116 protein-coding genes (2 of these 116 only partly in view) are annotated in these 113,728 nt (G+C 60.9%); 15 read left to right on the forward strand and 101 right to left on the reverse strand.

What is annotated here, in order from left to right; translation table 11 throughout:
• Positions 1–67 carry the 3' end of an SDR family oxidoreductase gene (locus tag EIY72_RS28190; protein WP_093224988.1) on the forward strand. The gene continues 653 nt to the left of window position 1, outside the view, so only the last 67 of its 720 coding nucleotides appear in the window; its start codon lies beyond the left edge, outside the window; the stop codon is at positions 65–67.
• A 118-nt stretch (positions 68–185) separates the two neighbouring features.
• On the opposite strand, the gene phnP is transcribed toward EIY72_RS28190, so the two are convergent.
• The 23 genes from phnP to ccmA all read right to left on the reverse strand — a co-directional run bounded on the left by phnP (position 186) and on the right by ccmA (position 19,210).
• Entirely contained in the window at positions 186–935 is a 750-nt protein-coding gene (gene phnP / locus EIY72_RS28195) for a phosphonate metabolism protein PhnP (RefSeq protein ID WP_093224991.1), read from the reverse strand.
• Positions 926–1,495, reverse strand: coding sequence for a phosphonate metabolism protein/1,5-bisphosphokinase (PRPP-forming) PhnN (phnN, locus tag EIY72_RS28200; RefSeq protein WP_093224994.1), 570 nt, complete (start codon positions 1,493–1,495; stop codon positions 926–928). Before phnN ends, phnP begins: the two co-directional genes overlap by 10 nt.
• Positions 1,495–2,640, reverse strand: coding sequence for an alpha-D-ribose 1-methylphosphonate 5-triphosphate diphosphatase (locus tag EIY72_RS28205; protein WP_093224997.1), 1,146 nt, complete (start codon positions 2,638–2,640; stop codon positions 1,495–1,497). Before EIY72_RS28205 ends, phnN begins: the two co-directional genes overlap by 1 nt.
• On the reverse strand, positions 2,630–3,349 hold the full coding sequence (gene phnL, locus EIY72_RS28210) for a phosphonate C-P lyase system protein PhnL (RefSeq protein ID WP_093230682.1): 720 nt from the start codon (positions 3,347–3,349) through the stop codon (positions 2,630–2,632). The genes EIY72_RS28205 and phnL overlap by 11 nt, the downstream gene beginning before the upstream one ends.
• Positions 3,349–4,158: a phosphonate C-P lyase system protein PhnK gene (gene phnK / locus EIY72_RS28215; RefSeq protein ID WP_093225000.1), complete on the reverse strand. Its 810-nt coding sequence runs from the start codon at positions 4,156–4,158 to the stop codon at positions 3,349–3,351. Before phnK ends, phnL begins: the two co-directional genes overlap by 1 nt.
• A complete protein-coding gene (locus EIY72_RS28220; RefSeq protein ID WP_093225003.1) occupies positions 4,155–5,027 on the reverse strand; it encodes an alpha-D-ribose 1-methylphosphonate 5-phosphate C-P-lyase PhnJ in 873 nt (290 codons plus the stop codon). Before EIY72_RS28220 ends, phnK begins: the two co-directional genes overlap by 4 nt.
• A complete protein-coding gene (locus EIY72_RS28225; RefSeq protein WP_093225006.1) occupies positions 5,020–6,096 on the reverse strand; it encodes a carbon-phosphorus lyase complex subunit in 1,077 nt (358 codons plus the stop codon). The genes EIY72_RS28220 and EIY72_RS28225 overlap by 8 nt, the downstream gene beginning before the upstream one ends.
• Positions 6,096–6,686 carry a phosphonate C-P lyase system protein PhnH gene (gene phnH, locus EIY72_RS28230; RefSeq protein ID WP_093225009.1) on the reverse strand — a complete coding sequence of 197 codons (591 nt, stop codon included), beginning with the start codon at positions 6,684–6,686 and terminating at the stop codon, positions 6,096–6,098. The genes EIY72_RS28225 and phnH overlap by 1 nt, the downstream gene beginning before the upstream one ends.
• The gene (phnG, locus tag EIY72_RS28235) at positions 6,686–7,135 is read right to left on the reverse strand and encodes a phosphonate C-P lyase system protein PhnG (RefSeq protein ID WP_093225012.1); all 450 of its coding nucleotides are present in this window, start codon (positions 7,133–7,135) and stop codon (positions 6,686–6,688) included. The genes phnH and phnG overlap by 1 nt, the downstream gene beginning before the upstream one ends.
• An 11-nt stretch (positions 7,136–7,146) precedes the next feature.
• Complete coding sequence (gene phnF / locus EIY72_RS28240) at positions 7,147–7,851, reverse strand: phosphonate metabolism transcriptional regulator PhnF (protein ID WP_162276449.1); 705 nt, start codon at positions 7,849–7,851, stop codon at positions 7,147–7,149.
• Positions 7,852–7,889: 38 nt separating this feature from the next.
• Positions 7,890–8,672 carry a phosphonate ABC transporter, permease protein PhnE gene (gene phnE, locus EIY72_RS28245; protein WP_093225018.1) on the reverse strand — a complete coding sequence of 261 codons (783 nt, stop codon included), beginning with the start codon at positions 8,670–8,672 and terminating at the stop codon, positions 7,890–7,892.
• A 64-nt stretch (positions 8,673–8,736) separates the two neighbouring features.
• Positions 8,737–9,750: a phosphonate ABC transporter substrate-binding protein gene (gene phnD / locus EIY72_RS28250; protein WP_093225020.1), complete on the reverse strand. Its 1,014-nt coding sequence runs from the start codon at positions 9,748–9,750 to the stop codon at positions 8,737–8,739.
• Positions 9,751–9,794: 44 nt separating this feature from the next.
• Positions 9,795–10,628: a phosphonate ABC transporter ATP-binding protein gene (gene phnC, locus EIY72_RS28255; RefSeq protein WP_093225023.1), complete on the reverse strand. Its 834-nt coding sequence runs from the start codon at positions 10,626–10,628 to the stop codon at positions 9,795–9,797.
• 1,214 nt (positions 10,629–11,842) lie between these two features.
• The gene (locus EIY72_RS28265; RefSeq protein WP_093225029.1) at positions 11,843–12,250 is read right to left on the reverse strand and encodes a hypothetical protein; all 408 of its coding nucleotides are present in this window, start codon (positions 12,248–12,250) and stop codon (positions 11,843–11,845) included.
• Positions 12,251–12,264: 14 nt separating this feature from the next.
• A complete protein-coding gene (gene ccmI / locus EIY72_RS28270) occupies positions 12,265–13,467 on the reverse strand; it encodes a c-type cytochrome biogenesis protein CcmI (protein WP_093225031.1) in 1,203 nt (400 codons plus the stop codon).
• A complete protein-coding gene (locus EIY72_RS28275; protein WP_093225034.1) occupies positions 13,464–13,934 on the reverse strand; it encodes a cytochrome c-type biogenesis protein in 471 nt (156 codons plus the stop codon). The genes ccmI and EIY72_RS28275 overlap by 4 nt, the downstream gene beginning before the upstream one ends.
• Positions 13,931–14,467, reverse strand: a complete 537-nt coding sequence (locus EIY72_RS28280; protein WP_093225037.1) for a DsbE family thiol:disulfide interchange protein — start codon at positions 14,465–14,467, stop codon at positions 13,931–13,933. The genes EIY72_RS28275 and EIY72_RS28280 overlap by 4 nt, the downstream gene beginning before the upstream one ends.
• A complete protein-coding gene (locus EIY72_RS28285) occupies positions 14,464–16,452 on the reverse strand; it encodes a heme lyase CcmF/NrfE family subunit (RefSeq protein ID WP_093225040.1) in 1,989 nt (662 codons plus the stop codon). The genes EIY72_RS28280 and EIY72_RS28285 overlap by 4 nt, the downstream gene beginning before the upstream one ends.
• A gap of 3 nt (positions 16,453–16,455) precedes the next feature.
• Positions 16,456–16,911 (reverse strand): cytochrome c maturation protein CcmE, encoded by a 456-nt coding sequence (gene ccmE, locus EIY72_RS28290; RefSeq protein ID WP_093225043.1) that lies wholly within the window; start codon positions 16,909–16,911, stop codon positions 16,456–16,458.
• Positions 16,908–17,084, reverse strand: a complete 177-nt coding sequence (ccmD, locus tag EIY72_RS28295; RefSeq protein ID WP_093225045.1) for a heme exporter protein CcmD — start codon at positions 17,082–17,084, stop codon at positions 16,908–16,910. Before ccmD ends, ccmE begins: the two co-directional genes overlap by 4 nt.
• A complete protein-coding gene (locus tag EIY72_RS28300) occupies positions 17,081–17,836 on the reverse strand; it encodes a heme ABC transporter permease (protein WP_093225048.1) in 756 nt (251 codons plus the stop codon). Before EIY72_RS28300 ends, ccmD begins: the two co-directional genes overlap by 4 nt.
• Positions 17,837–17,909: 73 nt before the next feature.
• A complete protein-coding gene (gene ccmB / locus EIY72_RS28305) occupies positions 17,910–18,578 on the reverse strand; it encodes a heme exporter protein CcmB (RefSeq protein WP_093225052.1) in 669 nt (222 codons plus the stop codon).
• Positions 18,575–19,210, reverse strand: a complete 636-nt coding sequence (gene ccmA, locus EIY72_RS28310) for a cytochrome c biogenesis heme-transporting ATPase CcmA (protein ID WP_093225056.1) — start codon at positions 19,208–19,210, stop codon at positions 18,575–18,577. The genes ccmB and ccmA overlap by 4 nt, the downstream gene beginning before the upstream one ends.
• Positions 19,211–19,409: 199 nt before the next feature.
• On the opposite strand from ccmA, the gene fliK reads away from it, so the two are divergent.
• Entirely contained in the window at positions 19,410–20,984 is a 1,575-nt protein-coding gene (fliK, locus tag EIY72_RS28315) for a flagellar hook-length control protein FliK (protein ID WP_093225059.1), read from the forward strand.
• Positions 20,981–21,310 (forward strand): EscU/YscU/HrcU family type III secretion system export apparatus switch protein, encoded by a 330-nt coding sequence (locus EIY72_RS28320; RefSeq protein WP_093225062.1) that lies wholly within the window; start codon positions 20,981–20,983, stop codon positions 21,308–21,310. Before fliK ends, EIY72_RS28320 begins: the two co-directional genes overlap by 4 nt.
• A 74-nt stretch (positions 21,311–21,384) precedes the next feature.
• Here EIY72_RS28320 and EIY72_RS28325 read toward each other — a convergent pair whose 3' ends face one another.
• From EIY72_RS28325 to flhA, 15 genes are all read right to left on the reverse strand, one after another.
• A complete protein-coding gene (locus EIY72_RS28325) occupies positions 21,385–21,642 on the reverse strand; it encodes a hypothetical protein (RefSeq protein ID WP_093225065.1) in 258 nt (85 codons plus the stop codon).
• Between the two features lie 323 nt (positions 21,643–21,965).
• Positions 21,966–22,358, reverse strand: a complete 393-nt coding sequence (locus tag EIY72_RS28330) for a DUF2802 domain-containing protein (protein WP_093225068.1) — start codon at positions 22,356–22,358, stop codon at positions 21,966–21,968.
• On the reverse strand, positions 22,359–22,844 hold the full coding sequence (locus EIY72_RS28335) for a chemotaxis protein CheW (protein WP_007980742.1): 486 nt from the start codon (positions 22,842–22,844) through the stop codon (positions 22,359–22,361).
• 75 nt (positions 22,845–22,919) lie between these two features.
• Positions 22,920–23,879: a CheW domain-containing protein gene (locus tag EIY72_RS28340; RefSeq protein ID WP_093225071.1), complete on the reverse strand. Its 960-nt coding sequence runs from the start codon at positions 23,877–23,879 to the stop codon at positions 22,920–22,922.
• Positions 23,880–24,005: 126 nt separating this feature from the next.
• On the reverse strand, positions 24,006–24,794 hold the full coding sequence (locus EIY72_RS28345) for a ParA family protein (RefSeq protein WP_093225074.1): 789 nt from the start codon (positions 24,792–24,794) through the stop codon (positions 24,006–24,008).
• Positions 24,795–24,837: 43 nt separating this feature from the next.
• Positions 24,838–25,728, reverse strand: a complete 891-nt coding sequence (gene motD / locus EIY72_RS28350; protein WP_093225077.1) for a flagellar motor protein MotD — start codon at positions 25,726–25,728, stop codon at positions 24,838–24,840.
• Positions 25,729–25,743: 15 nt separating this feature from the next.
• Positions 25,744–26,484 (reverse strand): flagellar motor protein, encoded by a 741-nt coding sequence (locus EIY72_RS28355; RefSeq protein ID WP_093225080.1) that lies wholly within the window; start codon positions 26,482–26,484, stop codon positions 25,744–25,746.
• Entirely contained in the window at positions 26,484–27,617 is a 1,134-nt protein-coding gene (locus EIY72_RS28360; RefSeq protein WP_093225082.1) for a protein-glutamate methylesterase/protein-glutamine glutaminase, read from the reverse strand. The genes EIY72_RS28355 and EIY72_RS28360 overlap by 1 nt, the downstream gene beginning before the upstream one ends.
• A gap of 48 nt (positions 27,618–27,665) precedes the next feature.
• On the reverse strand, positions 27,666–29,939 hold the full coding sequence (locus EIY72_RS28365; protein ID WP_093225085.1) for a chemotaxis protein CheA: 2,274 nt from the start codon (positions 29,937–29,939) through the stop codon (positions 27,666–27,668).
• A gap of 52 nt (positions 29,940–29,991) precedes the next feature.
• Entirely contained in the window at positions 29,992–30,780 is a 789-nt protein-coding gene (locus EIY72_RS28370) for a protein phosphatase CheZ (RefSeq protein ID WP_093225089.1), read from the reverse strand.
• A 21-nt stretch (positions 30,781–30,801) separates the two neighbouring features.
• Positions 30,802–31,173 carry a chemotaxis response regulator CheY gene (locus tag EIY72_RS28375; RefSeq protein WP_003183998.1) on the reverse strand — a complete coding sequence of 124 codons (372 nt, stop codon included), beginning with the start codon at positions 31,171–31,173 and terminating at the stop codon, positions 30,802–30,804.
• A gap of 166 nt (positions 31,174–31,339) precedes the next feature.
• Positions 31,340–32,080, reverse strand: coding sequence for an RNA polymerase sigma factor FliA (gene fliA, locus EIY72_RS28380; RefSeq protein WP_007894214.1), 741 nt, complete (start codon positions 32,078–32,080; stop codon positions 31,340–31,342).
• Entirely contained in the window at positions 32,077–32,907 is an 831-nt protein-coding gene (gene fleN / locus EIY72_RS28385) for a flagellar synthesis regulator FleN (RefSeq protein WP_008001746.1), read from the reverse strand. The genes fliA and fleN overlap by 4 nt, the downstream gene beginning before the upstream one ends.
• 116 nt (positions 32,908–33,023) lie before the next feature.
• Positions 33,024–34,349, reverse strand: a complete 1,326-nt coding sequence (flhF, locus tag EIY72_RS28390; RefSeq protein ID WP_093225092.1) for a flagellar biosynthesis GTPase FlhF — start codon at positions 34,347–34,349, stop codon at positions 33,024–33,026.
• 11 nt (positions 34,350–34,360) lie between these two features.
• Positions 34,361–36,451, reverse strand: coding sequence for a flagellar biosynthesis protein FlhA (flhA, locus tag EIY72_RS28395; RefSeq protein WP_371315374.1), 2,091 nt, complete (start codon positions 36,449–36,451; stop codon positions 34,361–34,363).
• 497 nt (positions 36,452–36,948) lie between these two features.
• On the opposite strand from flhA, the gene EIY72_RS28400 reads away from it, so the two are divergent.
• Positions 36,949–38,133 carry a delta-60 repeat domain-containing protein gene (locus EIY72_RS28400; RefSeq protein WP_093225098.1) on the forward strand — a complete coding sequence of 395 codons (1,185 nt, stop codon included), beginning with the start codon at positions 36,949–36,951 and terminating at the stop codon, positions 38,131–38,133.
• A 437-nt stretch (positions 38,134–38,570) separates the two neighbouring features.
• Positions 38,571–39,614, forward strand: coding sequence for an RHS repeat-associated core domain-containing protein (locus EIY72_RS28405; protein ID WP_093225100.1), 1,044 nt, complete (start codon positions 38,571–38,573; stop codon positions 39,612–39,614).
• Between the two features lie 47 nt (positions 39,615–39,661).
• Here EIY72_RS28405 and flhB read toward each other — a convergent pair whose 3' ends face one another.
• The 56 genes from flhB to EIY72_RS28685 all read right to left on the reverse strand — a co-directional run bounded on the left by flhB (position 39,662) and on the right by EIY72_RS28685 (position 99,058).
• Positions 39,662–40,801 carry a flagellar biosynthesis protein FlhB gene (gene flhB, locus EIY72_RS28410; RefSeq protein ID WP_093225103.1) on the reverse strand — a complete coding sequence of 380 codons (1,140 nt, stop codon included), beginning with the start codon at positions 40,799–40,801 and terminating at the stop codon, positions 39,662–39,664.
• A 3-nt stretch (positions 40,802–40,804) separates the two neighbouring features.
• A complete protein-coding gene (gene fliR / locus EIY72_RS28415) occupies positions 40,805–41,590 on the reverse strand; it encodes a flagellar biosynthetic protein FliR (protein WP_093225105.1) in 786 nt (261 codons plus the stop codon).
• Between the two features lie 3 nt (positions 41,591–41,593).
• Entirely contained in the window at positions 41,594–41,863 is a 270-nt protein-coding gene (fliQ, locus tag EIY72_RS28420; RefSeq protein WP_093225108.1) for a flagellar biosynthesis protein FliQ, read from the reverse strand.
• On the reverse strand, positions 41,860–42,618 hold the full coding sequence (gene fliP / locus EIY72_RS28425; RefSeq protein WP_093225111.1) for a flagellar type III secretion system pore protein FliP: 759 nt from the start codon (positions 42,616–42,618) through the stop codon (positions 41,860–41,862). Before fliP ends, fliQ begins: the two co-directional genes overlap by 4 nt.
• Positions 42,618–43,064: a flagellar biosynthetic protein FliO gene (gene fliO / locus EIY72_RS28430; RefSeq protein WP_371315375.1), complete on the reverse strand. Its 447-nt coding sequence runs from the start codon at positions 43,062–43,064 to the stop codon at positions 42,618–42,620. Before fliO ends, fliP begins: the two co-directional genes overlap by 1 nt.
• 30 nt (positions 43,065–43,094) lie before the next feature.
• Entirely contained in the window at positions 43,095–43,553 is a 459-nt protein-coding gene (gene fliN, locus EIY72_RS28435; RefSeq protein WP_093225117.1) for a flagellar motor switch protein FliN, read from the reverse strand.
• Between the two features lie 62 nt (positions 43,554–43,615).
• Positions 43,616–44,584 carry a flagellar motor switch protein FliM gene (gene fliM / locus EIY72_RS28440; protein WP_057398369.1) on the reverse strand — a complete coding sequence of 323 codons (969 nt, stop codon included), beginning with the start codon at positions 44,582–44,584 and terminating at the stop codon, positions 43,616–43,618.
• Between the two features lie 9 nt (positions 44,585–44,593).
• Positions 44,594–45,097 (reverse strand): flagellar basal body-associated protein FliL, encoded by a 504-nt coding sequence (gene fliL, locus EIY72_RS28445; RefSeq protein ID WP_093225119.1) that lies wholly within the window; start codon positions 45,095–45,097, stop codon positions 44,594–44,596.
• 157 nt (positions 45,098–45,254) lie between these two features.
• Positions 45,255–46,622, reverse strand: coding sequence for a flagellar hook-length control protein FliK (locus EIY72_RS28450; protein WP_093225122.1), 1,368 nt, complete (start codon positions 46,620–46,622; stop codon positions 45,255–45,257).
• 99 nt (positions 46,623–46,721) lie between these two features.
• Positions 46,722–47,072 carry an Hpt domain-containing protein gene (locus EIY72_RS28455; RefSeq protein ID WP_093225125.1) on the reverse strand — a complete coding sequence of 117 codons (351 nt, stop codon included), beginning with the start codon at positions 47,070–47,072 and terminating at the stop codon, positions 46,722–46,724.
• A gap of 30 nt (positions 47,073–47,102) precedes the next feature.
• Positions 47,103–48,809, reverse strand: coding sequence for a fused response regulator/phosphatase (locus tag EIY72_RS28460; protein WP_093230685.1), 1,707 nt, complete (start codon positions 48,807–48,809; stop codon positions 47,103–47,105).
• 5 nt (positions 48,810–48,814) lie between these two features.
• Complete coding sequence (locus tag EIY72_RS28465) at positions 48,815–49,111, reverse strand: STAS domain-containing protein (RefSeq protein ID WP_093225127.1); 297 nt, start codon at positions 49,109–49,111, stop codon at positions 48,815–48,817.
• Positions 49,112–49,184: 73 nt separating this feature from the next.
• The gene (gene fliJ, locus EIY72_RS28470; RefSeq protein WP_093225129.1) at positions 49,185–49,634 is read right to left on the reverse strand and encodes a flagellar export protein FliJ; all 450 of its coding nucleotides are present in this window, start codon (positions 49,632–49,634) and stop codon (positions 49,185–49,187) included.
• A gap of 6 nt (positions 49,635–49,640) precedes the next feature.
• On the reverse strand, positions 49,641–50,999 hold the full coding sequence (gene fliI / locus EIY72_RS28475) for a flagellar protein export ATPase FliI (RefSeq protein WP_093225132.1): 1,359 nt from the start codon (positions 50,997–50,999) through the stop codon (positions 49,641–49,643).
• Positions 50,989–51,786: a flagellar assembly protein FliH gene (fliH, locus tag EIY72_RS28480; protein ID WP_093225135.1), complete on the reverse strand. Its 798-nt coding sequence runs from the start codon at positions 51,784–51,786 to the stop codon at positions 50,989–50,991. Before fliH ends, fliI begins: the two co-directional genes overlap by 11 nt.
• A gap of 4 nt (positions 51,787–51,790) precedes the next feature.
• Positions 51,791–52,810 carry a flagellar motor switch protein FliG gene (gene fliG, locus EIY72_RS28485; protein ID WP_093225138.1) on the reverse strand — a complete coding sequence of 340 codons (1,020 nt, stop codon included), beginning with the start codon at positions 52,808–52,810 and terminating at the stop codon, positions 51,791–51,793.
• Positions 52,803–54,590, reverse strand: a complete 1,788-nt coding sequence (gene fliF / locus EIY72_RS28490; RefSeq protein ID WP_093225141.1) for a flagellar basal-body MS-ring/collar protein FliF — start codon at positions 54,588–54,590, stop codon at positions 52,803–52,805. Before fliF ends, fliG begins: the two co-directional genes overlap by 8 nt.
• Before the next feature lie 15 nt (positions 54,591–54,605).
• Positions 54,606–54,935, reverse strand: a complete 330-nt coding sequence (gene fliE, locus EIY72_RS28495) for a flagellar hook-basal body complex protein FliE (protein ID WP_093225144.1) — start codon at positions 54,933–54,935, stop codon at positions 54,606–54,608.
• 130 nt (positions 54,936–55,065) lie between these two features.
• Complete coding sequence (locus tag EIY72_RS28500) at positions 55,066–56,451, reverse strand: sigma-54-dependent transcriptional regulator (RefSeq protein WP_093225147.1); 1,386 nt, start codon at positions 56,449–56,451, stop codon at positions 55,066–55,068.
• 5 nt (positions 56,452–56,456) lie between these two features.
• Complete coding sequence (locus tag EIY72_RS28505; RefSeq protein WP_162276462.1) at positions 56,457–57,650, reverse strand: sensor histidine kinase; 1,194 nt, start codon at positions 57,648–57,650, stop codon at positions 56,457–56,459.
• A gap of 128 nt (positions 57,651–57,778) precedes the next feature.
• The gene (locus tag EIY72_RS28510; protein ID WP_093225152.1) at positions 57,779–59,254 is read right to left on the reverse strand and encodes a sigma-54 dependent transcriptional regulator; all 1,476 of its coding nucleotides are present in this window, start codon (positions 59,252–59,254) and stop codon (positions 57,779–57,781) included.
• 172 nt (positions 59,255–59,426) lie between these two features.
• Complete coding sequence (fliT, locus tag EIY72_RS28515) at positions 59,427–59,723, reverse strand: flagellar protein FliT (protein ID WP_093225155.1); 297 nt, start codon at positions 59,721–59,723, stop codon at positions 59,427–59,429.
• Positions 59,724–59,734: 11 nt separating this feature from the next.
• Complete coding sequence (gene fliS / locus EIY72_RS28520; protein WP_093225158.1) at positions 59,735–60,130, reverse strand: flagellar export chaperone FliS; 396 nt, start codon at positions 60,128–60,130, stop codon at positions 59,735–59,737.
• 130 nt (positions 60,131–60,260) lie between these two features.
• Positions 60,261–61,688 (reverse strand): flagellar filament capping protein FliD, encoded by a 1,428-nt coding sequence (fliD, locus tag EIY72_RS28525; protein WP_093225160.1) that lies wholly within the window; start codon positions 61,686–61,688, stop codon positions 60,261–60,263.
• 83 nt (positions 61,689–61,771) lie between these two features.
• Positions 61,772–62,128 (reverse strand): flagellar protein FlaG, encoded by a 357-nt coding sequence (locus tag EIY72_RS28530; RefSeq protein WP_093225163.1) that lies wholly within the window; start codon positions 62,126–62,128, stop codon positions 61,772–61,774.
• Between the two features lie 72 nt (positions 62,129–62,200).
• Positions 62,201–63,052 carry a flagellin domain-containing protein gene (locus tag EIY72_RS28535; protein ID WP_093225166.1) on the reverse strand — a complete coding sequence of 284 codons (852 nt, stop codon included), beginning with the start codon at positions 63,050–63,052 and terminating at the stop codon, positions 62,201–62,203.
• 242 nt (positions 63,053–63,294) lie between these two features.
• Positions 63,295–63,561 carry a hypothetical protein gene (locus EIY72_RS28540; RefSeq protein ID WP_093225169.1) on the reverse strand — a complete coding sequence of 89 codons (267 nt, stop codon included), beginning with the start codon at positions 63,559–63,561 and terminating at the stop codon, positions 63,295–63,297.
• Positions 63,558–64,847, reverse strand: a complete 1,290-nt coding sequence (locus tag EIY72_RS28545) for a motility associated factor glycosyltransferase family protein (protein ID WP_093225172.1) — start codon at positions 64,845–64,847, stop codon at positions 63,558–63,560. The genes EIY72_RS28540 and EIY72_RS28545 overlap by 4 nt, the downstream gene beginning before the upstream one ends.
• A gap of 93 nt (positions 64,848–64,940) precedes the next feature.
• Positions 64,941–65,867, reverse strand: coding sequence for a ketoacyl-ACP synthase III (locus EIY72_RS28550; protein WP_093225175.1), 927 nt, complete (start codon positions 65,865–65,867; stop codon positions 64,941–64,943).
• 228 nt (positions 65,868–66,095) lie between these two features.
• Positions 66,096–67,148, reverse strand: coding sequence for a pseudaminic acid synthase (gene pseI, locus EIY72_RS28555; RefSeq protein WP_093225178.1), 1,053 nt, complete (start codon positions 67,146–67,148; stop codon positions 66,096–66,098).
• Positions 67,126–68,646 (reverse strand): UDP-2,4-diacetamido-2,4,6-trideoxy-beta-L-altropyranose hydrolase, encoded by a 1,521-nt coding sequence (pseG, locus tag EIY72_RS28560; RefSeq protein ID WP_093225181.1) that lies wholly within the window; start codon positions 68,644–68,646, stop codon positions 67,126–67,128. The genes pseI and pseG overlap by 23 nt, the downstream gene beginning before the upstream one ends.
• Positions 68,643–69,350 carry a pseudaminic acid cytidylyltransferase gene (pseF, locus tag EIY72_RS28565; RefSeq protein WP_093225184.1) on the reverse strand — a complete coding sequence of 236 codons (708 nt, stop codon included), beginning with the start codon at positions 69,348–69,350 and terminating at the stop codon, positions 68,643–68,645. Before pseF ends, pseG begins: the two co-directional genes overlap by 4 nt.
• Before the next feature lie 23 nt (positions 69,351–69,373).
• Positions 69,374–70,531 (reverse strand): UDP-4-amino-4,6-dideoxy-N-acetyl-beta-L-altrosamine transaminase, encoded by a 1,158-nt coding sequence (gene pseC, locus EIY72_RS28570; RefSeq protein WP_093225187.1) that lies wholly within the window; start codon positions 70,529–70,531, stop codon positions 69,374–69,376.
• A complete protein-coding gene (pseB, locus tag EIY72_RS28575) occupies positions 70,528–71,529 on the reverse strand; it encodes a UDP-N-acetylglucosamine 4,6-dehydratase (inverting) (protein WP_093225190.1) in 1,002 nt (333 codons plus the stop codon). The genes pseC and pseB overlap by 4 nt, the downstream gene beginning before the upstream one ends.
• Before the next feature lie 30 nt (positions 71,530–71,559).
• Positions 71,560–74,481, reverse strand: a complete 2,922-nt coding sequence (locus tag EIY72_RS28580) for a glycosyltransferase family 2 protein (RefSeq protein ID WP_093225192.1) — start codon at positions 74,479–74,481, stop codon at positions 71,560–71,562.
• A gap of 52 nt (positions 74,482–74,533) precedes the next feature.
• Positions 74,534–75,262 carry a cephalosporin hydroxylase family protein gene (locus EIY72_RS28585; RefSeq protein ID WP_093225195.1) on the reverse strand — a complete coding sequence of 243 codons (729 nt, stop codon included), beginning with the start codon at positions 75,260–75,262 and terminating at the stop codon, positions 74,534–74,536.
• 30 nt (positions 75,263–75,292) lie between these two features.
• Positions 75,293–75,958: an acetyltransferase gene (locus tag EIY72_RS28590; protein WP_093225198.1), complete on the reverse strand. Its 666-nt coding sequence runs from the start codon at positions 75,956–75,958 to the stop codon at positions 75,293–75,295.
• Positions 75,955–77,076: a DegT/DnrJ/EryC1/StrS family aminotransferase gene (locus tag EIY72_RS28595; RefSeq protein WP_093225202.1), complete on the reverse strand. Its 1,122-nt coding sequence runs from the start codon at positions 77,074–77,076 to the stop codon at positions 75,955–75,957. The genes EIY72_RS28590 and EIY72_RS28595 overlap by 4 nt, the downstream gene beginning before the upstream one ends.
• Positions 77,073–78,299, reverse strand: a complete 1,227-nt coding sequence (locus tag EIY72_RS28600) for a class I SAM-dependent methyltransferase (protein WP_093225205.1) — start codon at positions 78,297–78,299, stop codon at positions 77,073–77,075. The genes EIY72_RS28595 and EIY72_RS28600 overlap by 4 nt, the downstream gene beginning before the upstream one ends.
• On the reverse strand, positions 78,296–78,856 hold the full coding sequence (locus tag EIY72_RS28605; RefSeq protein WP_093225207.1) for a dTDP-4-dehydrorhamnose 3,5-epimerase family protein: 561 nt from the start codon (positions 78,854–78,856) through the stop codon (positions 78,296–78,298). The genes EIY72_RS28600 and EIY72_RS28605 overlap by 4 nt, the downstream gene beginning before the upstream one ends.
• A complete protein-coding gene (gene rfbG / locus EIY72_RS28610) occupies positions 78,853–79,935 on the reverse strand; it encodes a CDP-glucose 4,6-dehydratase (RefSeq protein WP_093225210.1) in 1,083 nt (360 codons plus the stop codon). Before rfbG ends, EIY72_RS28605 begins: the two co-directional genes overlap by 4 nt.
• Positions 79,917–80,690 carry a glucose-1-phosphate cytidylyltransferase gene (gene rfbF / locus EIY72_RS28615; protein WP_093225213.1) on the reverse strand — a complete coding sequence of 258 codons (774 nt, stop codon included), beginning with the start codon at positions 80,688–80,690 and terminating at the stop codon, positions 79,917–79,919. Before rfbF ends, rfbG begins: the two co-directional genes overlap by 19 nt.
• 258 nt (positions 80,691–80,948) lie before the next feature.
• Positions 80,949–84,542 (reverse strand): glycosyltransferase, encoded by a 3,594-nt coding sequence (locus tag EIY72_RS28620; RefSeq protein ID WP_093225220.1) that lies wholly within the window; start codon positions 84,540–84,542, stop codon positions 80,949–80,951.
• 113 nt (positions 84,543–84,655) lie between these two features.
• Positions 84,656–86,227: a flagellar hook-associated protein 3 gene (locus EIY72_RS28625; protein WP_093225223.1), complete on the reverse strand. Its 1,572-nt coding sequence runs from the start codon at positions 86,225–86,227 to the stop codon at positions 84,656–84,658.
• Between the two features lie 13 nt (positions 86,228–86,240).
• Positions 86,241–88,286 carry a flagellar hook-associated protein FlgK gene (gene flgK / locus EIY72_RS28630; protein WP_093225226.1) on the reverse strand — a complete coding sequence of 682 codons (2,046 nt, stop codon included), beginning with the start codon at positions 88,284–88,286 and terminating at the stop codon, positions 86,241–86,243.
• 23 nt (positions 88,287–88,309) lie between these two features.
• Entirely contained in the window at positions 88,310–89,602 is a 1,293-nt protein-coding gene (gene flgJ, locus EIY72_RS28635; protein ID WP_093230687.1) for a flagellar assembly peptidoglycan hydrolase FlgJ, read from the reverse strand.
• An 11-nt stretch (positions 89,603–89,613) separates the two neighbouring features.
• Positions 89,614–90,702 (reverse strand): flagellar basal body P-ring protein FlgI, encoded by a 1,089-nt coding sequence (locus EIY72_RS28640; protein ID WP_093225229.1) that lies wholly within the window; start codon positions 90,700–90,702, stop codon positions 89,614–89,616.
• Positions 90,703–90,729: 27 nt separating this feature from the next.
• Complete coding sequence (flgH, locus tag EIY72_RS28645) at positions 90,730–91,425, reverse strand: flagellar basal body L-ring protein FlgH (RefSeq protein WP_093225232.1); 696 nt, start codon at positions 91,423–91,425, stop codon at positions 90,730–90,732.
• Positions 91,426–91,476: 51 nt separating this feature from the next.
• Entirely contained in the window at positions 91,477–92,262 is a 786-nt protein-coding gene (gene flgG / locus EIY72_RS28650) for a flagellar basal-body rod protein FlgG (RefSeq protein ID WP_093225235.1), read from the reverse strand.
• A gap of 45 nt (positions 92,263–92,307) precedes the next feature.
• Positions 92,308–93,048: a flagellar basal body rod protein FlgF gene (locus EIY72_RS28655; RefSeq protein ID WP_093225238.1), complete on the reverse strand. Its 741-nt coding sequence runs from the start codon at positions 93,046–93,048 to the stop codon at positions 92,308–92,310.
• Between the two features lie 211 nt (positions 93,049–93,259).
• Positions 93,260–93,856, reverse strand: coding sequence for a cytochrome c3 family protein (locus EIY72_RS28660; RefSeq protein WP_093225241.1), 597 nt, complete (start codon positions 93,854–93,856; stop codon positions 93,260–93,262).
• A 9-nt stretch (positions 93,857–93,865) separates the two neighbouring features.
• Entirely contained in the window at positions 93,866–94,357 is a 492-nt protein-coding gene (locus EIY72_RS28665; protein ID WP_093225244.1) for a nitrate reductase cytochrome c-type subunit, read from the reverse strand.
• Positions 94,358–94,368: 11 nt separating this feature from the next.
• Positions 94,369–96,873: a nitrate reductase catalytic subunit NapA gene (napA, locus tag EIY72_RS28670; RefSeq protein WP_093225246.1), complete on the reverse strand. Its 2,505-nt coding sequence runs from the start codon at positions 96,871–96,873 to the stop codon at positions 94,369–94,371.
• Positions 96,864–97,130 (reverse strand): chaperone NapD, encoded by a 267-nt coding sequence (locus tag EIY72_RS28675; RefSeq protein WP_093225248.1) that lies wholly within the window; start codon positions 97,128–97,130, stop codon positions 96,864–96,866. Before EIY72_RS28675 ends, napA begins: the two co-directional genes overlap by 10 nt.
• A gap of 35 nt (positions 97,131–97,165) precedes the next feature.
• Positions 97,166–97,333, reverse strand: a complete 168-nt coding sequence (locus EIY72_RS28680) for a periplasmic nitrate reductase, NapE protein (RefSeq protein WP_093225251.1) — start codon at positions 97,331–97,333, stop codon at positions 97,166–97,168.
• A 159-nt stretch (positions 97,334–97,492) separates the two neighbouring features.
• Complete coding sequence (locus EIY72_RS28685; RefSeq protein ID WP_093225253.1) at positions 97,493–99,058, reverse strand: sigma-54-dependent transcriptional regulator; 1,566 nt, start codon at positions 99,056–99,058, stop codon at positions 97,493–97,495.
• Between the two features lie 381 nt (positions 99,059–99,439).
• On the opposite strand from EIY72_RS28685, the gene phhA reads away from it, so the two are divergent.
• The 6 genes from phhA (at position 99,440) to EIY72_RS28710 (ending at position 103,857) form a co-directional block, all read left to right on the forward strand.
• Positions 99,440–100,231 (forward strand): phenylalanine 4-monooxygenase, encoded by a 792-nt coding sequence (phhA, locus tag EIY72_RS28690; protein ID WP_093225256.1) that lies wholly within the window; start codon positions 99,440–99,442, stop codon positions 100,229–100,231.
• Positions 100,232–100,335: 104 nt separating this feature from the next.
• Positions 100,336–100,692 carry a 4a-hydroxytetrahydrobiopterin dehydratase gene (locus EIY72_RS28695; RefSeq protein WP_093225259.1) on the forward strand — a complete coding sequence of 119 codons (357 nt, stop codon included), beginning with the start codon at positions 100,336–100,338 and terminating at the stop codon, positions 100,690–100,692.
• Positions 100,692–101,885 carry an amino acid aminotransferase gene (locus tag EIY72_RS28700; protein ID WP_093225262.1) on the forward strand — a complete coding sequence of 398 codons (1,194 nt, stop codon included), beginning with the start codon at positions 100,692–100,694 and terminating at the stop codon, positions 101,883–101,885. The genes EIY72_RS28695 and EIY72_RS28700 overlap by 1 nt, the downstream gene beginning before the upstream one ends.
• A 268-nt stretch (positions 101,886–102,153) precedes the next feature.
• Entirely contained in the window at positions 102,154–102,285 is a 132-nt protein-coding gene (locus EIY72_RS30230; RefSeq protein ID WP_269457260.1) for a hypothetical protein, read from the forward strand.
• A 73-nt stretch (positions 102,286–102,358) separates the two neighbouring features.
• A complete protein-coding gene (locus EIY72_RS28705) occupies positions 102,359–102,556 on the forward strand; it encodes a hypothetical protein (protein WP_093225265.1) in 198 nt (65 codons plus the stop codon).
• Positions 102,557–102,657: 101 nt separating this feature from the next.
• Entirely contained in the window at positions 102,658–103,857 is a 1,200-nt protein-coding gene (locus tag EIY72_RS28710; RefSeq protein WP_093225267.1) for an MFS transporter, read from the forward strand.
• Here the strand turns inward: EIY72_RS28710 and arfB are convergent.
• From arfB to EIY72_RS28750, 7 genes are all read right to left on the reverse strand, one after another.
• Entirely contained in the window at positions 103,854–104,267 is a 414-nt protein-coding gene (gene arfB / locus EIY72_RS28715) for an alternative ribosome rescue aminoacyl-tRNA hydrolase ArfB (RefSeq protein ID WP_093225270.1), read from the reverse strand. The two genes, EIY72_RS28710 and arfB, sit on opposite strands and share 4 nt — an antisense overlap.
• Before the next feature lie 132 nt (positions 104,268–104,399).
• Positions 104,400–105,821 (reverse strand): amino acid permease, encoded by a 1,422-nt coding sequence (locus tag EIY72_RS28720; protein WP_093225273.1) that lies wholly within the window; start codon positions 105,819–105,821, stop codon positions 104,400–104,402.
• A gap of 853 nt (positions 105,822–106,674) precedes the next feature.
• Positions 106,675–107,886 carry a 23S rRNA pseudouridine(2605) synthase RluB gene (rluB, locus tag EIY72_RS28730; protein ID WP_093225276.1) on the reverse strand — a complete coding sequence of 404 codons (1,212 nt, stop codon included), beginning with the start codon at positions 107,884–107,886 and terminating at the stop codon, positions 106,675–106,677.
• A 308-nt stretch (positions 107,887–108,194) separates the two neighbouring features.
• Complete coding sequence (gene scpB / locus EIY72_RS28735) at positions 108,195–109,202, reverse strand: SMC-Scp complex subunit ScpB (protein ID WP_093225279.1); 1,008 nt, start codon at positions 109,200–109,202, stop codon at positions 108,195–108,197.
• A gap of 11 nt (positions 109,203–109,213) precedes the next feature.
• Positions 109,214–109,912 (reverse strand): segregation and condensation protein A, encoded by a 699-nt coding sequence (locus EIY72_RS28740; RefSeq protein WP_197678869.1) that lies wholly within the window; start codon positions 109,910–109,912, stop codon positions 109,214–109,216.
• A 123-nt stretch (positions 109,913–110,035) separates the two neighbouring features.
• On the reverse strand, positions 110,036–110,665 hold the full coding sequence (locus EIY72_RS28745) for an L-threonylcarbamoyladenylate synthase (RefSeq protein WP_093230690.1): 630 nt from the start codon (positions 110,663–110,665) through the stop codon (positions 110,036–110,038).
• 13 nt (positions 110,666–110,678) lie between these two features.
• Complete coding sequence (locus tag EIY72_RS28750; protein ID WP_093225285.1) at positions 110,679–111,542, reverse strand: PHP domain-containing protein; 864 nt, start codon at positions 111,540–111,542, stop codon at positions 110,679–110,681.
• Between the two features lie 87 nt (positions 111,543–111,629).
• Between EIY72_RS28750 and EIY72_RS28755 the strand changes: the two genes are divergently transcribed.
• The 4 genes from EIY72_RS28755 to EIY72_RS28770 form a co-directional block, all read left to right on the forward strand.
• On the forward strand, positions 111,630–112,226 hold the full coding sequence (locus tag EIY72_RS28755; RefSeq protein ID WP_093225288.1) for a septation protein A: 597 nt from the start codon (positions 111,630–111,632) through the stop codon (positions 112,224–112,226).
• A gap of 1 nt (position 112,227) precedes the next feature.
• Positions 112,228–112,527: a YciI family protein gene (locus tag EIY72_RS28760; protein WP_007984134.1), complete on the forward strand. Its 300-nt coding sequence runs from the start codon at positions 112,228–112,230 to the stop codon at positions 112,525–112,527.
• A 111-nt stretch (positions 112,528–112,638) separates the two neighbouring features.
• Positions 112,639–113,052 carry an SH3 domain-containing protein gene (locus EIY72_RS28765; RefSeq protein WP_093225291.1) on the forward strand — a complete coding sequence of 138 codons (414 nt, stop codon included), beginning with the start codon at positions 112,639–112,641 and terminating at the stop codon, positions 113,050–113,052.
• A gap of 7 nt (positions 113,053–113,059) precedes the next feature.
• Positions 113,060–113,728 carry the 5' portion of a response regulator transcription factor gene (locus tag EIY72_RS28770; RefSeq protein WP_093225294.1) on the forward strand. It continues 9 nt past the right edge of the window, so the window shows 669 of its 678 coding nt (coding positions 1–669); it begins with the start codon at positions 113,060–113,062; its stop codon lies beyond the right edge, outside the window.

Genomic DNA, 113,728 nt, shown 5'->3' on the forward strand with positions numbered 1-113,728 from the left:
TGGGTTCATCACCGGGCAGACGTTGTTTGTCGATGGCGGTGCGTCGGTGGGTAAGGCTGCGTTCTGATCGTTCCTGCAAACCCAAGGACCTGGCCATACCGGAAGATTGCGTCACGGTATATTTGGCCAGGCCCGTAATGTCGCTGAATAACTACCGGGGCATCCTCTAAAAAACCAATCCGACGCTAAAGCACACACCCATCAAATCCTACGCCGACATTCCCCGGCAAAGCTCCCCGATGCTCCAGCAACCACGCATCCAGCGTATGGCCCACATGGGTCAGCACCGCCCTCTCCGCCTGCAACTGATCAATACACTGCAATGCCAACGTCAAGTCGTTGTGGTTACGCGGCGCCTGTGGTTGCGGTGGCATGGAGCAGTCCAGTACCAGCAGATCCAGCGGTTGTCGCTGCAACCATTGCAGTGTGTCCAACGGCAAGCCAACGGTGTCGGTCAGGTAGGCGATCCGCCGTCCTTGCCCTTCCAGCAGGTAACCGAGGGTCGGCTTTGAATGCTGCAAGGGCAACGCGGTGACGCTGAGCGTACCGAATTGTCGGGTTTCGAAAGCGTCGAACGGTTGGCTGAAGTCGAGGATGCCGGGGTGTTTGTACAGGTCCGCCAGGCCTTCCGGATCGACGGGACCGTGGACAGGTATCACCAGGCCCTGGCCCCAGCGCAGGTGCAACAGGCCCTGGGCGTGGTCGGCATGGTAATGGGTCTGGAGAATCCCGCTGAAACTGCGCGGCGGAAAGCGTTCGCACAGGTCAGGTAAACCGCTGTCGATCAACCAGCGCTGGTCTCCGCATTCGATCAACGCGCTGCAGGGTCGTCGCTGCAGGCGTCGATCGTTGCGGGCCCGGTCGCAGGCCACGCACGGGCAGCCATAAACCGGAACCTGGCGGGCGTCACCGGTGCCCAGCAAGGTCAGGCGCATGCAGCCTGACCATCGATGCAGGCAAGCATGCGTTCGACCGTGTGTTCCAGTGCGCCGGAGTTGTCCAGCACATGCAAAGTCGGATCGTTGTCGGCGAGCACCCGCTGATTGAAGCGGGCATTACGCGCCAGACGGGCATCGATCTCGGCCACTGACTCCCGCCCACGGGCCAGCAAACGCTCGCACAACACCGCCTGATTGACCGTCAACAACAGCACCAGCACGTTCGGATAACGTTCGCGGGTTTTCCCCAGATGCCCGCGCGAACCGTTGACCAGCACGTCGTGCCCGGCGGCCAGCCAATCGTCGATTTCCCGCGGGATGCCGTAGGACAAGCCGTTGGCGTGCCAGCTCAGGGCAAAGGCGTCTGCAGCTTCCATTTCGCTGAACTGCTGCGGACTGACACCCATCGCCGCCTCGCCCACCGCTTCCGCCGAGCGCGTAATGACCCGCCGCACGATGCGGCAACCGCGCTCGGCCAACCGCTCTCGCGCCGCATCCAACAGGCTGTCCTTGCCCGATCCCGAAGGTCCGATGAGATAGATCAACCTGCCCGCCATCAAAACACCCTCTTTGCTTGTCGCCATACTTGCTGGACCACCGGCAAGCCGTCCTGGCTGCGTGCCTGCACGAGGTCAGCACGCAAGCCCACGGCGATCTCGCCCCGATCACTGAGCCCGGCGGCCCGCGCCGGGTTGCAACTGATCATGCGCACCGCGCCGGCCAGACCGATTGACGGATTCTGCGCCGCCAGCGCGAATGCCGATTGCAGCAGACTGGCCGGGTAGTAGTCGCTGGACAGGATATCCAGCAAACCCTCGGCGGCCAGTGCAGCGGCGGCCACGTTACCCGAGTGCGAGCCGCCACGCACGATGTTCGGTGCGCCCATCAGTACCTGCATGCCGTGGTCCCGGCAGCCGCGCGCGGCTTCGACCGTGGTCGGGAACTCGGCGATGGTCATGCCGTAGCGTGCCGACTCTTCGACGTGGGCCCGGGTCGCGTCGTCATGGCTGGCCACCGACAGGCCCAGCGCCAGGCAATGTTCGACAATCGCCGCACGATAACGGTCGCTGTACTGCCGGGAATTGGCCATCTGCAGGGTGATGAATTCATCCATCAGTTCGCTGCTCAGGTTGTACTTGCCCATGTAGTACTCACGGTACTTGGATTCCAGGACGAACTGACGCTGACCCGGCGAATGGTCCATCACCGACACCAGTTGCACCAGCGGGTTTTCCACCAGGTCGCGAAACACGCTGAGGGTGTCCGGGTGGCACAACTCGCAACGCAGGTGCAGGCGGTGTTCGGCGCGGGTCAGCCCGGCTTCGGCAGCCTTGGTGATGGCGTCGAGCATCGCCGGCAGTTTCTGCATGCGATTGCCCTTGGGGTTCACATCGCCAATGGACACCGCATCGAACACCGTGGTGATGCCGGCCGCGATGATCTGCGCATCGTGGCTGAGCACCGCCGGCACCGACGGCCAATCGACGCCAGGGCGCGGGGTCATGTGCCGTTCCAGGTTGTCGGTGTGCAACTCCACCAGCCCCGGCAGCAGGTAATCGCCATTGAGGTCCAGGGCCTGGGGCAAACGGCTGGGGCCTTCGGCAACCTCGGCGATCAGGCCGTTGCGCAACACCAGGGTGCCGTAGAACACTCGGTCAGCGGTGACCAGTTGGGCATTGCTGAGGATCTGTTCAACGTGCATCGGCGTATTCCTTTTGGCTCACGGCGGCGGGTGTCATGTCGAGGTGGCGATCGGCAACGGCTTCGCGGGCAATGCGATCGTGGAAAATGCCGATCAGCGCGGCACCGTCACTTTTCGCTTCGTTGATCAGTTCGAGCACGACCTGACGATTGTTGTCGTCGAGGGAGGCCGTGGGTTCATCGAGCAGCATCACCGGCCACGCCACCATGAAGCCGCGGGCGATGTTGACCCGCTGCTGTTCGCCACCGGAGAACGTGCCTGGAGCCAACTGCCACAGGCGTTGCGGAATGTTCAGGCGACCGAGCAAGTGTTCGGCCCGCACCTGTGCCCGCTCTTTCGACCAGCCCCGGGCCAGCGCCGGCTCCATCACCACGTCCAGACAGGCCACGCGCGGAATCACCCGCAGAAACTGACTGACGTAACCCAGGGTGCGTTGACGCACCTGCAGAATGTCCCGGGGCTGCGCGCCGACCAATTCCAGCCATTGGCCGTCGTGCTGCACGCGGATACTGCCGCCCGCCGGCAGATAGTTACCGTACAGGGTGCGCAGCAAGGTGCTTTTACCGGCGCCGGATTGCCCATGCAGGACCAGGCATTCACCACCGGCCACAGTGAAATCGATCCCGCGCAGCACATTGAGGACCACGCCGTTCTGTTGGTGCAGGGTGAAGGTTTTCGAGAGGTCACGGACCTCGATCAGGCTATTCATCATGGCTGCAACACCGAAGACACCAACAGTTGAGAGTAAGGGTGCTGTGGATCGTCGAGGATCTGATCGGTCAGCCCGGTTTCCACCACCCGCGAGCGGCGCATCACCATCAGGCGGTCGGCCAGCAGACGCGCCACCGCCAGGTCGTGGGTGACGATCACCACCGCCAGATCCAGTTCGCGCACCAGCCCACGCAGCAGGTCGAGCAAACGCGCCTGCACCGACACATCGAGGCCACCGGTAGGCTCGTCCATGAACACCAGGCGCGGACTCGACACCAGGTTGCGGGCAATCTGCAGGCGTTGCTGCATGCCGCCAGAAAAGGTGCGCGGCAAGTCGTCGATACGCTGTGGATCGATTTCCACCTGACTTAACCAATCCAGCCCTGCCCCGCGCAGTTGCCGGTAATTGCGCACGCCCTGAGCCATCAGGCGTTCGCCGATGTTGGCCCCGGCGGACACGCCCATGCGCAAACCATCGCGCGGGTTCTGCTCGACGAAGCCCCATTCGGTGCGCAACAGGGTGCGGCGTTCGGCTTCACTGGCGCTGTACAGGTCAAGCCACTGGTCCTGCCTATCGCGGTAGCCGATCTGGCCGCGCTGGGGTGGCAGTCGACCGCTGAGCAAGGACAGCAAGGTCGACTTGCCCGAACCGGACTCGCCGACAATCCCCAGCACTTCGCCGGGGTACAGATCGAAGCTGACGTCCTGGCAGCCCTTCTCCGGGCCGTACAACAACGACAGGTCGCGCACCCGCAATAGCGGCTCGACGGTGGTCTTGGACAGCTCTTCTTTCAGCGCCTGGTTCATTGGCCCTGCTCCTGCTGGCTGACGCGCTGGGCGCAGTAATAGGTGTCGGAACAAACGAAGCTCTGGGTGCCGGCATCGTCGAGAATCAGTTCGTCGAGGAAGGCGTCGCGGCTGCCACAAATGGCGCAGCACGCTTCCCACTTCTGCACTTCGAACGGGTGATCCTCGAAGTCGAGACTGGTGACCCGGGTGTACGGCGGCACCGCGTACAGACGTTTCTCGCGACCGGCGCCGAACAGCATCAGCGCCGGGCTCATGTCGAGTTTCGGGTTGTCGAATTTGGGGATCGGCGAAGGGTCCATCACGTAGCGCTCATCGACCATCACCGGGTAGGCGTAGGCCGTGGCGATGTGGCCGAAGGTGGCGATGTCTTCGTACAGCTTCACGTGCATCACCCCGTAATCGTTGAGGGCGTGCATGGTCCGGGTCTCGGTTTCCGACGGTTCGATAAAGCGCAGGGGATCGGGAATCGGTACCTGATAGACCATGATCTGATCGGCGTGCAACGGCGTTTCCGGGATGCGGTGACGGGTCTGGATCACCGTCGCGTCCGGGGTGCTTTCAGTGGTGACAACCCCGGCGGTGCGGGCAAAAAAGCGGCGGATCGACACGGCGTTGGTGGTGTCGTCAGCGCCCTGGTCGATGACCTTGAGCACGTCGTCGGCGCCGAGAATTGCCGCCGTCAGTTGCATGCCGCCGGTGCCCCAGCCGTAAGGCAAGGGCATCTCGCGACCACCGAACGGCACCTGATAGCCGGGAATCGCCACGGCCTTGAGCAAGGCGCGGCGGATCATGCGTTTGGTCTGCTCATCGAGGTAGGCGAAGTTGTACGCCGCATCGCGCACTGAGACCTGAGTCATGTCATTCATGCTTGCTGCCCTCGGCCGGCTTGCGCAGTTTGCGGATCAGTTCCAGTTCGGCCTGGAAGTCCACGTAGTGAGGTAACTTGAGGTGCGAGACAAAACCCGCCGCCTCGACGTTGTCGCAGTGCATCAGCACGAACTCTTCCTGCTGCGCCGGCGAGACGATCTCTTCGTTGTATTCCTCGGCACGCAATGCGCGGTCGACCAGAGCCATGCCCATCGCCTTGCGCTCGGCGTGCCCGAAGGCCAGGCCGTAACCACGGGTGAATTGCGCCAGCTCGGTGGCCGAGCCGACAAACTGGTTGACCATCTCGCACTCGGTGACTTCGATGCTGCCCAGATTGATCGGGAAACCCAGCTCTGGTGGGTCGATCCACACCTCGACGTCACCGATACGGATTTCCCCGGCAAACGGGTGGTTGCGGCCATAGCCGCGTTGGGTCGAGTAGCCCAGCGCCAGCAGGAAACCTTCATCGCCACGGGCCAGCGCTTGCAGGCGTTCGACGCGGCTGGCCGGCAGTTCCAGCGGGTCGCGGGTGATGTCGGCAATACTCTCACCATGGTCGGCCTCGTTCTTGATCAGGCCTTCCTGAGCGAGCAAGCCGAGCACCCGTGGGCACGGCTCCAGAGCAGCATCCGGGGTGACTTGAGGCCCCGGGTATTCACCTTCGGCGAGCAGGGCAAAGTCCAGCAGGCGATGGGTGTAGTCAAAGGTCGGGCCAAGCAACTGACCACCTGGGACGTCCTTGAAGGTCGCCGACAAACGACGGCTGAGCAGCATGTTCGAGGTGTCGATCGGCAGGCTCGGGCTGAAGCGCGGCAACGTGGTGCGGTAGGCGCGCAGCAGGAAGATCGCTTCCACCAGATCCCCCGCCGCCTGTTTGATGGCTAGCGCGGCGAGTTCTTCGTCGTACAGCGAGCCTTCGCTCATCACCCGCGCCACGGCCAGTGGCAGTTGCTGGCGGATTTGCTCGACGCGGAGCTCGCTGACCGAAGTATCGCCCCGGCGTTTTTTCGCCAGCAGACGGTGGGCATTGTCGATGGCCTGTTCGCCACCCTTGACGGCTACGTACATCAGGCACGCTCCTCTGCGATACGGGTGCTGCGTGGCAGGCCGATCAGCTCGTGGCCGGCGCTGAAAAACAGGTCCAGGCCCCGTGGGAATTCATTGCGGCGTTCACGCTCGGCCCAGAATCCCTCGGCCAACGGCAGGCTGATGCTGTGCTGGCGTTCGATGCCTGGGCCGTGCCAGGTCAACACCTGTCCGCCGTTCAGCGACGGCAACTGAACCAGCAAGGTGCAGGACTGATCGGGGTAACGGTCATTGCCGGTATCGAAGCCACTGAGGTCGAGCAAGTCATCTGCGGCGAGCAAGGCGAACTGTGCTTCGCTGCGCACCGAGGTCAACGGGCAGCCACAGTGAAAGGCCAGATTGGCGCGGATCAGCGGGGTGTCGAACGACGGCGCCAGCCACAGCGGCGTATCGACATCCAGCAGGGCCAGGCACAAGGCGTAGGTGGCCGGTGCCAGGCCTTCAAGACTCGGCACGTCGTGCAGACTTTGGATCAGACCGGGTCCGGCGAGTGCCTTGAGTGCGGCACGAAAACCGCGCTGGGCATCCAGCACCGGGTCGGCGAAGGCCGGTTGCAACAGCTGTGCGCTCATCAGTTTTCTCCTCGCACGAGGGTGAAGAATTCGACCTTGGTGGCGGCGGTTTCCGCCTCTTTCTGCGCCCGGCGTTCGGCCTGCGCGGTGGCCAGCGGCGTGATCAGCTCCGCCAGCCAGTGACGTTGCTGCGCGCCCTGCAAATGCGCGTCGGCCAACGCGGCGAGTTCGGCGTGGACCTTGTCGCGCCCGGCCAGGTAGCTGTAGCCGGTGCGGCCGTCGGCCAGGCGCACCACGCATCGGGTCACGCTCATTTCACCGACATTGAACGGCGCGCCGTTGCCGCCCATGCGACCGCGGACCAGGGTCATGCCGATTTCCGGCGCGCGAATCAGTTGGTATTCAACGTCGCGCAATGCGGCTTCGAAGGGCTGCAATTCGCTGCGGCGGGCGCGGGCCAGAACACCGATCCAGTGTTGGCGCTCGGCGTGTGGAGCAGAGTGAGTCATGGCGTTCTCCATCAGGTCACGACCTGGTACTGGAAGCGATCCGAACGGCTGGTGGACTGGGCCAGCTCCACGGCATGGCCGTCGTTATCGCGGGAAAGGGTGAACACGGTCAGGGCCGGCAAGTGCCGGGGCATCAGCAGCAATGCGGCTTCTTCACGGTTGGGCAGACGGGCGCCGATCAGGCTCTGGGTGCGGGTCAGCGGCATGTCCCGTTCGCGCAGGTACTGGCGCAGGGAGCCGCCGTTGTAGTCCGCCAGCAACGGCGCGTGGCTGGCGCAGTAGCGATGGCGGATCAGACTGACCGGTTGTTGGTCGAGTTTGCGCAAGGTCTGCAATTCGATCATTGGCGCCATCTCGGCGATGCCCAGATGTTGTGCTTCCTCACGGCTGGCGAAGCAGTAGCGCCGCTTGAGCAATACCGCCTCGACGCCGAGCCCTTGGGCCGACAGTGACTGGCTGTAGGCACTGTCGGCGGTCATCGAGTAAATCAGCGGTCGTTCCAGCACCTGGGTGCCCTTGCCTTGCCGCCGCAGCAGGCTGCCTTCGAACACCAGTTCGTCGATGGCGCGGCGCAAGGTATGGCGGTTGACCCCGAAGCGCTCGGCGAGCAACACCTCGCCCGGCAGGAAATCCCCGGCGCGGTACTCCGCCAGTTCACGGCGCAGGATGTCAGCCAGTTCGCGATACACCGGCTCGTCTTGTCTAGACAACCGCATGCTTTAAAAAAAGCGCCCGCAGGCACCCCTCCGAAAAGTCAGATGAACTGCTTGCGCAGGCGTTGCGAAAAAATGTCGATCAGGCTGACGACCACAATGATCACCATCAGCACCGCACAGGTTTGTACGAACTGAAAAGCGCGGATGTTCTCCCAAAGAATCACCCCGATCCCGCCGGCACCGACCATGCCCACCACTGTTGCCGAGCGCACGTTGGCTTCGAAGCGGTACAGCGCGTAGGACACCCACAGCGGCATCACTTGCGGGATCACCCCGTAGATCACCTCTTGCAAGGCACTGGCGCCGGTGGCACGCACGCCTTCGACCGGGCCCGGGTCAATCGCTTCGACGGCTTCGGCGAACAGCTTGGCGAGTACCCCGGTGGTGCTGATCCACAGCGCCAGCACCCCGGCGAACGGACCCAGGCCGACGGCCACCACGAACAGCATGGCGAACACCATTTCGTTGATCGAACGGAACGCGTCCATCACCCGCCGCAGGGGCTGGTGAATCCACCAGGGGGTGATGTTTTCCGAGCAGAGAATGCCCAGCGGCACCGAGCAGACAATCGCCAGCACCGTGCCCCACAGGGCGATCTGCACAGTGACGATCATTTCCTTGAGGTACATGCGCCATTCGTGGAAGTCCGGCGGGAAGAAGTCCGCGGCGAAGGTCGCCATGTTTCCCGAATCGCGATACAGCGCCAGCGGGTTCATTTCGGCACCATGCCAGGCCCAGACCAGCGCGACCAGGAACAGGCCCCATCCGGCGTACTGTGGCCAGGTGCGTTTGCCGATAGCTTCAGCGTGCAGAGTGGTCATGAGGTTTTCTCTGAATTGCGTCAATCAGAAACTGTAGGAGCGAGCATGCTCGCTCCTACAGGGGTTAGCCGTTGGCTGCGGATTTTTTGTCGTCGGTCTTCTCGAGCAAGCTGATGCGCTCTTGCAGCTTGGCCAGCTCGGCATCGATGTCAGCCAACTTCTTCGCCTTGTCCGCCGCTTCAAGCTTGGTGTCGGCATTGATCGTGGTGCGCTGCTTGAACAGCTCGAGCTGACGGATCGGCAACAGCTGGTCGTCGCTGGACTTGAGGAACTTGCCCAACTGCATGCCAGCCAATACCGCTTTCTCGGAATCGGTGTCGCCATAGCTGAAGATGAAATCGCGGATCTTGCCCTTCTCGCTGTCGCTCAGGTTCTTGCTCCACACCAAGGGGTCGGCGGGAATCAGTGGCGACTTCCAGATCACCTTGAGCTGGGCGGCCTTGTCCGGCTGGGTGACTTCCAGGCGATCCCAGCTTTCAGTGTTGAAGGTCGCGACATCCACTTGCCCCTTGGCCACGCTCAGGGCGTTGACTTCGTGGCTGGAGTTGAGGGTGCGCTTGAACGCGGTCGCGGCATCGACGTGATTCTTGGCGAACACGTAGTAGCCCGGCACCAGGTAGCCCGAGGTGGAGTTCGGGTCACCGTTGCCGAAGGTCAGGTTCTTGGCGTTTTTCAGCATGTCGTCGACGGTGTTGATCGGGCTGTCCTTGCGCACGATCAACACACTCCAGTAACCCGCGGCACCACTGGCGGCAGCGGTCTGGGCGAAGATCTCGCCGTTAGAGCGATCCACCGCCTCGATGGCCGCCTTGTTACCCAACCAGGCCACGTCGACCTTGTTGAAACGCATGCCCTGAATCAGGCCGGCGTAGTCGGAGGCAAAAGTGGCGTTGATCTTCAGGCCGGTCTTTTTCTGCATGTCATCGAGGAACGGCTGCCAGATGCTCTTGAGGTTCTGCGACGACTCGGTGGACATGATGCCGAAGTTGATGGCTTTTTCTTCCGCCTGGGCGGTGCCCAATACACAGCTGGCGAGCAATGCGGCGCCAGCGAAAACGCGACCGATACGGTTCAACATGGAAAGGTTTCCTGAGGGTGAACGATTGGAAAATTCGGCATTGATCACGCGCGGGCCATCACCAGTCGCGGCACGCTTGCGCTGTGACGGGAGGGTTCGGAGCACATGAGGCTGGTGTCGATATCGGCACCGTACAAATCGTTGAGGAACTGGCCACTGAGCTCGGAGCCTGGCCCGTCGAAATGAATCCGCCCGGCCTTGAGCGCAACGGCACGCGGGCAATAGCGGGTGGCGTAGTCAACTTGATGCAGGGTCACAACCACGGTCTTGCCGTCGCGACGGTTGATGTCGGCGAGTATCTCCATGACCTTGCGCGCCGACTCCGGGTCCAGGGAGGCGATGGGCTCGTCTGCCAGGATCACTTCGGCGCGCTGGGTCAGCGCCCGGGCAATCGCCACGCGCTGTTGCTGGCCGCCGGACAGCGTGGACGCGCGCTGCGCCGCCAGATCGGCCAGGCCGACCCGGTCGAGGGATTCCAGGGCGAACTGTTTTTCCTCGGCATTGAACAGGCCGAGGCTGCCACGCCACCGTGGCATGCGGCCCAGGCAACCGAGTAGCACGTTGTCGAGCACGCTCAGGCGATTGACCAGGTTGAACTGCTGGAAGATGTAGCCAATGTCGGCACGCAGGCGCCGCACCTTGCCATTGAGCCGTCCCGAGGCTTGCACCTCACGACCCAGCACCTTGACGCTGCCGCCGTTGTTGCGATCGCAACAGGCCAGGCCCGCGAGGTGCCGCAACAAGGTGGACTTGCCGGAACCGGAAGCGCCAATCAGCGCGACCATCTCACCGGTGGCTATGGTGAGTTCGAGGTCGACCAGTGCGTTTTTACGCGCAAAAGTCTTGTTCAGATGATCGACATGGATAGCTGTGTTCATGGGCTTCTCTGTCAGGTTGAACAGCCATCCGTGGCTGCATTTGAGTTCAACCGACTGTAGGCACGGGGCGTGTCAGCCCTATGACTTGCACAAGTCCTGCGGTGGACCATTTGATGAAGGTTTTGTGAAAGGTTGAGGTGGCTTTTTGATATGGAATGCCTTGCATTCCTTGTGGGAGCGAGCTTGCTCCGGGCGGCGTTCCGACGATGGCTTTGTGCTGGGCGTTTTTTGTTGGGTGTACACATCCGTTGCTGCGGTAACGGCCGCTTGGGGTTCCGCTCTTACAGCGGGTTACTTGGAAAAACGGAACGCCGCCCGGCCCCAAGTAACCAAGCGCTTTTGCCCCTTTCGTTCGGTGCCTCGCCTAGGCTCGGCATGCCCTCGCTCCGGTCCTGCTCCGTGGGCCCGCCACCATCGGCCATCCATGGCCGGGGGCGGCTACCGCGGCATCCCTGCCGCGGTGCCCACTGCGCAGAACCTCCACTCGGCCTCTCGAGGGGGCGTGTACCGCAACAGCCAAAGCGAAGCGGCCTACCGGCCGGCCTGATTGAGAGTGTTGCCCGGCAGTGATAATTGGGTCGGCTGGTAGGCCGCCTTCGCGGGCAAGCCCGCTCCCACAGGGTTCGCGTTCAGCCGCAAGATTCAGGTTGGCTCGCAGGGTCTCATCGCCAGCAGGCTGGCTCCCACAGTGGGATCGAGTGTGGTCGTGAGATCAGGTCGGCTGTCAGGCCGTCATCGCCAGCAAGCCGGCTCTTACAGAAGAGCAGAGCGCAAGGCAGATGGGCTGACGCCCACGCTCCTCACCACTCAACAGGATGAGCGTTAGCTCGGCTGCAGCTTTTGATCTGTAGGCCCCGTCGGCAGGCTGAGTGGAGGGGTTTATCCGGGGGTGGGAGCGCAGCGACCGTTTGGCGCAGCCAAACACATCGAGAGGAGGTGCAGCGAAGCAAACCGTAGGCGATGCCCCCGGATGAATCCCGGAGCGAAGGGACCCCGAGCCTTAGCGAGGGGCCGAACGCTGGGGCAAGCGTTTTTTTGCTTACTTTTTTTAGGCGTTTGTAAAAAAGTGAGTCGCCGTAAGGGCGAAACCCTAAGCCGCCGTGACCGCAGCAATGGATATGTACCCAGTCAAAAAAGACAGCCCACCACGCAGATCAAGGCGAAACGACTTTCCCAAAAGCCACAAAAAAGGCGACCCAAAGGCCGCCTCATTGTCACTCACCAAACTGCCGCCCCAACCCACCGGGAACCCCATGAATATCGGTTTCCTCCCAAGGCCCGTTAGGACTGATCGACCGGCTCCAGCCATTATTCCAGCGGTAATAAGTCCGCTGCCGATAAAAAGTATTGGGCTGATCCTCCAACACATACACCCCAAGCTTCGGATCCCAATGGCTGCTCCCCCCAGGTGGCGGGGCAAAGCTGGCGGACGTACGCGGCAACGGCTTGGCAGGCTTGCTCGGCGCACTCGGCTTGCCCGGCGAAGGGGACGTCGATGGCGTCGGACTGGGCTGTGTCCGCGGAATTGGCTCAGGCGACTCCTGCTGCGGTGGCCGCTGGACCGCACAAGCGCTTAACCCCAAAACAACACTGAGCAGGGTGATGCGAGCGAATGCGGTCATGATGCGTTTTCCTGTTATTGGTCCGGGCTGTCGATGGTCAGTGATTGCGGCGCGGTGGTGCTGCTGGCCAGAGGCTGGCTGCGACCGATCCATTCGCCGGCCGTAGGTTTGCCGGCACGGGAAATGCGCGCAACCAGTTGGACTTCAGGAAAGTTCGACAGTTTCAACTGCGGCATCATTGCATCAGCATCGCCCAGTTCGACGGTCACCGGCAGATCGGCCACGGTCATGCGCTTGACCGCCAGCGGTGCCGGAGGACCGGACAGGGCGCGAGCAAAAATGAACACGCTGTCGCCGGGCTGGACCTTGGCTTTCAGTTCCGCAGCCAGATCGACGCTGACCTTGAGCAAGGCCGACGCCTTGGCCGCCGGAGCTTCCGCCACCTTGCCGCCACTGGCCAGCAGCTTCTCGGTGGCCCGGGCGATTCCGCCTTGCAGCGCTTCGCGGGAGCGGTCTTCCGGTGGCAGTTGCGCCAACAGGCGATTCCAGTAGTCGATGGCTTGCTGGTAACGCTCGCCTTCGAAGGCGGCAATACCGAGCAGACCGAGGCTGGTGACTTCATTCGGGTCAGCTTTCAGCGCTTCATCGGTCAGCGCCTGAATCTGCTCCGACCATTTCTTGTCATTGGCGAAATACAAGGCCTGGGCCCATTGACCCAACAGCTCTGGCTGACGCCCGCCCAGCTCCACGGTGCGCTGGAACATTTTCGCGGCATCCGCCGGGCGGTCCTGGGCCATGTAGGTACGGCCGAGGAAGTACACGCCTTCGGCGGAGTCCGGTTGCGCGGCGACGGCACGTTCCAGGCGCTTGGTCATCTCCTCCATCGACTGCGGTGCGTGAGCGAATTCCCGGGTCAGTTCGACCTTGTCGCTGGCGCCGTAATGCATGTAGAGACCCAGCCCCAGCACCGGCACCAGAATCGCCGCCAGCAATGGCAAGGGTTTACCCAGCCGCGACACCCGTGGCGCTTCGGCGCCTTCAGTGTCCGCCAGCAATTCACGAGCCGCTTCGGCACGACCGGCGTCCATCTGCGCGGCATCGAGCACCCCCTCTTCCTGCTGGGTCTGCAACTCGGCCACGCGCTCCTGATAGAGCGCAACGTTCAGGGCGGTACGATCCTCTTCGCGCTGGGCACGGCGATTGCGCAGAACGGGGATCAACAGAAAACTCAGGGCAACCAGAAGTAGCAGACCTGCAGCAAGCCAGAAATCAATCATTCTTGGTTTTTATCCAGCAGATGGTCGAGGCGCGAGCGCTCCTCGGGAGAAAGCTCATCCTGAACGTCGGCGCGTTGTACGCGACGACGGCGGACGATCAGCGCAATGATCACCACACCGCCCAGCAGCAAGCCGGCGGGGCCGAACCACAACAGCGCCGTCTTGCCGGTCAGGGCGGGCTTGTAGCGGACGAAATCACCGTAACGGTCGACCATGAAGTCGATGATCTGCTGATTGTCCTTGCCCTCGCCGAGCATGCGGAAGATCTCCTTGCGCAGGTCGGCGGCAATCGGTGCATTGGAGTCGGCGATGTCCTGGTTCTGGCACTTGGGGCAGCGCAGTTCCTTGGTCAGTTCACGAAAACGCTCGCGGTCACCTTCCTTGGCGAACTCGTAAGTGTCGATGGCCGCATGAGCCACACCGGTCATGCTCAAACCCAGAACGACAGCGGCAATCCAGCGCTTCATGGCTTGGCCTCGTCGGCCAGCGCCTGGTACTTGGCCGCCAGCTTTTCACGCCAGACCTGCTCGTCGATCACGCCGACGTACTTGTCGCGGATGATGCCCTTGGCGTCGATGAAGAAGGTTTCCGGCGCGCCATACACACCGAGATTGAGACCCAGCGAGCCTTCGTCGTCACGGATGTTCAGCACGTAGGGATTGTGGAAATCGGCCAGCCACTTCAAGGCATCGGCGTTGGTGTCCTTGTAGTTGATGCCGTAGATCACCACGCCTTGCCCGGCCAGCTTGTTCAACACCGGATGCTCGACCCGGCAGGAGATGCACCAGGTGCCCCAGACGTTGACCAGCGCCGGCTTGCCGAGAATATCGGCCTTGCTCAGCTTCTTCTCGCCTTGTACCGCCGGCAAAGAGAACTCGGGGAACGGCTTGCCGATCATTGCCGACGGCAACTCGGCCGGGTCGAGGTACAACCCACGGTAAAGAAACACGGCTACTACCAGAAAAATCGCCAGCGGCAACAACATCAACCAACGCTTCATGCAGTGGCTCCCGACATGCCCAGTGCTTCACGCACGCGGCTTTTGACCTTGACCCGATAACGCCGATCCAGCGCCGCCAGCAACCCGCCTGCACCTGTCAACAGGCCGCCGAACCAGATCCAGCGCACGAACGGCTTGACGTGTACCCGCACCGCCCAGGCGCCATTGCCCAGCGGTTCGCCGAGGGCGACGTAGAGGTCGCGAGTGAACCCGGCGTCAATCCCGGCTTCGGTCATGACCGAATTTTGCACGGTGTACAGGCGTTTTTCCGGATGCAGCACGCTGACTTCCTTACCGTTGCGGATCACCCGGATGGTGCCCTTGTCGGAGGTGAAGTTCGGCCCCTCGAAATGCTTGGCGCCTTCGAAGATGAAGTGATAACCGGCCAGGTCCATGGACTCGCCCGGCGCCAGGCGCAGGTCGCGCTCGGCGCTGTTCTGGCTGGACAGCACGACACCCAGTGCGCACACGGCGATGCCCAGGTGCGCAATCTGCATGCCCCAGTAGCTGCGGGTCAGGGTCGGCAGGCCTTTGATCAGGCCCTTGTGACGGGTCTTGTCGAACAGGTCACGCACACCGGCCAGCAACACCCAGGCCGCCAACATGAAGGTGGCGAGCACCGCCCAGTTGAAATCGCCGTAGGCGACGCCAGCCACCACGGCCATGGCCGCGCTGCCGAGCAGGACCGGAGTCAGCATGCTGACCAGCCATTTCACCGGAGTGTCTTTCCAGCGCACGATCACGCCGACTGCCATTACCACCATCAGCAACGCCATCAACGGAATGAACAGTGCGTTGAAGTACGGCGGGCCGACCGACAGCTTGGCGCCGGAAATGGCGTCCAGAATCAGCGGATAGAGAGTGCCGAGCAGAATCATCGAAGCCGCCACCACCAGCACCAGGTTGTTGCCCAGCAGCAGGGTTTCCCGGGACCAGAGGTTAAAGCCGACCTGGCTCTTGACCACCGGCGCGCGCAGGGCGAACAAGGTCAGCGAACCACCGACGACGAACAGCAGGAAAATCAGGATGAACACGCCGCGCTCGGGGTCGGAGGCGAAGGCATGAACCGAGGTCAGCACGCCGGAACGCACGAGGAAAGTCCCCAGCAGGCTCAACGAGAACGCGGCAATGGCCAGCAATACGGTCCAGCTCTTGAACACGCCACGTTTTTCCGTGACCGCCAGGGAGTGAATCAGCGCGGTGCCCACCAGCCAAGGCATGAAGGAGGCGTTTTCCACCGGGTCCCAGAACCACCAGCCGCCCCAGCCGAGTTCGTAATACGCCCACCAGGAGCCGAGGGTGATGCCAATGCCGAGGAAAGCCCAGGCGACAATGGTCCATGGACGCGACCAGCGCGCCCAGGCGGCATCAAGACGACCGCCCATCAGCGCGGCAATGGCGAAGGCGAAGGCCACCGAGAAACCGACGTAGCCCATGTACAGCATCGGCGGGTGCACGATCAGGCCGATGTCTTGCAGCAGCGGATTGAGGTCGGCGCCGTCGCTCGGCACCTGCGGCAGGATGCGCTTGAACGGGTTGGACGTCATGATCAGGAACAGCAGGAAGCCGGTGCTGATCATGCCCATCACCGCCAGCACGCGGGCCAGCATGACCTGCGGCAGCTGCCGGGAGAACACCGACACCGCGAAGGTCCAGCCGCCAAGGATCAACGCCCACAGCAGCAGCGAACCTTCGTGGGCACCCCATACGGCGCTGAACTTGTAGTACCACGGCAAGGCGCTGTTGGAGTTGTTGGCCACGTAGGCGACGGAGAAGTCGTCGATCATGAAGGCGTAGGTCAGGCAGCCGAAGGCAAACACCAGGAAGGTGAACTGGCCCCAGGCGGCTGGCTGGGCCAGGCTCATCCACAGGCGATCACCACGCCAGGCACCGAGCAACGGCACCACGGCTTGCGCCAGGGCGAAGCACAGGGCCAGGATCATGGCCAGGTGGCCCAGTTCGGGAATGAAGAGTCCTGCGGTCATCGCTTAGCCCTCTTTGGCGGGAGTGGGTGCCGACTGGCCGCTGTCTTTCAGGGCCTTGGTCACTTCCGGCGGCATGTACTTTTCATCGTGCTTGGCCAGCACTTCATCGGCGACCACCACGCCCTCGGCGTTGATCTTGCCCAGGGCGACGATGCCCTGCCCTTCACGGAACAGGTCCGGGAGGATGCCGCGATAGCTGATGGTCACGGACTTGTTGAAGTCGGTGACGACGAATTTCACGTCCAGCGAATCGCTGGAGCGTTGCAACGAGCCCTTCTCCACCATGCCACCGGCGCGGATGCGCGTGTCTTGCGGGGCCTCGCCATTGGCGATCTGGGTCGGTGTGTAAAACAGATTGATGTTCTGCTGCAGGGCGCTCAGGGCCAGGCCGACGGCCGCGCCGACCCCGACCAGAATCGCGAGAATGATGATAAGACGCTTTTTGCGCAGCGGATTCACTTGCCGTTCTCCCGGCGCAAACGACGCGCCTCTTGTTGCAGATACCGCTTGCGGGCCAGGATCGGCGCCGCCACGTTGAGGATCAGCACGGCCATGCAGATGCCGTAGGCTGACCAGACATACAGGCCATGATGACCCATGGCGATGAAGTCGCCGAATGAAGCAAAACTCATCGAGCGACCTCCAGGCTGTTTTCCACTTCGGCTTTCACCCAACTGGCGCGGGCTTCACGCTTGAGCACTTCGAGGCGCATGCGCAGCAACAGCACCGCGCCGAAGAAACAGTAGAAACCCAGCACCGTCAGCAGCAAGGGCAGCCACATCTCGGCCGGCATCGCCGGTTTTTCGGTGAGGGTGAAAGTTGCGCCCTGGTGCAGGGTGTTCCACCACTCCACCGAATATTTGATGATCGGAATGTTGATCACCCCGACAATCGCCAACACGGCGCAGGCCTTGGCTGCGCTGTCGCGATTGCTGATGGCGTTGCCCAGGGCGATCAGGCCGAAATACAGGAACAGCAGAATCAGCATGGACGTGAGGCGCGCGTCCCAGACCCACCACGAGCCCCAGGTCGGTTTGCCCCAGATCGCCCCGGTGACCAGCGCCACGGCGGTCATCCAGGCTCCAATGGGCGCTGCGCATTGCAGGGCGACGTCGGCCAGTTTCATTTTCCACACCAGCCCGACGATGCCGCACACCGCCAGCATCACATAGATGGACTGCGCGAGCATGGCCGCCGGAACGTGGATATAGATGATGCGGAAGCTGTTGCCCTGCTGGTAGTCAGGCGGCGCAAAGGCCAGGCCCCAGACCACGCCGACGCCGATCAGCAGCAACGCGGCGACGCTCAGCCACGGCAGCATTCTGCCGCTGATGCCGTAAAACCATTTGGGCGAGCCCAGCTTGTGAAACCACGTCCAATTCATACTGTTTCCATCACGGTTGCTCTTTACTGTGAAGAGCCAGGGTCTTTGCTGGTTGTTTTTTAACCAGACCTCATTATTCGCCGACGCTGATCTTCAGGCCAGCAGCGATTGCAAAAGGTGTCAGGGTTATCGCCAAGGCGGTCAGGCTTCCAAGCCACAGCAGATAACCGGTCGCCGGCATGCCTTGCAAGGCAGCCTGCAGGGCGCCACTGCCAAGGATCAATACCGGGATGTACAACGGCAGGATCAACAGGGCCAGCAACAGGCCACCACGCTTCAATCCCACGGTCAAAGCAGCGCCCACCGCACCGAGCAGGCTCAGCACCGGTGTACCGAGCAACAACGAAAGCAGCAACACCGGCAGACAGGCGGCAGGCAAACCGAGCATCAGCGCCAGCAAGGGTGCGAGCAAAACCAGTGCCAGGCCGGAAAAAGCCCAGTGTGCCAGCACTTTGGCCAATACCAGAAGAGGCAGGGGGTGCGACGAAAGGACCCACTGCTCCAGCGATCCGTCTTCGAAATCACTGCGGAAAAGCCCGTCCAGCGAGAGCAAAACCGATAAAAGTGCCGCGACCCACACCAGCCCCGGAGACAAGGTTTGCAACAATTGCGACTCGGGGCCGACCGCCAGCGGGAACAGCGAAACGACGATGGCGAAAAACACCAAGGGGTTCGCCAACTCGGCAGGACGACGGAACAACAGACGCGCCTCACGGGCGACCAACAGGCCGAAAACACTCATACGGCCCAATTCCCCAGATCAATGTCACGATAACCAGCCGGCATCCGGCTCAAGGTGTGGTGGGTGGTCAAGACCACCATGCCGCCGCGTTCGCAGTGCCCGGCCAGGTGCTCTTCAAGTTGGGCCACACCTTGCTTGTCGAGGGCGGTGAACGGCTCGTCGAGAATCAACAGCGGCGGGCTGTCCAGATACAGGCGCGCCAGCGCGACACGACGCTGCTGACCGGCGGACAGGGTATGGCACGGCACATCTTCAAATCCGCGCAATCCAACCGCCGCCAGCGCCTGCCAGATGGCTTCGCGACTGGCCGGATGATGCAAGGCGCAGAGCCAGCTCAGGTTCTCTTCCGGCGTCAGCAAATCCTTGATCCCGGCCGCATGACCGATCCACAGCAGATTGCGCGCCAGTTCGCTGCGCTGCTCATTCAATGGCTGACCGTTGAGCAGCACCTGACCGGCGGTCGGCTGCATCAACCCCGAGAGCAACCGCAGCAGGCTGGTCTTGCCACTGCCGTTGGGACCGCTGATCTGTACCATTTCGCCACTGGCCAGTCTCAAATCGAGATTTTCGAAAAGCAGCCGAAGGTCTCGCTCGCAGGCAAGGGCAACGGTTTGCAGGACAGGACTGGTCAAGGGTTCACGGGCCTTATACGGTTCAAGTCGGCTCTGGCGCGGCCGTTAAAGAGATGCAGCATAGATGCAATGACGTCTTGTTCTAGAGAGCTGCGTCAAACAATTGCAAAGTTTTCGCCACTTTTGGATACAACGGCGCCGCATTATACATGCCATGCCTTACTCTAAAGAGTGCATTTTCCTCAGGTTGTGACCGCGTATGACAGGCGAAATGAACATCCTCCCGCTGCCCCAGCCGACGCCTGCGAATACGCGTGCCCCCGCCGTCAGCGGTGAGTTGCTCAAGCTGCTGACGCCGATCGAAGGCTTAATCACGGCTGGCCAGACAGCCCAGGCCGAAGTACTTTCACTCAAGCAGGCGGATCAGGCGTTTCAGTTGCTGCTCAAGGTCACCCTCGACAGCGGCCGCCAGACCACGGTGCAGACCACCAGCACCCTGCCGCTGGCCCAGGGCAGCAGTTTCGTCGTCAGCCAACCGTCGGCGGGTAATCTGGCGGTGACCGTGCAACAGGCCATCGCGTCCAGCGTCGCCACCCTCACCCGCATCGACACCGCGCAATTGCCGGTTGGCACCCTGCTGCAAGGCAAAGTGCTGACCTCGCAGGTATTGCCGCAGGTGCCGGGCCAGCCGACGGTGTTTCGCTCGATGGTCAGCCTGCTCAACAGCGCCTTGAGCGGTAGCACCCTGAGCATCGACAGCCCGCAGCCACTGCGCATCGGCACCTTGCTCAGCGCACAGGTGCAGGACAGCCAAACCCTGAAGTTCGTGCCTTTGAGCAGCCGTCAGGAGCAATTGGCGGTGACCCAGCAACTGCTCAGTCAAACCAGCCGCCAGGGTTCTTTGGACGGCCTGCTGAATCTGTTGCAGGACTTGCCGGACACCGATCAGACGGCGGTTGACCTGCGCACAGCGGCCGCCCGGTTGCTCGATGGGCTTCCCGATGTGCAGCAACTGAGCACGGCAAAGGGACTGGCCCTGGCGCTGGCCAACAGCGGTGCGTTCCTCGAAAGCAAACTGCTGGCCGGGCAGAATCCGACGCTTGCACCCGACATGAAAGCCGACCTGCTCAAATTGATTGCACAGCTGACACCCAGCCTGACGCCCAACACCAGCCTCGGCGCCATCATCGCCGCCAACACGCTGGCTCAGGCCATGCCGAGTTTTGTCCGTAACGCCTTGGGCATGCTCGGCCAGGTCAGCGCCAAACCCTCTCCCACCCACTTTCCTCTGCCTGAGCGTCTGTTACAAAGCAACCAAGGCGAAGACGATCTCGAGCACTTGCTACGCCTGGCCGCAGCGGCGGTTTCCCGCCTTCAAAGCCATCAGCTGTCGAGCCTGGAGCAAACCGGCGTCACGGCCGATGGACGGTTGATAAGCACCTGGCAACTGGAAATCCCGATGCGCAACCTGCACGACATCGTGCCCTTGCAGGTCAAGTTCCAGCGCGAAGACGCCCCCGAGAAAGAACAGCCCAAGGAACGCCGCGAAGAGCGCGAACCGAAACAGCAGTTATGGCGAGTGGACCTGGCCTTCGCCATGGAGCCGTTGGGGCCACTTCAGGTTCAGGCGCAATTGATCAACGGCAGCCTGTCCAGCCAGCTCTGGGCCGAACGCCCTTATACCGCCAGCCTGATCGAAAACAACCTGCAAGGCCTGCGTGATCGCCTGCTGTCCGCCGGCCTCAACGTCGGCGACCTGGACTGCCACCTCGGCACACCACCGCAAGGGCCACAAACCCGCCTCGAACAACGCTGGGTCGACGAAACCGCATGAACAATCCCAACGCCCCACGCCAGGCCATCGCCCTCAAGTACGACGGTAAACAGGCCCCCACCCTCACCGCCAAGGGCGACGAAGAACTGGCCGAGGAAATCCTGCGGATTGCCCGCGATTATGAAGTACCCATCTACGAAAACGCCGAGCTGGTAAAACTGTTGGCACGGATGGAACTGGGGGACAGCATTCCCCAGGAACTCTATCTGACGATCGCCGAGATCATTGCGTTTGCGTGGAACCTGAAAGGGAAGTTTCCGGCGGGACAGGATCCGGATGCGCCGAGGGTGGAGAAGGACATCACCGAACGTGGTAGCGATTACTGATATTTATGAGCAGTAGAATCGCAGCTCGAGGCGTACCACCCCAAATGCTGCGATCTTCTTGCTTTCTTGACTGATTAAGCGGTCTCTCGCCGAATCTCTTCAGCAGAGTTGCGAATACTACCTATCCAGGGTTCAAACGAAATTCGCTGGCCAAGCTTTGGAATACCCGGGTCAAAGATACTTCCATTCCAATCTAGAAAGCTATTGACCCCGAAATAGTACTCTCTGCCCTCATACATCGTAATGCCGAAATAAATACCCGGCCGCCAATCGTGCTCAGGAAACAGAAATCTATCTATCGTGCCGAAAACACGTACAGGATTATTACTCATGCAACACCTCCTTGTGATGGGGCCAAAAGCGAAAGCCAAGTTCGCAACTACCCTTTTTGGAAGTGTTCATTGAACTCGTTTTGGCACTTGGAGGTAACTGTCAGAACTGACAGTAGATATTTCAATTTCATGGCTGGATCAGGTAACACAGGGGATCAAGAAAGACATCACCGAACACGGGGAAGACTATTGAGGTTTCGAAGACGCCATCGCGAGCAAGCTCGCTCCCACAGGGGATTGGCGGTGATCACAGATGTTGTGTTCACCCCGATTCCTTGTGGGAGCGAGCTTGCTCGCGATGCGGTTGCAGCCGAAGAGAAAACTCAGTTGCGGTGCAACTTGCTCATCAGCTCCGCCTCAGCCTGGGTCAAGCCGCAGGACTGAGTCAGTTCGTCGACGCTGGCACCCATCCCGACCAGTCGCGCGGCCTGGGCGAACGACAGGCTGGAGGGGTCGCGCTGCTCCAGTGAAGCCAGTTTGTCCGGCAACGGCGCGACGATCGAGCGCAGTTCGTGCAGGTCTTCACCCATGCGCACGTTGCCGTTCTGATAATTGTCCACGCGTTTGGCCAGTTCCTTGATGCGCTGATCACGCAGCGCATCGCCCTGGGCCTGTTGTGCAGCAATCAGCTTTTGCCCGCGAATGTACGCCAGGAACATCGCCAGCGTGCCTGCCCAAAACAGGAACAGGACAATGACCGCAACCTCAAGAATCAATCAGATACTCTCCAGTTCCGACCATTCTTCTTCGCTCATCATCTTGTCGAGCTCGACCAGGATGAGCAGTTCGTTGTTCTTGTTGCACACGCCTTGAATGAACTTGGCGGACTCTTCGTTACCGACGTTCGGTGCGGTTTCGATTTCCGACTGACGCAGGTAAACCACTTCGGCAACACTGTCGACCATGATCCCGACCACTTGCTTGTCGGCCTCGATGATGACGATACGGGTGTTGTCGCTGATCTCGGCGTTCATCAGGCCGAAGCGCTGACGGGTATCGATCACAGTCACGACGTTGCCGCGCAGGTTGATGATGCCCAGCACGTAGCTTGGCGCGCCCGGGACCGGAGCAATTTCGGTGTAGCGCAGCACTTCCTGGACGCGCATCACGTTGATGCCGTAGGTCTCGTTGTCCAGCTTGAAGGTGACCCATTGCAGGATCGGATCTTCGGAACCTTTTGCCGCCGTCGCCTTGTCATTCATACCCTGTCCCCTCAAGAAACCGCCCTGGCGGTGTGTGTTTCGTGCAGCGTCATCGATGTGACGTCGCCTGATTGTTTATTTAACTGACGCAGGTGTGTGCTTCGGCTTACTGCCGGACATGTGCTTTGCCCCGCCACTGGCGATCAACTCGGCCAGCGAGGCGACATCGAGCAAAGCGCACATGTGTTCAATCACCGTACCGGCAAGCCATGGCCGCTGACCCCGGTGACTTCTCCATTTGATTTCATTGGGGTCCAGGCGCAACGAGCGGCTGACCTGATGCACCGCTAGCCCCCATTCGTAGCCCTGAACCGAGATTACGTATTGCAGGCCCTGCTTGAAGTCGTCGCGATAACGGTCGGGCATGACCCAGCGCGCCGTATCGAGCACCTTCAGGTTGCCGGCCTGGCTCGGCAGGATGCCGAGGAACCATTCCGGCTGGCCAAACAGCGGGGTCAGCTCATGACCCGCCAGCGAATAGATCGAGCCAAGGCACACCAGCGGCACCGCCAGGGTCAAACCGGCGACGTCGAACAGCAGGCATTCGAACGGTTCTGCAGCCCAGGACGGCCGACCTTCAGTCTCAACCGGTGGCGGTGTGTTGCTCGGTGGCAGATGCACCTCGACAACGGGCGGCACCAGGGCCTGGGGCTCCTCGACAATCACCTGAGACGGTTGCACTTCGACAGGTGGCGCAACCAGTGTTTGCAGCAAGGGTGCGATGGTCGATACCGGGGCCATGGCGGGTGCCGACGCTTCGGCCACGGCAATCGGTGCCTTGCTTACAGGCGCCGGCAAAGGCGTCGCTTGGGCATTTTTCTGTGCGTCACGGGCCTGTTCTTCGAGCACGGCCGCCTGGAACTCGTCCAGTGCGCCTTGCTCTTCCACAGCTTTCACCGCCTCAACGACCTGTACCACTTCGGGAAGCGGCTCGACTTCGGGCAGTAGCTCTTCAGTGACGTCCTGCAGCAGGTTGTCCAGGTACGACTGCAACGCCAATTGCGGCCGTGAAGTGGTTTGCAAAGGCCGGTTCATCGCAGCCCCCCTGTGGGAGTGAGCTCGCTCGCGATGAACCTGAGAGCGCTACGGGGGGGCAGGTTGCCCGCGTCATCGTTGACGACCATCGCGAGCATGCTCGCTCCTACAGGGGTCGAGGTCATGTCAGGCCACCTGCGGAACAAGTTGTGCCGCCAGCAGGTGTTTAAGCAACGAACGGTAAGCGAGGACGCCACGGCTCTTGCCGTCGAACTGCGAAGGTGTCAGGCCGGCACGGCTGGCGTCGCGCAGGCGCGTGTCCACCGGGATGTAGCCTTGCCAGATCTCTTCGGGAAACTTGTCGCGCAGCACCCGCAGCGTACCGAGAGAGGCTTGCGTACGACGGTCGAACAGGGTCGGCACGATGGTGAACGGCAACGCCTGTTTGCGTGAGCGGTTGATCATCGCCAGGGTGTTGACCATGCGCTCCAGGCCTTTGACCGCCAGGTGTTCGGTCTGCACCGGAATCACCAATTGCTGGCTAGCCGCCAAGGCATTGACCATCAGCACGCCGAGCAGCGGCGGACTGTCGATGACGGCGTAATCGAAGTCCTGCCACAGCTGCGCCAGACTCTTGGCAATCACCAGGCCCAGGCCACTCTGGCCCGGCGACTGACGCTCCAGGGTCGCCAGCGCAGTGCTGGAGGGCAACAGGGAAATGCGCTCGTCGCTGGTTGACAGCAACAACTGACCCGGCAGGCCTTGGGGCACATTGCCCTTGTGCAGGAACAGGTCGTAGCTGCTGTGTTCAAGACTGTCAGGGTCGTAACCGAAGTAGCTGGTCATGGAGCCGTGGGGGTCGAGATCGACCACGACCACGCGCTTGCCCGCCTCCGCCAGTAAACCGGCTAAAGCGATGGAGGAAGTGGTTTTACCAACACCACCCTTTTGATTGGCGACTGCCCAGACTCTCATTCGGATTGTTCCTCCCGGCCGAATGGATCGGCCGAGAAATAGCTCAACGTGTTAATGCGGGTGACGGAGAATTGACGGCACTCTCGCGTCCCGGCGACTTGACCGGGGTCGGTGCAGTTTGTGTGCCAGCCCGCTTCAACGCGGCATCCGGTTGCGCATTGGCCGTGCCCGTACCGGTCAGGCTGCGGCGCACGTCGAGGTTGCGTGACACCACCAGCACCACACGACGATTGCGCGCGCGGCCTTCCGCCGTGGCGTTGTTGGCCACCGGCTGGAATTCACCGTACCCCACCGACGCCAGGCGACCAGGATTGACTCCTTGCATCGCGAGCATGCGCACAATGCTCGCCGAACGCGCCGAAGACAGCTCCCAGTTGGTCGGGTACTGCGCGGTACGGATCGGCTGATCGTCGGTGAAGCCTTCAACGTGAATCGGGTTGTCGAACGGCTTCAGGATCTTCGCCACCTTGTCGATGATGTTGAACGCAATGTCACTGGGCATGGCGTCGCCGCTGCCGAACAACAGGCTGGAGTTGAGTTCGATCTCGACCCACAGCTCGTTGCCGCGCACGGTCATCTGGTTGGAGGCGATCAAATCGCCGAAAGCGGCACTGATGTCATCGGAGATGCTTTTCAACGGATCGCTGGCACCGGCGACGCCGGCATCGACCTGCTCGCTGTCCTTGACCAGCGGCTTGGCCGGCGTCACGGTCTTGGGTCGCTCGTCACCGATCGGGATCGGCTTGAGCGCGCGATCGGTGTCGGTGAAGACCCCGATCAGCGCCTCGGAAATGATCTTGTACTTGCCTTCGTTGATCGACGAGATCGAATACATCACCACAAAAAACGCGAAGAGCAAGGTGATGAAATCCGCGTAGGACACCAGCCAGCGTTCGTGGTTGACGTGTTCTTCATGCTGGCGACGACGTGCCATGATCCATGTCTCCCATCAATCCATGAAGCCCTGAAGCTTCAACTCAATAGAGCGAGGGTTTTCACCTTCGGCGATCGACAGGATCCCTTCCAACAACATTTCGCGATAACGCGACTGGCGCAAGGCAATGGATTTGAGTTTGGCGGCAATCGGCAGCAGCACCAGGTTGGCACTGGCCACGCCGTAGATGGTGGCGACGAAGGCCACGGCAATGCCGTTACCCAGTTGCGACGGATCACCGAGGTTGCCCATGACGTGGATCAGGCCCATCACCGCACCGATGATACCGATGGTCGGCGCGTAGCCGCCCATGCTCTCGAAGACCTTGGCGGCCTCGATATCACGGCTTTCCTGGGTGTAGAAATCCACTTCCAGAATGCTGCGAATGGCTTCCGGCTCGGCGCCATCGACCAGCAGTTGCAGGCCTTTACGCGCATAGTTGTCAGGCTCGGCATCGGCTACGCCTTCCAGGCCGAGCAGGCCTTCCTTGCGTGCGGTCAGGCTCCAGTTCACCACGCGGTCGATGCCACCGGCGAGGTCGACACGGGGAGGGAACAGGATCCACGCGAGAATCTGCATGGCACGCTTGAAAGCGCTCATGGGCGACTGCAACAGCGCCGCGCCTATGGTCCCGCCGAGCACGATCAGTGCGGCCGGGCCGTTGGCCAGGGCGCCGAGGTGACCGCCTTCGAGGTAGTTGCCGCCGATGATGGCGACGAATGCCATGATGATGCCGATCAGGCTTAGAACATCCATCAGATACAGGCCTCGACCAGGTGCTTGCCAATGTCGTCGAGGCTGTACACCGCGTCGGCGAGTTCAGCTTTGACGATGGCCATCGGCATGCCGTAGATCACGCAACTGGCTTCATCCTGGGCCCAGATCGAACTGCCGCCCTGCTTGAGCAGGCGCGCACCTTCGCGACCGTCGGCGCCCATGCCGGTCAGAACGACCGCCAGAACTTTGTCACCGTAGGACTTCGCCGCCGAACCGAAGGTAATGTCCACGCAGGGCTTGTAATTCAGACGCTCGTCACCCGGCAGGATCTTCACCGCGCCACGGCCGTCGATCATCATCTGCTTGCCACCCGGCGCCAGTAGCGCCAGGCCCGGACGCAGGATGTCGCCATCCTCGGCTTCCTTGACGGTGATACGGCAGAGCTTGTCCAGGCGCTCGGCAAAGGCCTTGGTGAAGGCTGCAGGCATGTGCTGGATCAACACGATCGGCGCTGGAAAGTTGGCCGGCAACTGGGTCAGTACCCGTTGCAGGGCGACCGGGCCACCGGTGGATGTGCCGATGGCGACCAGCTTGTAGTTCTTGCGCTTTGGCGCAGGCGACGACGGGCTGGCCGCAACTGTACGCGCTGGCACCGGTGCCGGACGCGCAGGTGGTGTGTTGTGACTGTTACCGTAGCTGCCGATACTCGACGGTGCCGGTGTCGGGGCGGGCGCAGCCACTGGTGCCGGAGCGCTGTAATGACTGACACGACGGTTGCTGCGGGAAATGCTGAGGATCTTCTCGCACAGCAGTTGCTTGACCTTCTCGGGATTGCGCGAGATGTCTTCGAAATTCTTCGGCAGGAAATCCACGGCGCCGGCGTCCAGCGCATCGAGGGTGACCCGGGCGCCTTCGTGGGTCAGCGAGGAAAACATCAAGACCGGGGTCGGGCAGCGCTGCATGATGTGCCGCACCGCCGTGATGCCGTCCATCATTGGCATCTCGTAGTCCATGGTGATCACGTCGGGCTTGAGCGCCAGCGCCTGATCGATCGCCTCTTTGCCGTTGGTCGCCGTGCCGACGACCTGGATATTCGAATCCGCTGAAAGGATTTCCGAGACGCGGCGGCGGAAAAAACCCGAATCATCCACCACCAGGACTTTGACTGCCATAAACACTCCATTAGATGGAGCGAGGCCAGGCGCCCCGCTCCACCAGAATCAAATACGCCGTGTGGCGTAACGCTTGAGCATGCTCGGTACATCGAGAATCAGCGCGATGCGGCCGTCACCGGTAATGGTGGCGCCGGACATGCCCGGGGTTCCCTGGAGCATTTTGCCCAATGGCTTGATGACCACTTCTTCCTGGCCCACCAGCTGATCGACGACGAAGCCGATCCGCTGGGTGCCCACCGAAAGAATCACCACATGGCCTTCGCGCTGCTCTTCGTGAGCGGCGGAGCTGACCAGCCAGCGTTTGAGGTAGAACAATGGCAAGGCCTTGTCCCGCACGATCACCACTTCCTGGCCGTCGACGACGTTGGTGGTCGACAGGTCGAGGTGGAAGATCTCGTTGACGTTGACCAGCGGGAACGCAAACGCCTGGTTGCCAAGCATGACCATCAGCGTCGGCATGATCGCCAGGGTCAGCGGCACCTTGATGACGATCTTCGAACCCTGGCCCTTGGCCGAGTAGATGTTGATCGAGCCGTTGAGCTGGGAGATCTTGGTTTTCACCACGTCCATGCCCACGCCACGACCCGACACGTCGGAAATCTCGGTCTTGGTCGAGAAACCCGGGGCGAAGATCAGGTTGTAGCACTCGGTGTCGCTCAGGCGGTCGGCCGCGTCCTTGTCCATTACGCCGCGCTTCACAGCGATGGCACGCAGGACGTTCGGGTCCATGCCCTTGCCATCATCGGAGATCGACAGCAGGATGTGATCGCCTTCCTGTTCCGCCGCCAGCACCACCTTGCCGCCACGGGCCTTGCCCGAGGCTTCACGTTCTTCCGGCGACTCGATGCCGTGGTCGACGGCGTTGCGCACCAAGTGGACCAGTGGATCGGCCAGGGCCTCGACAAGGTTCTTGTCGAGGTCGGTTTCTTCGCCGACCAGCTCCAGGTTGATCTCTTTCTTGAGCTGGCGAGCCAGGTCGCGAACCAGGCGCGGGAAGCGCCCGAAGACCTTCTTGATCGGTTGCATCCGGGTCTTCATGACCGCGGTTTGCAGGTCGGCGGTAACCACATCGAGATTGGATACGGCCTTGGACATGGCTTCATCGGCGCTGTTGGCGCCCAGTCGAACCAGGCGGTTTCGCACCAGCACCAGTTCGCCGACCATGTTCATGATTTCGTCGAGACGCGCGGTGTCGACACGCACGGTGGTCTCGGCTTCACTCGCCGGTTTTTCCGGCGGTGGCGCAGCCGGTGCACGGGCAGCAGCTGGCGCAGCAGCGGCGGCAGGCGCCGGTGTTTCGGCTTTCGGCTCAGGCGCCTTGGCCACCGGTTTCGGTGCCGCGGCCTTGGTCGGGGTGGACGCTACAGAGGCGTTCGCGCCATTGGCGACGTTAGCCGTGCCGACTTCACTGAACTTGCCTTTGCCGTGCAATTCGTCGAGCAGCGATTCGAACTCGTGATCGGTGATCAGATCACTGCCAGCCGCTGCGGCGGCGGGGGTTGCCGGCGCCGGTACGGAGGCAATGGCCGATTCCAGCGCTTCAACGGCAAAGTTGCCCTTGCCGTGCAACTGATCAAGCAGCGCCTCGAATTCTTCGTCGGTAATGTCGGAGCTGTCGCCGGCCGCTTTCGGCGCGTCGGGTGTTGCCGGGGCTGCCGGAGTCGCAGGCAGCGCATCGACGGCGAACTGGCCTTTGCCATGCAGTTGATCGAGCAGCGACTCGAACTCGGCATCGGTGATTTCATCGCTCGCCGTCGCGTCGTCAGCAGGCGCGACAACGGCAGCCGGAGCCTCGGCCTGAGCCTTGACGGCATTGAGCGAGTCCAGCAGTTGTTCGAATTCGTTATCGGTGATGTCACCCGATTCGGCCGGCGCTTCAGGCGCCTCGACCACTTGGGCCACCGGTGCGGCGACGGCTTCGTCAGCCGACTGCGGCTCGGCCAGACGGGCCAGTGCCGCGAGCAATTCAGGTGTAGCCGCGGTGATCGGGCTGCGCTCGCGGACTTCGCTGAACATGCTGTTCACCGCGTCCAGCGCTTCGAGCACCACGTCCATCAATTCGGAGTCAACGCGACGCTCACCCTTGCGCAGGATGTCGAACACGTTCTCGGCGATGTGGCAGCACTCCACCAGCTCGTTGAGCTGGAGGAAGCCGGCGCCCCCTTTTACAGTGTGAAAACCGCGAAAAATTGCATTGAGCAGATCCGCATCATCCGGCCGGCTTTCCAGCTCGACCAGTTGTTCGGACAGTTGCTCTAGAATCTCGCCGGCCTCAACCAGGAAATCCTGAAGGATCTCTTCATCGGCGCCGAAGCTCATTAAGGGGGTGCTCCTAAAGGTCTAAAACCTGAAAACCTAAAATGCCCGGGTTCTAGAACCCTAGGCTGGATAGCAAATCGTCCACATCGTCCTGACCGGACACAACGTCTTCTCTTTTATCGGCATGAATCTGCGGACCTTCACCCTGAGAGAGATGTTTTTGTGGATCTTTTTCCGCAAGCATGGCCGCGCGGTCATGTTCGATGCCGGCAAAGCGGTCCACCTGACTGGCCATCAGCACAAGCTTGAGCAGGTTGCTTTCCACTTCGGTGACCAGGGCGGTCACTCGCTTGATCACCTGGCCGGTGAGGTCCTGGTAATCCTGAGCCAGCAGGATGTCGTTCAGATCGCTCGACACCGCGCGATTGTCCGCGCTGCTGCGCGTCAGGAAGCCGTCGACCCGCCGTGCCAGCGCGCGGAACTCTTCAGCGCCGACTTCACGACGCATGAAGCGTCCCCAGTCCGCGCTCAAGGCCTGGGCCTCATCGGCCAGGCTGTTGACCAGCGGCGTGGCGTTTTCCACCAGGTCCATGGTGCGATTGGCCGCCGCCTCGGTCAGCTTGACCACATACCCCAGACGCTCGGTGGCGTCAGTGATCTGCGAGACTTCCTCGGCTTGCGGCATGTGCGGGTCAATCTGGAAATTGACGATCGCACTGTGCAGCTCGCGGGTGAGCTTGCCCACTTCCTGATACAGGCCGCGGTCACGGGTCTGGTTGAGCTCATGGATCAATTGCACAGCGTCGCCGAACTTGCCTTTTTCAAGGCTTGCGACCAACTCGACGGCGTGTTTTTTCAGGGTCGATTCGAAATCGCCCAGTGAAGTTTCGTTATTGCCCATAGCTCCCCCGTGGCGCACTCATCAACCGATGCGTTCGAAAATCTTCTCGATTTTTTCTTTCAACGCCTGGGCCGTGAAGGGTTTGACCACATAGCCGTTAACGCCGGCCTGGGCCGCTTCGATGATCTGCTCGCGCTTGGCTTCAGCGGTGACCATCAGCACCGGCAGGTGCTTGAGCTTTTCATCGGCGCGCACGTGGCGCAGCAGATCGATACCGGTCATGCCAGGCATGTTCCAGTCCGTTACCAGAAAGTCGATGCTTCCGCTGTTGAGCACCGGAATGGCGGTGGTGCCATCGTCGGCCTCGACGGTGTTGGTGAACCCAAGGTCACGCAGCAGGTTCTTGATGATCCGCCGCATCGTTGAGAAGTCATCAACGATGAGGATTTTCATGTTCTTGTCCAATTCGACCTCCAAGCAGTCTTAAACGCGCCCAGCACCTGGACGCGCCATTTCAATCAATCCGGCAAACACTCAATGACTGTCTGGAGCACAACAGATCGAGACCGGCGCAGCTCAACACCACACCGGCTCCGTTCGCAGTGTCCCCACACTGCCTTCAGCGCGCTCGCCACTCCCCCAAACGCCCCCGCAAACGGGCCGCGCACTGGCTGTGTAACTGGCTGACCCGAGATTCGCTGACCCCCAGGACCTCACCGATTTCCTTGAGGTTCAGCTCTTCGTCGTAGTACAGCGCCAACACCAGTCGCTCACGCTCCGGCAAATTGGCAATCGCATCCGCCAGCGCCGCCTGGAAGCGTTCATCTTCCAGATCGCGTGACGGCTCGAGATGAGCGCTCGCGCCATCCTCGTGCAGCCCTTCGTGTTCGCCGTCCTGCAACAGATCGTCGAAACTGAATAACCGGCTGCCCAGGGTGTCGTTCAAAATTCCGTAGTAATCATCGAGACTCAATTGGAGTTCGGCCGCAACTTCGTGATCTTTAGCGTCACGACCGGTTTTAGCTTCAATCGAGCGAATGGCATCGCTGACCATGCGCGTATTTCTGTGCACCGAACGTGGCGCCCAGTCACCCTTGCGCACTTCATCGAGCATCGCCCCACGGATGCGGATGCCCGCGTAGGTCTCGAAACTCGCGCCTTTGCTGGCGTCGTATTTGGTCGAGACTTCGAGCAGGCCGATCATCCCGGCCTGGATCAGGTCTTCGACCTGGACACTGGCCGGCAGACGCGCCAGCAAGTGGTAGGCAATGCGTTTGACCAGCGGCGCGTAACGCTCGATCAGCTCGTACTGCGCATCGCGAGCCGACTTCTTGTAGAGGTTGTAACCGCTGGCGGTCATAGCACGGGTCCTGCCGTTTGTTGCACGAGACGCTCGACGAAAAACTCCAGGTGCCCACGCGGGTTGGCAGGCAACGGCCAGGTGTCGACCTTCTGCGCGATGGCCTTGAACGCCAGCGAGCACTTGGAACGCGGGAACGCCTCATACACGGCGCGTTGCTTTTGCACGGCCTTGCGAACGCTTTCGTCGTACGGCACGGCGCCGACGTATTGTAGGGCGACGTCGAGGAAGCGATCGGTGACCTTGGTCAACTTGGCGAACAGGTTGCGCCCTTCCTGCGGGCTCTGAGCCATGTTGGCGAGGACGCGGAAGCGGTTCATGCCGTAGTCACGGTTGAGCAGTTTGATCAGGGCGTAGGCGTCGGTGATCGAGGTAGGCTCGTCGCAGACCACCAGAAGGACTTCCTGGGCGGCACGAACGAAGCTCACCACCGAATCACCAATGCCGGCGGCGGTGTCGATCACCAGCACGTCGAGGTTGTCGCCGATATCGCTGAAAGCCTGGATCAGGCCAGCGTGTTGCGCCGGGCTAAGGTGCACCATGCTCTGGGTGCCGGAAGCGGCCGGAACGATGCGGATGCCACCGGGACCTTGCAACAGGACGTCGCGCAGCTCGCAGCGGCCTTCGATCACGTCGGCCAGGGTACGTTTGGGTGTCAGGCCCAGCAGGACGTCGACGTTCGCCAGGCCCAGGTCGGCGTCCAGCAGCATGACGCGCCGGCCAAGCTCAGCCAAGGCCAGGGACAAGTTCACTGACACGTTTGTTTTGCCGACGCCACCTTTGCCGCCGGTCACCGCGATCACCTGTACGGGATGCATGCTGCCCATGTTAATTCTTTACCTTGTCTTGCATAGACGGAGGCCACATTACTGGCTGCGCGTTCTCAACCGGAACAATGCATGGCAGACCATCGATGTAGGTACAAAAACGGTTCATTGTCACCTCAGCCAACCTGCTTGGTCGGACTGTGGTAAATGTCAGCGAACATGTCTGCCATGGCTTCTTCGCTGGGTTCTTCCTGCATTTGCACGCTGACGGCACGACTGACCAACTGATGACGTCGCGGCAGATGCAAGTCATCCGGAATCCGCGGACCATCGGTCAGATAAGCCACGGGTAACTCGTGGCTGATGGCAAGGCTCAACACCTCACCCAGACTGGCCGTTTCATCCAGTTTAGTCAGGATGCAGCCAGCAAGCCCGCAACGCTTGTAACTGTGATAAGCGGCGGTCAAAACCTGTTTCTGGCTGGTGGTGGCCAGGACCAGATAATTCTTCGAACGGATGCCACGACCGGCCAGGCTTTCGAGCTGCATGCGCAACGCTGGATCGCTGGCCTGCAGGCCTGCGGTATCAATCAGCACCACGCGCTTGCGCAGCAGAGGCTCCAGCGCCTGCACCAGCGACTGACCCGGATCGACATGGGTCACCGACACATTGAGGATACGCCCCAAGGTCTTGAGTTGCTCCTGGGCACCAATACGGAAGCTGTCCATGCTCACCAGCGCGATGTTCTGCGCGCCGTACTTGAGCACATAACGGGCCGCCAGCTTGGCCAGGGTGGTGGTCTTGCCCATGCCGGCCGGACCGACCATGGCAATGACACCGCCCTCTTCCAGAGGTTCGATTTCCGGCGTGACGATCATCCGCGCCAGGTGCGCCAACAGCATGCGCCAGGCCTGACGGGGCTCTTCGATGTCGGTGATCATGGCCAGCAGATCGCGGGACAACGGACCGGACAAACCGATGCGCTGCAGACGACGCCAAAGGTTGGCTTGATCCGGCTGGCTGCCCTGCAATTGATTCCAGGCCAGCGAGCCGAGCTGGACTTCCATCAACTCGCGCAGGCTGTTGAGCTCGGAACGCATCGAGTCAAGCGCACGCGGGTCAACACCGGCAATCGGGGCTGGCGCGGGAGCGGGACGACGCGGCTCGGCGTAGGTCGGTTCGATCAGCGGTTCGGCCGCGGTCAATGGCAGACCGGCGAACAACTGGCGATTGGTGCTGTTGTCGCTCTCGCCTTCGCTGCGCAGGCTCAGTTCCGCCTGAGCGGTGACGATCCGCGACTGGGTCTTGCGCAGCTCGTCTTCGAGTTCCATGTTCGGAACCCGAGGCGCCAGCGCCGACAATTTGTAATCCAGCGCCGCCGTCAGCTCGACACCACCGGCGATGCGGCGGTTGCCAATGATGGCGGCATCAGCGCCCAGCTCATCACGAACCAGCTTCATGGCCTGACGCATATCGGCGGCGAAAAAACGCTTAACTTGCATAAACCACTACCTCAGCCGTTGGGCCCTACTGTCGCAACGATGGTCACTTGCTTGTTGTCAGGGATTTCCTGGTAAGCCAACACATGCAAACCCGGGACTGCGAGCCGGCCAAATCGCGAGAGCATCGCGCGAACCGGACCGGCCACCAGCAGAATCACCGGTTGACCTTGCATCTCCTGGCGCTGCGCCGCATCGATCAGCGAGCGTTGCAGCTTCTCAGCCATGCTTGGCTCCAGCAGAACGCCCTCTTCCGAGCCTTGTCCTGCCTTCTGCAGACTATTGAGCAATATTTGTTCCAACCTTGGCTCCAGCGTGATCACTGGCAGCTCCGAGTCAGTCCCCACAATGCTTTGCACGATGGCGCGGGACACGCCGACGCGCACCGCAGCCACCAAAGCGGCAGTATCTTGACTCTTCGCGGCATTGTTGGCGATGGCCTCGGCAATGCTGCGGATATCGCGCACCGGCACCTGTTCGGCCAGTAGCGCTTGCAGCACCTTGAGCAATTGCGACAGCGATACCACGCCCGGCACCAACTCTTCGGCGAGTTTTGGCGAGCTTTTCGCCAGCAATTGCATGAGTTGCTGCACTTCCTCGTGGCCGATCAGCTCGCTGGAATGTTTGTACAGAATCTGGTTCAAGTGGGTCGCCACTACCGTACTGGCATCGACCACCGTGTAACCGAGGGATTGCGCCTGGGCACGCTGGCTGATTTCGATCCAGACCGCCTCCAGGCCGAAAGCCGGATCTTTGGCGGTAATGCCGTTGAGCGTGCCGTAGACCTGCCCAGGGTTGATCGCCAGCTCGCGATCCGGGTAAATCTCCGCCTCGGCCAGGATCACCCCCATCAGGGTCAGGCGATAGGCGCTCGGCGCCAGGTCGAGGTTGTCACGGATATGCACGGTAGGCATAAGGAAGCCGAGGTCCTGGGAGAGCTTCTTGCGCACGCCCTTGATCCGCGCCAGCAACTGACCACCCTGGTTGCGGTCCACGAGCGGAATCAGGCGATAACCTACTTCCAGGCCAATCATGTCGATCGGGGTCACGTCATCCCAGCCAAGCTCCTTGGTTTCCTGGGCCCGCGCCGGCGACGGCAGCAGCTCTTGCTGACGCTTGACCTCCTGCAGGGCCTCGACCTTGGCGATGTTCTGCTTCTTCCAGAACAGGTAGGCGCCACCTGCGGCGAGGGCTGCCATGCTCAGGAAGGAGAAGTGCGGCATGCCGGGCACCAGGCCCATGATCGCCATCAGGCCCGCAGCGACCGCCAAGGCTTTTGGCGAAGCGAACATCTGCCGATTGATCTGTTTGCCCATGTCTTCCGAACCGGAAGCACGGGTCACCATGATCGCTGCTGCTGTAGATAACAACAGTGATGGCAATTGCGCCACCAAACCGTCACCGATGGTCAGCAACGCGTAAACACGACCGGCATCACCGAAACTCATGCCGTGCTGGAAGATACCAACCGCCATGCCGCCGATCAGGTTGATGAACAAAATAAGCAAGCCGGCGATGGCGTCACCGCGCACGAACTTGCTGGCACCGTCCATGGAGCCGTAGAACTCGGCCTCCTGGGCAACTTCCATGCGGCGCAGCTTGGCCTGGTTCTGATCGATCAGGCCGGCGTTGAGGTCGGCGTCGATCGCCATCTGCTTGCCGGGCATCGCATCGAGCGTAAAGCGCGCGCTGACCTCGGAAATCCGCCCGGCACCCTTGGTCACCACGACGAAGTTGATGATCATCAAGATCGCGAACACCACGATACCAACGACGTAGTTGCCGCCGATCACCACCTCACCGAAGGCCTGGATCACCTTGCCCGCTGCGGCATGACCGTCCTGGCCATGGAGCATCACCACCCGCGTGGAGGCCACGTTCAGCGCCAGGCGCAGCAGCGTCGCCACCAGCAAAATGGTCGGAAAAACCGCGAAATCCAGCGGCCGCAGGGCATACACGCAGACCAGCAGGACGACAATCGACAAGGCGATGTTGAAGGTGAAAAACACGTCGAGCAGGAACGGCGGCACCGGCAACATCATCATCGCCAGCATGACCAGCAGCAACAACGGCACGCCCAGATTGCCTCGACTGAGGTCGGCCATGTGCGTGCGCGTGCTGTTGAGTAACTGAGAGCGATCCACCGGTAATCCCCGTGCCTTTAAAGCAAACTTTTGACGCCTGAAGCCGGCGCAACGGGGCTACTGCAAGAAGCTTTCCAACTTTTGCGGAGGGTTGAAATAGAGGGCATTACAGCAAGGTTTGTATTGCCTGGGCGGGCCTCATCGCGAGCAAGCTCGCTCCCACAAAGGATCAGACTTGACTCAATTCCGGCGCGCAATACAGAACAAATGTGGGTGCGAGCCTGCTCGCGATGGGGACAGAACTGACACCACATCAATGTACAGAGCTGCACCATACCTATCAGTTCTGCTAGTTCCCCTCCTGCGCGTACGGCGTGACACTACACCTGCATTTGGGTGATCCACAGCCTGCATCCTATGCCAAATCGGCCAGCCAACCATGCCGCCTACCGCCCAAAGCGAGCGTTCACCCCAGCAAGATAATCAATTGTTTGCCGAGCCTATGGAGATGAACCAGCATGAAAACTCAAACAGCTAACTTAGCCCCCCGCAATGCAGGCCAACTCGACCAAAGTTTCGGTGATGCCGGACAGATCAGACCTAATTTGCAATATGGATTGGTCAAGGTCATAGCATTGTCCGATGAAGGCGCATTGACCTACGCAACCGAGCAAGAAAAAGGCTTCACGCTTTACCGCACCCATCCAAATGGTGCGCCCGACCTGAGATTTGGCCAGGAGGGCAATACTGGCAAATGGCAATTCGTCGACAATGAAGATGCACTCCCGTCGCGCCTGCTTCTGCAAAAGGATGACAAGACCCTTATTATTGGCATCAGTATGTCAGCAACCGGCATATCCTCAGCAGCGCTGACTCGCTTTAATGCCAATGGAAGCCCGGACTTGGTATTTGGCAGGGTCATTATTCCTTTGCCACACGATGTTGGTGGCGCGACCGAAACCGACGGTTGCCTGCAAGCCGACGGAAAGATCCTCATCGTGCTCACCGATATGTTTGCCGTTTCGGGCCGCGTATCATTGCTTATTCGTCTACAAAGTAATGGTGAGCTCGATACCAGCTTTGGTCATGAGGGTTATGTCAAAGTCGAAAGCCCAGATAACCGCATCGGGCTGCGTAGCGTCGTGATTCAGGGCGAAAAAATCGTTATCGGTGGCAACGAATCTAATCGGCTCGCTCTTGCGCGTTATGACTTACAAGGGAATCTCGATACCCAGTTTGGCATCAACGGCTTTGCATTCTTTGCTGTTGCGGATGGCCCCATACGCATGAGTCAACTCATTGCGCAGACCGATCAAAAACTGGCTTGTGCCGGTGCCATCAATGAAGCCGTAGGCATGGTGATGAGGTTTACCGCAGATGGCCACCCCGATGAACAGTGGAATGGCGGATTCCCTGCATTAACCGACACGGGATATCCAACACGTTGGATGTCGTTGATTCAACAACCTGATGAAAAAATTGTCGCAGCCGGATTTAACTCTGCAGAAGCCACACTTATTGCAAGGTTTTCGTTCGATGGAACTCCCGACTCAAGTTTCAGCGGTGGCCTGGTTTCAGTCGGCTCGGCAGGAGGGGTGGCGTATGCAGTGACGGCTCAATCTGCTGCTCGCCTTATCGTTGGTGGGAACGCACAAAATGGTGAGGGACGTGCCGGCCCCATCGTGTACGGCCTGTATAGTTGATTCTTCCACATTTAAAGCCTGATAAAGCCTGAATCGGCTTTCGAAAAACCGAGCATCCACGAACCAACGACCGATAAAAGTTTTACGGTATCACGTGGATGCCCCGTTCAGGTTATACCTCGGGAACAATGGGGACGAACAAAGGGGACAGATTCCAACTTTTGCGGAGGGTTGAAATAGAGGGAGTTGTCTGGGGATTTTGTGTTGCCTGGACTGACCTCATCGCGAGCAAGCTCGCTCCCACAAAGAAACAGGTCTGACCCTATTCCTGCGTACGACACAGAACAAATGTGGGAGCGAGCTTGCTCGCGATGGGGCCAGAACTGACAACACATCAATCTGCAAGCGCTGCACCGACCTAGCAGATCTGCTAGTACTCAATTCATGCGATGCCGCCGATACTCAAGCCAGCCTTTCGCCGCGCGGAGAAATCCCCCATGCCAGCTTCACGCGAAACCCTGCTGTGCAGCTATTACTACGATCCTCTCGACCGCCTGATTGCCAATGCACCGCCAAACACCCCAGAACATCAGCGTTTCTACTGCAAAAGCCGCCTGGCGACCGAGATACAAGGCGCCCTACGCTATTCCATCATCCAGCACGGTGACCAACTGTTGGCTCAAAAGCTCGACGACGGAAATGCCCGCGATGCCACACTGCTCGCCACCGATCAACAACGCTCGGTGTTGCAGATACACGAATCCAGCGATCAAGGACGATCTATCGCCTATTCACCCTATGGCCATCGACCGATTGAAAACGGACTGCTTAGCCTGCTTGGCTTTAACGGTGAGCGGCCGGATCCGGCAACAGGGCATTATTTATTGGGGAATGGGTATCGGGCGTTTAACCCAGTGTTAATGAGGTTTAATACCCCAGACAGTCTGAGCCCTTTCGAAAAGGGGGGATTGAATCCGTATGCGTACTGCCTCGGAGATCCTGTCAATCAGACAGACCCCAACGGTCACAACCCTATTGCAACAGCATTCAAATCGATGACTGAGAGTTACTTGAGAAAGGCCCTCACAAAACAAGTACAAAAAACAATAAAAAGACTGCCACCGAAGGCCAAATACAAAGCAATGAATGAACTCCCTGCTCAAATATGGGCCGACACCGAAACCCTGATGAGCGAAAGGGACCTGCTGGAGCGTGCAGGACAACTTTCTGGGCGCATCAAGAAATTTGGACTTTCCGACACCCACGCTCTAGCCAGTAAAAGATACTTACATCACGAAGACGCAGGAATCCCATTCAGCCATTCAGGCATTCCCAATCCCGCAAAGGCAATTACCGGCACCGACAAAGCCGGTCAAAAATTCCTGCGCACTGACTTCTACGACGACACGATTAGCTTCTTTCACCATGAAGCTAACAAATACAGACCGACCCCATACGCCCTCGACATGGAAATACTCGCAGGCGAGGCAATAATCGAAAGAGCAAAGTACATTCGAAAACACGCACCTCGTATTACTTAACCCCCTTTCACTAACAGATTGCTATTGGATACCCGATTGCAGATTGCTCAGGAATCGCGTCTCAAATCCGGCGGAATCGGCAAATCATCCTTCAACGGCTCCGGCCGCTTGCCCTTGCCTGCCTTGTACTGGCGAATCTGATAGACATAGGCCAATACCTGCGCAACCGCGAGGTAGAGCCCGCCCGGTATCTCCTGCTCCAGCTCCGTGGAGTAGTAGATCGACCGCGCCAGCGCCGGCGATTCCAGCAGAAGGATTTCGTTGGCCGCGGCGATTTCACGGATTTTCAACGCCAGGAAGTCGCTGCCCTTGGCGATCAGCATCGGCGCCCCGCCCTTGTCCGGGTCGTACTTGAGGGCCACGGCGTAGTGAGTCGGGTTGGTGATGACCACGTCGGCCTCGGGGATCGCTGCCATCATCCGCCGCTGGGACATCTCGCGCTGCAACTGGCGGATGCGCTGTTTGACTTCCGGCCGGCCTTCCGCGTCCTTGTGTTCGTCACGCACTTCCTGCTTGGTCATCAGCAGCTTCTTGTGGCTTTCCCAGAGCTGTACCGGCACGTCCACCGCGGCGATGATGATCAGCCCGCAGGCCATCCACAGGGTGCTCCAGCCGACCACCTGGAGACTGTGAATAATGGCCATTTCCAGCGGTTCGTGGGCGATGCGCAACAGGTCGTCGATGTCGGATGACAGCACCGCCAACGCCACGAACAGGGTGATGAGGAACTTGGCCAGGGCCTTGACCAGCTCAATCGCCGACTTGGCGGAAAACATGCGCTTGATGCCCGGCCCCGGGTTCAGCCGGCTGAATTTGGGCGCCATGGAGCTCGCCGCGAACAGCCAGCCGCCGAGGGAAATCGGGCCGATGATGGCGGCCAGAACCAACGCGATCATCACCGGCTGGATCGACCAGAGCGCGATCTGACCGGAGTGCAGCAGGTAGGTGGCCATGGAGTTCGTGTCCATGATCACTTCCCGCGGCAGCGTGAAGTTGATGCGCATCAGCTCCAGCATGTCCTGGGCCATGGCGCCGCCGAAAATCAGCAGGGCGCTGGCGCCGACCAGCATGATGGCCAGGGTGTTGAGTTCCTTGGAGCGCGCCACCTCACCCTTTTCACGGGAGTCCTGTTTGCGCTTCTCCGTGGGGTCTTCTGTCTTGTCCTGACCGCTTTCGCTCTCAGCCATGGCTCAACTCGCCCGTGCCAGTTCGCGCAGCAACTGCAAGGCCTCGGAGGCCAGCGGTTGATACTGGTTGAGAATGTCCGCCAGACCGACCCAGACGATGAACAACCCGAGCACCAGGGTCAGCGGAAAACCGATGGAAAAAATGTTCAGTTGCGGCGCCGCCCGGGTCATTACGCCAAAGGCGATGTTGACCACCAGCAGCGCGGTGATCGCCGGTAGCACCAGCAACATCGCCGAACCGAGCACCCAGCCGAGCTTGCCGGCCAGCTCCCAGTAATGATTGACCATCAGGCCACCGCCGACCGGCAACGTGGTGAAGCTCTCGGTGAGCACCTCGAACACCACCAGGTGGCCGTTCATGCCGAGGAACATCAGAGTCACCAGCATGGTGAAGAACTGCCCGATCACCGCCGTCGACACGCCGTTGGCCGGGTCGATCATGGAGGCAAAGCCCATACCCATCTGAATCGCGACGATTTGCCCGGCGACCACGAAGGCCTGAAAAAACAGCTGCAAGGAAAACCCCAGCACCGCGCCGACTAAAATCTGCTCGGCAATCAGCAACAGGCCACTGAGGTCCAGCGCATGCACCGGCGGCATGGGTGGCAGGCCCGGGGCGATGACCACCGTGATCGCGACGGCGAAATACAGGCGTACACGACGGGGAACCAGGGTGGTGCCGAATATCGGCATGACCATCAGCATCGAGCCGACGCGAAACAGCGGGAGCATGAACGACGCGACCCAGGTGCTGATCTGGGTATCGGTCAACTGCAGCAGCGAGGACATGGCTTAGCCGATGACCATCGGGATGTTGTGGTACAGCTGGGTGATGTATTCCATGAAGGTCTGCACCATCCACGGGCCGGCAACGATCAGGGTCACCAGCATCACCAACAGACGCGGGAGAAAGCTCAGGGTCTGTTCGTTGATCTGGGTGGCGGCCTGGAACATCGCGACCAAAAGGCCCACGAGCAGGCTGGGAATCACCAGGATCGCCACCATCATGGTGGTCAGCCACAGGGCTTCGCGAAAGATATCGACGGCAACTTCCGGCGTCATGGCGAAACACCTCCGAAACTGCTGGCCAGCGTACCGATGATCAGCGCCCAGCCATCGACCAGCACGAACAGCATGATCTTGAACGGCAGGGAAATGATCAGCGGCGAGAGCATCATCATACCCATGGCCATCAGGACACTGGCGACCACCAGGTCAATGATCAGGAACGGGATGAAGATCATGAAGCCGATCTGGAACGCGGTCTTCAGCTCGGACGTGACGAAGGCCGGTACGATGATGGTCAGCGGCGCCTGATCCGGGGTCGCGATGTCGGTGCGCTTGGACAGGCGCATGAACAGCTCCAGATCGCTGGTGCGGGTCTGGGCGAGCATGAAGTCCTTGATCGGTACCTGCGCCTTGACCACCGCTTCCTGGGCGGTCAGTTTCTCCGCCAGATAGGGTTGCAAGGCATCCTGATTCACCCGGTCGAATACTGGCGCCATGATGAACAGGGTCAGGAACATGGCCATGCCGGTGAGGATCTGGTTCGACGGCGTCTGCTGCAGACCGAGGGCCTGACGCAGGATCGAGAACACAATGATGATCCGGGTGAAACTGGTCATCAGGATGACGAACGCCGGGATGAAACTCAGCGCGGTCATGATCAGCAGGATTTGCAGGCTGACCGAATATTCTTGAGCACCCTGGGCGTTGGTACCGAGGGTGATCGCCGGGATCGACAACGGGTCGGCGGCAAATGCCAACGGCGCGGCCAGCATCAAGGCCAGGGTCAAGACGATGCGGATCGCACCCATTACTTCCTATCCTTCTGATCTTTGCCCAGCATTTCCAGCAGGCGCTGGGCAAATTCTGGCGTCGCCTTGTCGGTAGTGGGCACTTGCACCGGTTCCTTGAGCACGTGCAACGCAGTGATGCTGCCGGGGCTCAGGCCGAGCAGAATCTGCTCATTGCCGACCTGCACCAGCATCAGGCGATCGCGAGGTCCCAGCGCGCGGGAACCGATGATATCGATCACCTGGCCCTTGCCCGCCGGTCCGGCCTGCTGAACCCGGCGCAGCAACCAGGCAAGGAGGAAGATCAGCCCGATGACCAGCAGCAAGCCGAACACCAGCTGCGTCAGTTGCCCGGCGACACCGCTGTTCACCGCAGGTGCGACGGCAGGTGCAGCAGTGCTGGCGGTGGCAGCGGGCGCAGCCGGCTCGGTCGCCGCCAATACGCTGAATGGCAGCGCCAACGCCATTCCCAGCACGGCCCACGGAAGCTTTTTCACTCAGCGCAACTTCTTGATGCGTTCGCTTGGGCTGATCACGTCGGTCAGGCGGATGCCGAACTTCTCGTTGACCACCACCACTTCGCCGTGGGCGATGAGGGTGCCATTGACCAGTACGTCCAGCGGCTCACCCGCCAGGCGATCGAGCTCGATCACCGAACCCTGGTTGAGTTGCAGCAGGTTGCGGATGTTGATGTCGGTGCTGCCGACTTCCATGGAAATCGACACCGGAATATCGAGGATCACGTCCAGGTTCGGGCCTTCCAGGCTCACCGGGTCGTTGTTCTTCGGCACGCTGCCGAATTCTTCCATCGGCACGCGGTTGGAAGACGAATTACCGACGTCGGCGGCCAGCAAGGCATCGATGTCGGCTTGCCCGGCATCGCCGGTTTCTTCCAGGGCCGCAGCCCATTCATCAGCCAGTGCCTGGTCGTCTTGCATGTTCATATCGTCAGCCATGATGGGTCCTCGGCGAGCAAAAATTCAGAATTCGGTTAGAAGCAAAGGGGTGCGAGCGCCGCTCAACGGCGCTCGATCGGCTCGATCACCTGCAACGCCAGGTTGCCTTTGTGCGAGCCCATCTTGACCTTGAACGCCGGCACGCCATTGGCGCGCATGATCATCTCTTCCGGCATTTCCACCGGGATCACGTCACCCGGCTGCATGTGCAGGATGTCCCGCAGGCGCAACTGACGACGGGCCACCGTGGCGCCGATCGGCACGTCCACGTCCAGCACGTCCTGGCGCAGGGCGTTGACCCAGCGCTCGTCCTGATCGTCGAGGTCGGACTGGAAACCGGCGTCGAGCATTTCGCGCACCGGCTCGATCATCGAGTACGGCATGGTCACGTGCAGGTCACCGCCACCGCCATCGAGCTCGATGTGGAAGGTCGAGACCACAATGGCTTCGCTCGGCCCGACGATGTTGGCCATGGCCGGGTTCACTTCCGAGTTGATGTACTCGAAGTTGACTTCCATGATCGCCTGCCAGGCTTCCTTCAGGTCGACGAAGGCCTGTTCCAGCACCATGCGCACCACACGCAGTTCCGTCGGGGTGAATTCACGCCCTTCGATCTTGGCGTGACGACCGTCGCCGCCGAAGAAGTTGTCCACCAGCTTGAACACCAGCTTGGCGTCGAGGATGAACAGCGCGGTGCCGCGCAGGGGCTTGATCTTGACCAGGTTGAGGCTGGTCGGCACGTACAGCGAGTGCACGTATTCGCCGAATTTCATCACCTGTACGCCACCGACCGCAACGTCCGCCGAGCGGCGCAGCATGTTGAACATGCTGATGCGGGTGTAGCGGGCGAAGCGCTCGTTGATCATTTCCAGGGTCGGCATGCGTCCACGGACGATGCGATCCTGGCTGGTCAGGTCGTAGCTTTTGACGGTGCCGGGTTCGGCAGCGTTTTCGGTCTGTACCAGACCGTCGTCGACGCCATGCAACAGCGCATCGATCTCATCCTGGGACAGCAGGTCCTGCACGGCCATGTCGTGTTCCTACTGCAGTACGAAATTGGTGAAAAGCAACTGCTCGACCACTACTTTGCCGAGCTCCTTCTGTGCCACTTCCTGGACGCTGGCCGTGGCTTTCTGGCGCAGCATTTCCTGGCCGACCGGCGAGGCCAGCGTCGCGAAATCCTGACCGGAGAACAGCATGACCAGGTTGTTGCGGATCACCGGCATGTGCACCTTGAGGGCATCCAGGTCGGCCTGGTTGCGGGCGAGCATGGTGATGCTCACCTGCATGTAACGCTGGCGACCGTTCTGGTTGAAATTGGTCACGAAGGCCGGCGCCATCGATTCGAAAATCGCCGGCTGCTTGCCGACCGGGGCCGCGTCTGCCGCAGCGACTGCAGGCTTGCTCTGAGCGCTGTGCATGAAGTACCAGGTCGCGCCCACGGACACACCGATCGCTAGCAACAGGGCGAGCACTATCACGATGATCAGCTTGAGTTTGCCTTTGGTTGCGGGGTCTTTTACTGCTGCGTCGCTCTTCGCCATGCCAATAATCCGTCACTAATCGGGTTTTCACAGTCGCACGGCAAGGCAAGAGCAAGTGTTATGCCAGAAGTAACGGGAGAGGATGGGTGGGCGTGGTGATTATCTGAACAACACCACGAAACCACTGCGGGAGCGGGCTGACCCGCTCCCGCAGGGATCAGGCGTAGTAGTCGACGGCGCTGGAGCCGATCACGCTGGTGGTCGCAGCGGCGACTTCAGCGATGCCCGGCGCGATGTCGTCGTCAGCGGCATCGAGACGACCACCGGAAGCGTTCGTACGCCCGCTCTGGCTCTGCTGCGCCTGTTGCTGGCCTTGCTGGGAGTTACGCGACTGGTCGGACACGTTGACGTCCACCTGCCCCATCCCCTGTTGCACGAACATCTCGCGCAAACGGTGCATCTGGCCGTCCAGCGCTTCGCGCACGCCCGGGTGGGCGCTCATGAAGGTGACCTGGGTCTGCTGATCGGGAATCATGTTGACGCGGATATCCAGGCGTCCGAGCTCGGCCGGCTGCAACTGGATGTCCGCCGCCTTGAGATTGGCGCTGGACAGGTACATGACCCGGTTCACCACCTCTTCAGTCCAGCCGCTCTGATGCATGGCGATCGGCTGGTTCACCGGCAGGGCATTGGCGGTTTTCGGCGTGGCAGCCTGGGTCAGCGCCGCCAGGCGGTTGGCGAAATCATCGACACGGGTGTCGCTGCTCGCTGACTTGAGATCCTTGAGACCGTCATCGATCAAACCGGTAAACGCCTTGTCACCACCTTGGCTGGTGCTGTCCTTGTCAGCCTGGACATCCAGCATGCTGGCCATGCCGGCGGCGAATGTCTGCGCGGACGTCAGTTCGCCGTCAGCCTGAGCCTGTGCCGGAGTCGGTGCGGATTTGGCCGGTGTCTGGCTGGAGGCCGAGACGTGACCGCTCTGCTCCATCGCCAGACGCAGCGCCGGCATGGCGTCGAGCGGGTCGGCTTCAGGGTCGAAATCGTCGGTCGCCGCCGGCGCCGGCGATGGAGCCGGTGCTGGCGTTGCGGCGACTGCGGCCGTGACGGCGACCGCCGGCTCAGTGGTTGCCTGCACGACCGGAGCCACTGGCTGCGGCGCAGGCGCTACAGGCTGGACGACTTGCTGCACAACCGGATCGAGCGTCGGATCAGGCAATGTCGCGTCGGTAACCGGCGCCTGGTCAGCATCGGAAGAATCGTCATCGGCCGTTTTGTCGTCAGCCTTTGCCGGTTTATCGGCGGGCAAGGAATTGCCGCTATCGGCAACCGCCGGCGCAGGTGCGGCAGATTTGTCGTCGCCGGCATCCTTTTTTGCAGGCACATCGGGGGTCTTGTCACGCGTCGGCTTCAGCGGCCCGTCACTGGCCAGCGCCACCTTGTGCTGGGCATGACTGGCGAACACCCGAGCGAAGCTGGCGCCTTTGTCCCCGGCCTCAGAGGCCGGCGCCGGGGTATTGGCGGGGGCAGCCTGAGTCTTGGCCTGCGTGGCGGCCTGAAGAATGGAATTGGGGTTAACGGGCATGAAACAGTCTCCGCTGCACGGGGCTCGTAGGTACAGTTGGAAAAATTAGCTGCAAAGGTCGAGCCAGTTTCACTCGACCTGCACAAAAGCACGGATTGCTCAGCTTTCCGTCACGGATCGCTGGCGCTCTGCTTCGTAAAGTGGGCGGACAAGGGCAAACTCGCCGGCAATGTCGGCAATCAAAGGCTGTACATCGCCAAGCGGGTTATCTTTGGCCTGCCGTTCGAGCAGGCAACACAATTCAGCCAGGCGCAAAGCACCCAGATTGCTGCTGCTGCCTTTGAAGCTGTGGGCCGCTTCAATGATCTGCGCAGGGCTTTGGGCATTGTGCAATTGCTGCAATCGCGATTCTGAATCGGCGAGGAAGGTGTCCAGCAACGCTGAATATTCGCCTTCCATGACTTCTTGCAACGCACTCAATACGTCGCGACTCAAATGTATCTCAGCCACTTGTTCACTCCTTGATCAAGAACACGCGGATTATGCCAGAGCCTCCCAGAAAAACTCCACGCGGGCACTCCTGCCATCGTCGTTCCAGCTTGCATTACGCCCCAATTGCCGGATCAGACTCACGCCACGACCCGACAGACGGATGTCATCAAGGGGCCTTGCCATGACCTGTGCCACATCGAATCCTTTGCCGCTGTCCTCGACATGAATGCTCAAGCGCCCGCCCTCGGCAGTCGGCGCCACCTGCAGATGAACCCGCACGAAACCCTCCTCCAGCCCCTCCAGGCGCGTACAGCGCTGTTGATAGTAGCGTGTAAAACCTGCGGCATCGCGCTTGAGGCTGGAATCGAGCCCCAGCACACCGTGTTCAAGGGCATTGGAATAGAGTTCGGCGAGCACACTGTATAGCGCACTGCTCTGCGCACGCAGGCCATGCACCTCCATCAACAACTGCAACAGGTAGGGCAGCGGATTAAAGCGCTTGAGCGTTTCGGCGCGGAATTCAAAGCTCACCGACCAATCCAGCGGGCACGACTGGCCGCTGTCGGAGTAGACCAGTACCGGTGCATCGATGTGTGTCGGCTCCGGCAGGCTGACTTCGACCATGCTGACATCATCGCGCGCTTCCCCACCGAAGACCTTCAGCGCCTGCTCGACTTCCTGAAACAACAAGTCGGGCTCGCGATTGGCTGCAAACACCTGATGCAAGCGCTCCACGCCGAACAGTTGATCATTGGCATCGCAGGTATCGATTACCCCATCGGACAACAGGAAAACCCGGTCACCCAGTGCCATGGGGAACACTTCGGTGCGATCGTCGAAAGCTTCAGGGCTCAGCACGCCAAGCGGCAGATGGCGCGCGGCAAGCAGCGTCCGCTCGCCAGTGGCGATGTGATGCAGGTAACCGTCCGGCATCCCCCCGTTCCAGACCTCCACTGCGCGGCGCTGGACGCTGACACAGAGCAATGTGGCACAACAGAACATATCGACGGGCAGAATGCGCTTGAGCTTGGCGTTCATCTCACGCAGGGTTTCCGCCAGCCCGTAACCCTTGGCGGTCATGCCGTAAAAGACTTCTGCCAGGGGCATGGCGCCCACTGCCGCCGGCAAGCCGTGGCCGGTGAAATCACCGAGCAGCACATGCATGTCGCCGGCCGGGGTATAGGCCGCCAGTAGCAAGTCACCGTTGAACAGCGCATAGGGCGATTGCAGGTAACGGATATTCTTCGCGGCATTCAGGCAGCCGGAGTGCGCCACCTTGTCGAACACCGCCTTGGCCACGCGCTGCTCGTTGAGCAGGTAGTCGTGATGCCGGGCGATCTGGTCGCGCTGCTGCAACACCGTTTCCTGCAAACGGCGCAAGCGATCCATCGCCTTGATCTTGGCGGCGAGAATCACCTGGTTGTAGGGTTTTGCCAGAAAGTCGTCGCCACCCACTTCCAGGCAGCGCGCCAGGGCCTCGCTTTCGGACAAGGAGGTGAGAAAGATAATCGGCACCAGGGTTTCCCCAGCCAGTGCCTTGATTTGCCGAGCCGCCTCGAAGCCGTCCATGACCGGCATCATCGCGTCCATCAGCACCAGGTGCGGGCGCTGCTGACGGAAGGTATCGACCGCTTCGGCGCCGTTGGCCGCCGTCAGCACGGCGTGCCCCTGCCGGCGCAAAATGCTCGACAGCAGCATGCGATCGGCGGCGCTGTCCTCGGCAATCAGGATCGTCAGCGAATCCATCGGCTGCACGGCGATCAAGTGATGTCGAACAGTTTGTCGAAATTGGAGATGGCGAGGATCTTGCGCACGTCCGTGCTGCTGTTGATGACGCGGATATCGGAGTCCTCGCCGCCCGCGTGATCACGCAGCAGGAGCAACATGCCCAGCGCCGAGCTGTCGAGGTAGGTCGCCTCTTTCAGGTCGACGACCACTGCCGAGAGCTTCCGCTTTTCGTAGGTTTCCCGAAACGCCTGATGCTTGGCGAAATCGAATCGGCCCTTGATCGAGATCGTCAGCTTCCCGTCCTCGGAGACTTCTGTAAGGACTGACATGTCATGGCTTCCTTGTCGCTGGAATACGTTCAGAAGGTGTAGCAGTTGAGCAGAGCAGGAGCAAGAGCGCCCGTCAATACGGGGACTGCCGGGGCAAACGCTGGGACAACTCGTCGAGCAGCTTCTGCTCGCGCTTGTCTTCCAGCACCCGCGCCTCATCGGCATAACGCTGCACCAGTTTGCGCAGCCCCTCGACACGGGCAAAGGCCTGCTGCCAGGCTTCCCGGGATTTGTTCAGGTTATTCTGGTGCCAGGCCAGGCTTTGCCGTTGCTGGTCGATCGCCGTGCCCAGTTGCGCAAGAAACCCCTGGTAGCCTAGCAACCACTGACCAGAGACCCCACCACTGCCGCGCACGATCCATTGCTCCTGATAGTCGAGACGGAAGGCTTCGAGGTCAGCCAGCTTGCTTTCTGCCAATCGCACCTGACCCTGGAAGTGCCCCAGACGCTGGACTGCGGTTTTCTCGGCCTTTTCGGCCATTTCCACCACCGGCGCCAGCCGCCCTGCCCGACTCAGAGCCATGACCGGTTAGCCGCCCGCCGCTGGGGCGAAGATCGAGGCAAGGTACGCTTCGCTTTCGCCCAGGCTGATGCTGTCGTTGAGGCCCTGACGCAGGTATTTGACCAATTGCGGTTGCAGGGAAATCGCCAGGTCGGTCTCGCGATCGCCGCCGGCGACGTAGGCGCCGACGCTGATCAGGTCGCGGCTCTGCTGATAGCGTGACCACAACTGCTTGAAGTATTGCGAACGGGCCATGTGCTCCGGCGAGACCACCGCCGGCATCACCCGGCTGATGGAGGCTTCGATGTCGATGGCCGGGTAGTGACCTTCTTCCGCCAAGCGTCGAGACAGCACGATGTGCCCGTCGAGCACACCCCGCGCCGAGTCCGCAATCGGGTCCTGCTGGTCATCACCTTCAGACAACACGGTATAGAAAGCCGTGATCGAACCACCGCCCTTCTCGGCATTACCGGCGCGCTCCACCAGTTTCGGCAACTTGGCGAACACCGACGGCGGATAGCCCTTGGTCGCCGGTGGCTCACCGATGGCCAGGGCGATTTCCCGCTGGGCCTGGGCGAAACGGGTCAGCGAATCCATCAGCAACAGGACGTTCTTGCCCTTGTCGCGGAAATATTCGGCAATGCGCGTGCAGTACATGGCCGCGCGCAAACGCATCAGCGGCGCATCGTCCGCCGGGGACGCCACCACCACCGAGCGCTTGAGCCCTTCTTCACCGAGGATGTGCTCGATGAACTCTTTAACTTCACGACCCCGCTCACCGATCAGGCCGACGACAATGATGTCGGCCTCGGTAAAGCGGGTCATCATGCCCAGCAGTACGGACTTACCGACACCGGTACCGGCGAACAGACCCAACCGCTGGCCGCGACCGACCGTCAACATACCGTTGATGGAACGGATGCCCACGTCCAGCGGCTCGCTGATCGGTTCACGCTTGAGCGGGTTGATGGTCGGGCCGTCCATCGGCACCCAGTCTTCGGCTTTCATGCCACCCTTGCCGTCGAGGGCACGGCCGGCACCATCGAGTACTCGCCCGAGCATGCTCATGCCCATGGGCAGGCGACCGGTGTCAGCCAGAGGCACCACGCGGGCACCCGGGGCGATGCCGGCCACGCTGCCCACCGGCATCAGGAACACCTTGCTGCCGGAGAAGCCCATGACTTCGGCTTCAACTTGAACCGGGTGATAGCTGTCGTCGTTGATGACCATGCAGCGGCTACCCATGGCGGCACGCAAGCCTTCGGCTTCGAGGGTCAGGCCGACCATGCGCAGCAGGCGGCCTTCGAGAATAGGCGCGCCAGCCAGTTCGGTCGCCTCGGCATAGCTGCCCAGGCGCTTGGCGAAACTGGTGCGTTCAAGGTGCATCAGGGGCGTCCGGCTCTGGCTCGACCGCAGGCTTGCTGTCGATCGGCAATTCCAGGCTCAAGTCGGGCGCGGCCGGGTGCAGCGCCTGTTCATGCAACTGATCGAACAACTTGTCCATCACCCGCGCAACGCGGGTTTCGACGGTGGCGTCGATGCGGCTGTGCTCGGTCTCGACGCGGCAGCCACCCGGCAGCAACGACTCGTCTTCGACAATGCGCCAGCTTTCTTCATGGCGCTCGCGCAGGGCTTTGACCTGTTCGAAATCTTGCGGATTGATGTACAACCGCACATTGCCGACGCCCAGCGGCAACAGCTTCAGCGCATCGCGCATGACGTGTTCGATTTGCGTCGAATCAATGGCCAACTCGCGTTGAATCACCTGTCGGGTGATGTGCTGCACGAGGTCGACCAGGGATTTTTCGATCTGCGTGTCCTGCTCGGCGATAGGCTCGAACAGGTGCGTCATCAATTGCTCGAGTGCCGCAACCTTGGCGGTCAGCACCACTTCGGCTTCTTGGCGGACGCGCAGCGTGGTGCTGTGGAATCCTTCCTTTTCGCCCACGGCGAAACCTTCGTTATAGGCTTCCTGACGAATGCTCTCGAGCTCTTCGAGGGTCAGTGGCTGGACTTCCTCCAGCGGCACCTCTTCCATTTCCGGCGGCTCGGGTTCCGGCTCCGGTTCAGGCTCGGGTTTGGGCGGATCGAAGCTGGGCAGTGCCCAGGTATCGAAGCCGCTGACATCCCTGGCCCGGATCAGGTCAGAGAGCGAATCATCATTCTTGACCATGGTGTTAGATCATTTCCTCGCCGCCCTTGCCGCCGAGAACGATCTCTCCGGCTTCGGCCATACGGCGGGCGATGGTGAGGATTTCCTTCTGCGCGGTTTCCACGTCGCTGACGCGCACCGGGCCCTTGGCTTCGAGGTCGTCGCGCAACAGTTCGGCGGCACGCTTGGACATGTTCTTGAAGATCTTTTCCTTGACGCCTTCGTCCGAACCCTTGAGGGCCAACACCAGTACATCGGAGGACACTTCGCGCAACAGCGCCTGAATGCCGCGGTCGTCGACGTCGGCCAGGTTGTTGAACACGAACATGAGGTCTTCGATCTGACCGGACAGGTCTTCGTCGACTTCGCGAATCGAGTCCATGAGCTGGCCCTCGATCGAGCTGTCGAGGAAGTTCATGATGTCCGCCGCGCGCTTGATGCCACCCAGGGTGGTGCGCGAGGCATTCGAGTTGCCGGAGAACTGCTTCTCGAGGATCTGGTTGAGCTCTTTCAGGGCGGCCGGCTGTACGGTGTTCAGCGAGGAAACCCGCAGAATGATGTCCAGTCGTACCTTGTGATCGAAGTTGCCCAGCACTTCACCGGCCTGATCCGGGTCGAGGTAAGCAACCACGATGGCCTGGATCTGCGGGTGTTCGTAACGGATCACGTCGGCGACGGCGCGCGGCTCCATCCACTTCAGGCTGTCGAGGCCGCTGGTGTTGCCACCGAGCAGGATGCGGTCGATCAGGCCGTTGGCCTTGTCTTCGCCCAGGGCCTGGGTGAGCATCTTGCGCACATAGTCATCGGAGCCGACGCCGAGGCTGGTCTGATCGCCGACGATGTCGACGAACTCGCTCATCACCTGCTCGACCTGCTCGCGGTGCACATTGCCCATCTGCGCCATGGCCACGCCGACGCGCTGAACCTCTTTGGGCCCCATGTGGCGCAGGACCTGAGCGGCGTCGGTGGAACCGAGGGACAGCAACAGGATCGCGGCCTTGTCGACCTTGTTGAGTTTGACGGTAGCGGGTCGGTTATCACTCATCTGCGTTAATCCACTCTTTCACGACCTGGGCCACGCGACCCGGATCTTCGGCCACCAGACTCTTGATTGCGTTCAACTGTGCGTCATAGCCTTCGCTCGGGCTTGGCAGCAGGATGCTTTGCGGGCCGCCCAGGCTCACGCGGTCGTTGGCCAGTTCGCCATCCAGACCGCCCATGCCGCCGAGTTCGACGTCGCTGCCGATACCGGCCAGGTGCTTGCCCTTGCCGCCACCGGTGATGTTGTTGAGCACCGGACGCAGCACGCCAAACACCAGCACCAGGATGAACAGGACACCCAGCACTTGCTTGACGATGTCCCAGAACCACGGCTGGGAGTAGAACGGAATGTCGGCAATCACTTCGCCGCGCTCGGCGGAGAACGGCATGTTGATCACGCTGACGCTGTCGCCACGGCTGGCATCGAAGCCGACCGCGTCCTGCACCAGACGGGTGAAGCGCGCCAATTCGTCGGCGCTCCACGGCGCGCGAGTGGTCTCGCCATTGGCCGGGTTGATCTTGACCTGATCATCGACCACCACCGACACCGACAGGCGATTCAATCGGCCCTGCTGCTGCTTGGTGTGGCTGATGGAACGGTCGAGTTCGAAGTTCTTGGTCGACTGCGAACGCTTGTCTGCCGGGTATGGCGCAAGCATCGGCTGGCCGGTGGCCGGGTCCATGATCTGCTGGCCGTTGGCATCGATCAACGGTTGACCCGGCTGCACCATGCCGGCGGAGGCGGTGGCACCACCGGTGGTTTGCGGCGCGGAGGCCGGCGACGGCGGCTGGTTGCTCAAAGCCCCCGGCACACCTTGCGGGCCGTTGCTCGCAGTGCGTTGCTCGTTGACCGACTGCTCGCTGCGCAAGGCAGGCTGGTCCGGGTTGAATTGTTCAGAGGTCGACTCTACGGCGCTGAAGTCGACGTCAGCCGACACTTCGGCTTTGTAACGATCGTTGCCCAACACCGGTTGCAGGATGTTGTGCACACGCTGGGTGAGCATGCTTTCCATGCGGCGGCTGTAATCGAACTGCTTGCCGGCCATGGTCAGTTCGGAGTTTTCCGCCTGATCGGAGAGCAGGTTGCCCTTCTGGTCGACGACAGTGATCTGCGACTTGCTCAGTTCCGGAACGCTGGTTGCCACCAGGTTGATGATCGCCACCACCTGACCCGGCTCAAGGGAACGACCGGAGTACAGCTCAACCAGTACCGACGCGCTCGGCTTGCGCTCATCGCGCACGAACACCGAGCTTTTCGGAATCGCCAGGTGCACTCGGGCACCCTTGACGTTGTTCAGGGCAGAAATGGTGCGGGCCAGTTCACCTTCAAGACCGCGACGATAACGGGTCGCTTCCATGAACTGGCTGGTGCCCAGGCCCTGCTCCTTGTCGAGAATCTCGAAACCGATGTTGCCGTCGCTGGGAGTGACACCAGCGGCAGCCAGTTTCAGACGTGCGCGCGGCAGGTCGTCAGCCTTGACCAGCAAGGCACCGGAATTGGGTTCGACGGTGTAGGGAATATCGGCGGAGGCCAGGGTATCCATGACCTGCTTGGCGTCCATACCGGCAAGGCTGCCGTACAGAGGCCGGTAGTCCGGCTGCTGGGACCACAGCACCACGGCAAAACCAATCGCCACACTGGCAGCCAGGCCGACCAACAGGCCCACCTGACGCAACATGGTCATCTCGGAGAGGTTTTCCAGGAAGGACAGCCCGAACAGCGGCGGTTTGCCGTCTACCGGGGTGGCCTTGGCCGGAACATTATCGGCGACTGCTTCTGCCATGACTCAATCTCGTCCTTAAACCGGCATCTGCATGATGTCTTGATAGGCTTGAACCAGCTTGTTACGTACTTGGGTCAATGCCTGGAACGACACGCTGGCCTTCTGCGAGGAAATCATCACATCGGTCAGGTCGACGCCGCTTTTACCGATTTCGAAGGCATTGGCCAACTGAGTCGAGGCCTGCTGGGTGTCATTCACTTTATTGACGGCCTGACCGAGCAGATCGGAAAAGCTGCTGCCCGCCATTTCAGGGACTGCGGACGTCGATTTCGGCGCAGCCATGGCATCCATTTGCATGGCGCGCATGTCCAACATCATCCGATTGAATTCAATACCTTGGCTCATGGTCTGCTCTCGTTGGCGGCCCGCAATTTTTTGACACTCACTCAGCGGGTAATGAGGTGTTAGCAACAAGGGTGCCAGCTCCATGGCCTCTCTGAACAAAAGCCCATCCTGGGCTTTGCGCATTCGCGAATCAGGTCGCGAACAAAAACGCCTCCACGTCCATTCCGGCATCACGCATCTGCGCCAGTTTGTAGCGCAGGGTGCGCGGGCTGATACCCAAACGCTCGGCCGCCTCTTTGCGGCGACCGCGCTCGGCTCGCAGGGTATCGATGATCATCTGGAACTCGCGGCGCCGCAGATCATCGCCCAGCGCGCCTGCCGACTCGACTTCAACCTCTGGTTCCCGCACCGATGAAACAGGCAACGCGGGCAAGGGTGCGCATGCCACCGGACCTGCCAGGCAGAAGTCCTGGGGCTGGATCAAACCGCCTTGCTGCAGAATCAGGGCGCGCTGGATGGCGTTATCCAGTTCACGAACGTTGCCCGGCCACGGGTAACCGACCAGGCACGCCTGCGCCTCGGGCGACAGTCTGGCGGCAGCATGCTTCATTTTATTGACGTGTTTGGCCAGCAGGCGCTCGGCCAGCGGCAGGATGTCGGCGGTGCGCTCGCGCAAGGGACGCCAGGCCAACGGGAATACCGACAGGCGATAGTAAAGGTCTTCACGGAAACGCCCGGCGGCCACTTCCCCCGCCAGATCACGGTTGGTGGTCGCCACCACGCGGATATCCAGGGAAATCGGCTTGCGCGCCCCCACCCGCTCGACCTCACGCTCCTGCAACACCCGCAGCAACTTGGCCTGCAAGCCCAGGGGCATTTCGGAAATTTCGTCGAGCAGGATAGTCCCGCCATCGGCCTGCTCGAACTTGCCGGCTTGCGCGGCAATGGCGCCGGTAAAGGAACCCTTTTCATGGCCGAACAAGGTGGCTTCAAGCATGTTGTCCGGAATGGCGGCGCAGTTGATGGCAATGAATGGCTGACTGGCGCGATGGGAGTGCTGATGAATGTAGCGCGCCAGCACTTCTTTACCGGTGCCGGATTCGCCGGAAATCAATACCGTCGAATCGCTGCGCGCGACCCGCGCCGCCAACTCCAGCAATTGCGCACTAGCCGGCTCGAAGGCGACCGGCCCTTCGCTCTCGGCTGCACCAAGGCCGCCCAATGCATGGCGCGCCACCAGATCGAGCAATGCCTTGGGCTCGAATGGCTTGACCAGATAATCCGCCGCGCCTTGGCGCATGGCATCCACCGCACGCTCCACCGCCCCGTGCGCAGTCATCAGCAGCACCGGCAATTGTGGCTGGCGCGCGCGCAGCAAACCGAGCAATTGATGCCCGTCCATGCCCGGCATGTTGACGTCACTGACCACGAGGCTGAACGACTCCTCGCCAACGGCAATCAACGCCTCCTCCGCAGAGCCAACCGCCTTGTAATCGTGACCGCCCAGCAGCAGCGTGTCAGCCAGTGCTTCGCGCAACGCCCGGTCATCCTCGACCAGCAGAACCTTGATCGCCATTGCCGTCACTCCGCCCCTTGCGCACTGCAAAATAGTGGCAGGATCACCTGCGCGCAGGTGCCACGGCCCAATCGCGAGCGCAGGTGCAACTCACCCTGATGCGCACGTGCCACGGCCTTGACCACGGTCAAGCCAAGGCCGGTGCCGGTGGTCTTGGTGGTAAAAAACGGCTCACCCAGGCGCGCCAGCACAACGTCGTCAATGCCGCTGCCACTGTCACTCACACACAGTCGCAAGTGCTCGCCACGCGTATAGAGATGCACCTTGAGACGCAGATCGCCGGCACTGGCCTGGATCGCGTTCTCGATGAGATTCAGAACTGCGCCAACCAGCGTGTCACGATTGCACAGCAACTCGCCGGCGTGACTGTCGCACTGCCAACGGACCGGCACATCCTGGACATGGGTCAGTGCAGCCGCTTGCAGCGACTGCATCAATTGATGAGGGGTTACGCGGTCGGTCAGCGGCAACTCGCCCCGAGCGAACACCAGCATGTCGCGGACCTGGTGTTCCAGTTCGTGCAGACGCTCCTTGAGGCGCCCGGCAAAACGTTGCTGGGTATCGACCGGCAACGCCTGCTCGGTCAAATGACTGGCATAGAGCAACGCGGCCGACAGCGGCGTGCGAATCTGATGGGCCAGCGACGCCACCATGCGACCCAGCGACGAGAGCCGCTCATGGCGCGCCAATTGATCCTGCAGGTGACGGGTTTCAGTCAGGTCGTTGAGCAAGACCAACTGCCCCGGCTCGGCATCCAGCGAACGCGTGGCAATCGACAGGCGCCGGCCATCTTTCAGAGAGACTTCGTGACCGTCATCTTCACGAGGCGCGAAGCAGCGCGCAATGACCAGCCGCCACAACTCGCCTACAAGCGGCAAGCCCAGCAATTCGCAGGCGGCGGGATTGGCTTCGCGCACAATGCCCTGGGCGTCAATGACAATGACGCCACCGGGTAACAGATCGAGGAGATTTTGCAGACGGTTGGCCAGTCGTTCCTTTTCCGCCAGTTCCTGCATGCGCTGGGCACTGACCACGGCCAGCTCACCCTTGAGCTCGGTGACCCGGGCCTCGAGCATGCTGTAGGAGTCGGTCAATTGACTCGACATCTGATTGAACAGCGCGAACGCCTGCTCCAGACCCAGCCGGCTTGCCTGCTCGACGGACGACGATTGTCCCGAGGCGTCGGGCGCAGGAGACATCTGGGCGGCTTGGGGCATCGTGTTCTCTCGCTTGGCTGACCGTCAGTGAAACGGAACGTTGCGAGGAACTTAGCAATACCCGTGCCTAAAAAAAATCACTTACAAATCAATGAGTTGAAAAACAGGCGTCAATCATCCGCCTGTTCATCACCGTCACGACGACTCATGCCGTACTTGCGCATCTTTTCCACCAGCGTGGTACGACGGATGCGCAGGCGTTCGGCCGCACGCGCCACGATGCCATTGGCATCATCGAGTGCCTGCTGAATCAGCCCCTGTTCCAGGCCACCGAGGTAATCCTTCAGGTCCAGACCTTCCGGCGGCAGCAAGGCGCCAGCGGAGAAGTCCGGCGTATGACCGTTGATGGCCACGCGCTCTTCAAGATCGCTGCGCAGGCTGTCGACCATTTGCTCGTCTTCGTCATCGACGTAGCGGAATTTCTTCGGCAGCTCGACGACGCCTATCACACCGTACGGATGCATGATCGCCATGCGTTCGACGAGATTGGCCAGCTCGCGCACGTTGCCCGGCCAACCGTGGCGGCACAGGGACATGATTGCGGCGGAGTTGAAACGGATCGAACCGCGCTTCTCGTGCTCCATGCGCGAGATCAGTTCGTTCATCAGCAGCGGGATGTCTTCGACGCGCTCGCGCAGCGGCGCCATCTCGATCGGGAACACGTTCAGGCGGTAGTACAGATCTTCGCGGAAAGTGCCGATCTCGATCATGCTCTCGAGATTCTTGTGGGTCGCGGCAATGATGCGCACATCGACGCTCTGGGTCTTGTTGCTGCCCACACGCTCGAAGGTGCGTTCCTGCAGCACGCGCAGCAGCTTGACCTGCATCGGCAACGGCATATCGCCGATTTCGTCGAGGAACAGGGTGCCGCCGTTGGCCAGTTCGAAACGCCCGGCACGGCTGGTGATCGCCCCGGTGAAGGCGCCCTTCTCGTGGCCAAACAGTTCGCTTTCCAGCAACTCGGCGGGAATCGCGCCGCAGTTGACCGGCACGAAGGGCGCTTCACGGCGCTTGGAGTGGTAGTGAAGGTTACGCGCGACCACTTCCTTGCCAGTCCCGGACTCACCGAGGATCAGCACGCTGGCATCGGTGTCGGCGACTTGCTGCATCATCTGGCGCACGTGCTGGATCGCACGGCTGGTGCCGACAAGGCTGCGGAACAGATTGGGTTCGCGATGACGACCGCGCTCGCGGGCCTGGTCGTACATTTCACGATAGACCTGGGCACGGTGCAGCGAGTCGAGCAACTTGCTGTAGCTGGGAGGCATTTCAAGGGTCGAAAGCACACGCCGACGCTGGTCTTCCGGAAGGTCGATGGAAGAATTATCGCCCATCAGCAAAACCGGAAGGAACTCATCCCAGGTTGAGAGTGTCTTTAGCAAGCCCAGTAATGCACCAGGAGCATTGACCGTCCCGATGAGGACGCAGATCACTTCACGACTTGACGACAATGAGCCGACAGCCTGCTGCCAGTCATGGCTGCCGCAGGGTAAATTTTCTTCACCGAGAAAATTTAAAATCACCGCCAGGTCGCGGCGGCGGACGCTATCGTCATCAATCAGCAGAATTTTGGTTTCACGCCACATGCAATAGCAACTTCCCTAGTCAACTCAATACCCAAAATGTTGGGGCAAGCTAGACGCTTGCAGACACGTTATGCCTGAAGACGACTGAAATCTGGAACCAGCCACTAGTTAAGTCAAAAAACCGTGCACAGTCAAATTTATGGCGCACATGCCTGGATTAACTTGGGGTTAATTAACCAAACAGATGGTAAACCTTTGCCGCGTTACGCGCTTGCTGGATCTGAGACATTTCGTCGACTATCGCCTGCCTCTCCCCCATCGCCACCTCCAGCAGCTGCTTGTAGACATACAACAGCTCCTCAAGATTGCTGCGCAACACATCCTCGTCCAGCGAAGCCTCGCTCAAGACATCTTCCATGCAGGAACGGCAATCGAGGTCCAACTGACCGATAGCCTCCCAGTTGCGCTCGGCCAGGGCATCGATCAGCGCTTCGCGGGTTTGTTCTATTCGCTGCAGTACAAGACTCATGGCGATCTCCTTTAAAACTGCGGACCTGGATCAGCAATGCCGTCCCAGCCCTCTTTGACCGTGCGCAGCAGGCCTGCCACTTCATCGAGAATCTTTGGGTCGCTTTTCACGTTGGCCTCGGCCAGACGCCGCATCATGTAGGAATACAGGCTGTCGAGCTCACCGACCATGTCGGCGGAGTTGTCCAGGTCAAGACCTTCACGCAGGCCGCCGATGATGCCGATGGCCTTGCCGATCGACGAACACTTGGTGGCAATGTCCTTGCGCTCCAGGGCGCCTTTGGCCTGGGCAATACGGTCCAGGCCGCCTTCCATCAGCATTTGCACCAGACGATGCGGACTCGCTTCGGACGTTTGCGCGTGAGCGCCCACTTTCTGATATTGCCGAAGGGCTAACATTGGATTCATGTTCTACCTCATTACCACAATGACTCGTATGACCAGTGTATCGTCTGTGAGCCTGAAAACTTTAGATCAAAAGACAAAAACCCGGCGCACGCTGAAATGCGTAGCCGGGTTTTTGTCGTCAGCTCATGACTCAGCTGTTGGATTTCTGCGCGTTCAAGGAAGTGAAGAACGAGGTGATGCTGCTCGCCGTCGCCTTCATCTGCCCGACCAACAGGTCCATGGCGTTGTATTTGGCCGTCAGGGTCGCGGTCAGGTTGGTGACACGCAGATCCAGGGCTGCCTGCTGATCGGCAATGTTCTTGCTGATGCTCGTCAGGTTGGTGTTGCGCTGGTCGAGCAGGCCGCCGGTCTGGATGTAGGGCTTGACCGCATTGCCCATGCGCGCCAGCACCCCGTTGGTACCGTCAGTGCCGCTGAACAACTGCTGCACCTGACCGCTCATGCCGCTGGTGGCCATGGTCTTGCCAAAAGCGGTGGTGTCGAACACCAGGTTGCCGGTCAGGCCATCGGTCATCACACCGATCTGCGACAGCACCGACAGCTGGCCGCCCGCGCTCGGCGAGGTCAGCGCGCCACGGATATCGGAGATCAGCGAACGTGGCAGCGAGTCACCGGTAAAGGCTGCGGAAACGGTCAACTTGCCATCGGCATCCGCCGTCGCCTTGGACAGGGTGTTGATGGTGTTCATCAAGGTGTTGTAGGAGTCGACGAACTGCTGGATCGACGTCTGCAAACCGGTGGTGTTGGTCGCCACGGTGACCGTAGCCGGCGTGCCCGGATTGGTGGCCAGCAGGTTCAGGGTCAGGCCACTGATTGCGCCCGTCACCGTATTGCTCTTGCTGGTGACTGCCAGACCGTCGATGGTCAACTCGGCGTTCTGCGCCAGACCGTTGACCGCGCCCGAGGCCGAGGCCGCCGGGTTGCTGCCCATAGGCTGCGTGCCATCGATTTCGAGGCCGGCAATACCGCTGACCACCATGTCGGTACCTGCACCGGTCTTGGTGGAACTGATCACCAGTCGCGATGCACCGCTGCTGTCGGTGACGATGTTGGCGGAAATGCCGTTACTGGCCTGCGCGGAGTTGATCGCATCCCGGGTGCTCTGCAAGGTGGCGTTCGCCGGGATCGTGACGTTGTAATCCACGCCACTCTGAGTGATTTTCAGCGTACCACTTGGAATGGCGCTGGAAGCGCCACCGGCGAAAGCCGCACTGGCGACTTTCGAGCCGGTTGCCAGCTTGCTCACGACCACACTGTAGGTACCGGAAACCGCCGTGTTATCGGAGGTCACACCCAGCGTCGTCGCAGCACTCGACGTCGCCGAATAGCCCTGGAATGCAGGGTTGGTCGGGTTATTGAGGTTGGTCAGCGATGTCTGGAAGGCAGTCAGCGCACTTTTCAGGGAACCCACGCCGGAAATCTTCAGCGTGTTGGTCTTGGTCTGGCTATCGATCTGCGTTTGTTTCGGCGACTTGTCGGCATTGACCAGTGCGGTAACGATCGCGCCGATATCCAGGCCAGAACCCAAGCCGGAACCCGGTAAAATTGGACTTGCCATGCTGCATCTCCCTTCACATTGCTGCCAGTCTTTTGACCTTTACCAGCGCCTAAAGAACATACAAACACTATTCATGCCAGCTATCAGACCTTGGCATCGAACAATACGTGGCTCGCGTTATTCAAGCTGTCTGCCAGCTTGAGAGCCTCTGCGGAAGGGATCTGCCGTACGACTTCGCCCGTCTCGCTTGCAATTACCTTGACGATGACTTTTCCGGATTGCTCGTCAATCGAGAACTCCAGATTGCGCTTGATCGACTGCACGAACTTCTCGATCTCCTGCACCGCCTGTTTCAACTTGCTGTCATCTACGTCCTGCTTCTTTTTATCCGCCACCGGCGTGACACTGGCAGCTTGAGGCGTCTCTGGCGCTTGGTCCGCGACAGTATTCGCTGGCTTGGCAGCCGGATAAGACAGGTTAAGCTTTACGCTCATGTCCATGCCCATCACCTCTTAACGTAAAAAGCGAGAGAGCGTGACCAGCACACTCCCCCGCTTGAACTCATTCCGAAATTACTGAAGCAGCTTCAGTACAGCGGAAGGCAGTTGGTTAGCCTGAGCCAGAACAGAGGTGGAAGCCTGTTGCAGGGTTTGCTGCTTGGTCAGGTTCGCAGTTTCTGCGGCGAAGTCGGTGTCTTGTACACGACCTTGTGCAGCAGTGGTGTTTTCCACGATGTTTTGCAGGTTGGAGATGGTGCTGGTCAGACGGTTCTGCGAAGCACCGAGGTTTGCGCGAGTGCTGTTGATGGTTGCAATTGCAGCATCAATCGCGGTGATCGCGTTGTCGATGTTAGCCGACAGTGCAGCCGAGGTAGCACCGGTCAGAACTACAGTACCGCTGCCTACGGACAGGGAAACGGCGTCGAACTTGGAGCTCAGTACCAGGTCGATACGGTTGGCCGAACCAGTGTTCGCACCTACTTGCAGTTGAACAGTACCAGCCGAACCGTCCAGCAGGTTTTTGCCGTTCAGGTTGGTGGAAGCGGAGATACGGGTCAATTCGTCAGACATCTGAGCGAATTCGGCGTTGGTCGCGGTAACGTCGGCAGTACCGTTGGTGCCGTTACGTGCTTTAACAGCCAGTTCACGCATACGCTGCAGAATGTCGGTCGAAGCTTGCAGCGCGCCTTCAGCGGTCTGGGCAACCGAGATACCGTCGTTGGCGTTCTGGATAGCCTGGTTGCCACCACGGATCTGAGCAGTCATACGGGTAGCAATTTGCAGGCCGGCTGCGTCGTCTTTGGCGCTGTTGATTTTCAGGCCGGAAGACAGGCGCTGCATCGAAGTCGACAGAGCGTCGGAAGCGCGGTTCAGGTTTTTCTGAACGTTCAACGACGTGGTGTTGGTGTTTACTGTTAAAGCCATGACGAATTCCTCGTTGGTTGGGTACTGCGGCTTCCGGCCCTGGCAACCGCCGGGTATGGCCTAGAGAACCTTCGTAATAGTTATCGTCGGGTTGGCAGGTTGCTTGAGGGCTTTTTAAAAAAAATTTGCCATCACCCTGCCACCCCCGAGAAAACAAGGGCTTAGCGCCCCTCAACCATTGAAAAATGACGCCATAAAACCGTCCGGCACGCAAACCCGCGTGCCAGTGCGGTTGCTGAAGCTCAGGCGGCACCCGATTCGAGCAATTCGACCAACTCGTATTCCATGAAGTCGGCCAGCCCCAACCAGTCCTGGCGCTCCTGGCAGGCCAGCATCTGATTCAGCAGACAAGCCCACGCCAGTTGCACATCCTCGGGCGCCGACACTAGCGAGGTCTGCGCTTCATCGAAGACATCGACCATGGTCAGCGCCGCCTCGACATCACGCCCCAGACGGAACAGTGCGGCGCATTGACGGCACTCACCGACGCATTTCAATCGGGTCTTCATTGCACAAACTCCGGATCGAATTGCGTACCGGCAATCATCGCCCCCGCCCGACTGCTGTTGAAAAAGCTCACCTGTGGCTGACCGGCGATATACCGCTCGAGCACGCACAGGTAACCGCGGAAATTCAGCTGCGTCCTGACCCGCTCCCCTTCGCCGTTCAGCACCCAGTGCCTGGCCTGGCTGACCGCCGGCCCCAGGTCACCGTCGTTCCAGCCGGCATGGGTCTTGTTGTTGGGGAAGGCAAAGTCAGCACCGAACAAGGTAATGCGCCCGGCGCCCATTTTTACCGCCAGGTCCACGGCCGGATGGATCACGCTGCCGCCGACATGCAGTTGCGCCCTGGGGTGCTGCTCGCGCAAGTCTGCATAGATCGGGCTGGCCGAGTAGGCGCCGTAGCGCTTGCCTTTCCAGACTTTCAACACCTGCGGATCGCTCATCGGCATGTACACCAACGGGATACCGTCGGATTCCTCGAAAGGCAGATGACGCAAGCTGATGCGCTGGTCGATGCTGACCACCAGATCCGGCGTGACGCCGTTTTCGCGCAACGGCCGATACGCCGTATCCACACAAACAAACAACGGCCGCTCGGCCTGCGCACGGATCGCTGCCAGGTGCTGGAAATGCCCTTCGAGGGTCGGGCCCGTGCCGATCACGTAAACGTCGCGGCCCGTGCAACTGCCAAACAGTTGCGCGGCATCATCGTCCGCCAGCAACACCTCAAGACTGTCCTGCAAGCGCTGCTGAATGAACGGTGACTGAGGATCGAAATCGCGATTGTTGAAACTCAGATGCACCTCGCTCACGAGGCGATCACGAATCTTCGCGTTGAAGTCATCGGCCAGCAGCATCTCGGCAGGCAAGGCAAAAAACGGTGTAAAAATGTCCGGCAGATCGCCCGCCACCATGAGTTCCACGCGCGGATCTTCCAGCCACGACCGCTGATCGAGCAATTGCAGCACGAGCTTGAACAACGAACCATTGAGGATGTGCACATACAGCTTTTCCAGCCCGGGGCGCTCCAGCAGCACTTGTGGCAGGTCGCCCAGGCCGGTTCCGTAGACATGCAGCCGCGGTTTTTCCAGCGGCAGGCTGGCGGCCTGGACCCGCGCCTCGTGAAGACGATCATGGCGGCTCGTGAGTTGAATGCCGTCCACACTCAGTGTCGAGTCTCGTCCCTTGATCAATTCGACCTGGACCGTCCCCTCATGTGCCAACAATCGCGCATACAGCGTCGGCCAGCGCCGCTGTATGACGTGAGCATTGTCTTCAAACCATTCGCGCATGCCGCCTCGTATACCATTCAAAGCAAAAAAAGCGTCCAAGGTTAACCCTTGAACGCTTTTCTTGTATTGGCCTTTTTATGAAAAGACTTTCACTCAGGAACGATAGATGATTGCCGAGCCCCAGGACAGGCCCACGCCAAAACCACTGAGGGCAACGCGTTTCCAGCTCGAATCGAGGATATGCTTTTCCAGCAGCAACGGAATGCTGGACGACACGGTATTGCCGGTCTCGACCATGTCCTTGATGAACTTCTCCGGCTCGCCTTCGAAGCGTCGCGCCACGGCGTCGACAATGGCCGCACTGCCTTGGTGAATGCAGAAAGCGTCAATGTCTTCGGACTTCAATCCCGACTCGCCGAGCAACTCGTGCAGGTGCGCAGGCACCTTGAGCAAGGCGAAATTGAACACCTGGCGACCGTTCATGAAGAACACGCCATCGGTGACTTTCAGGTGCGGGGCGCCGGAACCGTCGGTACCGAACTTGGATTTGCCCAACTGCCAGGGAGCGTCTTCGCCCATCCAGGTCGCAGTGGCCGCATCGCCGAACAGCATGGTGGTGTTGCGGTCTTCCGGGTCGACGATCTTCGAGTACGGATCCGCCGTGATCAGCAACCCGTTCTTCAGGCCGGCGGCTTCCATGAAGCCCTTGAGCGCATAAATACCGTAGACGTAGCCGGAGCAGCCCAGGGAAATATCGAACGCAGCGACATTGGTCGACAGACCGAGCTTGTCCTGGACGATGGCCGCAGTGTGCGGCAAGCCTTCTTCGTCACCGTTCTGGGTGACCACGATCAGCGCATCAATGGATTCACGTTTCAAGCCAGGGTTGCTGGCAAACAGCGCATTGGCCGCTTCAACGCACAGATCGGAGGTTTCCTGGTCAGCGCCTTTGCGCGGCAGGAAGGCCGAACCGATCTTGCCCAGGATGAATTCTTCATCCTTCTCGAATTTTGCACCTTGTGCGTAATTGTCCACGCCGGCTACAGGAACGTAGCTCGCAATGCTCTTTATGCCAATCATTACGGCTTCCCAATAATAAACAGCCCAATACCACCACTCGCAAGCAATCGAGGGGCGCCGACAAGCAAAGATTTCCGCCGCCACAGGGCGATGGCGGGAAGCGTAAAGGGCTATCACTGCCCCCCCAAAAAAGGGCCAGGCGCCATCTTCCCGGTCAATACAATACAGTGAAGATGCGCGTTATGACTCGCAGGTCACGCTAAATTGCCGATTCACCGCGCTTATGGGTCAATCGACCAGTGACCAGTCCAGCGCGGTTCCGCGCTTGATAGCCTGACGGGCACGGCGTCCCATGAGGTTTTGCGCATGCTTGGGCGGCAGGCCAAGACCCGGACGGATGGCGCGTACATTATCGACGCTGAAGGGCTCACCGGCCGCCATGTCCTGCGTGACATACAGCGAGCGACGGTAGACCAGTGACTTGCGCTCGGCCTCGGTGACGCCGTAATGCACCTGCCCCATCGCCTGCCAGGCGCGCTCGGTTTCAACCACCAGGCTGGCCAGCTCCGCAGGCTCCAGTGAAAAACTGGCGTCCACGCCGCCAGCGGCGCGATCAAGGGTGAAATGCTTTTCTACAACAGTCGCACCGAGTGCCACTGCCGCGACAGAAACGCCCACACCCATCGAGTGATCGGAAAGCCCTACCTCACAGCCGAACAATTCGCGCAAATGGGGAATGGTCCGCACATTGCTGTTGGCTGGCGTGGCCGGATAAGTACTGGTGCACTTGAGCAGCACCAGGTCCTTGCACCCGGCCTCACGAGCGGCGCGCACGGTTTCGTCGAGCTCGGCGATGCTGGCCATGCCGGTGGAGATGATCAGCGGTTTTCCGGTGGCCGCCACACGGCGAATCAGCGGCAGGTCAGTGTTTTCGAAACTGGCGATCTTGTAGGCCGGTACATCAAGGCTTTCGAGGAAATCCACGGCGCTGTCATCGAAGGGCGTGGAGAACGCCAACATGCCCAGCTCTCTGGCCCGGGCGAATATCGGTGCGTGCCACTCCCATGGGGTGTGGGCCTTTTCGTACAGCGCGTACAACGACGTACCGGCCCACAGGCTGTTGGGATCCTTGATGAAAAACTCGCCTTCACTCAAGTCCAGGGTCATGGTCTGGGCGGTGTAGGTTTGCAGCTTCAAGGCATGGGCCCCGGCCCTGGCAGCCGCTTCGACAATTTGCAGCGCGACGTCGAGGGACTGGTTATGGTTGCCGCTCATTTCGGCAATGATGAACGGCGGCGCGTCGGCACCGATCAGGCGATTACCGATCTTGAAACTGGTCATGGATCCGATCCTTCAATACGCGCGTGAACGCGCAGGTATTCTGGGTAAAACCGGCGTCGCCAAAAACCTTCAACGACGCTTGATTGGTGGGCAGCACGCGTGCGCTGAGTGACTGCAGGTGCGGCCAATGCGCCAGCGCAAAGGCTTCGCCACGGGCCAGCAGCGAACGACTCCAGCCCAGGCCGAGCCGGTCTTCAAACAGATAAATCGACACTTCGGCGTCTACGCCGTGCAAGTCATAGCGCAAAACGCCAACCGGGCCGTCATCGGCCTCGGCGATCAGCAGCAATCGATCGGCGTTACCCAGGCTCGCGGTCAACCAGGCAAGATGCGTCGGCCAATCGATCAAACGCGAATCCAGCGAACTGTGCCGCACAGCCTCGGCATTTCGCCCCTTGAACAACAACTGCGCATCCTCCAGGGTTGCCGGACGTACGGTCAGTACCGCTCCGGCCAATGCAGCCGCTACCCGTTGCACACCACGACCGTCAACCAGTAGCCGCGAACGCTGCGCCAGGCTCTGGCGCAGCCCCTGGTTGCAGGCGACGAAGCCCACGGCCTGACGCAGTTGCTCGACACTGACCTGATCGCGCGCGCCCATGAACACGTGACAACCCGAGGCGGCCATCACCTCGCCATTAGCCTGCTGATTGTTCGACACGGCAATGCAAATAGTTGGCAAGCCCAAGGCCGCCCGCTCCCAGCTCGTGCCTCCGCCCGCACCGATGAACAGGTCCGCCTCAGTCATCATCTGATAGAAATTGTCGACAAATCGATGCAATCGCCAGTTCGGCCGACTCTCCACCAGACTCTGCATCCGGTCCCACGCCGGGTTTTCGGCGCCGGCGACAAAATCGACTTCCAGCTCATGAAAATCCTGCAACGCCAGCATGGCGTGACGGGTCTGCATGGCGGCATCGAAGCCGCCGAAATTCACCAGCACGCGCCTGGCCACGGGCTTGATCTCGATGGCCGGGCAACAGAACTCATCGCGCAACAGGGCATGACGGGGGCCGAACAATGTTCGGCAGCCTTGCGGCAGCAACGACCGGTAGGCGTCCGCCGTTCCCGAGAGGTTCTGATTGAGCAACAGGTCGACGCTGTAGGTGCGCGTGGCCAGATCGTCGACCGCAGCAATGTGGGTCGCCCAGCGCCGGGCGGCGCTCTGCCAGTGATGATCGAGACCGTAGTGATCGACGATGACCCAGTCGAAGGCCGGCTGGTCTGCCAGCACGGACGCCAGCGCGGCAATGTCGGCCTGCCACGGCAACATCGATTCGATGGCTTGATCGGGGTCTTCATCGGGGTAGCGTCCAGGCAACGCAAAGGTCTCGAAACCCTCTGCGCGCAGTGCATCCAGACGATGATTGGGCAACACTCGACAGGCAAAGGCCACGTGGCTGCCCTGGCGGCGCAATACCCTGGCCAGGGTCAGACAACGGGCGATGTGGCCGCTGCCGATGGTCGGCGAGGCATCGGCCCGGATCAGCACCCTCATTGCAGCTCACCACCGGCTTTCAAGGCGGCATACAGGTATTCGGCACGCGTCCAGTCTTCGGGTGTGTCGATGTCCTGCACCAGATAGCGCGGCAGGATTACCGGCAGGCTGCGTGGTGAATACAAGACCTCGCCCCGCAACCACGCCTCGCTGCGCCCCCAATAGAACTGCCCGGCATCCTGATAGGCCACCGGCAGGTCCTGGGAGCGAGTCTCACGAAATTGCGGATACAACGCGCTCAAGGCGCCCTGCTCGTCCAGGGTCAGCGCTCGCTGTATCGGAAAGCCGAAGTCGCACACCGAAAAGGCAAACGACCTGTCCCGGTGTTGCGCCAGTGATTGCAGGCCTTGCCTGATAAAGCGCGCCTGCAACAAGGGGGCAGTTGCATAGATGCAGCACGCCATTTCAAACATCTGTCCCTGCTGCTGCAACGCTAGCAGGGCATGAACCATCACCGCGGCGGTACCGGTAAAGTCGTCCGCCAGCGCGGCCGGGCGCATGAACGGTACCTGGGCGCCACTGGCTCGCGCCAGCTCGGCAATTTCCTCGTCATCGGTGCTGACCACCACCGCCTCGAACAACCCGCATTCGAGGGCCGTTCGAATCGAGCGGGCAATCATCGGCACGCCGTCGAACGGCTTGAGGTTCTTGCGCGGAATGCGCTTGCTGCCGCCACGGGCAGGGATGATTGCGATGTTGTTCACAGGCGTCTTTCCAGGCAAAACCGCTATTGAAGCAACCGCTGCAAGTGCCCCACCACAGTGTCCTGCTGCTCGTCACTGAGCAACGGAAACAGCGGCAGGCTGATCGCCTCGGTGTAGTAACGCTCGGCCTGCGGGAAGTCACCCTCGGCAAACCCCAGGTCACGGTAGTACGGCTGCAAATGCACGGGAATGTAGTGCAGATTCACACCGACTCCGGCGGCCCGCAACCCCTCGAACACCTGGCGATGGCTCAGATTGATCCGGCCGGTTTGCAAACGCACCACATACAGGTGCCATGCCGATTCGGCCTGCACTTGTGCGACGGGCAACGTCAGCGGCAAATGGGCCAGCAACCGGCTGTAACGCGCCGCCAGCTCACGCCGACGGGCCACGAACTCATCGAGCCTGGCCAGTTGCGACAAGCCCAGCGCCGCTTGCAGATCGGTGATTCGATAGTTGAAGCCCAGCTCCACCTGCTGGTAGTACCAGGGGCCATGGCTGGGTTCGCTCATCTGCTGCGGGTCGCGGGTCATGCCGTGGCTGCGCAGGCGCTGCAAGCGCTCGGCCAGTTCCGGGCGATTGGTCAGGACCATGCCGCCCTCGGCGCTGGTGATGATTTTCACCGGGTGAAAGCTGAACACCGTCATTGCCGCAAATTCGCCACATCCCACCGGGCGCCCGGCGTAAGACGCCCCGACCGCATGGGAGGCATCCTCGATCACGGTAAAAGCGTAACGCTCGGCCAGTTCGGCAATCCTGCGCATGTCGCAGCTCTGCCCGGAGAACGCCACCGCCACCAACACTTTCGGCAACTTGCCGTCGCGCTCGGCTTGCTCCAGTTTGCTTGCCAGCACCTCGGCGTCGAGGTTCCAGGTCAGCGGGTCGATGTCGACGAAATCCACTCCCGCACCGCAATAACGGCCGCAGTTGGCCGAGGCGAGGAAGGTATTCGGTGTCGTCCACAGCCAGTCGCCCGGCCCGAGGTCCGCCGCCAGGCAAGCAATGTGCAGCGCGGCCGTGGCGTTGCACACCGCCACGGCAAAACCTGCCTGGCAACGCTCAGCCATCGCCCGTTCGAAACGCTCGATGGTCGGACCTTGCGTGAGCCAGTCGGACTGCAACACCTCGACCACAGCATCGATGTCCGTTTGATCCACGCTCTGCCGACCGTAGGGAATCATGCCGGCAACCGCGCGTGCAGGTCGGCGATCTGCGCCACCGAGAGAAAGTGCGGGTTGGTGTCGGAGCGGTACTCGAAGTCTTCGCCCACCGGCGTTCCGCGCTCACCTGTTCCGTCCACGGCAAAATCCACGTCGACGCTGGTGAAGCGGATCGACGGCTGGATGGTGTAGTGGTCGGCGAACTCCAGGGTCATGCGCGCATCGTCCAGCGGCACCATCAGTTCGTGAAGCTTCTCGCCGGGGCGAATGCCCACGTGCTTGTGCGGCAAATGCGCGGCCATACCGCGCGCCAGATCGACAATACGAATCGACGGAATCTTCGGCACGAACACTTCGCCGCCGTGCATGCGTGCGAAGCTGTCGAGCACGAATTGCACACCATGATCGAGGGTGATCCAGAACCGCGTCATGCGCTCGTCGGTGATCGGCAACTCGCTCACGCCTTGGTTGATCAGCTGGCTGAAAAACGGCACCACCGAGCCACGCGAACCGGCGACGTTGCCGTAGCGAACCACGGCAAAACGGGTGTCGTGCTCGCCGGCAATGTTGTTGGCGGCCACGAACAGCTTGTCCGACAGCAGTTTGGTCGCGCCATACAGGTTGATCGGGCTCGCCGCCTTGTCGGTGGACAGCGCGACCACTTGCTTGACGCCGTTGTCGATGGCGGCGGCGATGATGTTCTCCGCGCCGCTGACGTTGGTGCGGATGCACTCGGTGGGGTTGTACTCCGCCGCCGGTACCTGCTTGAGGGCCGCGGCATGCACTACGTAATCGATACCGCGCATGGCCTGACGCAGGCGCTCGGCATCACGCACATCGCCGAGGAAGTAACGCATGCAGGGTGCGTTGAACGTCTGCTGCATCTCGTACTGCTTGAGCTCGTCCCGGGAGAACACCACCACACGCTTGGGCTGGTATTGCTCCAGCAGGCGACGGATGAAATTGCGCCCGAACGAACCGGTGCCACCTGAGATGAAAATCGATTTGCCGTTGAACATGCCTTCAGTCCTTATACCTGTGCGTCGGGCTTAGCCGAGCAGTTGCGCCCAGTTCAGCGGAGCGCTGTCGCCCAGGGAGAAACCCTTGCCGTTCAAGGCCAGGTTGGCGTTGTAGGCCTGGTCCTGTGCAAAGGCCGCCGGCCACTTGTCACGCAGCGCCGCGAGGGCCTGGGCAGGTTGTGGAACTTCACCGGAATGGACGACCTGGGCCAGCGGCGTCCACACGGTAAGGTAACCGGCCTGAGCGGTCTTGAGGCAAAGATCGACGTCGTTCAAACCGTCGGCGAAAGTCACGCTGTCGAGACCGTCCACGGCGTCGAACAGCTCCTTGCGCACCATCAGGCACAAGCTCGAGACGGCCGAGAAGTTCTGCTCCAGCGCCAGGCGTTGCATGTAGCCACTGGCATCGTGTTTTTCGCCGACGAAGGCCGAGCCCACGCCACCGTTCAGGCCGAGAATCAGGCCAGCCTGGGTGATCTTGCCATCGCGGCCGATCACTTTCGGGCCGACCACACCCACTTCCGGACGCTGGGCATGGTTGAGCAACGACTCGATCCAGTTCGGATTGACCACTTCACTGTCTGCCGCCAACAGCACCAGGTACTCGCCTTGCGCCTGTTGGCTGGCGGCGTTGTACAAGGCAGCGACGTTCATCGGCTGATCGGCACGCAGGATGCTGACCTTCGGATGCTGATAAGTGCCCAGCCAGTCATTGACTGGCGCCGATTGGCTCGAATTGGCCGCGATCAAGACCTCATAGCGGGTGTAGCGCGTACGCAGCAGGACCGCTTGCAGGCATTGCTGCAAGGCCGCCAGATCGTCACCCGCCGGCACGATGATCGACACCAGCGGACGTTCGCTGTGACGGTAGTCCACCTGATAGGTACCCGGCACCGCTGACGTAACCTTGGCCTTGTAGCCGCGATTGCCCAGGTGACGCAGCAGCGCCAGGCGCTCATCGGCATTTTCTTCCAGCTCAGGCGCCTGGGCGATCAGCAGCGGTTCGTCGAGGTGGGCCAGGCCGTTGAGGCCGCCCTGCTCGATGATGCGCAAGAGCAGATCGAATTCCAGGGCCTTGCTGAAGTCGGCCTGGTAACCGCCCACTTCCATGAACACTTCACGACGGATCAACCAGTGACGTGCCATCAGGGCTGGCAGGCTTTGCAACAGGTCCAGATTGAAACCGGGACGGAACACATCCACCAATGCACCTTCGGCAGTGCGCTGGATTTCGTCGGTGGCAACGGCACGGCAATCTTCGGCCGAGATCAACTCAAGGCCGGCGCGCAACAGGCCGCCAGCGGTGAATTCGTCGCCGGCGCTCACCAGCAGCAACCAGTCGCCGGTCGACTGACGTGCACTCTGGTTCACTTTGTCGACGTAGTTGCTCTGGGTGACCCGGACAAAGTGCAGGGTGTTCTGCGCCGTGGTGGCCGCCGGCGCTTCGCCGGTGGTGAAGACCACGATCCTGAACGCCTTACTGTGACCTTCGAGCAAACTGTCGAGGGTGACTTGCAGTTTCTCGATGTCGTTGTCCAGGTCCAGCACGAAGATGCCGAACTGAGGGCCACCGTCGTTGGCCGCCAGATGGCGGGCGATCGATTCGGCTTGCACGGCATCGGGCTGACGCGGTTCAAGCCATTTCAGCAGCCGGCCGGACAGCATCTTGTCGAAAGTCGCCTGGTTGCCTTCGGACACCGCTTCAAGACGCGCAGACCAGTCACTCAGGGTCCGGGCCTCGTCGTCTTCGCCCAGCAACTCCAGCTGTGCCACCAGTCGCTTGATCACCGTGCGGTTGAACACGTTGATGTCGTGGGCCTGCCACAGGCGGTCGACCACACTTTCCGGCGTGTCGTTGTTGCGCGCCAGCATCAGGTTTTGCTGACGGGTCCAGGCGCCTTCCAGGCCTTGCAGCTGAACGCGGCCAGCCGGCATCGCGTGCAACAGGAATTCGAAACCGGTCAGTTGGTCGAAAAATGCCTGGTTGTAGAACGGCATTTCCACGTACTGCCGAGGGCCGAAACGGCGCACGGGACCGGCTTCGACATCGATCCAGCCAGACTCGAAAATCAGCTCGGTGGTCAGTGCCCGATTGGTGCGCAGACTGTCGGCCAGGGCCTCGAAACTTTGCAGGGCGAACTGCTTGCCCTGCTCAGCGTCCGGCTCCTGGATCTGCGTCGGCAAGGCGTGCAGAAACGCGGCGAAGTGTTCACGCTCGGCGACGGTCTTGACGTCCGTGTGCGCCAGGGTGTGGAAGATTTCGGTGTTGTGGTCGGAGTAGCCGTAGTTCATCTCGCGCACGGTATAAGGAATCGGCAACACCCGGGCCTTGGCACGCGCCAGCATGTAATAGGTGTGACCGATTTCTTGCCACTGGAAGGACGTGTCCTGCGGCATCGCGCGGTACCAGTCCTTGACCAGCGAGGTACGCTGGACCGCATAGAAAGGCGGCAGGTACTGGTGCATGTAATCCAGCACGCGCTCCTGGGCAATTTCCGACGAATAATCCTCGCAGACCTTCTTGTCGCGACGGTAGTAATTGACGCTGTTGGTCAGCGCCAGGTACATCATGCTGTAGCCGTGGCACAGGCCGTAGTCCGGGTTGGCCTCCATGAAGGCAACGGCCTGGCGCAACGAGTCATGCACGTGGAAGTCATCGTCGGCGGCGAACACGATGAAAGGCGTGGTCACTTGCTCCACGCCATGGTCCAGTTTGGCGCGAACGCCCCAGTAGCCGAATTGCGGCAGATGCTGGTAGTCCACGTTCGCGTACTGTCCCAGCAGGGCTGGCTGCCCCTCGGCCGAGGAATCGAGCACCAGGATCCGGCAAGGCAAGCTGCTGTAAAAACGCGCCGCCCTGCGCAGGAACGCCGGCCGCTCGTGAGACATCAGTACCACGGTCAGTTGTTCGTGAAATGCTGCCCCGTGTTCAGAACTGTTCTTGCCTTGCATAAATTTCCCCACAACGGCGAGTCGCCGAAAAAACCCAACGATGTCTTGTCGATTAACGCACGCGACGCAGATAGCCATCCGGCGCGACGGTGATCAGCAACTTGCTGTGAATGGCCTGGTCGATCTCGAAATCGCGGTTCTCTTCCAGGTAGGCCCATACCGCGGTCTTCGGGTTGTCACCCTTGCCCCACGGACGATCCGGGAAGGCGTCCTCCGGCATGTCTTCAACCACCGTGTCCATCACCACGCAGTAGCTGCCCACCGAGGTCATCGGTGCGTAGGCACGCAGCTCTTCGAGGACGTGTTCGTGGGTGTGGTTGGAGTCCAGCACCACCAGCACTTTTTTGCCTTCGACGCGCTGACGCACCTGCTCGACGATGGCCGGATCGATGCTCGAACCCTGGATCATCTGGATGCGCTTGCTCATCGGGTGCGCTTCGATCGCTTCACGGTTGTGCTGGCGAATATCGATGTCGACACCCAGCACTTCGCCGTGGCCGATCAGTTCGAGCATCGAGGCGTAAAACACTAACGAGCCGCCGTGGGCGATGCCGGTCTCGACAATGATGTCCGGCCGCAGTGCCCAGATGATCTCCTGCATGGCGACCATGTCCTGGGGGAACTGAATGATCGGGCGGCCCATCCAGCTGAAGTTGTAGGTGTACTTGTGTTTGGCCGTGGTGCCAACCCAGTCCAGCGACTCGGCTTGCAGGGCTTTGTCCTGCTGCAGGCCTTCGATGTTGCTCTTTACTTCTTCACGAAACTGCTCATGAGGATTCATTACAAACTCTCCGAAAATTTGCCGCGGCGGTTAGCTGAAAACCCGACCGTCTTGAAAGGAAACCGGGTTGGTCTTGATGATCCTGGCGGGGTTGCCCGCCACGACCGCGTAGTCTGGAACGTCTTTGGTCACCACCGCGCCGGCACCGATGGTGACCCAGCGACCGATGCGCAAGCGCGGCAGGATCGTGGCGTTGGTGCCGATGAACGTGCCATCGCCGATGTCGACACAGCCGGCGATGCACACGCCCGGCGCGAGGAACACCGAATGGCCGATCCGCCCTTCATGACCGACAACGCTGCCGGCACTGATGCTGCTGTTGTCACCCAGGCTGACCTGCGCCTGCATGATCACGCCTTCCTGCAAGTAGGTACCGACGCCATGGCTGACCATCGTCAGGTCGATGCCCGGATGGATGAAATCGCCGAGGGTGCCGCCGGCTTCGACGATCTCGCGGGTGGTGCGACAACGCAGCTCCGTGCTGCCGGTAATCAGGTTGACGAAGCGGGTGTCGGGGCCTTTCAGCTCGCGCACCCTGGCCGTACCGCCGACCACCGGCACGCCATGAAACAGCGTGCCCTGTTTCGCCGGGTCGTTATCGAGGAAGGCGAACTGCACGTGCGGCGCAGTGCGCTGCAACGTGAGGATCATCCGCACCGCTTCAGGATTGGCCGCCCCCAGCAGAAACATCTTCACAGCTGCGTCCTTTTCAGTACCAGGCTGCGTAACACCTCGACGACACGAAGCTGATCGGCATCGGTCATGTCGTGGTAGCTCGGAAGATTGATCGCACGCTCCGGCAGCGAGTACGCCACAGGACTGTCCGCCTTGATCTCGCTGAACATCGGCAAGGACGACAACGGCCAGAAAAACACCCGGGCCTCGATGTCCGCGGCCTGGAACGCGGCGATCAGCCTGTCCCGCGTGATTTGCAATTCGCTGTCAAACACCACGGTGGGCATCCAGTAACCGTTACGCCCATGCTCGGGTTCAGGGTTCATGGACAGGCCCGGCAGATCGGCCAGTGCATTGGCGTAGTTGGCGAAGATCGCCCGCTTGCGCTCGATCAACGCGTCGATGCGCTCGACCTGCGCACAGCCGACGGCGGCTTGCAGGTTGCTCATCTTGTATTTGAAACCGAGAAAATCCGGCCAGAACTGTTTGCTGCTGCCTGCCACCCGCCCGTGGTTGGACAAGGTCAGGACGCGCTCGTACAGGGCCTTGTCGGAGGTCACGAAAATCCCGCCTTCGCCCGTGGTCATGGTCTTGGTGCCATGGAACGAGAAGGCACCGAATGCCCCCAGCGATCCGGCCGCGCGACCGCGCCATTGCGAGCCGATCGCTTCGGCCGCGTCTTCAATGACCGGCAGGCCGAACTCGCGACCGATGGCCAGCAAGGCATCGAGGTCACAGAGGTTGCCGTAGAGGTGCACCGCCACAATCGCCTTGGTCCGCGGCGTGATCGCCTGGCGTACGGCTTGCGGATCAAGACACCAGCTGTCCGCCAGCACGTCGACGAACACCGGCGTGGCGCCCAGGTAGGTGATCGGCGCCGCCGAGGCGATCCAGTTGGTGTCGGCCAGAATCACTTCGTCACCGGCGCCGATGCCCAGTGCCGCCATGCCCATGTGCAACGCACCGGTGCAACTGGAGGTGGCGATCGCATAGGTCGCGCCGACGTGTTCGGCAAAGGCCTTTTCGAAACGGGTCAGGTACTCGTAGCAGCGTTCGCCCCAGCCATGGCGAACGGCGTCGAGGACGTATTCGGCTTCCAGCTCACCAACGCTGGGCTTGGTGTAATGAATTCGGCTCATCGAATGATCAACTCAGGAATGGCGATGACAAAACGACCGTCCCACGCACGGATACCGGCAAACGCCTGGGTGATCTCGTCGAGCAGGTTCCACGGCAGCACCAGGACGTAATCGGGCTTCTCGATGTCGATCTGCGCCGGCGACACGATGGGAATGCGACTGCCCGGCAGGTATTTGCCCTGCTTGTGGGGGTTGGCATCCGCGACCCAGGCCAGCAGGTCCGGTTTGACCCCGGCGTAGTTGAGCAGCGTGTTGCCCTTGGCCGCGGCGCCGTAGCCGACCACGCGCTTGCCTTCGGCCTTGGCCTGCAACAGGAAGCGCAGCAGCTCGTGCTTGATGCGTTCGGCAGCCGGCGCCAGGGTGGCGTAGTACTCAGGGGTTTTTACCCCGGCGGCGAGTTCGGCCTGCAATTGCTGTTGCACGGCAGGCTGCACCTCGCGGCGCTGACCATCCAGGCGCTGCACGAAGACCCGCAGCGAGCCGCCGTGGGTCGGCAACTGGGCGACATCGAAAACGTGCAGGCCATTGCGTTCGCACAAAGCCTGCACCGCGGTCAGCGACAGGTAGGAATAGTGTTCGTGATACAGCGTGTCGAATTGCTGGCCGGCCATCAGCGTCAGCAGTTGTGGAAACTCGAAAGTCGCCACGCCCGTCGGCTTGAGCAGGGTCGCAAAACCGGCGAGAAAATCATTGATGTCCGGTACGTGCGCCAACACATTGTTGGCCGCCATCAGGTCGGCGCTCCAGCCCTCGCGGCTCAGTTGCACGGCCGTCTCGCGACCGAAAAACAATTCGCGAATCTCCAGGCCCTTTTCCCGTGCCGCCTGCGCGGTGCTGCGGGTCGGCTCGACGCCCAGGCAGGCAATGCCGCGCCTGGCCACGTACTGCAACAGGTAACCGTCGTTGGCGGCAATTTCCACCACGCGGCTGTCAGCGGTCAGGCCGAAGCGCTCGACCATCTCGCCGACATAACGCTCGGCGTGGGCCAGCCAGGTGCTGGAGAACGAGCTGAAATAGGCGTACTCGGCATCGAACAGGCTGTCGGCGCTGGTGTAGTCCTCGGTTTGCACCAGCCAGCATTGCTGGCACACGGCAACCTTCAACGGCACCCACTGTTCGGCCTGTTCCAGTTGATCGGCGCGCACGTAGGCGTTGGACGGTGGCGAGGTGCCCAGATCGATCAGGGGCAGGGTCAACGCAGTACCGCATCCACGGCAATTCATAGACGCACTCCGGCGAAATGTTCGTCGAGCGGCGGATGACTGGCGTCGCGCACCGACAGATTATTGACAGGCAATGGCCAACTGATCGCCAGCCGCGGATCGTTCACCGACAACCCGCCCTCGTGTTCCGGCGTGTAGTCGTTGCTGTGCAGGTAAAGCAGTTCGGCGTCGGCGGTCAGGGTCTGGAAGCCGTGGGCGAACCCGGCCGGAATCAACAGGCTGCGACCATCACCGGCACGCAGGTGTTCGGCGTGCCACTGGAGGAAGGTTGCCGAGTCGGGACGCAGGTCCACCGCCACGTCCCAGACCTCACCGCGCAGGCAGGTGATCAGCTTGGCTTCCGGCGCCTGGGCATTCTGATAATGCAGGCCACGCACGCTGCCCCGTTCACGGGTGCAGGAGTGATTGATCTGACGGATATGGAAAGCCTGGCCAAACGCACTGAGGCTGCCTTCGCAAAACAACCGGGCGAAATGCCCACGGTCGTCTTCGAAGCGTTTGTGTTGCACGCTGAACAGACCGTCCAGCGGCAACGCTTTCAGCAGAAATTCACTCACAGCGCGCCTCGGTACAGGTTCAATTGACCCAGGGTGATCGCGCGCATGTCATCGCCGTTCTGCCACGCCAGATGCCAGTCCAGGGTGTGCGTCAGGCATTCCTGCAGCGACCAGCGCGGTTGCCAGGCCAGCAATTGGCGGGCACGGCTGCTGTCCAGGCGCAACAGCCCGGCCTCATGCATTTCACTCGGTTCGATACGCAACCCGCGTGCTTGCGGCCAGCGATTGGCGAGCAGTTCGACGACGTCGCCGACGCTGCACATGTCCGTTTCACCGGGACCGAAATTCCACGCACCGGCGAACTTCGGGCCTTGTTCATAAAGGCCAGCCGCCAGTTGCAGATACCCGGCCAACGGCTCCAGTGCGTGTTGCCACGGACGCACCGCTTGCGGGTAACGCAAGGTCACCGGCTCGTCCGCCGACCAGGCGCGCAGCACATCGGGAATCAGGCGCTCCGGGGCGAAGTCGCCACCACCGAGCACGTTGCCGGCGCGAGCGGTGGCCAGCGCCAGGCCATGCTCGGCGTGTTTGTCGGCGGGGAAGAAAGAAGCGGCGTAGGACTGCGCCAGCAATTCGCAGCAAGCCTTGCTGCTGCTGTACGGGTCGTGACCGCCCAGGGCTTCGTTCTCACGGTAGGGCCAGGCCCACTCCTGATTGGCGTAGACCTTGTCCGTGGTCACCAGCACGCAGGCGCGCACGCTTCCGACCTGGCGGATCGCTTCCAACAGGTTGAGGGTGCCCATGACGTTGCTGGAATAGGTGCCCAGGGGGTCGCGATAACCTTCGCGCACCAGTGGCTGCGCCGCCAGGTGCAGAACGATTTCCGGCTGGGTGTCGACGATCAGCTCCAGCAAGGCGCCGAGGTCACGCAGGTCACCCCGGTAATCATTGATGCCTTCGTGGACGCGCGCCAGTTCGAACAGGCTCGGCTCGGTGGACGGGTCCAGGGAAAACCCGCTGACTTCGGCCCCCAGGCTTTGCAGCCAGAGTGTCAGCCAACTGCCCTTGAAACCGGTGTGACCGGTGACCAGAACCCGTTTACCGCGCCAGAATTGCGGGCTCAGTCCCATTGCTTCCATGGGGCCTCCCCGCTTTGCCACAAGGCTTCGAGGTGATTCTTGTCACGCAGGGTGTCCATCGGCTGCCAGAAGCCATCATGCTGGAACGCCATGAGTTCGCCACGCTCGGCCAGGCCGTCCAGCGGGCCGGACTCCCAGGACGTGTCGTCACCTTCGATCAACGGCAACACCTTGGGCGAAAGGACAAAGAAGCCGCCATTGATCCAGCCACCGTCACCGCGAGGTTTCTCGGTAAAACCCAGCACACGGTCGCCGTCGCGATTGAGCGCGCCATAGCGGCCCGGCGGTTGTACGGCGGTTACGGTGGCCAGTTTTCCGTGGTTCAGGTGAAAGTCGACCAGAGCGCCGATGTTCAGGTCGGACACGCCGTCGCCGTAGGTGAAACAGAAGGCTTGTTCGTCTTCGACATAACGCCGGGCGCGGCGCAAACGGCCGCCGGTCATGGTCTCTTCACCGGTGTCGATCAGCGTGACGCGCCATGGCTCACTGTAGTTCTGATGAACGTCCATGCGGTTGTTGCGCATGTCGAAGGTGACGTCGGAGGTGTGCAGGAAGTAGTTGGCGAAGAAGTCCTTGATCGCGTAGCCCTTGTAGCCCAGGCAGATCACGAAATCGTGGATACCGTGCGCGGAGTACTGCTTCATGATGTGCCAGAGAATTGGCTTGCCGCCGACCTCGATCATCGGCTTGGGCTTGAGGTGCGACTCTTCGCTGATCCGCGTGCCGAGGCCACCCGCCAAAATAACTGCCTTCATCCCCTTCCCCTCTTGTTCGTCACCGGGCTCAACCAAGCTGTCTCAAGCTTTTGCGGGCCATCTGGGTAAAACATGCCTGCCGTTGCGAACCCCTCCAGACCTGCCGGAAGTGCTCGTTTTATGGCGATATGAGGGGGACTTGCAGGAAACGCGCCAGCTCTTTCCGTGCCGTGCTGCTCGTGTGGAAAACGCCGGTTCCTGGCGTAAAAAAAAACAGGCGACTCAAGAGTCGCCTGTTCAAGGGGTGGTTGTTGGCGATCAATCCGCCAGCCAGCCGTTCTCCCAGTAACGCAGGTTGTCGCCGCGCAGCACGTAGTCACGCAGGACAATCTCGTGCAACTCGTCGCCCATGCGATAGCTGGCCTCCGGGTCGGCCAGGTGCATGCGGATCGCTTGCAGCCACTCGTCGGTGGTATTGGTCTTGATCCGCGTGCACGGCAGGTAACCGCGATAGGCCTCGGTGTCGGTGCAGATCACCGGGTAACCGCAGGCACCGTACTCCAGCAAGCGCAGGTTGCTCTTGCAGTCGTTGAAGATATGGAACTCCAGCGGCGCCAGGGCCAGGTCGAGGTTCAGGCTGGCGAGTTTGGCCGGGTAGTCGTCCAGACTGATCACGCCATGGAACTCATGCATGTACGGACGCAGATCGTCCGGGCACATGCCGAAGAACACCCAGTCGACTTCGTTGGCCAGTTCGCGAACCACGTCGGCGATCACCGCCAGGTCGCCGTGGTGACTGGTGCCTCCGCCCCAGCCGACCCGTGGTTTTTTCGAGGTGCGGCGCTGGCTGCGCAGGTCGGTCCACAGGTGCGCGGCCAACATGTTCGGCACCACGCGAATGTCGTGATGCATGTCGGACAAGGCATTGCCCAGCGACTCGGTGGAAACCACCACGCGATCGCACATGCCGATGGCGCGACGGACCAGCTTTTCCATCTCGTCCTTGCCCGGCATGTTGCGGATATGCGCGTTGCGGTGCGGGACGTTGATCACGAAATCATCGAGTTCGTAGATACGCCGTGCGCTGGAATATTTCTGCAGGCTCGGGATCTCGTTGATCGGTCCTTCGGAGTAGCGCCCCTGCAAGATGATCACGTCAGGCGCCATACGCTCGACTTCGATGATGGTCGGCAGATTGTAATGGATGCGCCCGTCCGCACGGCCCGCCGCCTCAAGCTCGATCAGCGGCTGGGTTACCCGATAATGGCCGATCGCCGAAGCGTTGACCGGCAATGCAAGGATCTTCGGCAACTGCGTCCGGGAAAACGGGGTCCAGCCGGCGCGCAGGCCAGGTTCGAGCCTGAAACTCGCACCGCCCAGGCCTTGCAAGGCGAGGTTGCTGTTATAGGCCGGGTCGCGGGCAACGATGGGCAACCAGCGCTTGTAGAAAACCTCCTGCTCCAGCTCGCTGCGCGCCTGGTCACCCTCTTGCGCAACAACCACAGGCTGCGCGCCCAGCGCCAATTGCGCGTGGGGCGTCCAGACCACCAGATAACCTGCCTGGCCGACACGCAGACACAGGTCCACTTCATTCAGGGACTGCGCCAGGTCCTGTTCATCCAGGCCACCGATGGCCTCGAAAACCGCCTTGCGCACCATCAGGCAATCGCCGCCGACGGCGCTGAAATCATGGGCGACCTGCAAGCGGAACATGTAGCCCGCTGCCTGCAGAGTCTCGCCAAAGAACGGCACGCCGGCCGGCCCTTGCAGGCCGAGGATCAACCCGGCATGCAATACGCGACCATCGGGGTTGTAAAGCTTGGCGCCGACCACGCCGACTTCCGCACGCTGGGCGTGATTGAGCATTTCCGCCAACCAGTCGCCCTGGGTGATGACGGTGTAGGGATTGAGCATCAGCACATAGTCGCCAGCCGCCTGACTCACGGCAGCATTGCGCACCGCTGCGGCACTGCCTGGCTGCGCGAGGCTCAGCACACGAATCCGCTCACTGCCCAGCTGCGCCATGCCATCGAACCAGGCGCGGGCGTCAGCGCCTTCGCTGCCATTGTCCACCAGCAGCAATTCGTACTCGCTGTAGGTGGTTTTCTCCAGCAGGCTCTCGACGCAGCGTTGCACCGCGCTGGTCTGGTCGCGACTGGCAATGATGATCGACACCAGCGGCCGCTCGGCATGCAGGTAATCGACGCGATTGAGAATCTGCGAACTGCCGCTGCGAATCTCATGGGCGATGCCCAGGCGTTGCAGGTGCGCCTCGAGCAGCAGCGGGTTGGTGTCGACCACTTGCGCCAGCGACAACCATTTGGCCAGGTCCAGCGCCGACTCGAGCAAGACCTCGGCAACATGGCCGACTACCTGCGTGCCGTCCTGCTCGACCATGCGCCACAGCACATCGTGAGGCGCCAGTTCACCGAACTCGCTGTCAAAGCCACCCAGCGCCAGAAAACGCTCGCGCTCGAACGCCAGGGCACGGCCGACGTAGGGATAGCTGCGCATCAGGTCGAGGTTGAAATCAGGCTTGAAAGCCGGCTCGGTCGACTCACCCTGGGACAATCCGCCTTCGTCGCTGTACAGGCAGGTGAAGTCGCGGTTGTGGGCGATTCGCTCGGCCATCACCAAGAGCGCCGGCGCTACCAGACGATCGCCGGCGCGCAGCAGGTAGAACCAGTCGGCACCGTCCAGTTGCGGCAACAGCTCGTTGACCTGTTGTTGCCAGTCATCCTGCAGCGGCAAGCGAAAGATCCGTCCGTCCAGTTCGGCGCTGGTGCACGCCGCCGACAAGACGAGGGTCATCTGTGCCGGGTAATCCTGCGCCGCGAGCGATTGCAGGGTCACGTCCAGCGCCGAACGGCTGCCCTCCTCGTCAATGATGACCGGGACGATTTTCGGCGTGACGGGCCAGTCGGCCAAGGTGTCGGGCAAGTGTTCGCGCTGGCCATCGGTCAGCAGGCGGCATTCCAGCCACTGCGCATACAGCTGCGAGAAACTGACACTGGCGATGCCGACGTGCCAGCCCTGCGTGGTCTGCTTGGTGCCCAGGGTACGGCTCAGGGGCAGCTCTTCCCAGACCCGTGGCGATTCGTCCACCCGGGTCAACGGGATATAGCGCACCCAGCCTTGGGCCGGTGCAGATTCGCCACTGCGCGCCTTGAGCATCTGCGACAGCCATTGCCGCTCGATTTCCGCCGCGTCCTTCATCGCCTGCTGGCTGCTCAGGCGATCGGGGTACAGGCGCTCGACGCTGAGCACATGGTTGGACATCGCCAGATTGCCACGGCGCATCAGGCAGATGTACAGGGCAAAATCCAGGGTCGCGACAAAGCAGTGGCCAGGTTGGGTCAAGGCCGGGAACAGTTCGAGCAGGTCGGCGCGACGGAACAGCGCGTTGCTGAAACCGCCGAGGATGTTGACCGGGAAATTCTCGAAAATCGCCAGCAGGTCATCACCCTTGAACACGCCGCCGACGGGCGACAGCGGGGTGTTTTCCAGGCGCGACGGCAGCGGCATGTCATCAGCGTCCCAGAGCAGCCGTTGCGCCACCACCAGATTGACGTCCGGGCAATCGATCAGCGCCTGCGCCTGACGCTCGATGCAGGCGGAGAACAGCTGATCGTCATCACAGAGAAACTTGATGTATTCGCCTTTGGCCTCTTCCAGACAAGTCAGCAGATTGCCCACCATGCCCTGCGTCTGCGCATTGCGCACATAACGCACGCGATGCTCCTGCTCGTTCACCGAGGCGACCATGTCTCCGATCTCGTAACCGCGACTGTCATCGCAAACAATGATTTCCAGGTTGCCGTAGCTCTGACTCACGGCGGTGTGCAGGGCACGACCGAAAAAACGTGGGTTGAAGGCGGGAATGACCAGGCTGACAAGCGGGAGTGAATTCACGGAGGGCTCACAGGCGGCGCGAGCCCGCCCTGAAAGCGAGCCCGTTGAAACCGCAAAAAGACGATTACGACTGAAGGGGCAAGGTCATCGGGCGCCGGGGCGCCCGACCACCGTCAGATCTTGTTGAACAGACCCAGTTGGGAAATCTTGCTGAACGCCAGTTGTGCCGCTTGCAGCATGGTCTGCTGCAGGGTCAGGCGCGTCATGACCTCCGCCGGGTCCGAATCACGAATGGCCGACTGGCTGGTGGTGTTCGCCTGGCTCAGGCTCTCGTTGGTCGCCGACTGGTTGTCCAGTGCCTGACCGCGAGCACCGATCGAGGTGATGGCCGTGCCGATCTGGTTGGCAGCACTGTCGATGTTACCCAGACCCGATTCCATGGCGCCGAGGAAATTCTGCTTGGCCACCGCGCTGCCGTCGCTCGGTGCATTGAGTGCGGTAATCATCTGGCCCAGGGTGTCGAGCACGTTCTGGGTCTGATGGTTGTTGGAGTTGATCACGAACTGGTCGCCAGACGCCGGCGTACCACCGCCCAGGGCAAAGGTCACGCCTGCCGCTGTGGCATTGCCACCGCTCACGGTACCCGACGACACCGGTTTGCTGTCGGCGGTGATCGGTGCCGCGTACAGGTCGAAGTCAGTCGCGCTGGTGAACTTGAGGATCGCCCCGCCCGACGGGAATGCGTTGGTGTACGCGGTCTGGTTGGTCACGCTGGAGCCGGTGATCACCGCAGTCGAGGTATTGCCCGGGCTGCGCGAAGCATTGAAGCTGTCCGGGGTAGACGCCAGGGTGAAGCTGTGGCCGGCGATGACGGCGTCCGGGTTGGTGTCGGTGGATTTGAGGTTGATGTTCAACTTCAGGTCGACGCCACGGAAGCTGACGGTCTGGTTGGCGCCGTTGGCGTTGCTGATGACACCGTTCTGGCTGGCTTCGGCCGTCACATCGTTACCCAGCGCGTCGGTGATCTTCAGCTGGGTGCTGCTCAGGAAGCTGACGGTGTAAGGCTGGCCGCCGGAGAACTTGGCGTTGTAGGTGGAGCTCGTGCCGACGGTGCCGTTGGACAGCACCACGCGACCGTCATCCACCGCCGGAGCGGTCATGGTGGTCTGGGTGCGGCTGGTGTTGATGGTCTGCTGGAACGCATCCCAACCGGTGGTATTGGTCGCCACGTTCATGCCATCGCCAATGCCCAGGTTGATCTGGGTCTGGTCACCGTTGTAGGTGTAGGTGCCGTCGGCATTCTGCGAGTAAGGCGCGGTGTCGGTTTTCGAACCGGAGAACAGGTAGTTGCCGTTCGAATCCTTGGAATTCATCAGGCCCAGCACCTGTTGCTGGATCTGCCCCAGCTCCGAGGCATAGGCCTTGCGATCGGCGTCGGTGGCCGTGCCGTTGCTGGCCGCCAGGGCGAGTTCCTTGGCGCGCTGCAAGGCGGTACCGATGGAAGTCAGCGTGGTTTCCTGCAGGCTCAAGGCACTCTTGGTGCTGTCGATGTTGGTGCCGTACTGGTCCAGCGCGGCGCTTTGCTGACCCAAGGCAAGCAGGCGACCGGCACCGATCGGATCGTCGGCGGCGGTGTTGATGCGCGTCAGGCTGCTGGCTTCGGCACTGGTCGCGATGGCCTTGTTGAAGTTGCGCTGATAACTGGCAGCGGTCATCTCGTAATACTGGGCGGTGGAAATGCGCATGAATTACGACTCCTTAAAGGCTGTTGATCAGCGTGCTGAAGATTTCCTGCGCCGCTTTGATGATCTGCGACGAAGCGGTGTAGTACTGCTGGTACTTGACCAGGTTGCCGGTTTCTTCATCCAGGTCGACCCCGGAGTTGGAATCCCGCGCGCCCTTGGCGTTGGCCAGGATCGCCGAAGTGGCATCACTGTCGGACTTGCCCTGGGCGGCCTTGGCACCGACGTTGGTCACCAGCTTGCCGTAGGCGTCGGTCAGGCTGATGCCGCCGCTGCCTGAACCTGTGTCCACGGTCTGTTTGGTTTGCAGACCGACCAGCGCCTGCGCGTTGCGGTTGTCCGAAGACGCCGCACCGGTCATGTTGATGGTGAAGCTTTCACCGCTGGTGGGGTTGCCACCGACCGTGGTCTGCACGGTGAAGGTCTTCTGCACGTTCGGCGTCACGGTGGTGTCCATGATCGGCGCCCCCGTGGAGTCGACCATGCCGACTTTCAGATTCAGGGTGTTGCTCTGGCCCGGAACGATGGTGCCGCTGCCCAGCGGATTGCCTTTGGCATCGACCAGGTTGTAGCTCTGGCTGCCACCGCTGGCCGCACCGAACACCACCTTGACCGGCGTCGAGTACTTCAGCGCGGTCTGCATTTCCGCTTGCGACGCCGGGTTGTAGATATCGATGGTGCTGGTCAGCGTCGGCTGGGTGTAGGTACCGGTGTTGTTGGCACTGGTCACGCCGGTCAACGGTGCGGCGGCGGCAATTTTCTTCGGATCGAACAGCACGACCTGGATACTCGCGGCAGCGCCACGGGTCGGCGTGACCTTGAACGAATCACCCGCGGCAACCGCGCCGCCGTTGAGGTTCAGGCTGAAGCCGTCGATCACCGGCGCTGGGGTCGTGGTGGTGCTGAACGAGCCCATGTCGGTGCCGTCCGAACGCTTGACCGTGTAGTCAGTGGCACTGGTGAAGGTCACCTGATAATCGCTGGTGGTCAGTTGGCCGGTGTTCTTGATGGTGACATCGAGGTTGCCCGAACCTGCGCTGTTGCCGGCCTGGGCAATGCTGCGCTGACTGATCAGCGCGGCACTGTTGATGTTGTTGAAGATCGCCGCGCCGAAGTCACCGTTCTTGTCGATGCCTTGCGCCTGCTGGCTGTTCATCTGGTCGGCGACCACCAGCGCAACACGGCCCAGCTCATTGAGCGACGGGTCAAGTACTTCCTTGCGGTAGGTGAGCAGACCACCGATCGAGCCGCCGCTGACTACCTGAGTGATGTCGATGGTGCTGGTGCCGCGATTCAGTTGCAGCGCCATGCGCGACGGATCGTCCGCGCTCGGGACGGTTTCCAGGGTATTGGTGGTGTTGCCAACCACCAGTGGCTGACCGCTGCCGACGTACACGTCGTAGCTGGTGCCGCGCTCAACCACCTGCGCACCGACCAGTTGCGACAACTGGCGCACGGCCTCGTTGCGACTGTCGAGCAGGTCGTTCGGCTGGCTGTTGCCAGTGGAAAGTTCGGAAATCTTCTGGTTCAGCGTGGCGATGGTGCTCGACAGCTTGTTCACCTGGGACGCCATGTCCGACAGGTTGCCATTGAGCGTGTTGTTCTGGTCGGTCAACTGCTTGGAAATCGAGTTGAAACGGCTGGCCAGGGCCTGCGCGCCGGTCAGCACCGACTGACGCGAAGTGTCGTCGGTGGCCGAGGTCGCCACGCCTTGCATCGAGGTGAAGAACTTCTGCAGCACGCCGGTCAAGCCGGTGTTGGTGTCCGACAGCGTGGCATCGAGCGGCGTGGCCTGGGCGTTGTAGGCGGACGACTCGCTGTCGAGGGAGGTCGCTGTGCGCAACTGGGCATCAAGATAGGAGTTATAGACGCGGCGCACATCGGCCAGCGTGGTGCCGGTGCCGATGAACACGTTACCGTACTGAACCGAGCCTTTGGTGCTCTGCACGTTTTGCTGACGCGAGTACCCGGCAGTGTCGACGTTGGCGATGTTGTTGCCCGTGGTCACCAATGCGTTCTGACCAGCACTGAGCCCCGACATCCCGATATTGAGCAAACTCATGATTCAGACCTTATACCTTGTGTCTATAAAGGCGTGGTTGAAACGCCCGCCGCAGCGTAGTTCTGGTAACTGTTCATCTGCTTGGCTATCTGCGAAATCTTGCTTGCGTAGTCTGGGTCGGTCGCGTAACCGGCCTTTTGCAACTCGCGTACAAACTGTTCTGGGTTATCGGCCGACTTCACGACATCTTGATAGCGATTATTGGTCTGCAGCAAAGTCACAAGGTCATGGAAACTGTCCTTGTAGGAGTCGTAGGAACGGAACTGCGCCGTCTCCTTGACCATCTGCCCGTTCCTGAATTCGCTGGTGATCGCCCGTGCCGAATTGCCCTGCCAACTGTCCCCGGCCTTGATGCCGAACAGGTTGTGACTGCTGGTGCCGTCTTGCTGGCGCATGACCGATTTGCCCCAACCGGTTTCCAGCGCCGCCTGGGCCACCAGGTAACGCGGATCGACGCCGATGCGCGCCGCGGCTTCCTTGGCCATCGGCAGCATGGTGTTGACGAAATCATCGGCGGAGCTGAAGGCTTTCTTCGCCGGCGCCAGCGGAATCTGCGCCATGGCACGGCCGTAAATCTGCATGCCGGCAGTGGAAGGCTGTTGCGCGGTCGGCAACCAGTCACCGTTGTACAGCGGCCCGGCACCGGTGGTGGTGGCCGTGGCGCGTTCGGGCAACAGGATTTTGCTGGCGGTTGTCGCCGGGGCAGTCGCCGAAGGCACCAGACCGGCGAGCAAGCGATCCGCGAGTTTCGGCGGCAGCGCCAGACGCCGCTGGTTGATCAGCGCCATGTCATTGCGATGGGAACCTTCGCCCGCCTCTTGCGGCGTGTGGATGGAACGCGAAGCCCACAACGGGCGCTGGCCGTTGACCCGCGACAGCGGGCCATTGAGCCCGACCGTACCGGCGGCAACCGGGGTTTGCACCGCCGCTTTCGCCGCTTCCTGCTTGGCCAGCGACGCAGCCGCCGCCTCGCCTGGGGCCATTGGCTTGTTCTTCGACATCTGGCGCATCAACACGTCGGCCAGACCAATGCCGCCGCCCTCGCGGGACATGGATACGGCCAACTGCTGGTCGTACATTTCCTGGTACTGCTTGGCAGCCGGGGTATTGAGCGGATTGTCCTGGCCCAACGCTTCGGTGGCCGAGCGCATGGACTTGAGCATTTCACCGAGGAACAACGACTCGAACTCCTGCGCCACCTTGCGCATGTTGCCGTCGCTGTTCTTGTCACCGACCTTGAGCTGGTTCAGTCGATTGAGGTCCGAATAGGACCCCGAATCGCTACTGCTGACCAGACCGCTCTTGCGCATATCCACCATGGTCGGCCTCAGATCACGATCAGGTCGGCTTGCAACGCGCCGGCCTGTTTCAGCGCTTCGAGGATCGCCATCAAGTCACCCGGCGCCGCGCCGACCTGGTTCACCGCACGGACGATTTCGTCGAGGGTGGTACCCGGGCCGAACTTGAACATCGGCTTGGCTTCCTGCTGGGCGTTGACTTTCGAACGCGGCACGACCGCGGTCTGTCCGTTGGACAGCGGGCCGGGCTGACTGACGATCGGGTCTTCGGTGATGGTCACGGTCAGGCTGCCGTGGGTTACGGCGGCTGGCGAAACTTTTACGTTCTGCCCGATCACGATGGTGCCGGTACGGGAGTTGATGATGACTTTCGCCACCGCCTGGCCCGGATCGATTTCGAGGTTTTCCAGAATCGACAGGTAGTCGACCCGCTGGCTTGGATCGAGTGGCGCGGTGACGCGAATCGAGCCGCCGTCGATGGCCTGGGCCACGCCAGGGCCGAGCATGTCGTTGATCTTGTCGACGATACGCTTGGCCGTGGTGAAGTCGGAACGGTTGAGGTTCAGTGTCAGGCTGTTGCCCTGGTTGAAACCGCTCGGTACCGCGCGCTCCACCGACGCACCGCCCGGAATACGACCGGCCGACGGAACGTTGACGGTGATCTTCGAGCCGTCGCGACCTTCGGCATCGAAGCCGCCCACGACCAGGTTACCCTGGGCCACGGCGTAGACGTTGCCGTCGATACCCTTGAGCGGAGTCAGCAGCAAGGTGCCGCCGCGCAGGCTCTTGGAGTTACCGATAGAGGAAACCGTGATGTCGACCTGTTGCCCCGGCTTGGCGAACGCCGGCAGATCGGCACTGATCGACACCGCTGCGACGTTCTTCAACTGCACGTTGCCCGAGCCGGGCGGCACCTTGATGCCGAACTGCGAGAGCATGTTGTTGAAGGTCTGCAGGGTGAACGGGGTTTGCGTCGTCTGGTCGCCGGTGCCGTTAAGCCCGACCACCAGGCCGTAACCGATCAACTGGTTGGAACGCACGCCGGAAATGCTGGCGATATCCTTCAGGCGCTCGGCTTGAGCGTTGAACGCCGCGGACAGCATCAGCGCGGCAACCATGAGACTTCTGAAATTCAACGTAGCCACCTAGAAAGGGAACAGCGGGCTGAGGAAGAAACGGTCGAACCAGCCTGGCTGACTCGCATCGGCAAACGAACCGGTGCCCGAGTAGGTGATGCGTGCGTCGGCGACACGGGTCGAGGACACGGTGTTGTCGGTGGCGATGTCATCGGCACGTACAAGACCGGCAATGCGCACCAGCTCGTCGCCGGTGTTGAGGGTCATCCACTTCTCGCCGCGTACGGCGATGATGCCGTTGGGCAAGACATCGGCAACCGTTACCGTGATCGAGCCGGTCAGAGTGTTGCCCTGGGCTGCCTTGCTGTCGCCCTTGGTCGCGCGATCGCCTTCATAGCTGGCGTTGATGCTCAGGTCGCCACTGCCAAACGGGTTGTTGGTGTTGGGCGTGGAGCCGAACAGCGAGGTCAGGCCGATGCCGGTCTTGCTGTTCTTGTCGATCTGCGAGTTGGCGTTCTTACTGGCCTGGGTCTTCTCGTTCAGGGTGATGGTGATGATGTCACCAACCCGGTACGCCTTGCGGTCGCTGTAGAGGTTCTGTTCAAAACCGGCCTGGTAGATCGAGCCGTTGTTCGCTGCAGCCGGCAATGGCGTGCGCGGCAACACCGGGGCGTAGTAAGGGTCATTGGGCTTGGGCGTCGGCGCGACGCAGCCCGCGAGCGCGGTGATCCCACTCAGTGCCAGAACAGATACATAGCGATTCATGACCCTACCTCACGGTGTTGCAGGCGGCTTCATGCCGCCTCATAGACTTGATTACAGATTCTGCGTTACGAACGAGAGCATCTGGTCGGCGGTGGAGATCACCTTGGAGTTCATCTCGTAGGCACGCTGGGTGGTGATCATGTTGACCATCTCCTCAACGGTGCTGACGTTGGACGTTTCCAGGGTGTTCTGCAGCATCGAGCCGAAGCCATTCAGACCCGGTGTGCCAACCTGCGGTGCACCGCTGGCAGCGGTTTCCAGGAACAGGTTGTTGCCCACGGCCTGCAAGCCGGCCGGGTTGATGAAGTCGGCGGTCTGCAAGTTGCCGATCACCTGGGCGGCCGGGTTGCCGGCGATGGTGATGGACACGGTGCCGTCGCGGCCGACCGTGAAGGTCTGCGCGTCGTTCGGAATGACGATGGCCGGTTCCAGGGCGAAGCCGCTGGCGTTGACGATCTGGCCGTTGGAATCGAGGTGGAAGGTACCGTCACGGGTGTAGGACGTGGTGCCATCCGGTTGCAGGATCTGGAAGAAACCACGGCCGTCGATGGCCATGTCCAGAGGCTGCTCGGTGGTTTGCAGACTACCGGCGGTGAAGTTTTTCTGGGTGCCAACGATGCGCACACCAGTACCCAATTGCAGACCCGACGGCAGTTCGCTGTCCTGGGTCGACTGGGCGCCTGGCTGACGCTTGATCTGGTAGAGCAGATCCTGGAACTCGGCGCGGTCACGTTTGAAACCCGTGGTCGATACGTTCGCCAGGTTGTTGGAAATGGTGGTCAGGTTGGTGTCCTGGGCGGACAGACCGGTTTTGGCAACCCATAGAGCCGGAAGCATTCGATTCTCCTCGTGCGCCTGTTTTACGGCGCGACGTTCTGATAATTAGCTGATCTGCAAGACCCGAGCCATGGCCTGGTCATCGTCTTTGGCGGTGTTCATCATCTTGATGTGCAGCTCGAACTGCTTGGACAAAGCCAACACCGAAGTCATTTCCTCCACGGCATTGACGTTGCTCGACTCAAGGAAACCGGACACCAGCTTGACGTCGGCATCGGCGGGTGCCGGCTGACCATCCTTGGTGTGGATCGAACCGTCCAGGCCTTTGGTCATGTTCTTGATGTCCGGATTGACCAGCTTGATGCGGTCGACTTCGGCCATCACACGCGGGCCTTCGCCCATCGCACGGATGCTGATGGTGCCGTCCTCGCCCACTTCGATCTGTTGCTCGGGCGGCACGGCAATCGGCCCGCCATTGCCCATGACCGGCATGCCGTTGCCGGCGCGCAACACGCCCAAGGCGTCGACATTCAGGCTGCCGGTGCGCACGTAGCTTTCGCCACCGTCGGGGTTCTGCACCGCGATCCAGCCATTGCCTTGCACGGCAACGTCGAGGTCGCGACCGGTCTGTACCAGCGAGCCAGGGGAGAAGTCGGTGGCCGGGCGTTCGGACATGGCAAACGCCCGCGCCGGAAAGCTGTCACCGAACACCGGCATCGAACGGGCCTGCTCCAGGTCTTTCTGGAAGCCGTTGGTGGAGATGTTCGCGAGGTTGTTGGCATGAGCCTTCTGCGCCAGTGCATTCTGGCTGGCGCCGGTCATTGCCACATAAAGGTACTTGTCCACGATCTTTCCTCTGCCTGCCGGACGTTTGCCGTCCGCTGCTGTACTGCGCAGGCTGTAGCAAATTGCAGACCAACTTGCTTGCAGAGAGGTGAAGCCCTTTAAACACGGGACTTGGGGACAATCAGGCGGGGATGGGCAATTGTGTCAAAGTCGAAAAACCGGCGCGTTCATGCCGCTCGGCGGCAACCGTGCAAACGACAGGCCCGTTCGGCTACCAGCCTTTGACGCCGCTCATGTCCGGCAGCTTGTGGGCAATGCCCTTGTGGCAGTCGATACAGGTCGCCTGCCCGCTGGCCAGCGAAGTGGAGTGCATGCTGGCGGCGCGCTTGCTCTGGCGAGTGAAATCCATGAACTCGAAGTTGTGACAGTTGCGGCACTCCCGCGAGTCATTGGCCTTGAGCCGCGACCATTCGTGCTCGGCCAGTTCGCGGCGCATATCGAGGAACTTGTCACGAGTATCGATGGTACCGAAGACCTTGCCCCAGACCTCTTTGGACGCCTGCATCTTGCGGGCGATCTTGTGCGTCCACTCATGGGGGACGTGACAATCCGGACAGGTTGCGCGCACACCGGAGCGATTGGTGTAGTGGATGGTGTCCTGCAACTCGACGTAAACGTTGTCACGCATCTCATGACAGGAGATGCAGAACTTCTCGGTATTGGTCGCTTCCAGCGCAGTATTGAAACCACCCCAGAAAATCACCCCGGCAATGAACCCGCCCAGGGTCAGGAAGCCCAGGCTGTAATGCACACTGGGCCGGCGCAGCACACCCCAGTAATCCTTGAGCAGAGCAAGCACGGATTTCATGGCCTCTCCTTAAGGTTTCTGCTGGCCGTTGATTTCGTCTTGCAGCACCTGGTCAATATTCTTGAAGCTGTTGTCCACCAGCGGCTTCACGTCTTTCTGCGGCACATGGCACTGGTTGCAGAAGTAGCGACGGGGTGAAACCGCGGCCAGCGCCTGACCATCGCGATCCATATAGTGGGTAATGCTGATCATCGGTGCCTGGGTGCGGGCGCTGTTGGCGCGACTGTGGCAGGTCAGGCATTTGTTGCTGTTCTTGTCGATCTGATAGCCACGAATACTGTGGGGAATGGTCGGTGGCTGCTCGGGATAATTGCGCTCGCGCTTGAGGTCTTTGTTTTCATCTTCGGCAAGCGGCGGCGCCGGCAACTCCTGGGTCAGGGTGCCACCGGCACGCCGACCATCCGGCGCCGGTGCGTCCAGCGGATAGGCAGGCTCTGCCGCCATTGCCGCTGGCAACCACAGCAACAAGGCAAGCAGCAAGGACAGCAATCGACCATTCATCACAGCGCTCCTCATGCCGTCCTGATCAGCTCGATGCGGATTGCACACTTCTTGTAATCGGTCTGCTTGGAGATAGGGTCTGTCGCATCCAGCGTGACCTTGTTGATCAGCCGATTGGCATCGAAGAACGGTACGAACACCAGACCCTGAGGCGGCTTGTTGCGCCCGCGGGTTTCGATGCGCGCGCGCATTTCACCGCGTCGACTGATCAGTTTCACCTCACTGCCGCGACGGGCATTCAACGCCTTGGCGTCAGCAGGATGCATATAGACCAGGGCCGCCGGCACCGCCTTGTAGAGTTCCTCGACACGCTGGGTCATGGTCCCGGTGTGCCAGTGCTCCAGCACCCGGCCGGTGCTCAACCAGAACGGGAAATCCGCATCTGGAGATTCCGCCGGCGGCTCGAAAGGCAAGGCGAAGATGATCGCCTTCTTGTCGGGATAACCGTAGAACTGCACACCACTGCCCTTCTCCACGTACGGGTCATAACCCTCACGGAAACGCCAGCGTGTCTCCTTGCCCTCGACCACCGGCCAGCGCAGCCCGCGCTCGGTGTGATAAAGATCAAAAGGTGCCAGGTCATGACCGTGACCGCGGCCAAATTGGGCGTACTCTTCGAACAGGCCTTTCTGCAGATAAAAGCCGAAGTCCCGGACCTCGTCATTCTGAAAGCCCGCGGCCAATTGCTCGGCCGGGAACTGATCGACCTGGCCATTCTTGAACAGCACCTCATACAGGGTCTTGCCCTTGTAGTCGGGTGCAGCGGCCAGCAGCTCCGCCGGCCAGGCTTCATCGGTGGTGAAGCGTTTGGAAAACTCGACCAACTGCCAGAGATCCGACTTCGCCTCGCCCGGCGCCGAGACCAGTTGATGCCAGAACTGAGTACGCCGCTCGGCATTGCCGTAGGCGCCCTCTTTCTCGACCCACATCGCGGTGGGCAGAATCAGGTCGGCCGCCTGCGCCGAGACCGTCGGGTACACATCCGAGACCACCACAAAGTTCTCGGGGTTACGCCAACCGGGCAACACTTCCTGCATGATGTTGGGACCTGCCTGCATGTTGTTGCTGGCCATGGTCCAGTACACATTGAGCACGCCGTCCTTGAGCATGCGACTCTGCTGCACGGCGTGAAACCCGACCTTTTCCTTGATGGTGCCCGGCGGCAGCTTCCAGATTTTTTCCGCCGTGGCGCGATGCGCCGGGTTGGTGACCACAAGATCGGCTGGCAGGCGATGGGAAAAGGTCCCGACTTCCCGCGCCGTCCCGCACGCCGATGGTTGCCCCGTCAGGGAGAAAGGGCTGTTGCCCGGCTCGCTGATTTTCCCGGTCAGCAGGTGAATGTTGTAGATCAGGTTGTTGGCCCACACGCCCCGCGTGTGCTGGTTGAAACCCATGGTCCAGAACGACACCACCTTGCGCTTGGGGTCGGCATAGAGCTCGGCCAGGGCCTTGAGACGCTCGGCCGGCACCCCGCTTTCCTTCGCGGTACGTTCCAAGGTGTAGGGTTTGACGAAAGCGGCAAACTGATCGAAGTCGATATCGCTCCAGGTGTTGGCCTTGTCGGCATTGCGCGCCTTTTTCTCCAGCGGATTATCCCCGCGCAAACCGTAGCCGATGTCGTCGGTGCCTTTGGCGAACCGCGTATGTTTGCTGACGAAGTCCTTGTTCACCGAGCCGCTTTCAATGATGTGGTTGGCGATGTAGTTGAGAATCAGCAGGTCGGTCTGCGGCTTGAACACCATCGGGATGTCGGCCAGTTCGAAACTGCGATGCTCGAACGTCGACAGCACCGCCACTTTCACATTCGGCTGGCTCAGGCGCCGATCGGTCACCCGACTCCAGAGAATCGGGTGCATCTCGGCCATGTTGGAACCCCACAGGACAAAGGCATCGGTGACTTCAATGTCGTCGTAACAGCCCATCGGCTCATCGATACCGAATGTGCGCATGAAGCCCATCACCGCCGAGGCCATGCAATGGCGCGCATTGGGGTCGATATTGTTCGAGCGAAAACCGCCCTTCATCAACTTGTTGGCCGCGTAGCCTTCCCAGACAGTCCACTGCCCGGAACCAAACATGGCAATGGAATCGGAGCCCTTGTTCTTCAGCGCTTCCTTGAACTTCGACTCCATGACATCAAATGCCTGAGCCCAGGACACGGGGTAAAACTCACCCTGCTTGTCGTATTGCCCGTTAGTCATGCGCAACAATGGCTGCGTCAGGCGATCGACGCCGTACATGATCTTCGACAGGAAATAACCTTTGACGCAATTCAGTCCTCGATTGACTTCGGCTTTCACGTCGCCATGGGTCGCGACCACCCGATTGTCCTTGGTCGCCACCATCACGCTGCAGCCGGTACCGCAGAAACGACAGGGCGCCTTGTTCCAGTCCAGGGCAACCCGGTCTTCCTCGGTGATCAGATTGCTGGCGGAGGTGAATACCGGAAGTCCCGCCGCTGCTGCGGCAATTCCGGCCGCCTGGGCTTTGACAAACTCTCGCCGGGTCAAAGGCATGGGCTTTCTCCCGTGACATCGAGCATTTCGTGATAAACCAGGGCAGCGTTGAGCACACCGGGCAGGCGGTTGATCTGATCGATGCGCTGAAGAATCTGGCTTTCATGCTCGGTTTCGAGCACCACCACCAGTTTGCCGGCAGGGCTTTCCTGATGAAGTTCAACGCCGCTTAGAAGACGCAAGTTGGCCTTCACCGCGTCGAAAAGAGCGGGACGAGCAAGTACTACGAGACTGGCAATATGCAGCGTCTTTTCCATGACCAGCACTCCGCGCATTTTAAAAAAAGCAGCGATCAGTGAGGCGGCCCAGGCGGACCGAGCAACATTTGCAGAAACCAGACAATAAAACCGTAGCCGCCCACTATCACCACCGATAGTGCGGGAAACAGCACAACAATCAGAAAATAGAACAGGCGAGTTTCTTTGCGCACTCGCTGGGATGCGTCATCCGCTGAAGGCATGGCTTGCGCTCCTGCCAAACTTTGAACTGAGCTTAGACGGCATGCCTGCAGGGCTCGCTGATTCAGATCAACGGCGCAAACAACGGGCACTTCCAACAACAACTTGAAGTGCCCGGAATAATTATCATCTATTAAACATTCCTGTTTGAACCTGGCGAACTAATCCTGACGTTCAAGTTTGCCTATTTCGTATTCGCGCAATTTATTGGCGATTGTCGTGTGAGAAACCCCCAGACGTTTGCCCAGCAGTCGGCTACTGGAATGCTCCGAATAGAGACGCTCCAGCACCGCCTTCTCGAACCGCCCGACAATCTCGTCCAGCCCCCCTTCCAGGGAGAAATCGCCAAGGGGCTGACGCACACCGTAATCCGGCAAGCGAATATGCTCGGCCTTGACCGTGCCGCCCTCGCACAGGGAGACCGCCTGGAACAGCACGTTTTCCAGTTGGCGTACGTTGCCGGGCCAATGGTAGTGACTGAGCCGGTCCATGGCCGCCGGCGCCAGCTTGGGCAACGGACAACCGATCTGCCGGCTGGCTTGATCGAGGAAGTGCTCGACCAGCGGCGACAAACCGTCGAGGCATTCGCGCAACGGCGGAATGTGCAGCGACAGCACGTTCAAGCGGTGGTACAGGTCCTGGCGGAATTCCCCACGGGCGCACAGCTCCGACAGGTCGACCTGGGTGGCGCAGATCACCCGCACATCGAGATAAACCTCCTCGTCACTGCCGACACGCCGGAAGCAGCCGTCCTGCAGGAAGCGCAGGAGTTTCACCTGCAAGCGCGCACTCATCTCATCGACACCATCGAGAAACAACGTACCGCCCGCCGTCAACTCCAGCAGGCCGAGCTTGCCTTCGGCTCGTGCGCCTTCGAAGGCTCCCGGGCCGTAACCGAACAATTCCGTCTCGGCCATCGATTCCGGCAGTCCGGCGCAATTGAGCGCCATCAACGGCGACTGACCACGCGGGCTGGCCAGGTGACAGGCCCGCGCCAGCAATTCCTTGCCGGTGCCGGTTTCGCCTTCGATCAACAGCGGCGCGTCCAGTGGCGCCATGCGCCGGGCTTCGCGCACCACCGCGGCCATTACCTTTGAACTCTGGAAAATGCTGTCGAAGCCACGTAGCTCCTGTTTACGCACGTTATAGATGCGCTCGCCGACCCGGTCGGCGCGGTGCAAGGTCAGCACCGCACCGGCCATGGCTTCGCTGTCGTCGTGCTCCGATTGCAATGGCGCGATGTCGGCGAGGAACACATCGCCCTTGACCTTGACCCGCATGCCGTTGATTCGCGACTTGTTGGCCCGCACCAGTTCCGGCAGGTCGAAGTCTTCGGCATAACGTGACAGCGGAATGCCCGGCACTTCGTCGACACGCACGCCGAGCAACTGCGCCGCTGCACGGTTGGCGGCGACGATAGAACCGCCCATATCAATCGACAACACCGGAAACTCCAGGGCGCCGAGCAGCGCATTGAGCTCCATGTGCCGACGCTCGCTGGGCATCAGTCCTACGCGCTTGACGCCAAATACCCCGGCAATCGCCTCGAATTTCGGACGCAGGGCCTGGAACTGGATGTTGATCAGGTTCGGGCAGTGCAGATAGATGGCGTTGCCATGCTCACCGCCGACCTCGCCGCGAGCGACGTTGATCCCGTACTCCACCAGCAGATTGAGAATGTCGCGCAGGATGCCGATGCGGTTCTGGCAGTGGACTTTGATACGCATATGAAGACCTGAAAAAACGGTGAGTGGCGTACACAACCTGTGGGAGCGAGCTTGCTCGCGATGAAGGCCAAGGCAACGCGGTTATTCGGCAAGGACGCGTTTTCGTTGAAGTCCATCGCGAGCAAGCTCGCTCCCACGGGGAATATTTCTGCTGAGGCGCGCAGATAGTCGTCAAGATTATGTGACAGTTCCAGCGGCTTTCAAACCCACAAATCCCCATAGCGACGCCTCAAACGGAGATTCGTAACGAATTCTTTACGAAAAGCCGCCAGCTTTCCTACGTAGCTCAGCGAACACCTGCTGCATCTGTGCAATCCCTGGGGTATTTCTAGGTCCATAGCAGCACATAACAAGAACGAATCCCCCTAGCAGGAGAGCAGCATGAAGCAGACGCAATACGTGGCTCGCGAGCCCGATGCGCAAGGTTTTATCGACTACCCCGCTGAAGAACACGCGGTGTGGAACACGCTGATCACTCGCCAACTGAAAGTGATCGAAGGGCGTGCGTGCCAGGAATACCTGGACGGCATCGAAAAACTCGGTCTGCCCCACGACCGCATTCCTCAACTCGGCGAAATCAACAAAGTCCTTGGCGAAACCACCGGCTGGCAGGTTGCTCGTGTGCCGGCGCTGATTCCCTTCCAGACCTTTTTCGAATTGCTCGCCAGCAAACAGTTTCCGGTGGCGACCTTCATTCGTACCCGCGAAGAGCTGGATTATCTGCAAGAGCCGGACATCTTCCACGAGATTTTTGGCCACTGCCCGCTGCTGACCAACCCGTGGTTTGCCGAATTCACCCACACCTACGGCAAGCTCGGCCTGCAAGCGACCAAGGAAGAACGTGTGTACCTGGCGCGGCTGTACTGGATGACCATCGAATTCGGCCTGCTCGACACCCCGCAAGGCCAGCGCATCTACGGCGGCGGTATCCTGTCCTCACCGAAAGAAACCGTTTACTGCCTATCAGACGAGCCCGAGCATCAAGCCTTCGACCCCGTCGAATGCATGCGTACGCCGTACCGCATCGACATTCTGCAGCCCCTGTATTTCGTTCTGCCGAACCTCAAGCGCCTGTTCGACCTGGCCCACGAAGACATCATGGGCATGGTCAAGCAAGCGATGCAGATGGGTCTGCACGCGCCGAAGTTTCCGCCCAAACCGAAAGCGGCGTGATCCGCCGCTTTTACAATCAAGTGAGCCTGTCGCAAACCCGCGCTTTGCATTAGCGTGGCGTCACTGACGGCCGATTTCCAAACATTCGATTTCAGGAATACACCATGACCGCACTCACCCAAGCCCATTGCGAAGCCTGCCGCGCCGATGCCCCACAGGTCAGCGACGAAGAACTGCCGGTATTGATCAAGCAGATCCCGGACTGGAACATCGAAGTTCGCGACGGCATCATGCAGCTGGAAAAAATCTTCCTGTTCAAGAACTTCAAGCACGCCCTGGCGTTCACCAATGCCGTCGGCGAAATCTCCGAGGCCGAAGGTCATCACCCTGGCCTGCTGACCGAGTGGGGCAAAGTCACCGTGACCTGGTGGAGCCACTCGATCAAAGGCCTGCACCGCAACGACTTCATCATGGCTGCACGCACCGACGAAGTGGCCAAGGACGCCGAGGGCCGCAAATAATGCATTTCGACGCCATCGCGCGAGTGCCTGGCGACCCGATCCTGGGCCTGATGGAGGCGTACGCGCAGGACCCGAACCCGTGCAAGTTCGACCTCGGCGTGGGCGTCTATAAAGACGCCCAGGGCCTGACGCCGATTCCGCAGTCGGTGAAGCTGGCGGAGGCGCGTCTGGTCGAGCGCCAGACCACCAAGACCTACATCGGCGGGCATGGCGAACCGGCGTTCGGCAAGGCCATCAGTGAGTTGGTTTTGGGCGCCAACTCTGCGCTGATCAGCGCGCAACGTGCCGGTGCTACCCAGACACCGGGTGGTACCGGGGCACTGCGCCTGAGTGCAGATTTCATTGCCCAGTGCCTGCCGGGGCGCGGCGTCTGGCTGAGCAATCCGACCTGGCCGATCCATGAAAGCATTTTCGCGGCGGCCAAGGTCAAGGTCAGTCATTACCCGTACGTTGGCAGCGACAATCGCCTGGACGTAGACGGCATGCTGGCGGCCCTCAGCCAGGCACCGAAGGGCGATGTGGTCCTGCTGCACGCCTGCTGCCATAACCCGACCGGTTTTGACCTGTCCCATGACGATTGGCAGCGGGTACTGGACGTGGTGCGCGAGCGCGAGTTGCTGCCGCTGATCGACTTCGCCTATCAGGGCTTCGGCGATGGCCTGGAACAGGACGCCTGGTCGACCCGACTGTTCGCTGCCGAGTTGCCGGAACTGTTGATCACCAGCTCCTGCTCGAAGAACTTCGGCCTGTACCGCGATCGCACCGGTGCGCTGATTGTCTGCGCGAAAAGTGCCGACAAGCTGACCGACATTCGCAGCCAGCTGGCCAACATCGCCCGCAACCTGTGGTCGACGCCGCCAGATCATGGCGCGGCAGTGGTGGCGACCATCCTTGGCGATCCCGAGTTGAAAAAACTTTGGGCCGATGAAGTGGAAACCATGCGTTCACGCATTGCCCAACTGCGCAGCGGTCTGGTCGAAGCGCTGGCGCCCCACGGTCTGCGCGAGCGTTTTGCGCACATTGGCGAGCAACGCGGGATGTTCTCCTACACCGGCTTGTCGCCGGAGCAAGTCAGCAACTTGCGCGACCATCACAGCGTGTACATGGTCAGCTCGGGGCGGGCCAACGTGGCCGGCATCGACGCCACGCGCCTGGATCTGCTGGCCGAGGCGATTGCCAAAGTCTGCAAATAATCCCGGACCTGCCCCTCATGTAGGGGCGAGCCTGCTCGCGATGGGGTCAATCTGCCAACTTTCATGTTGGATGACACACCGCTATCGCGAGCGAGCTCGCTCCCACATTTGTCTTTTGTTGTCTGCTCACAATTTGTATAGACAACCCCATCCGTCGAAACAAATGGATATAAAAGTCTGTTTGTCATTTTCAGTGCTGTATCCTGCCCAGGCTTTTTTAAAGCGCGGATCTACCAGATCTATCAACAGACTTAGCGAGGAGCGCACCATGCACGAGATTCCTAATCTCCCCTTCCCAAGCCTGCACGTACCTGAGCAGACGACCACGCAACAAGCCGGCGCCCAACAGCCCGAGCCGAAAGAAGCCACTGATGGCCGCCAGGCTGACAGCGAAGACTGAGCAACACGCCGTACAGACCGTGTGGAAAGCGCTAACATGCGCTTTCCACACTGCCTGAACCCGAGCCCCCGCCATGACCGACGAATCCAACCCAGGCGTTGACGAAACACAAGCCGGCCTGCTGATCGGCACCGCCGAAAAGATGATCGACATCTGGAACCGCCTCTCCCCGGAAAAACAAGCCACCTTGCTGGCCCGTTTCGGCACCCAGGAAAATGCCCTGGCCGCCCTGGTCACCACGCAACTGGTCGCGCCTGCGAAAGCCGAATGACGCCGCCGGGCAAATAGTTTTACTTTTTCACGTCCGAGCCGCGTTCACGCCGCTATCATAAGCAGCCTATCTATTTGGCTGTTCCGTGGACGCTTTCCCCCATGTCAGAAACCCGACGCCCCCTGGCGATCACCCTGCAAGTCGTTTCCATCGTTCTGTTCACCTTTATCGGCTACCTGAATATCGGCATTCCCCTTGCCGTACTGCCGGGTTATGTCCACAACGACCTGGGCTTTGGCACTGTGATTGCTGGTTTGGTGATCAGCGTGCAGTACCTGGCCACCCTGCTCAGCCGCCCATACGCCGGGAAAATCATCGACAACAAAGGCAGCAAACTGGCAGTCATGTACGGTCTGGCCGGTTGCGGGCTGAGCGGCGTATTCATGCTGATTTCAGCCTGGACGCAAAGCCTGCCGCTGTTAAGTCTGCTCAGCCTGCTGATCGGTCGCCTGGTACTGGGCAGCTCGGAGAGCCTCGTCGGTTCTGGCTCGATTGGCTGGGGCATCGGCCGGGTCGGCGCAGCCAACACCGCCAAAGTCATCTCCTGGAACGGCATCGCCAGCTACGGCGCACTGGCCATCGGCGCACCGTTCGGCGTGTGGCTGGTGGGCCAGTTCGGTCTGTGGAGCATGGGTGTCAGCATCCTGTTGCTGGCCGCTCTTGGCCTGCTGTTGGCGTGGCCAAAAACCGCTGCGCCCATCGTCGCCGGTGAGCGCCTGCCTTTCATGCATGTGCTCGGGCGGGTCTTTCCCCACGGCTGCGGCCTGGCGTTGGGTTCCATCGGCTTCGGCACCATCGCCACCTTCATCACCCTGTATTACGCCACCCAACACTGGGACAACGCGGTGCTGTGCCTGAGCCTGTTCGGTGCCAGCTTCATCGGGGCGCGACTGCTGTTCGGCAACCTGATCAATCGCCTCGGCGGCTTTCGAGTGGCGATTGCCTGCCTGTCAGTGGAAACCCTCGGCCTGTTGCTGCTGTGGCTGGCACCGGATGCCCACTGGGCACTGGCGGGTGCGGCGTTGAGCGGTTTCGGTTTCTCGCTGGTGTTTCCAGCGCTGGGGGTCGAAGCGGTCAACCTTGTGCCCGCCTCTAGCCGTGGCGCGGCGGTGGGGGCCTATTCGCTGTTCATCGACCTGTCATTGGGGATTACCGGGCCATTGGCCGGTGCGATTGCGGCAGGCTTTGGTTTTGCCTCGATTTTCCTGTTCGCCGCCCTCGCCGCTTGCAGCGGTCTGATCCTCAGCCTGTACCTGTACCGGCAAGCCGCAAAACTGCGCGAGACCCGTGACAGCCGTTAGAAGTCGACCTTGCCGCGCCCGGCCTTGATGTTGCCGCGTTTGGTTTTGGATTCGAGACGACGGGTTTTCGAGCCCAGGGTCGGCTTGGTCGGGCGGCGCTTCTTCTCGACTTTGGTTGCGCTCAGGATCAGTTCGGTCAGGCGCAACAACGCGTCGGCGCGATTCTGTTCCTGGGTCCGGTACTGCTGGGCCTTGATGATCAAGACGCCGTCACTGGTGATGCGACTGTCACGCAGCGCCAGCAGCCGTTCCTTGTAGAACGCGGGCAAGGACGAGGCCGCAATGTCGAAGCGCAGGTGCACGGCACTCGAGACCTTGTTGACGTTCTGCCCACCCGCGCCCTGGGCGCGAATGGCCGTCAACTCGATCTCGGCATCGGGAATGTGCACGTTGTTGGAAATCACCAGCATGGAAAGGGGTCCGGGTTCAGAGCCTGCAGGATACCGCGAATAGACCACAGGAATGCGGCCGCAGGGTTTTATGGAACCCTGAAAACAACAAACCCGGCACATGGCCGGGTTTGTCGCTTCTGCGTGCTGCGCTTACTTCATGGAAGAACCTGCAACGTGCAACCCAGGCTGCGCACTGCGTTTGTTCTTGATGAGGTAGCAGACCCACATGAACACCAGCCACACCGGAATCGCGTACACCGAGGTCTGGATGCCCGGGATCAACAGCATCACGCCGAGAATGAACACGACGAACGCCAGGCACAGGAAGTTGCCATACGGGTACCACAGCGCCTTGAACAGCGGCGTCTGCCCGGTCTTGTTCATGTGCTGGCGGAACTTGAAGTGCGAGTAGCTGATCATCGCCCAGTTGATCACCAGGGTGGCCACCACCAGCGACATCAACAGTTCCAGCGCGTTCTGCGGGATCAGGTAGTTCAGCAAAACGGCAATCAGCGTCACCGCAGCCGAGGCCAGGATCGAACGCACCGGCACGCCGCGCTTGTCGATCTTCGCCAGCGCTTTCGGTGCGTCGCCCTGTTCAGCCATGCCCAACAGCATGCGGCTGTTGCAGTAAGTGCCGCTGTTGTACACCGACAAGGCCGCGGTCAGGACCACGAAGTTGAGGATGTGCGCCGCGGTGTTGCTGCCCAGCATCGAGAACACCTGCACGAACGGGCTGCCGCTGTAGGAGTCGCCGGAAGCGTTCAGGGTCGCCAGCAGGCTGTCCCACGGGGTCAACGACAGCAAGATGACCAGGGCACCGATGTAGAAAATCAGAATGCGGTAGATCACCTGGTTGATCGCTTTCGGGATCACGGTCTTCGGCTTGTCGGCTTCAGCTGCAGTGAAACCGAGCATTTCCAGGCCGCCAAAGGAGAACATGATGAACGCCATGGCCATGATCAGGCCCGTCGTCCCGTTCGGGAAGAAACCGCCATGGGACCAAAGGTTGCTCACCGACGCCTGCGGGCCGCCGTGGCCGCTGACCAGCAGGTAGCTGCCCAGGGCGATCATGCCGACGATGGCCACGACCTTGATGATCGCGAACCAGAACTCGGCCTCACCGAACACCTTGACGTTGGCCAGGTTGATCGCGTTGATCAGCACGAAGAAGGCGGCAGCAGACACCCAGGTCGGAATATCCGGCGCCCAGTAGTGGATGTACTTGCCGACAGCGGTCAGCTCCGACATGCCCACCAGGATGTACAGGATCCAGCAGTTCCAGCCCGACAGGAAACCGGCGAAACCGCCCCAGTACTTGTGGGCGAAGTGGCTGAAGGAGCCGGCTACCGGGTCTTCGACGATCATTTCACCGAGCTGGCGCATGATCAGGAAGGCAATGAAGCCACAGATGGCGTAGCCGAGGATCATCGACGGGCCAGCGGATTTCAGTACCCCGGCCGAGCCGAGGAACAAACCGGTACCGATCGCGCCACCCAGGGCAATCAGTTGAATATGGCGATTTTTCAGGCCGCGTTTCAGCTCGCCTGAATGCGGGTTTTGTCCACTCATGAAAAGGGTCTCACGCAAGGTTTGATGATGTTCAGTAGACGTTGCTGCTCGATTGCGACATTAAGCAGCGCCGATCAAACCCCAGCGCAAGCACCAGGAGTTCAGCGTATTTACAACGGTCATGCGTCACCTGTTTGTTTTTATCTGTGACGAAATCGAACCCGACACGCTCGTGACGCGACGGAGTGAACAAGGCGGATAGCCTTGAGGTTTGCGCAGATGCGCAGGAGGTCACAGGTAAAACGCGGCGCATTGTACACCTGTAACCCCCTGCTGCCAGACACCGCTGGACAAGCGTGTCTATGGCCGGGATTGCCTGTGTCCGCCCCGAGAGGCTCGGGCGGCTGCAAATACGGGGTCAGGCCCTTGCGGACCATTGACGGGGACGGCAGAAAAAACGTCCCTCGCGGGGAGGAAAAAGCGGATTACGGCGTTCATTGCGCCTCCATTTTGTTATGCACCTGCACGACAGGCAGGTGCGCATATCACCCTGACTGATGAGGTGAAACAAGCGGGTTAGAGGGCTGGAAGTAGGAAGGCCGGCGATACATCGTAAGAATTTTCTTACGATGTACGATGGATCACGAATTCATGGGACAAATCAGTGGTATTCGTCAGGTTTTCTTTACAGCGCGTAAATCCCGCTTTCCACACTGGAGAACTCAGGGAAGCCACTGACGTCATCGCGAGCAAGCTCGCTCCCACCTTTTGACCGCTTTTATCCAAGCGACCTCGCGTTCCTGTGGGAGCGAGCTTGCTCGCGATGGCGATATAAAATTCACCAAGGAACAAATGCCAGGCGAAAAAAAACGCCAACCGAACGGTTGGCGTTTTTCATGAAGCGCTTACCCGATCACTCAGGCTTGCGACGACCGAAGCCTGGACGCTGACCGGAACCTGCCGGTGCGCCACGGCGCTTGCCCGACGGTTTGTCACCGTCGACCAGCTTGATCCCCGGACGCTTCGGCGCCGGTTTGGCTGGGCGTTTGGTCTCCGCTGGACGGTCGGCGACCGGTGTTCCACGCCCTTCGCCGCGCTCGGTACGACCATTGGCCGGACGCGGCGTGCGCGGGCTGCGCTCGCCGTCCTGACGGGCGGCGGGCTTGCGAGCCGGGCGCTCGCCTTCGAAATGTGGCTCACGGTTTTCACGCGGTGCGGCAGGTGCGCCAGCAGCGGGACGCAACGTACGAACACGCTCGGTCTTGGCCATAGGACGCGACGACTTGCGCTGCATTCGCTCAAGCTTGTCCTTGCTCTTGGCGTTCAGTTGCGGCATCGCCACCGGCGTCAGGCCCACTTCAGCACTGAGCACGTCGACTTCGTACTGGCTCATTTCGCGCCAGCGGCCCATCGGCAGGTCGGAGTTGAGGAATACCGGACCGAAACGCACGCGCTTCAGGCGGCTGACCACCAGGCCCTGGGATTCCCACAGGCGACGCACTTCCCGGTTGCGACCTTCCATCACCACGCAGTGGTACCAATGGTTGAAACCTTCGCCACCGGGCGCTTCCTGAATGTCGGTAAAACGCGCCGGGCCGTCTTCAAGCACTACACCGGCTTTCAAGCGGGCGATCATCTCGTCGTCGACTTCACCGCGTACACGCACGGCGTACTCACGGTCCATTTCGAAGGACGGGTGCATCAGGCGGTTGGCCAGCTCACCGTCGGTGGTGAACATCAGCAAACCGGTGGTGTTGATGTCGAGACGGCCGATGTTGATCCAGCGGCCTTCTTTCGGGCGCGGCAGCTTGTCGAATACGGTCGGGCGACCTTCAGGGTCGACACGGGTGCAGATCTCGCCGTCGGGCTTGTTGTACATGATCACGCGGCGCACCGATTCGGCCGCCTCTTCACGCTTGATCACACGGCCATCGATGGTGATGGCGTCGTGCATGTCAACGCGCTGGCCAAGGGTGGCGTCTTTGCCGTTGACCTTGATGCGGCCATGACTGATCCAGGCTTCGACGTCACGGCGCGAGCCGACACCGATACGGGCGAGGACTTTCTGCAGTTTTTCGCCTGCTGGGCCGATTTCCTGGTCGTCTTTCTGGTCTTTGATACTCATCTGGGCACCTCCCGGTGTGGTCTGTTCAGGCCTGGCCTGAAGCATTGGAATCTTTGACTTGGGCGAAGGGATCGCCGAAGGGTCGCGAATCATACGCGCATGTGGGCGTTTGCGCATCAGAGAGTAGTCGATGACGGCAAGGTGATTGGTTTTTCCGCTGGCCGGTGCCACCGCCCTCACAGTCAATGCAAACCCTTGTGGGAGCGAGCTTGGTCCGGGCGGCGTTCCAACGATAGCGGTTTTACAGGCCCGGAAATGTTGAATGTAACGCAGCCATCCCGAGCAAGCTCGCTCCCACAGGGTTTGCGTCAGTCTTCGAGCTCGCGGCGTTCGGCTTCGATGGCTTCGGCAAGAGCCAAGGCTTCGGCCTCTTCGTCGGACAACTCGGGCTCGGGCTTCGCTTGATCGAGGGCGGCTACAGCAGCGAGGAGTTTTTCCCGGGCTTCGGCGACGCCGAGGATGTCGTCTTCCTGCTCAGGCTCTGGCTCTGGCTCAGCTTCGGACTCTGACTCGATCTGCTGTTCAGACTCAGGCGCGAAATGAGCGGCTTCGATTTCAAGCTCGCCCACAGGTTCCTCCGATTCAAAGTCAGGCGACATCCCGTCACGCAGCAAATCGTCGAAATCGGTCTTGATCCCCTCCTCCATGCTGTCGAGTTCCAGCAGCAGCGTATGGAAACTGGTCTCTTCCTTGGGCTCTTCCGGCTCGGCGCTGGCGTCTGCCAGCTCCTGCAGCGAGGCCGGCACCGGCGCGTCGTCGAAATCGAGCACCGGGTCCGGTTCGAGCTCGCGCAGTTCGGCCAGTGGCGGCAGATCGTCGAGATTTTTCAGGTTGAAATGATCGAGGAAGGCCTTGGTGGTGGCGAACATTGCCGGTTTGCCGGGCACGTCGCGATAGCCGACGATGCGAATCCACTCGCGTTCCATCAGGGTCTTGACGATGTTGCTGTTGACCGCCACGCCCCGCACGTCTTCGATTTCGCCGCGGGTGATCGGTTGGCGATAGGCGATCAGGGCCATGGTTTCCAGCATGGCTCGCGAATAACGCTGCGGGCGCTCTTCCCAGAGGCGACCGACCCAGGGCGAGAATTTCTCGCGAATTTGCAGGCGATAGCCCGAGGCCACTTCCTTCAACTCGAACGCGCGGCCGTCGCAGGACTTGGCGAGTATCGTCAGGGCTTTCTTGAAGACCGGCGGCTCAGGTCGCTCGCCCTCCTCGAACAGTTCGAAGAGGTTTTCCAGGGACTGCGGTTTTCCCGAGGCCAACAGAAAAGCTTCAAGCAAAGACGCCAGGTCGCGGGGTTCGGTCAGGTTCATGTATCGACTCGTTATTCGGCTCGGGCTCGCACGTGGATCGCGGCAAAGGGCTCATTCTGCACCAGCTCGACCAGGGATTCCTTGACCAGTTCAAGGATGGCCATGAAGGTCACCACCACGCCCAGGCGCCCTTCCTCGGCGGTGAACAGCTCGACAAAGGGCACGAAGCCGCCGCCCTTGAGGCGCTCGAGCACATCGCTCATGCGTTCGCGGGTCGACAGCGCCTCGCGGCTGACCTGATGGCTTTCGAACATGTCGCCACGGCGCAGTACTTCGGCCATGGACAGCAGCAGCTCCGACAGGCGCACATCCGGCAGCAGCTTGCGCGCGCGGGCTTCCGGCGCGTCGAGCTTGGGCACGATGACATCGCGGCCCACCCGGCTCAAACCATCGATGCCTTCGGCCGCAGCCTTGAAGCGCTCGTATTCCTGCAGGCGGCGGATCAACTCGGCGCGCGGGTCGTCCTCTTCATCCTCGACGGTTTCCGCCCGTGGCAGCAACATCCGCGACTTGATCTCGGCCAGCATCGCGGCCATCACCAGGTACTCGGCGGCCAGCTCCAGGCGGACCGACTGCATCAGCTCGACATAACCCATGTACTGACGGGTGATCTCCGCCACGGGGATGTCGAGGATGTTGATGTTCTGTTTGCGAATCAGGTACAGCAGCAGGTCGAGAGGCCCTTCGAAGGCCTCAAGAAAGACTTCCAGTGCATCCGGCGGAATGTACAGGTCCAGCGGCATTTCCATGACCGCCTGGCCATAGACCATGGCGAAGGGCAGCTCTTGCTGGGCGCCGGCCTGACTATCGACTACAGGTTCCACTGCCGACATCTAGGCCTCGGCCATGAACGGCGCAGGGTCGCCGCAACCGACGCGGATCACTTCCGGCTCGCCGTCGGCCAGATTGATCACGGTGGACGCCTTGATCCCGCCGAAACCGCCGTCGATGATCAGGTCGACCTGATGCTCGAGCAACTGGCGCATTTCATAGGGATCGAACATTGGGTCGGACTCGCCGGGCATGATCAGGCTCACGCTCATCAACGGCTCGCCCAGTTGCTCAAGCAGAGCCAGGGCTATCGGGTGGCTGGGCACACGCAGACCGATGGTGCGTTTTTTCGGGTGCAGCAACAGTCGGGGTACTTCACGGGTGGCATTCAGAATGAAGGTGTACGGGCCCGGCAGATGGGCCTTGAGCAAGCGGAAGGTACCGGTATCGATCTTGGCGAACAGCCCCAGCTGCGACAGGTCGCAACAGATCAGCGCAAAGTTGTGCTTGTCGTCCAGCCCGCGCAGGCGACGCACGCGCTCCACGGCGTTCTTGTCGCCGATCTGGCAACCAATGGCGTAGGACGAGTCTGTGGGATAAATCACCACTCCGCCGCTGCGGATGATTTCAACAGCCTGTTTGATCAGGCGCGGTTGCGGATTTTCCGGATGAATCTGGAAAAATTGACTCACATTCTCTACCTGTTCAGACGGCGGCAATAATTGGCTCATGCTTGAATCGGCACCACAAGGGCGGCAGATCCTCCGGGAGCGGGCGGTATTCACCGATTTCAGACCACCCGCCAGGGCCATGAAAATCACTGCCGGCGCTGACCAGCAGACCGAACTCACGGGCGAGAATGGCCAGGCTGCCCACTTGCTCGGCAGGCTGGTAACCATTGACCACTTCGATGGCGTGGCCCCCTGCTTGAATATAGTCGGCAATCAGGCGTCGACGCTTGCTGCGGGTAAAATCGTAGTGCCAAGGGTGCGCCAGGCTGACCCAGGCCTTGGCTGCGCGCAAGGTTTCGACGGTCTCTTCCAGGGTGGGCCAGTGCTGCTTGACGTCCCCCAGCTTGCCGGCGCCCAGCCATTTGCGGAACGCTTCGGCGCGATCCTTGACCATGCCTTCACGGACCATCCAGTCAGCGAAGTGCGGGCGGGCCGGCGCGTTGCCGCTGTCGCCCAGTTCCTGCTGAATCTGGCGAGCGCCTTCCAGCGCACCGGGCATGCCCTTGAGCGCCAGCTTGCGGCTGATTTCCTCGGAGCGCAGCCAGCGGCCGTCATGCAGTTTGGCGATGGCCTCGACCAAGGGTGCGGCATTCACGTCAAAACCGTAGCCGAGTACATGAATGGTGGCGCCGCCCCAGGTGCAGGACAACTCGACGCCATTGACCAGTTGCATCCCCAGTGCGGTCGCCGCCTGTCGGGCTTCGTCCAGCCCTTCGAGGGTGTCGTGATCGGTCAAGGCCAGGACTCGCACGCCTTTCTCGTACGCACGCGCAACCAGAACCGCTGGCGCCAAGGCGCCATCGGAGGCCGTGCTATGGCAGTGCAAATCAACATTCACAGGGCTTTGTAACCTCGAGTCAGCTGGCGCTATCGCGCGCCCATATGTTTGTTATTATGCCGTCACATCCTGCTTCTGGCTGCCACTGTGAAACAATTCATCGATTTCATCCCGCTCCTGCTGTTTTTCATCGTCTTCAAAATCGATCCACGGGTCGTCGACATTGCCGGTCACCAGGTCACTGTAGGCGGTATCTACAGCGCCACCGCGATGCTGATCATCAGTTCCCTGGTGGTCTACGGCACCCTGTTCATCAAGCAGCGCAAACTGGAGAAGAGCCAGTGGCTGACCCTCATCGCCTGCCTGGTGTTCGGTAGCCTGACCCTGGCCTTCCACAGCGAAACCTTCCTGAAATGGAAAGCGCCGGTGGTCAACTGGCTGTTCGCCCTGGCCTTCATCGGCAGCCACTTCATCGGTGACAGCCTGCTGATCAAGCGCATCATGGGCCACGCACTGACCCTGCCGGATCCAGTATGGACCCGCCTGAACATCGCCTGGATCGCTTTTTTCCTGTTTTGCGGTGCCGCCAACCTGTTCGTTGCGTTCACCTTCCAGGACTACTGGGTCGACTTCAAGGTCTTCGGCAGCCTGGGCATGACTTTGCTGTTCCTGGTCGGCCAGGGCATCTACCTGTCCCGCCATCTGCACGATGCCGACACCACTACGCCAAAAACCGAGGACTGACATGCTTTACGCAATCATTGCCACAGACGTCGCCAACTCCCTGGAAGCCCGCCTGGCCGCACGGCCTGCCCACCTTGAGCGCCTGCAAGTGCTCAAGGGCGAAGGTCGCATCGTGCTGGCCGGCCCACACCCGGCCGTTGACAGCAATGATCCGGGCGCAGCGGGTTTCACCGGCAGCCTGATCGTTGCCGAATTCGACTCCCTGAGTGCCGCCCAGGCCTGGGCCGATGCTGATCCGTACATCGCCGCGGGCGTCTACGCCAACGTTCTGGTCAAGCCGTTCAAGCAAGTCCTGCCGTAAATCCTCCCCCACGCGATGAACCTTGTCGGTTCATCGCGATCTCAATCGCTCATTATTCCCGTTTGCCTGCCGACAACTTGCCCAATACTGGTATTGGAATCTGGAGTCGCAATGCGCAAGGGTCCGTTGTGTCTGATGTTGGTCACGTTGTCGATCGTGGCACCCGCCCACGGTGAAGAAAGCGCCGAAGGGGGCAATTCGACGCCTCTGTCCCTGAGCGCCGGCCCGCAGATCACCGAGTTGCAGCAACGCTTGAAAGAAAGCGAACGGCAACGGGAAGAACTGGGCAAACAACTGCAAAATGCTGATGCTGAACGCGAAAGCCCGCTGCTGGCCCGTTTGCGCCAAGAGAACCAGCGCCTGAAGCTGCAACTCAAGGAGGCTCAGGCCAACAGCCCGCTGCCACGGCTGCTGACTGATCAGCAACAATGGTTTGTCGTGGGCGCCGGGGTAGCGCTATTGGCGCTGCTCTGCGGTATCTTCGCCAGTGGAGCAAGTCGAAAACGTCGACAATGGCTAAATTGAGTGAGTCATGAGCGAGCTGTTACTAATTGATGATGACCAGGAGCTGTGCGAGCTCCTGAGCAGTTGGTTGAGTCAGGAAGGCTTTCAGGTGCAAGCCTGTCACGATGGCCAGAGTGCGCGCCGCGCGCTGGCCGAAACCTCCCCGGCGGCCGTGGTGCTGGATGTAATGCTGCCCGATGGCAGCGGTCTGGAACTGCTCAAGCAATTGCGCAGTGACCACCCGGATTTACCGGTGTTGATGCTGTCGGCCCGCGGCGAGCCACTGGACCGTATTCTCGGCCTGGAACTGGGTGCGGACGATTACCTGGCCAAACCCTGCGACCCTCGAGAACTCACAGCCCGTTTGCGCGCCGTTTTGCGCCGCAGCCATCCGGCGGCAGTGTCCAGCCAGATCGAATTGGGCGACCTGTGTTTCAGCCCGGTGCGCGGAGTGGTCAGCATCGACGAACAGGAATTCACCCTGACCGTCTCCGAAAGCCGCCTGCTCGAAGCGCTGCTCAAGCAGCCCGGTGAGCCCCTGGACAAACAGGACCTGGCGCAACTCGCCCTCGGCCGCAAACTGACCCTGTACGACCGTAGCCTGGACATGCACGTCAGCAACCTGCGCAAAAAGATCGGCCCGCATCCCGACGGCCGACCACGCATCGTCGCCCTGCGCAGTCGCGGGTACTATTAC

The organism is Pseudomonas vancouverensis (genome assembly GCF_004348895.1).
Lineage (GTDB): Bacteria > Pseudomonadota > Gammaproteobacteria > Pseudomonadales > Pseudomonadaceae > Aquipseudomonas > Aquipseudomonas vancouverensis.

Excerpts from the sequence above, each read along its gene's own strand:
- flgG (WP_093225235.1), bottom strand. The coding sequence starts at position 92,262 with ATGCTTCCGGCTCTATGGGTTGCCAAAACCGGTCTGTCCGCCCAGGAC.
- phhA (WP_093225256.1), top strand. The coding sequence starts at position 99,440 with ATGAAGCAGACGCAATACGTGGCTCGCGAGCCCGATGCGCAAGGTTTT.
- EIY72_RS28540 (WP_093225169.1), bottom strand. The coding sequence starts at position 63,561 with ATGAAGACCCGATTGAAATGCGTCGGTGAGTGCCGTCAATGCGCCGCA.
- EIY72_RS28585 (WP_093225195.1), bottom strand. The coding sequence starts at position 75,262 with ATGAATCCTCATGAGCAGTTTCGTGAAGAAGTAAAGAGCAACATCGAA.
- EIY72_RS28600 (WP_093225205.1), bottom strand. The coding sequence starts at position 78,299 with ATGAATTGCCGTGGATGCGGTACTGCGTTGACCCTGCCCCTGATCGAT.
- flhB (WP_093225103.1), bottom strand. The coding sequence starts at position 40,801 with ATGGCTGAGAGCGAAAGCGGTCAGGACAAGACAGAAGACCCCACGGAG.
- phnC (WP_093225023.1), bottom strand. The coding sequence starts at position 10,628 with ATGAACACAGCTATCCATGTCGATCATCTGAACAAGACTTTTGCGCGT.
- EIY72_RS28325 (WP_093225065.1), bottom strand. The coding sequence starts at position 21,642 with ATGAGTAATAATCCTGTACGTGTTTTCGGCACGATAGATAGATTTCTG.
- phnF (WP_162276449.1), bottom strand. The coding sequence starts at position 7,851 with ATGCGGTTGTCTAGACAAGACGAGCCGGTGTATCGCGAACTGGCTGAC.
- EIY72_RS28355 (WP_093225080.1), bottom strand. The coding sequence starts at position 26,484 with ATGGATGTTCTAAGCCTGATCGGCATCATCATGGCATTCGTCGCCATC.
- ccmB (WP_093225052.1), bottom strand. The coding sequence starts at position 18,578 with ATGAGTGTTTTCGGCCTGTTGGTCGCCCGTGAGGCGCGTCTGTTGTTC.
- EIY72_RS28545 (WP_093225172.1), bottom strand. The coding sequence starts at position 64,847 with ATGCGCGAATGGTTTGAAGACAATGCTCACGTCATACAGCGGCGCTGG.
- flhA (WP_371315374.1), bottom strand. The coding sequence starts at position 36,451 with ATGGCCGACCTCAGTCGAGGCAATCTGGGCGTGCCGTTGTTGCTGCTG.
- phnL (WP_093230682.1), bottom strand. The coding sequence starts at position 3,349 with ATGAATAGCCTGATCGAGGTCCGTGACCTCTCGAAAACCTTCACCCTG.
- phnH (WP_093225009.1), bottom strand. The coding sequence starts at position 6,686 with ATGAGCGCACAGCTGTTGCAACCGGCCTTCGCCGACCCGGTGCTGGAT.
- EIY72_RS30230 (WP_269457260.1), top strand. The coding sequence starts at position 102,154 with ATGCACGAGATTCCTAATCTCCCCTTCCCAAGCCTGCACGTACCTGAG.
- EIY72_RS28465 (WP_093225127.1), bottom strand. The coding sequence starts at position 49,111 with ATGTCAGTCCTTACAGAAGTCTCCGAGGACGGGAAGCTGACGATCTCG.
- fliP (WP_093225111.1), bottom strand. The coding sequence starts at position 42,618 with ATGGGTGCGATCCGCATCGTCTTGACCCTGGCCTTGATGCTGGCCGCG.
- fliL (WP_093225119.1), bottom strand. The coding sequence starts at position 45,097 with ATGGCGAAGAGCGACGCAGCAGTAAAAGACCCCGCAACCAAAGGCAAA.
- phnN (WP_093224994.1), bottom strand. The coding sequence starts at position 1,495 with ATGGCGGGCAGGTTGATCTATCTCATCGGACCTTCGGGATCGGGCAAG.
- EIY72_RS28340 (WP_093225071.1), bottom strand. The coding sequence starts at position 23,879 with ATGAACCGGCCTTTGCAAACCACTTCACGGCCGCAATTGGCGTTGCAG.
- EIY72_RS28680 (WP_093225251.1), bottom strand. The coding sequence starts at position 97,333 with ATGCCTTCAGCGGATGACGCATCCCAGCGAGTGCGCAAAGAAACTCGC.
- EIY72_RS28275 (WP_093225034.1), bottom strand. The coding sequence starts at position 13,934 with ATGAAGCGCTGGATTGCCGCTGTCGTTCTGGGTTTGAGCATGACCGGT.
- rfbF (WP_093225213.1), bottom strand. The coding sequence starts at position 80,690 with ATGAAGGCAGTTATTTTGGCGGGTGGCCTCGGCACGCGGATCAGCGAA.
- EIY72_RS28765 (WP_093225291.1), top strand. The coding sequence starts at position 112,639 with ATGCGCAAGGGTCCGTTGTGTCTGATGTTGGTCACGTTGTCGATCGTG.
- EIY72_RS28345 (WP_093225074.1), bottom strand. The coding sequence starts at position 24,794 with ATGAGAGTCTGGGCAGTCGCCAATCAAAAGGGTGGTGTTGGTAAAACC.
- EIY72_RS28500 (WP_093225147.1), bottom strand. The coding sequence starts at position 56,451 with ATGGCGATCAAGGTTCTGCTGGTCGAGGATGACCGGGCGTTGCGCGAA.
- EIY72_RS28550 (WP_093225175.1), bottom strand. The coding sequence starts at position 65,867 with ATGATTGGCATAAAGAGCATTGCGAGCTACGTTCCTGTAGCCGGCGTG.
- EIY72_RS28375 (WP_003183998.1), bottom strand. The coding sequence starts at position 31,173 with ATGAAAATCCTCATCGTTGATGACTTCTCAACGATGCGGCGGATCATC.
- flgH (WP_093225232.1), bottom strand. The coding sequence starts at position 91,425 with ATGAATCGCTATGTATCTGTTCTGGCACTGAGTGGGATCACCGCGCTC.
- EIY72_RS28580 (WP_093225192.1), bottom strand. The coding sequence starts at position 74,481 with ATGCAAGGCAAGAACAGTTCTGAACACGGGGCAGCATTTCACGAACAA.
- EIY72_RS28760 (WP_007984134.1), top strand. The coding sequence starts at position 112,228 with ATGCTTTACGCAATCATTGCCACAGACGTCGCCAACTCCCTGGAAGCC.
- rluB (WP_093225276.1), bottom strand. The coding sequence starts at position 107,886 with ATGAGTATCAAAGACCAGAAAGACGACCAGGAAATCGGCCCAGCAGGC.
- phnE (WP_093225018.1), bottom strand. The coding sequence starts at position 8,672 with ATGACCACTCTGCACGCTGAAGCTATCGGCAAACGCACCTGGCCACAG.
- EIY72_RS28365 (WP_093225085.1), bottom strand. The coding sequence starts at position 29,939 with ATGAGCTTCGGCGCCGATGAAGAGATCCTTCAGGATTTCCTGGTTGAG.
- fleN (WP_008001746.1), bottom strand. The coding sequence starts at position 32,907 with ATGGGCAGCATGCATCCCGTACAGGTGATCGCGGTGACCGGCGGCAAA.
- EIY72_RS28530 (WP_093225163.1), bottom strand. The coding sequence starts at position 62,128 with ATGGACATGAGCGTAAAGCTTAACCTGTCTTATCCGGCTGCCAAGCCA.
- pseG (WP_093225181.1), bottom strand. The coding sequence starts at position 68,646 with ATGAGGGTGCTGATCCGGGCCGATGCCTCGCCGACCATCGGCAGCGGC.
- EIY72_RS28510 (WP_093225152.1), bottom strand. The coding sequence starts at position 59,254 with ATGTGGCGTGAAACCAAAATTCTGCTGATTGATGACGATAGCGTCCGC.
- EIY72_RS28695 (WP_093225259.1), top strand. The coding sequence starts at position 100,336 with ATGACCGCACTCACCCAAGCCCATTGCGAAGCCTGCCGCGCCGATGCC.
- fliN (WP_093225117.1), bottom strand. The coding sequence starts at position 43,553 with ATGGCTGACGATATGAACATGCAAGACGACCAGGCACTGGCTGATGAA.
- EIY72_RS28320 (WP_093225062.1), top strand. The coding sequence starts at position 20,981 with ATGAACAATCCCAACGCCCCACGCCAGGCCATCGCCCTCAAGTACGAC.
- fliH (WP_093225135.1), bottom strand. The coding sequence starts at position 51,786 with ATGGTCAAGAATGATGATTCGCTCTCTGACCTGATCCGGGCCAGGGAT.
- ccmD (WP_093225045.1), bottom strand. The coding sequence starts at position 17,084 with ATGAGTTTTGCTTCATTCGGCGACTTCATCGCCATGGGTCATCATGGC.
- EIY72_RS28300 (WP_093225048.1), bottom strand. The coding sequence starts at position 17,836 with ATGAATTGGACGTGGTTTCACAAGCTGGGCTCGCCCAAATGGTTTTAC.
- EIY72_RS28700 (WP_093225262.1), top strand. The coding sequence starts at position 100,692 with ATGCATTTCGACGCCATCGCGCGAGTGCCTGGCGACCCGATCCTGGGC.
- EIY72_RS28400 (WP_093225098.1), top strand. The coding sequence starts at position 36,949 with ATGAAAACTCAAACAGCTAACTTAGCCCCCCGCAATGCAGGCCAACTC.
- fliK (WP_093225059.1), top strand. The coding sequence starts at position 19,410 with ATGACAGGCGAAATGAACATCCTCCCGCTGCCCCAGCCGACGCCTGCG.
- fliA (WP_007894214.1), bottom strand. The coding sequence starts at position 32,080 with ATGACCGCCAGCGGTTACAACCTCTACAAGAAGTCGGCTCGCGATGCG.
- scpB (WP_093225279.1), bottom strand. The coding sequence starts at position 109,202 with ATGAACCTGACCGAACCCCGCGACCTGGCGTCTTTGCTTGAAGCTTTT.
- fliR (WP_093225105.1), bottom strand. The coding sequence starts at position 41,590 with ATGTCCTCGCTGCTGCAGTTGACCGATACCCAGATCAGCACCTGGGTC.
- EIY72_RS28625 (WP_093225223.1), bottom strand. The coding sequence starts at position 86,227 with ATGCGCATTTCCACCGCCCAGTATTACGAGATGACCGCTGCCAGTTAT.
- motD (WP_093225077.1), bottom strand. The coding sequence starts at position 25,728 with ATGGCACGTCGTCGCCAGCATGAAGAACACGTCAACCACGAACGCTGG.
- fliE (WP_093225144.1), bottom strand. The coding sequence starts at position 54,935 with ATGAGCCAAGGTATTGAATTCAATCGGATGATGTTGGACATGCGCGCC.
- EIY72_RS28710 (WP_093225267.1), top strand. The coding sequence starts at position 102,658 with ATGTCAGAAACCCGACGCCCCCTGGCGATCACCCTGCAAGTCGTTTCC.
- fliF (WP_093225141.1), bottom strand. The coding sequence starts at position 54,590 with ATGGCAGAAGCAGTCGCCGATAATGTTCCGGCCAAGGCCACCCCGGTA.
- EIY72_RS28265 (WP_093225029.1), bottom strand. The coding sequence starts at position 12,250 with ATGACCGCATTCGCTCGCATCACCCTGCTCAGTGTTGTTTTGGGGTTA.
- EIY72_RS28505 (WP_162276462.1), bottom strand. The coding sequence starts at position 57,650 with ATGTCTCCTGCGCCCGACGCCTCGGGACAATCGTCGTCCGTCGAGCAG.
- EIY72_RS28285 (WP_093225040.1), bottom strand. The coding sequence starts at position 16,452 with ATGACCGCAGGACTCTTCATTCCCGAACTGGGCCACCTGGCCATGATC.
- EIY72_RS28685 (WP_093225253.1), bottom strand. The coding sequence starts at position 99,058 with ATGCGTATCAAAGTCCACTGCCAGAACCGCATCGGCATCCTGCGCGAC.
- arfB (WP_093225270.1), bottom strand. The coding sequence starts at position 104,267 with ATGCTGGTGATTTCCAACAACGTGCACATTCCCGATGCCGAGATCGAG.
- EIY72_RS28205 (WP_093224997.1), bottom strand. The coding sequence starts at position 2,640 with ATGCACGTTGAACAGATCCTCAGCAATGCCCAACTGGTCACCGCTGAC.
- EIY72_RS28535 (WP_093225166.1), bottom strand. The coding sequence starts at position 63,052 with ATGGCTTTAACAGTAAACACCAACACCACGTCGTTGAACGTTCAGAAA.
- phnD (WP_093225020.1), bottom strand. The coding sequence starts at position 9,750 with ATGTTGAACCGTATCGGTCGCGTTTTCGCTGGCGCCGCATTGCTCGCC.
- EIY72_RS28595 (WP_093225202.1), bottom strand. The coding sequence starts at position 77,076 with ATGAGCCGAATTCATTACACCAAGCCCAGCGTTGGTGAGCTGGAAGCC.
- pseC (WP_093225187.1), bottom strand. The coding sequence starts at position 70,531 with ATGATTCCCTACGGTCGGCAGAGCGTGGATCAAACGGACATCGATGCT.
- EIY72_RS28640 (WP_093225229.1), bottom strand. The coding sequence starts at position 90,702 with ATGGTTGCCGCGCTGATGCTGTCCGCGGCGTTCAACGCTCAAGCCGAG.
- fliG (WP_093225138.1), bottom strand. The coding sequence starts at position 52,810 with ATGAGTGATAACCGACCCGCTACCGTCAAACTCAACAAGGTCGACAAG.
- phnG (WP_093225012.1), bottom strand. The coding sequence starts at position 7,135 with ATGACTCACTCTGCTCCACACGCCGAGCGCCAACACTGGATCGGTGTT.
- fliI (WP_093225132.1), bottom strand. The coding sequence starts at position 50,999 with ATGCACCTTGAACGCACCAGTTTCGCCAAGCGCCTGGGCAGCTATGCC.
- EIY72_RS28360 (WP_093225082.1), bottom strand. The coding sequence starts at position 27,617 with ATGGCAGTCAAAGTCCTGGTGGTGGATGATTCGGGTTTTTTCCGCCGC.
- rfbG (WP_093225210.1), bottom strand. The coding sequence starts at position 79,935 with ATGGAAGCAATGGGACTGAGCCCGCAATTCTGGCGCGGTAAACGGGTT.
- fliD (WP_093225160.1), bottom strand. The coding sequence starts at position 61,688 with ATGGCAAGTCCAATTTTACCGGGTTCCGGCTTGGGTTCTGGCCTGGAT.
- EIY72_RS28335 (WP_007980742.1), bottom strand. The coding sequence starts at position 22,844 with ATGAATGACAAGGCGACGGCGGCAAAAGGTTCCGAAGATCCGATCCTG.
- EIY72_RS28705 (WP_093225265.1), top strand. The coding sequence starts at position 102,359 with ATGACCGACGAATCCAACCCAGGCGTTGACGAAACACAAGCCGGCCTG.
- EIY72_RS28720 (WP_093225273.1), bottom strand. The coding sequence starts at position 105,821 with ATGAGTGGACAAAACCCGCATTCAGGCGAGCTGAAACGCGGCCTGAAA.
- napA (WP_093225246.1), bottom strand. The coding sequence starts at position 96,873 with ATGCCTTTGACCCGGCGAGAGTTTGTCAAAGCCCAGGCGGCCGGAATT.
- pseB (WP_093225190.1), bottom strand. The coding sequence starts at position 71,529 with ATGTTCAACGGCAAATCGATTTTCATCTCAGGTGGCACCGGTTCGTTC.
- EIY72_RS28660 (WP_093225241.1), bottom strand. The coding sequence starts at position 93,856 with ATGAAATCCGTGCTTGCTCTGCTCAAGGATTACTGGGGTGTGCTGCGC.
- fliM (WP_057398369.1), bottom strand. The coding sequence starts at position 44,584 with ATGGCCGTGCAGGACCTGCTGTCCCAGGATGAGATCGATGCGCTGTTG.
- EIY72_RS28405 (WP_093225100.1), top strand. The coding sequence starts at position 38,571 with ATGCCAGCTTCACGCGAAACCCTGCTGTGCAGCTATTACTACGATCCT.
- EIY72_RS28225 (WP_093225006.1), bottom strand. The coding sequence starts at position 6,096 with ATGTACGTAGCCGTCAAGGGTGGCGAACAGGCCATCGACAATGCCCAC.
- EIY72_RS28280 (WP_093225037.1), bottom strand. The coding sequence starts at position 14,467 with ATGAAGCGTTGGTTGATGTTGTTGCCGCTGGCGATTTTTCTGGTAGTA.
- fliT (WP_093225155.1), bottom strand. The coding sequence starts at position 59,723 with ATGAGTCTTGTACTGCAGCGAATAGAACAAACCCGCGAAGCGCTGATC.
- flhF (WP_093225092.1), bottom strand. The coding sequence starts at position 34,349 with ATGCAAGTTAAGCGTTTTTTCGCCGCCGATATGCGTCAGGCCATGAAG.
- phnK (WP_093225000.1), bottom strand. The coding sequence starts at position 4,158 with ATGAACCAGGCGCTGAAAGAAGAGCTGTCCAAGACCACCGTCGAGCCG.
- fliJ (WP_093225129.1), bottom strand. The coding sequence starts at position 49,634 with ATGGCTCTGAGTCGGGCAGGGCGGCTGGCGCCGGTGGTGGAAATGGCC.
- fliO (WP_371315375.1), bottom strand. The coding sequence starts at position 43,064 with ATGGCGTTGGCGCTGCCATTCAGCGTATTGGCGGCGACCGAGCCGGCT.
- fliQ (WP_093225108.1), bottom strand. The coding sequence starts at position 41,863 with ATGACGCCGGAAGTTGCCGTCGATATCTTTCGCGAAGCCCTGTGGCTG.
- EIY72_RS28675 (WP_093225248.1), bottom strand. The coding sequence starts at position 97,130 with ATGGAAAAGACGCTGCATATTGCCAGTCTCGTAGTACTTGCTCGTCCC.
- fliS (WP_093225158.1), bottom strand. The coding sequence starts at position 60,130 with ATGAATCCAATGTTAGCCCTTCGGCAATATCAGAAAGTGGGCGCTCAC.
- phnP (WP_093224991.1), bottom strand. The coding sequence starts at position 935 with ATGCGCCTGACCTTGCTGGGCACCGGTGACGCCCGCCAGGTTCCGGTT.
- EIY72_RS28450 (WP_093225122.1), bottom strand. The coding sequence starts at position 46,622 with ATGCCCGTTAACCCCAATTCCATTCTTCAGGCCGCCACGCAGGCCAAG.
- flgK (WP_093225226.1), bottom strand. The coding sequence starts at position 88,286 with ATGAGTTTGCTCAATATCGGGATGTCGGGGCTCAGTGCTGGTCAGAAC.
- EIY72_RS28220 (WP_093225003.1), bottom strand. The coding sequence starts at position 5,027 with ATGAATGACATGACTCAGGTCTCAGTGCGCGATGCGGCGTACAACTTC.
- EIY72_RS28370 (WP_093225089.1), bottom strand. The coding sequence starts at position 30,780 with ATGGGCAATAACGAAACTTCACTGGGCGATTTCGAATCGACCCTGAAA.
- ccmI (WP_093225031.1), bottom strand. The coding sequence starts at position 13,467 with ATGATTGATTTCTGGCTTGCTGCAGGTCTGCTACTTCTGGTTGCCCTG.
- EIY72_RS28665 (WP_093225244.1), bottom strand. The coding sequence starts at position 94,357 with ATGAATGGTCGATTGCTGTCCTTGCTGCTTGCCTTGTTGCTGTGGTTG.
- pseI (WP_093225178.1), bottom strand. The coding sequence starts at position 67,148 with ATGACCAGTTTCAAGATCGGTAATCGCCTGATCGGTGCCGACGCGCCG.